This window comes from Thalassotalea ganghwensis (genome assembly GCF_053485795.1).
This window is the reverse complement of sequence record NZ_JBQRUM010000013.1, coordinates 1-115,343: the sequence shown is the minus strand read 5'-3', so window position 1 is coordinate 115,343 and position 115,343 is coordinate 1. Positions and strand designations below refer to the sequence as shown.

The 115,343-nt window shown below is 40.2% G+C and carries 105 protein-coding genes; 46 read left to right on the top strand and 59 right to left on the bottom strand.

The genetic code is table 11. The features are described 5' to 3' along the window. Nucleotides 1–107 precede the first annotated feature (107 nt). Nucleotides 108–989, bottom strand: a complete 882-nt coding sequence (prmA, locus tag ACSLUH_RS13885; protein ID WP_448568018.1) for a 50S ribosomal protein L11 methyltransferase — start codon at nucleotides 987–989, stop codon at nucleotides 108–110. A gap of 127 nt (nucleotides 990–1,116) precedes the next feature. Between prmA and ACSLUH_RS13880 the strand changes: the two genes are divergently transcribed. Next, nucleotides 1,117–1,902 carry a substrate-binding periplasmic protein gene (locus ACSLUH_RS13880; protein ID WP_448567996.1) on the top strand — a complete coding sequence of 262 codons (786 nt, stop codon included), beginning with the start codon at nucleotides 1,117–1,119 and terminating at the stop codon, nucleotides 1,900–1,902. A 17-nt stretch (nucleotides 1,903–1,919) separates the two neighbouring features. After that, the gene (locus ACSLUH_RS13875) at nucleotides 1,920–2,885 is read left to right on the top strand and encodes a precorrin-2 dehydrogenase/sirohydrochlorin ferrochelatase family protein (RefSeq protein WP_448567994.1); all 966 of its coding nucleotides are present in this window, start codon (nucleotides 1,920–1,922) and stop codon (nucleotides 2,883–2,885) included. A gap of 6 nt (nucleotides 2,886–2,891) precedes the next feature. Here ACSLUH_RS13875 and ACSLUH_RS13870 read toward each other — a convergent pair whose 3' ends face one another. The 3 genes from ACSLUH_RS13870 to ACSLUH_RS13860 all read right to left on the bottom strand — a co-directional run bounded on the left by ACSLUH_RS13870 (nucleotide 2,892) and on the right by ACSLUH_RS13860 (nucleotide 7,060). Further along, nucleotides 2,892–3,593, bottom strand: a complete 702-nt coding sequence (locus ACSLUH_RS13870; protein WP_448567992.1) for a hypothetical protein — start codon at nucleotides 3,591–3,593, stop codon at nucleotides 2,892–2,894. Nucleotides 3,594–3,683: 90 nt separating this feature from the next. After that, entirely contained in the window at nucleotides 3,684–5,504 is a 1,821-nt protein-coding gene (locus tag ACSLUH_RS13865; RefSeq protein ID WP_448567990.1) for an alkaline phosphatase, read from the bottom strand. 11 nt (nucleotides 5,505–5,515) lie between these two features. Beyond that, nucleotides 5,516–7,060 (bottom strand): alkaline phosphatase, encoded by a 1,545-nt coding sequence (locus ACSLUH_RS13860; protein ID WP_448568016.1) that lies wholly within the window; start codon nucleotides 7,058–7,060, stop codon nucleotides 5,516–5,518. Nucleotides 7,061–7,606: 546 nt separating this feature from the next. On the opposite strand from ACSLUH_RS13860, the gene ACSLUH_RS13855 reads away from it, so the two are divergent. The 17 genes from ACSLUH_RS13855 to ACSLUH_RS13775 all read left to right on the top strand — a co-directional run bounded on the left by ACSLUH_RS13855 (nucleotide 7,607) and on the right by ACSLUH_RS13775 (nucleotide 26,038). Further along, the gene (locus ACSLUH_RS13855; protein ID WP_448567988.1) at nucleotides 7,607–8,212 is read left to right on the top strand and encodes a FlgO family outer membrane protein; all 606 of its coding nucleotides are present in this window, start codon (nucleotides 7,607–7,609) and stop codon (nucleotides 8,210–8,212) included. Nucleotides 8,213–8,233: 21 nt separating this feature from the next. Then, a complete protein-coding gene (locus ACSLUH_RS13850) occupies nucleotides 8,234–8,845 on the top strand; it encodes a FlgO family outer membrane protein (RefSeq protein ID WP_448567986.1) in 612 nt (203 codons plus the stop codon). An 11-nt stretch (nucleotides 8,846–8,856) separates the two neighbouring features. Next, nucleotides 8,857–9,549 carry a FlgO family outer membrane protein gene (locus ACSLUH_RS13845; protein WP_448567984.1) on the top strand — a complete coding sequence of 231 codons (693 nt, stop codon included), beginning with the start codon at nucleotides 8,857–8,859 and terminating at the stop codon, nucleotides 9,547–9,549. Nucleotides 9,550–10,032: 483 nt separating this feature from the next. Further along, complete coding sequence (locus ACSLUH_RS13840; RefSeq protein WP_448567982.1) at nucleotides 10,033–10,695, top strand: hypothetical protein; 663 nt, start codon at nucleotides 10,033–10,035, stop codon at nucleotides 10,693–10,695. Nucleotides 10,696–10,765: 70 nt separating this feature from the next. After that, on the top strand, nucleotides 10,766–11,434 hold the full coding sequence (locus ACSLUH_RS13835) for a hypothetical protein (protein WP_448567980.1): 669 nt from the start codon (nucleotides 10,766–10,768) through the stop codon (nucleotides 11,432–11,434). Between the two features lie 78 nt (nucleotides 11,435–11,512). Next, the gene (locus ACSLUH_RS13830) at nucleotides 11,513–12,310 is read left to right on the top strand and encodes a fimbria/pilus periplasmic chaperone (RefSeq protein ID WP_448567978.1); all 798 of its coding nucleotides are present in this window, start codon (nucleotides 11,513–11,515) and stop codon (nucleotides 12,308–12,310) included. A 64-nt stretch (nucleotides 12,311–12,374) separates the two neighbouring features. Further along, nucleotides 12,375–13,187: a fimbrial biogenesis chaperone gene (locus ACSLUH_RS13825; protein ID WP_448567976.1), complete on the top strand. Its 813-nt coding sequence runs from the start codon at nucleotides 12,375–12,377 to the stop codon at nucleotides 13,185–13,187. A 38-nt stretch (nucleotides 13,188–13,225) separates the two neighbouring features. Continuing rightward, a complete protein-coding gene (locus tag ACSLUH_RS13820; protein ID WP_448567974.1) occupies nucleotides 13,226–16,702 on the top strand; it encodes an SPOR domain-containing protein in 3,477 nt (1,158 codons plus the stop codon). 11 nt (nucleotides 16,703–16,713) lie between these two features. Beyond that, nucleotides 16,714–17,220, top strand: coding sequence for a hypothetical protein (locus ACSLUH_RS13815; RefSeq protein WP_448567972.1), 507 nt, complete (start codon nucleotides 16,714–16,716; stop codon nucleotides 17,218–17,220). Continuing rightward, nucleotides 17,207–18,235 carry a hypothetical protein gene (locus ACSLUH_RS13810; RefSeq protein WP_448567970.1) on the top strand — a complete coding sequence of 343 codons (1,029 nt, stop codon included), beginning with the start codon at nucleotides 17,207–17,209 and terminating at the stop codon, nucleotides 18,233–18,235. The genes ACSLUH_RS13815 and ACSLUH_RS13810 overlap by 14 nt, the downstream gene beginning before the upstream one ends. A 12-nt stretch (nucleotides 18,236–18,247) precedes the next feature. Continuing rightward, nucleotides 18,248–19,303, top strand: coding sequence for a hypothetical protein (locus tag ACSLUH_RS13805; protein WP_448567968.1), 1,056 nt, complete (start codon nucleotides 18,248–18,250; stop codon nucleotides 19,301–19,303). Between the two features lie 5 nt (nucleotides 19,304–19,308). Continuing rightward, nucleotides 19,309–19,821, top strand: coding sequence for an adenylyl-sulfate kinase (locus ACSLUH_RS13800; RefSeq protein ID WP_448567966.1), 513 nt, complete (start codon nucleotides 19,309–19,311; stop codon nucleotides 19,819–19,821). Further along, on the top strand, nucleotides 19,806–20,582 hold the full coding sequence (locus tag ACSLUH_RS13795; protein ID WP_448567964.1) for a class I SAM-dependent methyltransferase: 777 nt from the start codon (nucleotides 19,806–19,808) through the stop codon (nucleotides 20,580–20,582). Before ACSLUH_RS13800 ends, ACSLUH_RS13795 begins: the two co-directional genes overlap by 16 nt. Nucleotide 20,583: 1 nt before the next feature. After that, the gene (locus tag ACSLUH_RS13790) at nucleotides 20,584–22,920 is read left to right on the top strand and encodes a PEP/pyruvate-binding domain-containing protein (protein WP_448567962.1); all 2,337 of its coding nucleotides are present in this window, start codon (nucleotides 20,584–20,586) and stop codon (nucleotides 22,918–22,920) included. Then, on the top strand, nucleotides 22,917–23,513 hold the full coding sequence (locus ACSLUH_RS13785) for a gamma-glutamyl-gamma-aminobutyrate hydrolase family protein (protein ID WP_448567960.1): 597 nt from the start codon (nucleotides 22,917–22,919) through the stop codon (nucleotides 23,511–23,513). Before ACSLUH_RS13790 ends, ACSLUH_RS13785 begins: the two co-directional genes overlap by 4 nt. After that, nucleotides 23,514–24,269 (top strand): phosphocholine cytidylyltransferase family protein, encoded by a 756-nt coding sequence (locus ACSLUH_RS13780; RefSeq protein WP_448567958.1) that lies wholly within the window; start codon nucleotides 23,514–23,516, stop codon nucleotides 24,267–24,269. Beyond that, the gene (locus ACSLUH_RS13775; RefSeq protein ID WP_448567956.1) at nucleotides 24,266–26,038 is read left to right on the top strand and encodes a tetratricopeptide repeat-containing sulfotransferase family protein; all 1,773 of its coding nucleotides are present in this window, start codon (nucleotides 24,266–24,268) and stop codon (nucleotides 26,036–26,038) included. The genes ACSLUH_RS13780 and ACSLUH_RS13775 overlap by 4 nt, the downstream gene beginning before the upstream one ends. Before the next feature lie 108 nt (nucleotides 26,039–26,146). Here the strand turns inward: ACSLUH_RS13775 and feoB are convergent, their stop codons facing one another. Further along, entirely contained in the window at nucleotides 26,147–28,336 is a 2,190-nt protein-coding gene (gene feoB, locus ACSLUH_RS13770; RefSeq protein ID WP_448567954.1) for a ferrous iron transport protein B, read from the bottom strand. Nucleotides 28,337–28,341: 5 nt separating this feature from the next. Next, a complete protein-coding gene (locus ACSLUH_RS13765) occupies nucleotides 28,342–28,566 on the bottom strand; it encodes a FeoA family protein (RefSeq protein ID WP_448567952.1) in 225 nt (74 codons plus the stop codon). 352 nt (nucleotides 28,567–28,918) lie between these two features. On the opposite strand from ACSLUH_RS13765, the gene ACSLUH_RS13760 reads away from it, so the two are divergent. Beyond that, nucleotides 28,919–29,680 (top strand): DUF1194 domain-containing protein, encoded by a 762-nt coding sequence (locus ACSLUH_RS13760; RefSeq protein WP_448567950.1) that lies wholly within the window; start codon nucleotides 28,919–28,921, stop codon nucleotides 29,678–29,680. Nucleotides 29,681–29,739: 59 nt separating this feature from the next. Here ACSLUH_RS13760 and ACSLUH_RS13755 read toward each other — a convergent pair whose 3' ends face one another. Then, entirely contained in the window at nucleotides 29,740–29,997 is a 258-nt protein-coding gene (locus ACSLUH_RS13755) for a DUF3081 family protein (RefSeq protein ID WP_448567948.1), read from the bottom strand. A 51-nt stretch (nucleotides 29,998–30,048) separates the two neighbouring features. Further along, nucleotides 30,049–30,291, bottom strand: coding sequence for a DUF6482 family protein (locus tag ACSLUH_RS13750; protein ID WP_448567946.1), 243 nt, complete (start codon nucleotides 30,289–30,291; stop codon nucleotides 30,049–30,051). 178 nt (nucleotides 30,292–30,469) lie between these two features. On the opposite strand from ACSLUH_RS13750, the gene ACSLUH_RS13745 reads away from it, so the two are divergent. From ACSLUH_RS13745 to ACSLUH_RS13730, 4 genes are read left to right on the top strand one after another with little or no spacing between them, the layout of a single operon-like run. Then, nucleotides 30,470–31,132: a flavin reductase family protein gene (locus tag ACSLUH_RS13745; protein WP_448568014.1), complete on the top strand. Its 663-nt coding sequence runs from the start codon at nucleotides 30,470–30,472 to the stop codon at nucleotides 31,130–31,132. Beyond that, on the top strand, nucleotides 31,111–31,527 hold the full coding sequence (locus ACSLUH_RS13740) for a DUF3429 domain-containing protein (RefSeq protein ID WP_448567944.1): 417 nt from the start codon (nucleotides 31,111–31,113) through the stop codon (nucleotides 31,525–31,527). Before ACSLUH_RS13745 ends, ACSLUH_RS13740 begins: the two co-directional genes overlap by 22 nt. Before the next feature lies 1 nt (nucleotide 31,528). Further along, complete coding sequence (locus ACSLUH_RS13735; protein WP_448567942.1) at nucleotides 31,529–31,963, top strand: thiol-disulfide oxidoreductase DCC family protein; 435 nt, start codon at nucleotides 31,529–31,531, stop codon at nucleotides 31,961–31,963. Next, nucleotides 31,929–32,660, top strand: a complete 732-nt coding sequence (locus ACSLUH_RS13730) for an SDR family NAD(P)-dependent oxidoreductase (RefSeq protein ID WP_448567940.1) — start codon at nucleotides 31,929–31,931, stop codon at nucleotides 32,658–32,660. Before ACSLUH_RS13735 ends, ACSLUH_RS13730 begins: the two co-directional genes overlap by 35 nt. Nucleotides 32,661–32,676: 16 nt before the next feature. Here the strand turns inward: ACSLUH_RS13730 and ACSLUH_RS13725 are convergent, their stop codons facing one another. Together ACSLUH_RS13725 and nhaR are read right to left on the bottom strand one after the other, a co-directional pair. Next, a complete protein-coding gene (locus tag ACSLUH_RS13725) occupies nucleotides 32,677–32,898 on the bottom strand; it encodes a TIGR02450 family Trp-rich protein (protein WP_448567938.1) in 222 nt (73 codons plus the stop codon). A gap of 64 nt (nucleotides 32,899–32,962) precedes the next feature. Continuing rightward, nucleotides 32,963–33,889 (bottom strand): transcriptional activator NhaR, encoded by a 927-nt coding sequence (gene nhaR, locus ACSLUH_RS13720; protein WP_448567936.1) that lies wholly within the window; start codon nucleotides 33,887–33,889, stop codon nucleotides 32,963–32,965. 140 nt (nucleotides 33,890–34,029) lie between these two features. Between nhaR and nhaA the strand changes: the two genes are divergently transcribed. Then, entirely contained in the window at nucleotides 34,030–35,256 is a 1,227-nt protein-coding gene (gene nhaA, locus ACSLUH_RS13715; protein ID WP_448567934.1) for a Na+/H+ antiporter NhaA, read from the top strand. Beyond that, entirely contained in the window at nucleotides 35,228–35,728 is a 501-nt protein-coding gene (locus tag ACSLUH_RS13710) for a Rap1a/Tai family immunity protein (RefSeq protein WP_448567932.1), read from the top strand. Before nhaA ends, ACSLUH_RS13710 begins: the two co-directional genes overlap by 29 nt. 17 nt (nucleotides 35,729–35,745) lie before the next feature. On the opposite strand, the gene ACSLUH_RS13705 is transcribed toward ACSLUH_RS13710, so the two are convergent. Together ACSLUH_RS13705 and ACSLUH_RS13700 are read right to left on the bottom strand one after the other, a co-directional pair. Then, nucleotides 35,746–36,387, bottom strand: coding sequence for a CIA30 family protein (locus ACSLUH_RS13705; protein WP_448567930.1), 642 nt, complete (start codon nucleotides 36,385–36,387; stop codon nucleotides 35,746–35,748). A 106-nt stretch (nucleotides 36,388–36,493) separates the two neighbouring features. Further along, nucleotides 36,494–36,859 carry an MmcQ/YjbR family DNA-binding protein gene (locus ACSLUH_RS13700; RefSeq protein ID WP_448568012.1) on the bottom strand — a complete coding sequence of 122 codons (366 nt, stop codon included), beginning with the start codon at nucleotides 36,857–36,859 and terminating at the stop codon, nucleotides 36,494–36,496. Between the two features lie 192 nt (nucleotides 36,860–37,051). Here ACSLUH_RS13700 and ACSLUH_RS13695 point away from each other — a divergent pair, with 192 nt between their 5' ends. Both ACSLUH_RS13695 and ACSLUH_RS13690 read left to right on the top strand, forming a co-directional pair. After that, the gene (locus ACSLUH_RS13695; protein ID WP_448567928.1) at nucleotides 37,052–38,305 is read left to right on the top strand and encodes a S1 family peptidase; all 1,254 of its coding nucleotides are present in this window, start codon (nucleotides 37,052–37,054) and stop codon (nucleotides 38,303–38,305) included. After that, on the top strand, nucleotides 38,296–39,258 hold the full coding sequence (locus ACSLUH_RS13690) for an FHA domain-containing protein (RefSeq protein ID WP_448567926.1): 963 nt from the start codon (nucleotides 38,296–38,298) through the stop codon (nucleotides 39,256–39,258). Before ACSLUH_RS13695 ends, ACSLUH_RS13690 begins: the two co-directional genes overlap by 10 nt. A 62-nt stretch (nucleotides 39,259–39,320) precedes the next feature. Here ACSLUH_RS13690 and trpS read toward each other — a convergent pair whose 3' ends face one another. Together trpS and rpe are read right to left on the bottom strand one after the other, a co-directional pair. Then, nucleotides 39,321–40,325, bottom strand: a complete 1,005-nt coding sequence (trpS, locus tag ACSLUH_RS13685; protein ID WP_448567924.1) for a tryptophan--tRNA ligase — start codon at nucleotides 40,323–40,325, stop codon at nucleotides 39,321–39,323. A gap of 58 nt (nucleotides 40,326–40,383) precedes the next feature. After that, a complete protein-coding gene (rpe, locus tag ACSLUH_RS13680; RefSeq protein WP_448567922.1) occupies nucleotides 40,384–41,055 on the bottom strand; it encodes a ribulose-phosphate 3-epimerase in 672 nt (223 codons plus the stop codon). 270 nt (nucleotides 41,056–41,325) lie between these two features. Here rpe and ACSLUH_RS13675 point away from each other — a divergent pair, with 270 nt between their 5' ends. The 3 genes from ACSLUH_RS13675 (at nucleotide 41,326) to ACSLUH_RS13665 (ending at nucleotide 44,460) form a co-directional block, all read left to right on the top strand. Next, nucleotides 41,326–43,305, top strand: coding sequence for a methyl-accepting chemotaxis protein (locus ACSLUH_RS13675; protein WP_448567920.1), 1,980 nt, complete (start codon nucleotides 41,326–41,328; stop codon nucleotides 43,303–43,305). Nucleotides 43,306–43,501: 196 nt separating this feature from the next. After that, nucleotides 43,502–44,164: a TorF family putative porin gene (locus tag ACSLUH_RS13670; protein ID WP_448567918.1), complete on the top strand. Its 663-nt coding sequence runs from the start codon at nucleotides 43,502–43,504 to the stop codon at nucleotides 44,162–44,164. 104 nt (nucleotides 44,165–44,268) lie between these two features. After that, nucleotides 44,269–44,460 carry a DUF2970 domain-containing protein gene (locus ACSLUH_RS13665; RefSeq protein ID WP_448567917.1) on the top strand — a complete coding sequence of 64 codons (192 nt, stop codon included), beginning with the start codon at nucleotides 44,269–44,271 and terminating at the stop codon, nucleotides 44,458–44,460. Here the strand turns inward: ACSLUH_RS13665 and ACSLUH_RS13660 are convergent. The 9 genes from ACSLUH_RS13660 to pilM all read right to left on the bottom strand — a co-directional run bounded on the left by ACSLUH_RS13660 (nucleotide 44,457) and on the right by pilM (nucleotide 53,489). Next, nucleotides 44,457–45,281 carry a Dam family site-specific DNA-(adenine-N6)-methyltransferase gene (locus ACSLUH_RS13660; RefSeq protein WP_448567915.1) on the bottom strand — a complete coding sequence of 275 codons (825 nt, stop codon included), beginning with the start codon at nucleotides 45,279–45,281 and terminating at the stop codon, nucleotides 44,457–44,459. The two genes, ACSLUH_RS13665 and ACSLUH_RS13660, sit on opposite strands and share 4 nt — an antisense overlap. Before the next feature lie 73 nt (nucleotides 45,282–45,354). Beyond that, nucleotides 45,355–46,824 (bottom strand): SPOR domain-containing protein, encoded by a 1,470-nt coding sequence (locus ACSLUH_RS13655; protein ID WP_448567913.1) that lies wholly within the window; start codon nucleotides 46,822–46,824, stop codon nucleotides 45,355–45,357. 18 nt (nucleotides 46,825–46,842) lie between these two features. Further along, nucleotides 46,843–47,913, bottom strand: coding sequence for a 3-dehydroquinate synthase (gene aroB / locus ACSLUH_RS13650; RefSeq protein ID WP_448567911.1), 1,071 nt, complete (start codon nucleotides 47,911–47,913; stop codon nucleotides 46,843–46,845). Beyond that, nucleotides 47,914–48,432: a shikimate kinase AroK gene (gene aroK / locus ACSLUH_RS13645; protein ID WP_448567909.1), complete on the bottom strand. Its 519-nt coding sequence runs from the start codon at nucleotides 48,430–48,432 to the stop codon at nucleotides 47,914–47,916. Nucleotides 48,433–48,636: 204 nt separating this feature from the next. Then, on the bottom strand, nucleotides 48,637–50,727 hold the full coding sequence (locus ACSLUH_RS13640) for a type IV pilus secretin PilQ (protein WP_448567907.1): 2,091 nt from the start codon (nucleotides 50,725–50,727) through the stop codon (nucleotides 48,637–48,639). Beyond that, the gene (locus ACSLUH_RS13635; protein WP_448567905.1) at nucleotides 50,727–51,263 is read right to left on the bottom strand and encodes a pilus assembly protein PilP; all 537 of its coding nucleotides are present in this window, start codon (nucleotides 51,261–51,263) and stop codon (nucleotides 50,727–50,729) included. The genes ACSLUH_RS13640 and ACSLUH_RS13635 overlap by 1 nt, the downstream gene beginning before the upstream one ends. Beyond that, nucleotides 51,260–51,853: a type IV pilus inner membrane component PilO gene (gene pilO, locus ACSLUH_RS13630; protein ID WP_448567903.1), complete on the bottom strand. Its 594-nt coding sequence runs from the start codon at nucleotides 51,851–51,853 to the stop codon at nucleotides 51,260–51,262. The genes ACSLUH_RS13635 and pilO overlap by 4 nt, the downstream gene beginning before the upstream one ends. Next, nucleotides 51,853–52,422 (bottom strand): PilN domain-containing protein, encoded by a 570-nt coding sequence (locus ACSLUH_RS13625; protein ID WP_448567901.1) that lies wholly within the window; start codon nucleotides 52,420–52,422, stop codon nucleotides 51,853–51,855. The genes pilO and ACSLUH_RS13625 overlap by 1 nt, the downstream gene beginning before the upstream one ends. Further along, nucleotides 52,410–53,489 carry a pilus assembly protein PilM gene (gene pilM / locus ACSLUH_RS13620; RefSeq protein WP_448567899.1) on the bottom strand — a complete coding sequence of 360 codons (1,080 nt, stop codon included), beginning with the start codon at nucleotides 53,487–53,489 and terminating at the stop codon, nucleotides 52,410–52,412. The genes ACSLUH_RS13625 and pilM overlap by 13 nt, the downstream gene beginning before the upstream one ends. A 131-nt stretch (nucleotides 53,490–53,620) precedes the next feature. On the opposite strand from pilM, the gene ACSLUH_RS13615 reads away from it, so the two are divergent. Continuing rightward, nucleotides 53,621–56,179, top strand: coding sequence for a penicillin-binding protein 1A (locus tag ACSLUH_RS13615; protein WP_448567897.1), 2,559 nt, complete (start codon nucleotides 53,621–53,623; stop codon nucleotides 56,177–56,179). A 405-nt stretch (nucleotides 56,180–56,584) separates the two neighbouring features. Then, nucleotides 56,585–58,195, top strand: a complete 1,611-nt coding sequence (gene pckA, locus ACSLUH_RS13610; RefSeq protein WP_448567895.1) for a phosphoenolpyruvate carboxykinase (ATP) — start codon at nucleotides 56,585–56,587, stop codon at nucleotides 58,193–58,195. 90 nt (nucleotides 58,196–58,285) lie between these two features. Here pckA and envZ read toward each other — a convergent pair whose 3' ends face one another. Then, complete coding sequence (gene envZ / locus ACSLUH_RS13605; RefSeq protein ID WP_448567893.1) at nucleotides 58,286–59,587, bottom strand: two-component system sensor histidine kinase EnvZ; 1,302 nt, start codon at nucleotides 59,585–59,587, stop codon at nucleotides 58,286–58,288. 7 nt (nucleotides 59,588–59,594) lie between these two features. Next, on the bottom strand, nucleotides 59,595–60,320 hold the full coding sequence (gene ompR / locus ACSLUH_RS13600; protein WP_448567891.1) for an osmolarity response regulator transcription factor OmpR: 726 nt from the start codon (nucleotides 60,318–60,320) through the stop codon (nucleotides 59,595–59,597). A 261-nt stretch (nucleotides 60,321–60,581) separates the two neighbouring features. Between ompR and ACSLUH_RS13595 the strand changes: the two genes are divergently transcribed. After that, nucleotides 60,582–60,980, top strand: coding sequence for a hypothetical protein (locus tag ACSLUH_RS13595; protein WP_448567889.1), 399 nt, complete (start codon nucleotides 60,582–60,584; stop codon nucleotides 60,978–60,980). Here the strand turns inward: ACSLUH_RS13595 and ACSLUH_RS13590 are convergent. Beyond that, the gene (locus ACSLUH_RS13590) at nucleotides 60,949–61,449 is read right to left on the bottom strand and encodes a hypothetical protein (protein ID WP_448567887.1); all 501 of its coding nucleotides are present in this window, start codon (nucleotides 61,447–61,449) and stop codon (nucleotides 60,949–60,951) included. The two genes, ACSLUH_RS13595 and ACSLUH_RS13590, sit on opposite strands and share 32 nt — an antisense overlap. Nucleotides 61,450–61,609: 160 nt before the next feature. Between ACSLUH_RS13590 and ACSLUH_RS13585 the strand changes: the two genes are divergently transcribed. From ACSLUH_RS13585 to ACSLUH_RS13575, 3 genes are all read left to right on the top strand, one after another. Further along, on the top strand, nucleotides 61,610–62,065 hold the full coding sequence (locus ACSLUH_RS13585) for a TlpA family protein disulfide reductase (protein WP_448567885.1): 456 nt from the start codon (nucleotides 61,610–61,612) through the stop codon (nucleotides 62,063–62,065). 131 nt (nucleotides 62,066–62,196) lie between these two features. Further along, nucleotides 62,197–63,078: an alpha/beta hydrolase gene (locus ACSLUH_RS13580; protein ID WP_448567883.1), complete on the top strand. Its 882-nt coding sequence runs from the start codon at nucleotides 62,197–62,199 to the stop codon at nucleotides 63,076–63,078. A gap of 213 nt (nucleotides 63,079–63,291) precedes the next feature. Further along, the gene (locus ACSLUH_RS13575) at nucleotides 63,292–65,190 is read left to right on the top strand and encodes a TonB-dependent receptor plug domain-containing protein (protein ID WP_448567881.1); all 1,899 of its coding nucleotides are present in this window, start codon (nucleotides 63,292–63,294) and stop codon (nucleotides 65,188–65,190) included. Nucleotides 65,191–65,205: 15 nt separating this feature from the next. On the opposite strand, the gene ACSLUH_RS13570 is transcribed toward ACSLUH_RS13575, so the two are convergent. The 18 genes from ACSLUH_RS13570 to ACSLUH_RS13485 form a co-directional block, all read right to left on the bottom strand. Continuing rightward, entirely contained in the window at nucleotides 65,206–66,135 is a 930-nt protein-coding gene (locus ACSLUH_RS13570; RefSeq protein ID WP_448568010.1) for a LysR family transcriptional regulator, read from the bottom strand. A 62-nt stretch (nucleotides 66,136–66,197) separates the two neighbouring features. Next, nucleotides 66,198–67,046, bottom strand: a complete 849-nt coding sequence (gene kynA / locus ACSLUH_RS13565; protein WP_448567879.1) for a tryptophan 2,3-dioxygenase — start codon at nucleotides 67,044–67,046, stop codon at nucleotides 66,198–66,200. Beyond that, nucleotides 67,043–68,416: an FAD-dependent oxidoreductase gene (locus ACSLUH_RS13560; protein ID WP_448567877.1), complete on the bottom strand. Its 1,374-nt coding sequence runs from the start codon at nucleotides 68,414–68,416 to the stop codon at nucleotides 67,043–67,045. Before ACSLUH_RS13560 ends, kynA begins: the two co-directional genes overlap by 4 nt. 5 nt (nucleotides 68,417–68,421) lie before the next feature. Continuing rightward, entirely contained in the window at nucleotides 68,422–69,705 is a 1,284-nt protein-coding gene (gene kynU / locus ACSLUH_RS13555; protein ID WP_448567875.1) for a kynureninase, read from the bottom strand. Nucleotides 69,706–69,723: 18 nt separating this feature from the next. Beyond that, the gene (locus tag ACSLUH_RS13550; RefSeq protein ID WP_448567873.1) at nucleotides 69,724–70,737 is read right to left on the bottom strand and encodes an amidohydrolase family protein; all 1,014 of its coding nucleotides are present in this window, start codon (nucleotides 70,735–70,737) and stop codon (nucleotides 69,724–69,726) included. After that, a complete protein-coding gene (locus ACSLUH_RS13545; protein WP_448567871.1) occupies nucleotides 70,737–71,303 on the bottom strand; it encodes a 3-hydroxyanthranilate 3,4-dioxygenase in 567 nt (188 codons plus the stop codon). Before ACSLUH_RS13545 ends, ACSLUH_RS13550 begins: the two co-directional genes overlap by 1 nt. A gap of 12 nt (nucleotides 71,304–71,315) precedes the next feature. Beyond that, nucleotides 71,316–71,747, bottom strand: coding sequence for a RidA family protein (locus tag ACSLUH_RS13540; protein ID WP_448567869.1), 432 nt, complete (start codon nucleotides 71,745–71,747; stop codon nucleotides 71,316–71,318). Between the two features lie 19 nt (nucleotides 71,748–71,766). Further along, a complete protein-coding gene (locus ACSLUH_RS13535; RefSeq protein WP_448567867.1) occupies nucleotides 71,767–73,230 on the bottom strand; it encodes a 2-hydroxymuconic semialdehyde dehydrogenase in 1,464 nt (487 codons plus the stop codon). Nucleotides 73,231–73,359: 129 nt separating this feature from the next. Continuing rightward, nucleotides 73,360–75,651 carry a hybrid sensor histidine kinase/response regulator gene (locus ACSLUH_RS13530; protein ID WP_448567865.1) on the bottom strand — a complete coding sequence of 764 codons (2,292 nt, stop codon included), beginning with the start codon at nucleotides 75,649–75,651 and terminating at the stop codon, nucleotides 73,360–73,362. Between the two features lie 242 nt (nucleotides 75,652–75,893). Continuing rightward, nucleotides 75,894–76,652, bottom strand: a complete 759-nt coding sequence (locus tag ACSLUH_RS13525) for a PepSY domain-containing protein (protein ID WP_448567863.1) — start codon at nucleotides 76,650–76,652, stop codon at nucleotides 75,894–75,896. Nucleotides 76,653–76,694: 42 nt separating this feature from the next. Beyond that, complete coding sequence (locus ACSLUH_RS13520) at nucleotides 76,695–77,228, bottom strand: FMN-binding protein (RefSeq protein WP_448567861.1); 534 nt, start codon at nucleotides 77,226–77,228, stop codon at nucleotides 76,695–76,697. A gap of 86 nt (nucleotides 77,229–77,314) precedes the next feature. Further along, nucleotides 77,315–78,481, bottom strand: coding sequence for a porin (locus tag ACSLUH_RS13515; protein ID WP_448567859.1), 1,167 nt, complete (start codon nucleotides 78,479–78,481; stop codon nucleotides 77,315–77,317). Nucleotides 78,482–78,831: 350 nt separating this feature from the next. Further along, a complete protein-coding gene (locus tag ACSLUH_RS13510) occupies nucleotides 78,832–79,959 on the bottom strand; it encodes a glycosyltransferase family 4 protein (protein WP_448567857.1) in 1,128 nt (375 codons plus the stop codon). Next, nucleotides 79,956–81,485, bottom strand: a complete 1,530-nt coding sequence (locus ACSLUH_RS13505) for an oligosaccharide flippase family protein (protein WP_448567855.1) — start codon at nucleotides 81,483–81,485, stop codon at nucleotides 79,956–79,958. Before ACSLUH_RS13505 ends, ACSLUH_RS13510 begins: the two co-directional genes overlap by 4 nt. A gap of 14 nt (nucleotides 81,486–81,499) precedes the next feature. Beyond that, a complete protein-coding gene (locus ACSLUH_RS13500; protein WP_448567853.1) occupies nucleotides 81,500–82,819 on the bottom strand; it encodes an O-antigen ligase family protein in 1,320 nt (439 codons plus the stop codon). Nucleotides 82,820–82,823: 4 nt separating this feature from the next. Continuing rightward, nucleotides 82,824–83,912, bottom strand: coding sequence for a glycosyltransferase (locus ACSLUH_RS13495; protein ID WP_448567851.1), 1,089 nt, complete (start codon nucleotides 83,910–83,912; stop codon nucleotides 82,824–82,826). Beyond that, the gene (locus ACSLUH_RS13490; RefSeq protein ID WP_448567849.1) at nucleotides 83,896–85,029 is read right to left on the bottom strand and encodes a glycosyltransferase; all 1,134 of its coding nucleotides are present in this window, start codon (nucleotides 85,027–85,029) and stop codon (nucleotides 83,896–83,898) included. Before ACSLUH_RS13490 ends, ACSLUH_RS13495 begins: the two co-directional genes overlap by 17 nt. Further along, nucleotides 85,026–85,466 (bottom strand): serine O-acetyltransferase, encoded by a 441-nt coding sequence (locus tag ACSLUH_RS13485; protein WP_448567847.1) that lies wholly within the window; start codon nucleotides 85,464–85,466, stop codon nucleotides 85,026–85,028. The genes ACSLUH_RS13490 and ACSLUH_RS13485 overlap by 4 nt, the downstream gene beginning before the upstream one ends. Before the next feature lie 100 nt (nucleotides 85,467–85,566). On the opposite strand from ACSLUH_RS13485, the gene ACSLUH_RS13480 reads away from it, so the two are divergent. The 4 genes from ACSLUH_RS13480 (at nucleotide 85,567) to ACSLUH_RS13465 (ending at nucleotide 89,992) form a co-directional block, all read left to right on the top strand. Then, a complete protein-coding gene (locus tag ACSLUH_RS13480) occupies nucleotides 85,567–86,175 on the top strand; it encodes a sugar transferase (RefSeq protein ID WP_448567845.1) in 609 nt (202 codons plus the stop codon). After that, a complete protein-coding gene (locus ACSLUH_RS13475) occupies nucleotides 86,168–86,794 on the top strand; it encodes an acetyltransferase (RefSeq protein WP_448567843.1) in 627 nt (208 codons plus the stop codon). The genes ACSLUH_RS13480 and ACSLUH_RS13475 overlap by 8 nt, the downstream gene beginning before the upstream one ends. An 8-nt stretch (nucleotides 86,795–86,802) precedes the next feature. Further along, a complete protein-coding gene (locus tag ACSLUH_RS13470) occupies nucleotides 86,803–87,984 on the top strand; it encodes a DegT/DnrJ/EryC1/StrS family aminotransferase (RefSeq protein ID WP_448567841.1) in 1,182 nt (393 codons plus the stop codon). A gap of 76 nt (nucleotides 87,985–88,060) precedes the next feature. Beyond that, nucleotides 88,061–89,992 (top strand): polysaccharide biosynthesis protein, encoded by a 1,932-nt coding sequence (locus ACSLUH_RS13465; protein ID WP_448567839.1) that lies wholly within the window; start codon nucleotides 88,061–88,063, stop codon nucleotides 89,990–89,992. A 2-nt stretch (nucleotides 89,993–89,994) separates the two neighbouring features. Here the strand turns inward: ACSLUH_RS13465 and ACSLUH_RS13460 are convergent, their stop codons facing one another. From ACSLUH_RS13460 to ACSLUH_RS13440, 5 genes are all read right to left on the bottom strand, one after another. Beyond that, a complete protein-coding gene (locus tag ACSLUH_RS13460) occupies nucleotides 89,995–90,627 on the bottom strand; it encodes an NAD(P)H-dependent oxidoreductase (RefSeq protein WP_448567838.1) in 633 nt (210 codons plus the stop codon). A 34-nt stretch (nucleotides 90,628–90,661) separates the two neighbouring features. Continuing rightward, nucleotides 90,662–91,072, bottom strand: a complete 411-nt coding sequence (locus ACSLUH_RS13455; protein WP_448567836.1) for a GFA family protein — start codon at nucleotides 91,070–91,072, stop codon at nucleotides 90,662–90,664. Nucleotides 91,073–91,224: 152 nt separating this feature from the next. Continuing rightward, nucleotides 91,225–91,689 carry an RNA methyltransferase gene (locus tag ACSLUH_RS13450; RefSeq protein ID WP_448567834.1) on the bottom strand — a complete coding sequence of 155 codons (465 nt, stop codon included), beginning with the start codon at nucleotides 91,687–91,689 and terminating at the stop codon, nucleotides 91,225–91,227. 8 nt (nucleotides 91,690–91,697) lie between these two features. After that, nucleotides 91,698–92,801, bottom strand: coding sequence for an MltA domain-containing protein (locus tag ACSLUH_RS13445; protein WP_448567832.1), 1,104 nt, complete (start codon nucleotides 92,799–92,801; stop codon nucleotides 91,698–91,700). 72 nt (nucleotides 92,802–92,873) lie between these two features. Next, entirely contained in the window at nucleotides 92,874–93,428 is a 555-nt protein-coding gene (locus ACSLUH_RS13440; RefSeq protein WP_448567830.1) for a glutathione peroxidase, read from the bottom strand. Nucleotides 93,429–93,523: 95 nt separating this feature from the next. On the opposite strand from ACSLUH_RS13440, the gene ACSLUH_RS13435 reads away from it, so the two are divergent. The 3 genes from ACSLUH_RS13435 (at nucleotide 93,524) to ACSLUH_RS13425 (ending at nucleotide 99,001) form a co-directional block, all read left to right on the top strand. Beyond that, entirely contained in the window at nucleotides 93,524–94,627 is a 1,104-nt protein-coding gene (locus ACSLUH_RS13435) for a M28 family metallopeptidase (protein WP_448567828.1), read from the top strand. A gap of 223 nt (nucleotides 94,628–94,850) precedes the next feature. Beyond that, nucleotides 94,851–95,933, top strand: a complete 1,083-nt coding sequence (locus ACSLUH_RS13430) for an efflux RND transporter periplasmic adaptor subunit (protein WP_448567826.1) — start codon at nucleotides 94,851–94,853, stop codon at nucleotides 95,931–95,933. Continuing rightward, nucleotides 95,930–99,001: an efflux RND transporter permease subunit gene (locus ACSLUH_RS13425; RefSeq protein ID WP_448567824.1), complete on the top strand. Its 3,072-nt coding sequence runs from the start codon at nucleotides 95,930–95,932 to the stop codon at nucleotides 98,999–99,001. The genes ACSLUH_RS13430 and ACSLUH_RS13425 overlap by 4 nt, the downstream gene beginning before the upstream one ends. Nucleotides 99,002–99,086: 85 nt before the next feature. On the opposite strand, the gene argA is transcribed toward ACSLUH_RS13425, so the two are convergent. Genes argA through argC form a run of 6 tightly spaced genes read right to left on the bottom strand, consistent with a single transcriptional unit; the run spans nucleotide 99,087 to nucleotide 106,354 of the window. Beyond that, a complete protein-coding gene (gene argA, locus ACSLUH_RS13420) occupies nucleotides 99,087–100,412 on the bottom strand; it encodes an amino-acid N-acetyltransferase (RefSeq protein WP_448567822.1) in 1,326 nt (441 codons plus the stop codon). Then, a complete protein-coding gene (gene argH / locus ACSLUH_RS13415; RefSeq protein WP_448567820.1) occupies nucleotides 100,405–102,342 on the bottom strand; it encodes an argininosuccinate lyase in 1,938 nt (645 codons plus the stop codon). Before argH ends, argA begins: the two co-directional genes overlap by 8 nt. A gap of 1 nt (nucleotide 102,343) precedes the next feature. Beyond that, complete coding sequence (locus ACSLUH_RS13410; protein ID WP_448567818.1) at nucleotides 102,344–103,576, bottom strand: argininosuccinate synthase; 1,233 nt, start codon at nucleotides 103,574–103,576, stop codon at nucleotides 102,344–102,346. A 33-nt stretch (nucleotides 103,577–103,609) separates the two neighbouring features. Continuing rightward, nucleotides 103,610–104,521 carry an ornithine carbamoyltransferase gene (locus tag ACSLUH_RS13405; protein ID WP_448567816.1) on the bottom strand — a complete coding sequence of 304 codons (912 nt, stop codon included), beginning with the start codon at nucleotides 104,519–104,521 and terminating at the stop codon, nucleotides 103,610–103,612. Nucleotides 104,522–104,556: 35 nt separating this feature from the next. After that, nucleotides 104,557–105,330, bottom strand: coding sequence for an acetylglutamate kinase (gene argB, locus ACSLUH_RS13400; protein ID WP_448567815.1), 774 nt, complete (start codon nucleotides 105,328–105,330; stop codon nucleotides 104,557–104,559). Next, nucleotides 105,323–106,354 carry an N-acetyl-gamma-glutamyl-phosphate reductase gene (gene argC / locus ACSLUH_RS13395; protein ID WP_448567813.1) on the bottom strand — a complete coding sequence of 344 codons (1,032 nt, stop codon included), beginning with the start codon at nucleotides 106,352–106,354 and terminating at the stop codon, nucleotides 105,323–105,325. The genes argB and argC overlap by 8 nt, the downstream gene beginning before the upstream one ends. A 219-nt stretch (nucleotides 106,355–106,573) precedes the next feature. Here argC and argE point away from each other — a divergent pair, with 219 nt between their 5' ends. Continuing rightward, nucleotides 106,574–107,722 carry an acetylornithine deacetylase gene (gene argE / locus ACSLUH_RS13390; RefSeq protein WP_448567811.1) on the top strand — a complete coding sequence of 383 codons (1,149 nt, stop codon included), beginning with the start codon at nucleotides 106,574–106,576 and terminating at the stop codon, nucleotides 107,720–107,722. Between the two features lie 14 nt (nucleotides 107,723–107,736). Here argE and ACSLUH_RS13385 read toward each other — a convergent pair whose 3' ends face one another. The 3 genes from ACSLUH_RS13385 to metB all read right to left on the bottom strand — a co-directional run bounded on the left by ACSLUH_RS13385 (nucleotide 107,737) and on the right by metB (nucleotide 112,939). Continuing rightward, nucleotides 107,737–109,197: a hypothetical protein gene (locus ACSLUH_RS13385; protein WP_448567809.1), complete on the bottom strand. Its 1,461-nt coding sequence runs from the start codon at nucleotides 109,195–109,197 to the stop codon at nucleotides 107,737–107,739. A 113-nt stretch (nucleotides 109,198–109,310) separates the two neighbouring features. After that, nucleotides 109,311–111,755 (bottom strand): bifunctional aspartate kinase/homoserine dehydrogenase II, encoded by a 2,445-nt coding sequence (metL, locus tag ACSLUH_RS13380; protein ID WP_448567807.1) that lies wholly within the window; start codon nucleotides 111,753–111,755, stop codon nucleotides 109,311–109,313. Between the two features lie 23 nt (nucleotides 111,756–111,778). After that, complete coding sequence (gene metB, locus ACSLUH_RS13375; protein ID WP_448567805.1) at nucleotides 111,779–112,939, bottom strand: cystathionine gamma-synthase; 1,161 nt, start codon at nucleotides 112,937–112,939, stop codon at nucleotides 111,779–111,781. A 240-nt stretch (nucleotides 112,940–113,179) separates the two neighbouring features. Between metB and metJ the strand changes: the two genes are divergently transcribed. Further along, entirely contained in the window at nucleotides 113,180–113,506 is a 327-nt protein-coding gene (metJ, locus tag ACSLUH_RS13370; protein ID WP_448567803.1) for a met regulon transcriptional regulator MetJ, read from the top strand. 69 nt (nucleotides 113,507–113,575) lie between these two features. On the opposite strand, the gene ACSLUH_RS13365 is transcribed toward metJ, so the two are convergent. After that, nucleotides 113,576–114,817 (bottom strand): malic enzyme-like NAD(P)-binding protein, encoded by a 1,242-nt coding sequence (locus tag ACSLUH_RS13365; RefSeq protein ID WP_448567801.1) that lies wholly within the window; start codon nucleotides 114,815–114,817, stop codon nucleotides 113,576–113,578. Nucleotides 114,818–115,343: the final 526 nt, after the last annotated feature.

The following is a 115,343-nucleotide window of genomic DNA, read 5'->3' as shown; positions in this document are numbered from 1 at the left end:
TGAACAAATTAAGGTTTTTTTCGAGTTTTAGATATTGACATTTTGCAAACAGTTGATGTGTGCAGAATTTATACAAACAATCGATAAATTCTGCACAAAATTATTTATTAAATACGTTGTCCAGACAACCTCACCCACTCTTCTTGAACACAGATATCATCCATTTGGCACCATTGTCCGTATTGGAGTTGTAACTCTTGTGCCTGATTTTCTAATACTCCCGATAAAGCTAACAACCCGGAAGGTTTAACAAAGTCGATGATGACCGGCGCAAGCTCTCGAAGAGGCCCCGCTAATATATTAGCAACAACAATATCGGCTTTTACCGAAGGTTGGTCTTTTGGTAAATACAATTCAAGTCTATCTTCTACTTGGTTGCGACGAGCATTTTCTCGACTCGCTTGTAAAGCCTGTGGGTCAATATCAATACCGATAACTTTTTCCGCGCCAAGCTTCAAAGCAGCAAGTGATAAGATCCCAGAGCCGCAGCCGAAATCAACCACGGTTTTGCCCTTTAAATCAAGACCATCTAGCCAAGTTAAACATAGTGCAGTTGTTGGGTGGGTACCGGTACCAAACGCTAACCCCGGATCTAACATAATATTGACAGCGTTTGGATCGGGGACATCACGCCAGCTTGGACAAACCCAAAGGCGCTGACCAAATTTCATTGGATGGAAGTTATCCATCCACTCGCGTTCCCAGTCCTTATCTTCAAGCTGCTCGAGCTTGTATTTCATATTTTCTTTATCGGGGTGTATTGATTTTAAATAATTGAGGACACCATCCATATCATGACTTGCATCGTACAACCCCATCACGACAGTATTATGCCAATAGATGACTTCATCACCTGGTAATGGTTCATAAATAGGTGTGTCTTTAGCATCAATAAATGTTACGGCTTGTGCTCCACAGGCCGTTAACCAATCACTATACTTCTCGGCAGTGGTTTCATCAGCACTTATTCTTAGCTGTATCCAAGGCATCAAATTATTCTCTACGGATAAAAATGCCCTAAGTTTACCATTGCTCGCTTCAAGTCGATACCAATTCCCAACACTCAGATAAAAATTCATTGCTATTTATCCGATAGCGAGCCATGATTATTTGATTATGTATCGAAGAAATCACCTCAATATGTTGCGTGTTGTTGTCATTTGTTTTTGCCTGCTTTTGCTGTGCTTGCCAACTCAAGGACAAGATATAAAACTTCGCGTACTAACAGAAGATCTTCCACCTTTTCAAATTGACAATGGTCAAAAACCACCTACTGGCGTGCTAATTGATGTCGTTCAGTTAATGCTTGATGAGGTTGGTATTTCTGCAACTATTGAGCTTTATCCTTGGGCGCGCTCCTATTCGCTCGCACTTCATGAGCCTAATACCTTAATCTTTTCAATGCTGCGAAGTGAAGAACGTGAGCATAAGTTTCATTGGATTGCCCACCTATTCACAATAAATTCTTATTTCGCCGCATTAAAAACTCGCTCCGATATTTCGGTAAATTCTATTGAAGAGGCTAAAACCTACAGTGTTGGTTCGGTAAGAGATGATTTAGCAGAAACTTATTTACTCTCTAAAGGTTTTATTCACGATAAAAACCTATATGTTACCAGTAAATACCCGGTATTATGGCACATGCTGTTCAGTGGGCGCACCGACTTAGTTTTTACCAATAGTGTTGTTTGGCAACACGAAGTCACCGCCACTGGGCTTGATAAAAATATGCTTAAGCTAGTATATCAACTGCCCGATTTTGATACCGACCTTTATTTGGCTGCTAGTTTGACCACCGATAAAGCAATCGTTAATAAACTCAAAGAAGCTTTTGCCCGTATCACCACTAATGGTAGCTACCAAAACGTTATGAAGCGCTGGCATATCGACTCTATTTACTAATTAAGATTATCTTGAACATGAAATATTTTCCTATTTTTTTGGATGCAAACTATATTAATGCGCTGATCATCGGTGGCGGAGACGTCGCTGCACGAAAAATTGAATTACTGTTAAAATCAACCACAAACATCACGGTAATGGCTCAGCACTGCAACGAAAGTGTGATGCGATTAATCAAAGACAACAATTTGACCCACTTAGCACATGACTACCAACAAGGGTTACTAGAACAATTTAACCTAGTTATTGCCGCTACCGATAATGACCAAGTGAATGCTGCGGTAGCTCAAGAAGCCGAAAACACAAATATTTTGGTCAATATTGTTGATCAACCTCATTTATGTCGATACATCACCCCTGCTATTATTGATCGCTCGCCAATGCTAATTGCGATGTCGAGCTCTGGCAGTGCGCCTATTTTGTTACGGATGTTACGAGAGCAAATCGAAAAAATGTTACCTGCTGGCTACGGCAAGCTTGCAGAGTTTTCATATAAATTTCGAGATCACGTTAAAGCGAGAATCAAAGGGGTCAGAAACCGCCGCAGCTTTTGGGAGCAAATTTTAAGAGGCACCATAGGTGAACAGGTGTTGCAAGGCGATCTCCAACAAGCCGAACAAGCAATGTTTGAAGCGCTAAAAACAAATCAAAAGCCGCCGATTGGTGATATTGTATTTATTCATACCATGACGGGAAATCCTGATAAGCTGACATTAGAAGCGCACCGTGAAATGCAGTTCGCCGATGCCGTGTTTTACGATAGTGACGTAAATGTCGAATTTATCGAATACATTCGTCGAGATGCCGATAAATTTCCACAGCAATTATCATCATCAATTATGATCAACTTTCAACACGCTATTGAGCTAGCTGAACAAGGCCAGAAAGTTATTTATTTGTTGCCCGGTTGCGAAGAACTCCCCCCGAATACAGCACTGATGCAGAGCAAGATATCTTATAAATCTCTGCTCTGCGCTCAATAAGTAAATTTAGTGCTCGTGGCTGTGTTCACTTTGAACATGCTCTGAATTAACGGTGGAAAAACCTTGGTAAATCATTTTGGCTAATACAGGATTATTTTCATTGTCACCAATGTCGGCATAATCAGTGACGTTATAATCAGCCAAGGCTTTATAAAACTGTGTAACTCGCTCAGCATTTATGAATAATTCCTGCTGTCGCCACACAGTTTCTTTACTACCTTTTCCTATGGTTAAGCGTTTAAGCAGCTTTAGCTCTTTTAGCCAAACTAACTCAATACGTTGCTTACCATTGCGAGAACGAAATGTTTGCTCGGTATTACAACCAATTTTATTTTCTTCGACAAGTTCCAATTGCTTGATAAATGCTTGTGGCAACATTTGGAATTTGTCAGTGAAATTAAACTGCCCTTTAACTTCAGCTGGTTGGTACTCGATCGCCTGTTTGACATCAGAAAAGTAACGCGTAAACATCACTTTATTATTTTTTACTTTGTGCCACATATTTATCTGCGCCAGCGCTGAGTTAACATGTGCAACAGAGTTATTATGGCGAACCAGGGTAAAATCCTCGATCGCTGTCGTTTGCAACTCTTTATCTGTTGTCTTTTTTTGGTACGTTACTGACACAACATCTGGGTTAAAAGTGCATTGTTCGGCCCAGGTAAAGTTGCTTGCGAGAAAACAAAGTAAAACAGTATATTTCTTCATAACTTTTTTCTATATTTTTACATAGTGATTTTTTAAATAATTAAAGCAGTGCTAACTGCACTGCTTTACTATGCGCTGCCATGCAGTTGGTTATAATTTGGCTTTCGCTTTATTCACCAAATCGCCCGCATAATCCATAATATGGAAGATAATGCTTTGCTCATTAGTACCCGTTACCAAATGAGCACCTGGTCCTTTAGCATAAATACCAACATCTTCTGCCGCATGAGTTTCAGCGCTCAACGGGATAACCGCTTCTTGATGGAAACCAGGTGCAGTTGTTTCTACTTCAGTTAAATTGACACGACCGGTATGGACATCAACACCGTAACCTGCATCAGCATCAGTCTCATTCCCTAAATCCATAAAGCCGCGGCCATTGGTGTATCCTAAGGTAGTGTATGGCATACCATCAGCTGCTAAGCTTGGCTCCGTTTGGCCAACGCCAACAACTTTACCTAAAATAGGGTTGCCACGTTTTGGGTAACCTGCAATGGTAAACACATGGCTATGATCGGCCGTTACCAAAATAAGCGTCTCTTCTGGATTGGTTGCATTAACTGCCGCTTCGACGGCATTAGCAAACTCAATCGCGTCATTTAACGCGTTATAAGCATTCCCTGCATGATGCCCATGGTCAATTCGACCAGCTTCAACCGTTAAGAAAAAACCTTGGCTGTTGTTATCTAAAATACTGATGGCTTTGCTGGTCATTTCAGTCAATGAAGGCTCACCTGCCACGTCATTATGACGATCTGCTTCATACTGCATATGAGATTCATTAAACAAGGCAAACACTTTTTCAGTATTATCAGGGTTAATGGTATCAAAGCCTGCTTGGTCAATTATGTACTGACCCGCAGGGTATGACGCCCGCCATTCAGCAGTTAAGTCACGACCGTCACTGCGATCACCTTCGACAGCACTTACCGCATCAATACTATTAAATGCTGCATCATTAGGTAAAAAGTGACGACGGCCACCGCCCATAACAACTTCGATGCCATCAACATCAACACCCGCAAATCTTGCTTCTAAGTTGGCTTCAAAGTTAACTAACTGAGAGGCGATATCTTCGCAGCCCGCGGCAACTTGGTCGGCCTTTATGCGGGAGACATCTTCCCAATCTCGGTCTGGCGACTTGGCATACGTTGCCGCTGGTGTCGCATGAGTAATACGTGCCGTTGAAATAACCCCCGTAGACTTTCCCGCGATTTCAGCAAGTTCTAATGCTGTTACTAACTCTTTACCAGCGACACTCGCACAATCTCCTCGACTAACCCCTTCAGCAACACCAATAACGCCTACATCAGTTTTTACGCCAGACATCATTGCAGTCATTGTTCCAGCAGAATCAGGAGTTTGCGCATCAACATTGTAAGTTTTAGAAAAGCCAGAATATGGAAACTTATCAAAACTTAATAAATGCTCTTCACCTAACTTCCCTTGTTGCTGACCTGCTAAAATGCGCGCTGCAGTAACCGTAGACACCCCCATGCCATCACCAACAAACAAAATGATATTTTTAGCCGAACCTCGAAGATTATTAATCGTTTCACTATTTAACTTAGCGCTAGCAATTTTCTGCTGTCCTTGACTAAACCAAGCATTCATAGTCGTGCCAGTGATATCACTGCTACTCACTTGTGTTAGGGTGGGAGAACAAACGTATTCCGTCGCGGTAACTTCATTGTCATCGAGTGTTTCATTACCATTGCTATCAACACCTGAATCGATTTGTACACCGCTGTTTAGGCATTGACTATGTCCTACCGGTATAAAGGTTTGCTTAACTAAACTATTCAAACCGTTGCTACCATTGACACCATTAGAGCCATCGTTACCATCATCACCGTTACATCCAGTTAGCGCAACTACAACAGATATTGAGATTAAACTTAACTTTTTCATTTTTGCCTCTACTAATTTGCAACTAAATCTAACGATTGATTAATCAAGTGGAATACAACGCTTTGCTCAACAACACCCTGTGCTAAATGCGCGCCAGGGCCTTGTGCGTGCAATGATATGTCCTCACCGGCATGAGTTTCAGCACTCATAGGTACCGTTGCTTCTTGGTGAAAACCACTGGCAGTAGTAATCACAGAGGTCAAATCTTGACGACCTGCACGCGGTTCATGCGCATAACCAGCATCAGCATCAGTTTCATCAGCTAAGTCACGAAAACCTCGGCCATTAGCATACCCCACCGTCGTGTATGGTTTGCCATCAGCTGCAATCGCTGGCTTATCTTTACCAACACCTACCACTTTTCCAAGAATTGGATTACCGCGTTTCGGGTAGCCAGCAATGGTAAATACATGGCTATGATCTGCGGTTACTAAGATAAGGGTTTCTTGAGGATTAGTATTATTTACAGCAGCTTCTACCGCTTTAGCAAACTCTACGGTGTCGTTTAACGCGTTATAGGCATTACCCGCATGGTGGCCATGATCAATACGACCAGATTCAACAACCAATAAAAAACCTTTCTCGTTATTATCTAAAATATCAATCGCCTTAGTCGTTAATTCCGTTAACGATGGCTCTCCAGCAACATCATTAGCGCGATCAGCTTCGTATTGCATATGTGACTCATTGAACAAACCAAACACTTTAGAAGTGGTTGCCGGATCGATTGCATCAAAACCAGCTTGATCGATTACATATTTACCTGTTGGGTACTTTGCTTGCCATTCAGCCGTTAAGTCACGACTATCAGTCCGGTTACCCTCAATTGCACTTACTGCATCGGCGCTATTGAATGCTTCGTCTTTTGGAAGAAAATGACGACGACCGCCCCCCATGACAACGTCAATGCCATCGACGTCAATACCTGGAAAACGCTGCTCTAAATTGGTTTCAAAATTGATTAACTGTGACGCGATATCCTCACAACCTTCACTAATGGCTTGCGCTGGCATATCAGAAACATCTTCCCAATTACGATCTGCCGATTTTGCATAGGTTGCCGCAGGCGTTGCATGCGTAATGCGTGCAGTAGAAATAACCCCCGTAGCTAGGCCTTTAATTTCAGCGAGTTCAACCGCTGTGACTAACTCATTGCCTGCAACTGTTGCACAATTACCACGCTCGATAGCTTCATTAACACCTATAACGCCAACATCGGTTTTTACGCCGGAAATCATCGCCGTCATTGTGCCAGCAGAATCTGGTGTTTGCGCATCAACATTATAGGTTTTTACTTGCGCAGAATACGGGAAATTCTCAAAACTTAAGTAACCTTCTTCACCACTTTGACCTTGCTGTTGGCCTGCAAGAATACGAGCGGCTGTTAATGTTGAAACTCCCATGCCATCACCAACGAATAAAATGACATTTTTTGCTTTATTACTGGTCGTTCGATTGACTTTATCGACTAGTTTTTGTTGATCTGCTTTGTACCACTGACTTTCTTTTTGTATGCTTGGAATGACATCTGCCGTCGCACTTGCTGCGACTAACATCGATGACAATACCGATAGCGAAACCCATGAAGAGTTCATACCGTTATCCTCTATTATTCTTATCGATTACCATATTTATGAATTTGCCTCGCTAGGTAGTTAACGAGATTGGCAAGATGGTAGAGAATTTAAATGACGGTTACATTGACGAATTGTGAAATGCAAATGACAAACCGATGTCAGATTTAAGACAGAGAGTACATTGTTTTTTGTACATAAGGAAAATTTCACCCTTTACTTTTATACTCTACGTAAGTGGCAAATTATGACACCGCTGACGGCAACTCTTGAAGATACAACAATCATTTTGCACTTGTTTTTAAATGTTACGGTTTAATTTTTCCGTATCTCAAAAACTAGTAATACATTGAATCAATTTGATTTTTATACATGGCCACTTGCCCAAATACAAAAACAGGCCCTTATTGGCGTTAATTTTGCTAGTCAGTTGTTGAAACAAACAGTCGTAGGTAAGGCAAAGGTACTATGAGACCAACACAGCTTTTATTCACAATTATTACAATCACCGCGTTAATGGGCTGCTCAATGAATCAATTTAGTCGCATTGATCTTGGTTTGGGTGGCAGTGACGAAAATTCATCACAACGCCTGTGTGTCAGTGACACTGGAGAGTTTTATCCCTGTGATGATGTTTCGGTACCTGTCGCGAGCGCTTCATCTCAGTCAACCAAGCAAAGTGATTATTTCTCACCAAGTACCAATTTTCAGCAACTAGGCGAATACACTGAGCAAATGGTTTATGTTATTTTCGATAAGCTCAGTGTGCAGTCACTTGAAAAAACGATTGCCGTGCCGCCTTTTATTACCTGGGTACCTGAAATGGTGGTGAATGGACCACTTAACGTCGAGCTTGCCGAGCTATTTATTGCCGACATGCAAAATATTGGGCTTCCCGTTGCGGAAAATGTTTTAACTTATGCCGATACCAGCGTAAACACTGACTTTTTAAATACCATTCCTTATATACAAGTCAATGACGATATTGGTTACGTCCTCAAAGGCACGATTAGAAAGAATCAACAAGGCATCACCGTTTACGCGAAGGTTATCGATGTTGAGAGCAAAGCAGTTATTGCCGCGACCTCTAAACTTATCCCCCACTATATGATCGCGCAACAGGCAAATTACTAAGTCTTTGTGGCTGGAGAATTTATGAACAAGATAATCTATATACTGAGCGCATTGTCGTTAATAGGATGTTCTCAAACACCTGAATTAACCTATTCAAACGAAGCACAATTAGGACAACCAACCCAAGTATCAGTTAACCAAACGCCAAGCTCGATGATTCATCAGCGTGTGCTGACTTTAGCAAATAAGCTATTTTCCAGCGCACAAACCATTGAGCCCAGTCAACCGATGGCAGTCGGCACATTTTTGCCTGTTACTCACTTAGGCGGCAAAGTTGAAAACATTGACGATTTGATCGGTCATCAACTTCAAGAAAGTTTAATTACACTAGCGACGCAAGCGGGTTTAAATGTCATTGAATATAAAACCATGCCGATTGTAAAACTTAAAGACAATGTCGATATGATGCTCTCGCGCAATGTTGAAGATTTAGCAAAAAACTTTAACGCCTATTATTACCTCACTGGTACCTATACCGAGCAAGCAGGCCAATACGTCATTAACGCCCGCATTATCGAATTACGAAATCAACGAGTTATCGCTGCCGCCACGGATTATTTGCCAATAGATACCATGATGGAACAACGGCAAGTTAGCTTAAAAAATAACATGCTTTACAGAAGCGGATATTAAAAGGTGAAGATATGAAAAACTTAGTTCTTACTTCAGCACTACTTTATACCCTGAGTGCTTGCTCATCAATGTCAGGTGATATGGTAGATACTACCGCAACTGAACAGCAAGAAACGACGAAAATCGCTATTGAAAATAGCCTGAATAATCAAGAAGTGTTCAAGTTTCCGCAATCAACCATCAACAATAAAACTGATGAAGAAATGTTTCAAAGCGGGCCATTAGTCAAAGACATCAACTTTTACGTGCGTGGACTGATGCAGGATCTCATCACTAACCTACAATATGTCAACTCACGCACCCCCGTTGCGGTAACCAGTTTTGTCGATTTAGATGGTGACTTTAATGATGCTACTCTACTCGGTAATCAAATTTCTGAAGGGTTAATGCATGAAGTGCATAAAGCGGGCATTCCTGTGCTCGATTACAAAGTCACCGATTATTTACGCGTCACCGAAAAAGGCGATTTTATAATGAGTCGAAACTTTAATGAGCTTTCTGACAACATTCCTATTCGTTATGTGTTTACCGGTAATTTGGTTAAACATCAAGGCGGTTATTTAGTTAATGCCCGTGTCGTTGGTATCAAGTCAAAAGCCGTTGTTGCTTCGGCGCAGAGTTTTATCCCAGCAACGGTTGCAAAGGCGTTATTAAAATCGCGCCCAGAAACAAATCAGCAACAAATACCATTGGTGCAAGGTTAAGGTATTAATAATTAACTTTATTTACGCCAAATATTGATGAAAACAAGCATTACATCGCTTACAAGCACCCAACATAAATTTGTACAAAGAAACAAAATAAAACAATATGTAGTAGTCAATACCTTATCGAGACACTAGATGTTGTAATAACAATCAGTTAGTGATTGAAGAAAATTTAAGCTTTTTTTTATAACTGTCGATAAACATTAAGGAGGTAAAAAATATTTATGTTAAACACTAGGAACTTAACTCTGTAAGACGTTATTTTTTATGGTGTCAGGCAAGGCAGAATATGCTTTTGCATTAAAAGCGAATAAATATGAAAAAATTTATTAAAGTTTTAAAATCGCGTGCCGATACCTTAAGTTGAACAGACGTAGTTTACATGAAATACGGTTGATTAAAGTAGTTCAAAGCTTCATTAAAAGTTTTCAGTATTGCTCTAATTAATTTGGTCTTAATTTTGTTAATAGGAGTGTTGCCATGCAACCGAACAAAAAGAAAATCGCTCTAGCAATAGGAGCCTTGTTAGTGGGAGCGTCCGGCGCTTCTAATGCTGCGACAGGCACCTTTGATATCACGGTAAATACCATTGCTGATGTAGTGTTAACTGAAGAAACCCCATTAGATTTTGGTACCAATATTTTCACATCAACCGGCTCTTGCACTATGGATGCCGCTACCCCTTCAACAGCAAGTTTGCAAATTGATCCTGCTGTTACTGCAACAGCTACCAACTACGGTGACTTGAACGGTAGTGGTTGTGTTACTGGCGCTGTTGCCACACCTGGCGTTTATAAAGTTACCGGCTCTCCAGGAGCAACCATTAACATTACAATAAACGGTTTTACATCTGTTGCGGGTGATTATAGCTTTACCCCAAACAGCAATGCTGTTGGTATTTATGGTGCAACGGGAGCGTCAGGTGCAGCTGGTGATGATATCATTGGCACACTTTCGACTGTCGGCCCTACTGCGGTGCGCTTACCTGATGCTACTGAAGCTTTGGAAGCTGAAGTTACAGCAAATGAACTTGTCTTTACTTTAGGTGGTACCTTAACCGTGACGAGTCCATTAACCGCCAATACCACCTATGGTACTGCATTCGATGCCGGTGATGTTTTTGCCATCAATGTTGTCTATTAGCCACTAAATAGTTAAATTTAGTGTATAGCAAATAAATATTTATAAGCGAGCTTAATTTAAGGAGCTTTATATGAACACGAATACTTTTAAAAAGCTGGCAGTAGCAACCACGATTAGTAGTGCATTGTCAGTTACAGCTAACGCAGCCGATGTCGACATGAGTTTTGCATTTACTACAGTGCCGGATGTTGCCATTGTTGAACAACAAGCAATGAACTTTGGTAATGATTTTACCTTAGCTATCGCGAGTACTTGTAATATGCAAGTTGAATCAGGCGCGGCTGACGCAGCACCGGGCAACATTCTAGCGCGCATGGGGGCGGCTTTAGCTGGAAATGGAGCTAACTACCAAGCTAAAACTGGTGATTGTGACCAAGCAAACCCTGGAGTAGCCGGCATTTATAAAATTTCAGGCGCTAAAGGTGTATTAGTTGATATTACCGTGAATGGTATTAACGCTGGTGGCGTTGACTTTTCTTACCTACCAGAAGGATGTTATGTAGTATACAATAATGCCTCTGATGGCGATGTATGTACTAACTTTACTGCGGGCACAGGTAACACGGTAGTTGGAACCACAACATTAGCAACCGATGCCGACACCATTGGTAATACATCAGGTAGCCCAATTGCTGGTGAAGCGTTAATCTTTTTAGGTGGTACCATTACTGCGCAAAACACCTTAACTGCGGGTAGTACCTACGTCGAAAGTTTTACTATTGACGTAGTTTATCAATAAGGTTAGCCTCTGTAGGTTTTTTAAAAACCAAGCATGTCAATGCTTGGTTTTTTTGTATTGGTGAATAGGGTATTAACTATGATGATCAGAAATCGTTTGTATAACATTCTTATTTTTAGCACAGCTTTTTGCACATTGATTTTTAGTACATATTTGCAGGCAAATGTTGGGATTTCAACATATCGTTTGTACTTAGACCCCGCTCATGACAATGAAGACTTTATTGTTACCAATAAACTAGATCGCCCGCAAAAATGTAGTTTAGGTTTTTTACATTATCAATATGATGAGAGCGGTAACATTAATGACATGCCGCTTAAGACAACGCCAGAAAATTCGGCGAGCAAACTAGTCCGACTTTCTCCTAAGCATTTCACCATCGAAGCTAAGCAACGACAAACCGTTCGTTTTACACTGCGCCGTAAAAAAGACACCTTGCCAGTCGAACATCGCGCCTTTGTTACGGTAAACTGTATCCCGCAAAAAACGGCGGCAGAAGAAAACGCAACGAAAAGTGACAAAAATTTGGCACGTTTTAAGTTAAGCCCACAACTAGTGCACAATATTCCTTTAGTTATTCGCCCGAAAAGATTACAGGCTAGTGTTAAATTTGAAGATGTCAGAATTGAAAACGAAACGCTTTTTTTCAACTTAGTTCGCTCTGGAGAACGCTCAGTTTACGGGAAAATAAAGCTACTCGATAAAAATACGAGCGAAATACTAAAAGAGTCTCGTAATTTAGTGATGTACCCTGAAACCATCAACAAATCGTTTGAAATGAAGATTGGCACAAACTATGCTTTAAACGACATAGTAATCCAATTTACGGAGCCAGATCATTTTAGCAGCCCTCTAGATATTACATGGAAACAATAATGTAATACCTTTACGCTAAACGGCTTTCGTAGATAAATTATCGAACATATTATGGAAGTCGTTTATGCTATTATTATCAAAAGCAAGAAGTTTATATAGTCGCTCTATCATATCAAGCAAGGGCTTAGGTTGTGTGGCGCTGTCTTTAGGTTTATGGCTAGTTAGCACGAGCCAAAGCTATGCCCTAGGTCTTTCTACCTTTAGAATTTACCTTGACCCAACGACTCGCGAATATAATTTCGTTGTTTACAACAAAGATCCTTACCAACAAAATTGTAAAATGTATTTAAGGCATTATGATTTTAATGAGTATGGAAAAAGTAATCTTAGAACATCAAAAGAACTACCAGAGTTAAGTGCAAAAGATAAGATTCGCTTCTCTCCCAAACGATTTAGTGTTCCTGCCGGAGAATCGCAAACGGTTAGGTTTCAAATGCGCAGATCCCCAAATGAAAAAGCAATTGAATATCGCTCTTACCTAACCTTAGATTGCGCATTTTCTAAAGCAGACATGGCAAAAATTGCCAAAAATAAGACTTCATTGGCTCCACGTCTTCGTCATAACATTCCTGTCATAGCTCGCACAGGTGATATTGAAGCAAAGCTCAGTTTTGCCGAAAAGACAATTAATCAAAACAGCATCAACGTTACCGTTGAAAAAAATGGTGCACGCTCAACCTTTGGCCGCTTAGCTTTAATCGATATTCGTAATAATGAAGTGGTTTCCTCATTACCGCAAGTGAGTATTCAACGCGAGGCTAAGTATCATAAGGCAACGCTTGGCTTTACAGATCAAGATCCGAAGTTCTTAAAAATTGTTTACCAAGAAATTGAGGGCTATGGCGGCAATATAACAATAGAGTCGCCAGTATTATAAAGGCAAGTCGATATAGGCAACTTTAGTGAAATGGATTGATGATGAAAAAAATAATAACACTAATCGCTTTATTATGGCTTCTACCATCTGCTGAGGTAGCTGCTGAACGTTTACAGAAAGTTGAACTTAATGAAGATAACCTACTGATTCTTTCAGCCTACCTTGATAAAACTAAAGTCACTAACAATCTCGATAGTTATTATTATCAAGATGAAATATTAATGCTTGCTATTGAGCCACTTTTTGAAGCATTAAAACTAAAGTATCAATTTACCGAGGAAAAACTAACGGTATGGAAACAAGAGCAAGTATACGAGTTCTTTTTTGACAATGAGCAAAGCTCTTTAAGTTCATCACAAATTCGTTATTGGGGTAACGATGGTTACTTTCAATTTATTGATCAACGATTACTCGAAGACATATTTGGGATAAGTTTTGACTTTGTTCAACGCCGTTTGACCGTAACAATTATTCCTAACGATTATCAATTTCCAGTAACCATCCTAGCTGAACAACGAGCCAAGCGCTTTCGAGAAAAAGCATTTAGTACTGACGTCTCTCGTCAAAATAAAGCGACGATTCCAATAACAATTCCTGATCAATACCGCGCATTTACCGTTCCTCATGGCGAGATCTACACGACGGTAGACCTAAACAATGATAATGAGAACACAAGGCTAAATGCACAACTTGTTTCCGACTTTTTATATCACTCCACCCGTCTAAATTTAGCTAAAAAAAGTGGCACAGACCTTACAGGTGGGATCACGTTTAGTCGTTATAAAGAGTCGCCTGAAGACTACATTTTAGGCTACTTCGATGAATATAGTTTTGGGGATATTTATAGTAGTAGAATCGGTAGTATAATCTCCGGAAACTCAGGTGTTGGTGCCAGTGTCTATAGACGCCCTGAAAACTATCGTCAAAATAATAGTGCTATTGACATAGAAGAGTATGCCAAGCCCGGCTGGGAAGCAGAGCTATTTAACAATAGCCGTTTCATTACCTCGCAAACGGTACCCGACACAGGTATTCTTGTCTTTAAAGATGTTGAGTTGCTCTACGGTAACAACCGAATTGAAATTAAACTATATGGTCCATATGGTGAAGAAGATATTGTTGTAAAAAATTATTCGTTGAAAAGGAATCCTTTAGCTGAAGGAGATATTGCTTATGGTCTGAGTTTACTCGACCCAAACAAAACATTATTAGATAATGGTTTATCTGATGGTGTAAATTTGGATACGTTCAGCACTTCGGTAGATTATGGTATAAATGATCGCTGGCAAGTGGGTATGTTTTTTAATGACAGCAGTATTGAAAACTCTTTACTAGCCGGTACGGGCACTGAAGAAAGAGTACAAACTATATCAGTAAAAAATTACTTAAGCTTCCCCACATTTTTACTTGAAAATGAATTTGCATTTGTCGGTGACGGGTCTAATTTCGCTCAAATAACCAGCCTATCCGGTCGTGCCTTTGCTAATGGGGCCTACCAGGTTTTATATCGTTCATCAAAAGGGGTCTCTCGTTTAAACAATCGAAGTATTGTTTCACCCGATTCTATAAACCATGCAGTAACAGCAAGTTATACCGATAACTTTTTTGGTCTTCCTAATCAGCTTCAGTTAAGCTACGATAAATCAGATACCTTCCAGAGTAGCGCGCTAAATCACAGCATCTATTTTAACTTAGATAAAATTAGAGTGACTAACCGCCTTTCATATCGAGATATCCAAAGTGATCTTCTTGATAGCACGATAACCTCTGGCGCACTTTCTTTTAGTGGCTCGATTATCGATAATCTGCGTTTAAGTGCCAATTTGATCTACAATATCGATGGCCCAGAGGACAGTGATACCATTTCAAAGTCGTCATCTTTGTCTTCTCAATATAAGTGGGTAGACCCGTGGAATCTTGCGCACTACTTTAACTTATCGTATCGTCCATTGACCGCCAATGACGAAAATAGTAATTCTTGGAGTTTTTCTCATCAACTCGCCTTTGAAACACCTGATTACCGATTAGCACTGCGCTCTGCTTATAATGAAAACGATGATTGGTCTTTTAATTTAAACTTAAATTTCTTTATCGGTTACGACTATCACAATAACCGCGTTTTAACCAGCAGCCAATATTCATCGTCAACAGCTACCCTTGACGTTCATACCTACCTGGATAGACAACTAAACGGTACACCTGATGTCCTCGACTATGATTTAGAAAATGTTACTTTTAGTGGTGTCGAAGAGTGGGAAAATATTACTTCTGGTAGAACAGGAAAGATTATTCTACCTGGTGTGCCAGTGAGTACACCTTTTAAATTCAATGCTAGCTGGATTTCAGGTACAGAGACCTTAAATCAAGATTATACAATTTATACCCACCCTGGAGCTCGGGTGGACGTTAATATGCCTTTTTATTTGAGCACTGAGCTTGCAGGATTCATATACCGAGCTAGTCAAGAAGGTGAAGTTCCTATAGCACGTATTAATGTAAATTTAATCGATGATGAACAAAACACCGTCCAAACCCAACAAACCGATGAGGATGGCTACTACGAATTTTTAAATATTACCCCCGGACAATATTCTGTTGTTGTTGATGACAACAGCTTAAGTCAAAAATCATATACCGCTGAAATTAAGGGTTTTAATGTAAAAACGCCAGAAAGTGGCGGATTCTCTGAATTGCCAACCTTGTACCTACGTCGTATTAAGAATACCAATGATAGTGACGATGAACGAATTGAAGAGTTAGCCTTATCGGCTGAAGAAACCGAGCCACTCGTTTGGGATGAAAGTGAGCAGATACGCAAAAACTTATTCACTTTACCGGTAAAAACAAAGATCAAACGTGTTTTATCGACCCCTGCACCCGACAGTAAAAAAGATGAGGAAGAAATATTATACCCAATAGCGACAATTGCTAGCGCTGTTAATCAAACCAATGCAGCGAAAATTTCTGGTTACTCAATTCAACTTGGTGCTTTTATCGATGAAAATGAAGCCAAACAATTAAAAAATAAACACCATAATTCATTTGAGCAGCCGCTGGTAATTATCGAATCTTACACGAAAACGCAGCAAAAGATATATCGCGTTATGGTTGGGGAATTTATAGATAAAACACAAGCACAAACATTTGCTAGTAGTAACCAATTAGCCTCAATAGGCTATTATATTCAACCTCTTTTCGAGAAACTATATACCGAAGTAAATGATAGTGCAGTGCAAGTTACTCCTTTAACTGCCATTCAAACAAAAAATGATGGTAAATGGATATTGCAATTTGCTGCTTCAAAAGAAAAACTCAGTGAAAGCATCATTGAGAAATACAGTGGGCTTGATGACGTTTTTCTTGCTGAAAAAGTGACCGATAATCAGGAGAGTTGGTATTGTGTTGTTAGCCAACCATTTGAAACCAAAGCGCAAGCGCTAAATGCACTGAAAAAATATGGCGTAGTCGGCTGGGCAACCACCAACGAAAACTATAAAGTGATTAACAAGTTGTAAGAGGGAAAGCGATGAAAATTGGGCAAGCAATAAAACAAATGCTAATTCCATTAGTGATGTGTTTCCCATCTTATGGTTTTATTGAACCATACATCAACGTTACACAGATCATTGACTATGGCGAATTACTCCCACTGACAGGGATCTGTCATATTGATCACGATACTAAAGAAGTAATTGATATTGCAGGGAATGTATGTCCTTATCCTGACACTCGTTATGGTGAACCTGGCAGATACATGCTTGTTGGCAATCCTAATACTAACATGAGTATTAAGATAGCTTCGCGCCTAAACCCTGGAGACGGTATGTCATTTGCGCCAGATGGTATCTATCAAGTAAATGGTAGAGCTGATATTGCGATTGTGGCAGACCAATTTCAAACCGTAAATACGGGTGATACAGGGGTGATCACCATAATTATCGGAGGGAGCCTAACTATTCACTCCAATTTGAGTTTTAATAACAGTTATCGAGTGGATATTGCACAGGGGATAGTTTTCAATGAATTACCTTAAGTTCTCTGTCTCATTTACTACTTGGGTTTTCATTGTCCTTGCTAATGTTGCAGGCTGTTCGTCACATCAAGACTTAGTTGCCGATAAACATGTAAAAGCAGTAAGCAAGTGGCATGAACTAGCGGCTTTTTCGAAAGTAAAGCAAATAAAACTCCCCTTTAAAATTACTACCGAGTTAAACGCAAGTGTTCGTCAAGGCCAGAACGAATTAGCATTTACAAAAATAAAACTCGCGAATACTGAAAGTAATAAAGAAATTGACTTATTGAATCCAAGTTTTCGCAATAAATATATTTGCCTTGTGCAATGCATGGGGTTAACTGAGTATGTCCGCATCAATAATTCAACCTTGCTCGACACTTATTTTTCGATATATGAATTTTCATTGTTCGATTTTTATGGGCGGTTGTATAAGCTTAACAGACAAGTAAATCGCTTAAAATCTATCGCACAAGACGATTTTTCCACTTACATTGACTGGTTAATTAAAACAGAATATCAGAGTGATGACCTTAAGAGTTTTATTACTTATCTAGAAAAGAAACTTACCTTAGAAAGTTACTATCAATTCAGAAACAATCCTGAAGATTACTATGCAAAACTCTTTTCAGAAAACACAGATTCACTTTGGGATGAAACTGAAGAGGATTATTCTCCAGAGATCGCTCTTTGGGACTTAACTGATGAAATAGCACCTCTAAATGGTGAGAATACATCAATAACACAATTACAGGAAACCTTTGCAGAATTACAAAAACAACCATTAGATATTGGCAATATAGTCTGTCACTTTGATAACAATACGCTTGGTGTTGTTAAGGCAATATCAGGTAAACGTGCCAAAGTTAAATTTATGGGAAGTTACCAACAGTTTTATGACGGACAGTATTTACCCGCACCTAGTGGCTATATTTTTTCAAACAGCAAAGATTTCACTATGATAAAAATTGAAGATATACAGTATGTTAATCTAAGTGAAATCGCCAAATGTGATTTATCATTAATTACCCAGTAAAAAGGTATAACCGTGGCAAAAACATCATCTTTTAAAGTTATCGCTATGGGCCGTGTTGGCACGTTAGCAATCAACCGTTTTTTAAACGACCACCCCAATGTATCATTACCCAATTACAAAACGACTAAGGATCTATTTCGTAAAAAAAAGCAGAACAACCCGAGTTTACTGGATTTACCTTATGATAAAGGCCCGAAGATAACAGCAAAAGGGTTTATGGTTCATGATGCGATGTTTTTAGAAAAAAAATACCGAAAAGCGTTAGCAGCCGTTAGAGATTTTAAGGTTGATGTCACTTTTCACGTGGTTCGTAATCCTTTTGATCAAGCAAAAAGTTGGATTAACCATATCAACGCCAGTGCAGCGATGAACTTACTTGGTTGGGAGGCGATTCCTAAAACAGTGAAAGCTTTTTATCAAACCTACAAAGAGCATTTGCAAACCATTAAGCCAGGAATTCAATGCACCACATTTTATCCTAATCAAAAAAATGTCCAAGTTATCGAGTTTGCTGACTTACTGTCCGATAAAATAGATAACACCATGACATCAATCTATCAAAAACTCGGTATAGATGAGCAATACCAAAGTCCTTTACTTCATAAACCACAAAATAACTACACCCGTGAGTTGATGGCTAAAGGTATCTCTTTTGAACTAAATAATGAAGTGATACATATGGGGATGGCTCCACTAGACTTTTTCTATTCTGAACGAAGAGACGGCAAGCCTTGGATTATTGTGCACGATACCAAAATGATTTTAGATATGTGCCCAACACTGCCCAGAATAGAGGGCGATTGGGTCTTTTTACCAAAAGATGTGCATCAGTTTAATCAGCTATCGCTAAAAACTAAAAAAATGGTTCACGAGAATATCCAAGATATCGTCAGTGAAGTACTACCAGTATGGGCTAAGTCAGCAGAGCAAATTGCTCAACGAATTGAATCAGAAAAATTAAAGCAGTTATCAGATGACGACAAGCATTTACTTAGCGAATTATTAAGAGATGATTTAGACGTATTTTTTAGTTATCACCCGCAATTTAAGAATTTGTGGGGCATGTAAACACTATGGTCATTTGGATTACCGGACTTCCTGGCGCTGGCAAAACAACTATCGCACAGCTCGTTTTTGAGTACATCAAAAACCAAACCTTACAAACTGTATTGCTTGATGGGGATAGTTTACGAGCAGCACTTAAAAATGAGCAATATGATGCTAGCTCGCGTCAAGCGTTAGCCATGACATATAGTCGCTTAGCCAAGATGTTTTCAGAGCAGGGGCAAGTTGCCATTTGTGCTACCGTCTCAATGTTCGATGCAGTTAGAGAGTGGAACAGAGCTAATATTGACAACTATTTTGAAATTTATGTCAAAGTAAGTGCTGAAACATTAGCAAAGCGCAATCAAAAATCTCTGTATTCGAATGCTCAAAATGGTGAACAAAAGCACGTACATGGCTTTGATCTTGCAGTGGAAGAACCTAAAAATCCTGATTTAATTATAGAAAACGACGGGATTATGACATTAGAACAAATTAAAACACTTTTAAAAGAGGAATTGGCACCATGGCTAAAAAACTAGGCGACTTTACCGGATTAGCTGAAAATTATTCTAAATTCCGCCCTGCATATTCACCTTTTGTATTAGATACCTTATTAGGCTTAATTAACAAACCCGTTAATGACATGGACTTTGTTGACGTCGGCGCTGGCACAGGCATTTGGAGCCGCATGGTTGCTAATACTGGTGTTAAAACAGCTGTTGCCGTTGAGCCAAATGATGATATGCGAAGTTTTGGCGTTAAAGATTCAGCGCAAACTCATATTGAATGGGTAGAGGGCAACGGTGAGCAAACCACATTAGCTGACAATAGTGCCGATTTATTGACCATGGCGTCATCGTTTCATTGGGTGGATTTTGAAAAAGGCACTAAAGAATTTGCCCGAGTATTGCGAGACAAAGGCATATTTTGCGCACTATGGAATCCTCGCCTGATTGAAGCCAACCCCTTATTGGTTGAGATTGAAGATAAACTTTATGAAATCGCCCCGCATATTAAGCGTGTATCATCAGGCAGAGCATCCTTTACCGATACATTAATGGATAAACTTTATCATAGTGAATATTTTGACGATGTTGTTTATGTTGAAGGCCGTCATGTAGTGCAGCAAACACCTGAAGAATACATTGGCGTTTGGTGGTCAGTAAACGATATTCGCGTACAAGCCGGCGAAGAATGTTTTAAACAGTTTATGGATTTTGTTGAACAAAAGGTCAATAACTTAGCTTTCATCGAAACCACCTATCAAACAAGAGCTTGGATAGCACGAGTGAGCAAGTAATATGAAGTTTGCATCGAAGGCCGAAACCTTAGCTCAGTTAAGTGAGCAAGCAATTAGTGCCGATGTTTTACCTCAATACTGTTTTACGGTTGAGCAATGGCGGCAAAATCCTGATAGCGTATTAACACAGTTTTTTAGCCAATGTTCTTGGTCAGCATCAGCCGTTGTTGTCAGAAGCAGTGGTATGGCTGAAGACAGCGACACTGAATCGCTTGCTGGTCATTTTGATTCCATTGTCAATGTTCAAGGTAAAGAAGACATCAACGATGCAATTAAACGTGTTGTCGCCTCGTTTCACGCAGATAACCCGCTTGATCAAGTGTTTATTCAACCACTTTTACAAGAGGTAAAACGCAGTGGTGTATTATTTAGCTGTGAGCCGTCAACCCTATCCCCTTACTATGTTATTAACTATTCAACCTCTGGTGATACCGAAGATATCACCTCGGGTGCAACCAATGATTCGCTCATTTATGTTGCCAAAGCCGGTGTCGATAAATCTCGCCCTGCCTGGGTAAGCCAGCTGGTCAAACTGGCTTTCGAGTTAGAAAACTTGTTTGAAAATAATAATCTCGATATAGAATTTGCTTTTGATAGTAACGAGAAACTTTTTCTTTTCCAGGTACGGCCTTTAGTTGTCGATGTCAGCGATGTAACCAGCAATAAAGATCACAAAGAATCATTACAGCGAATTAGACAAGCAATAAACCGAATTACTAAGCCACATCCATACCTCAATGGTAAAAAGTCGGTATTAGGTGTGATGCCTGATTGGAACCCCGCCGAAATTATTGGTATTCGACCTAATCCATTGGCGTTATCACTTTATAAAGAATTGGTGACAAACTCTACTTGGGCGTATCAGCGAAATAATTATGGCTATAAACAACTGCGAAGCTTTCCGCTGCTAATTAGCTTAGCTGGTCTACCTTATATTGATGTCAGGGTCAGCTTTAATTCCTTTATTCCAGCCACTGTCAGCGAATCGCTTGCCGAGAAGTTGGTTAATTACTATATTGATCAACTAGAAAGCTCCCCAGAAAAACATGACAAGGTTGAATTCGATATTATTTTTTCATGCTTTACTTTAGATATTGAAGAACGACTCAATCAATTGTTAAAGCGTGGTTTTTCAGGAAAAGAAATAGACGAGTTTTCGACTGCATTAAAGTCACTCACTAATAACATTATTAACCCAGAAGGTTTATGGGTTAAAGATATCGAAAAAATCGAGTCTCTGCCGGCGAGAAGAGAAAAAATCCTCAATAGTAACTTATCAAAAATAGAAAAAATCTATTGGTTATTAGAGGATTGTAAACGCTACGGTACTTTACCGTTTGCAGGCCTTGCTAGAGCTGGTTTTATTGCGGTGCAGTTCTTACGTTCCATGGTCAATGTCAATATTTTATCTGAAAGCGACTATCAACGCTTTATGTACTCCTTGGAAACCGTCAGCTCCTCAATGGCTGCTGATAGAAAACAACTATCACTTAGTGCCTTCATCAAAAAATATGGACATTTACGCCCTGGAACTTATGATATTTTGTCCCCACGCTATGACCAAGCACCTGAAAAGTATTTTGATTTTAATAGCGTCGACCATATCGAATTAGGCGATGAGACACATCAAAATGAACACGATTTTGTTCTTTCTCTAAAACAGCTCGACACACTAAAATTAACGTTAGAGCAGCATGGCATTGCTCATGATGTTATTTCCTTATTTAAGTTTATTAAAGGTGCTATTGAAGGGCGTGAATATGCCAAATTTATTTTTACGCAAAGTTTAAGCGACGCCATGTTGTTAATGGAACAACTAGGCGCTGAACTTGGGATATCAACCCATGATATGGCAATGTGTGATGTTAACACCTTTTACTCAGCCTATTCGTCCGCCGAAAACATCAAAGCGGTACTTCAAGACTCTATTCAAAAAGGCAAAAATGCCTATAAAGAGGCACAAAGTATCATTTTGCCTCCATTGATACTCAATGCCGATTGCGTATATTGCTTTGAAATGCCAGAAAATGAACCAAACTTTATCACCATGAAGCAAGTGATAGGCGATGTTACTGCCGATGTTTCAAAATCGAGTGACTTAAAAGGAAAAATAGTGTTTATTCCTTCCGCTGATCCTGGCTTTGACTGGCTATTTTCTCACAGCATATCAGGGCTTGTGACAAAGTTTGGCGGTGCCAACAGCCACATGGCTATTCGAGCTGGAGAGCTTGGTATTCCATCGGTTATCGGCGCAGGCGAAGTGTTTTATGAAAAATGGCGTAAAGCGAAATCATTAGAAGTTGATGCCGCTAATAAACGTGTTGTGATTTTAAAATGAAGTTAATTGGCATCACGCCCAGAGTAGAGATTAACAAAGCGTATCACGAGCGTCGCGATGCGCTTGATCAACAATGGTTTAACTTTCTTTACCAGTGTGGCTACCTAGTGATGGTTTTGCCCAATGCACCAGCAATGATCGGCGAATACCTAAAGCATGTTCCTATCCATGGGATAATTCTGTCAGGTGGTAACAGTCTGACATGCTATGGCGGCGATGCGCCAGAGCGCGATAGCACCGATGCCTTTTTAATCGAATACGCAATAGAAAAACACCTTCCTGTTTTGGGTGTTTGTCGCGGTATGCAAAGCATTTTACATTATTTTGGCAGTCAACATTCTTCTGTAACCGGGCATGTCACCAAAACAATGACGATAAACATTGATGGTGAACGTCGCTCGGTTAATTCTTATCATAATTTGGGCTGTTATGATGCTGCCCCCCCGCTCGTTGTCGATGGAAAAGCCAACGATGGAGTCATCAAGGCTATCCATCACCCTGACTTAGCTATCCATGGCATCATGTGGCACCCGGAACGAAACCAACCATTTGAACAACAAGATATAGAGTTGATTAAAAAGGTATTTAATTAAATGAAAGCGATAATTTTAGCAGCTGGTACTGGTAATAGACTGCGCCCGCTAACAGATAACACTCCTAAATCAATGGTTAAATTGTGGGGAGAACCTTTACTTACCAAACAAATTAAGCAATTAAAGCTATTTGGTATTAACGATATCACAATCATCACGGGTTATTGCCAAGATAAGATTATCGCGCTAGGAGAAAAAACCATTTCCAACCCTGATTTCGCAAGCTCAAATATGGTTTACAGCCTAGCTAAGAGCTGTGCTCAGTTAGAAAATACCTCAAGTGACGCTTTAGTTTTATATGGCGATATCGCCTACAGCGATAATAACCTAAAAGCATTAATAAACTGTCAATCTACCTGTCCGATGACGGTTTTGGCAAATCTTGATTGGCTTGAGTTGTGGCGTGAAAGACTCGAAGATCCACTCTCTGATGCAGAAACGTTTATCTACGATGAAACAATGAAACTTGTTGATATCGGTAAGCGCCCAGAGAACTTAGCGCAAGTTCAAGCACAATATATGGGCATGATAAAAGCTAAAGAAAGTTACTTAAAAGAGATTTTAACCGATTACTTAGCACAAGCTAGCACGCCAGAAATCATCAACATGTACATGACCGACCTTATTCAACAATGCTGTGATGAGCAGCAAGTGCAAGTGGAGCTGGTTCACGGTGGTTGGATAGAGATGGATACCATTGAAGACTATCAATTATATTCACAGACTCATCCTTCTTACTGGGGGATTTCATCATGATGCAAAATAATGGAAAATTTGATTCCGCACGACTTCAATTTCAACAAAAGAACTTTTTAGGTGCATTAAATAGTTTAAATGAATTAAAGGAAGAATATGCGACTAACGATCTTTTACGGCTAAACTTTGAGTTTGGTTATTTAGAGCTGCTTGTGTTATTCGCTTTGGGAGAACAAGGGTCTAGGGAGCATTTCAACCAGCTTATAGACTTGGTTACACATTATTTAAATAGCCATCAAAAAGTTGATGCTAAAAACATCATCAATTTATGTATTCTTGTGGGTGAAGCTTTTCTCAAAAAAAATGAACCGCTTAAGGCAATAGAAGCTTATAAGAAAGTTGTAGGGCACGACCCTATGCAAAGCCAGCCTCTTTATTATTTTAAGCTTTTTAATCTTTTCGCCAAAAATGGTCAGTACCATGATGCTATTGAACTTTCAAAAGTGACCATTGGTTGGAAAGAATTTTATATTCCAACTTTATTTGTATTATTAGATACATATGTTGAGCTTCTTGATAAGAAAAATACGATGGTAGTGGTTAATAAGCTAGCCAAATCATTTGATGAATTAGATTTAAACCATGCGGTAAGGCTAATGAACCACCTCATTTTGATGTCAGAATATTCCTTAGCTGAACAGTTAATGCGACGATACGCTGAAAGACCCAATGTAAACCAAAATCCCGAAGTTATTTTTCAATCGCTGTTTGCAAGAGTCTTACTACATAAGAAGGATTATCAAGGAGCGATTAATCTTATGAAATCGCTTAAGTTAGAAAACTCAAAGCATGGCGCTCATATATTGGCTCGTGCCTATGAAAAGTTAAAAGACTATGATTCGGCATTTACCTCATACACCACTTCCGCACAGCGGCGCGCAGAGGACAATAGCACTTTAATTGCTCAGGGAAAACAAATTGATTACGTACATCTGTATAATAACATCCCATTAAAGCAATTAAGTATTAATAACTCATTGCCTCAAGCTAATACTCCAGCATTCATGCTAGGCTTTCCTCGTTCGGGAACTACTTTGCTAGATAATGTACTCGATAGTCATGACAATATCCGCACAATAAGTGAAAAAGGGCTGATTTATATATTAATTGACTTTGTCGAGAAGAACTTAAATAAAAAATATCCACAGTGCCTTAGTTCATTAACAGAACAAGAGTTAGTGTTGTTAAGAGATAAATATTATGAACTCGCGGCTACATATTTATTAGTTAAAGATGTAAATAAGTTAGATGGAATAACCATAGTGGAGAAAATGCCACTTTACACTATTCATATTCCCTTTATTATTAAACTTTTTCCAAAAGCAAAATTTTTATTCTCAATTCGACATCCTATGGATTGCGTATTAAGTAGTTTTCAGCAGAACCTCGTAATCAACTCTGAAATGTCGTTTCTAAGCACATTGGATACATGCACGAAAAGATATATCGACGTGCTTACACACTTTGAAAAATGTGAATCGGCATTTAATCTTAATATTCATTTTGTTCGTTATGAGCAACTGGTTACAGACTTTAAAGAGACAAGTAGTAGAGTCTTGGAGTTTTTAAACATGGATACAACTGTACCTATTGAGAAAACGTTTTACTTAGAGGCAAAGAATAAAATTATTAACACCCCTTCTAACGATCAAGTTTCACAACCTATCTATTTAGACTCAATATTCAAATGGAAAAATTATGAAAAACATTTAGGTGGGGCACTAAAAGCACTAGATTACTTTATCCGAAGATTCAATTATTCTGTTTAGCGGTTTAATAAAGCTCGTTTTAGTATCACTAGAGCTTATCGTCTTGGTGGATTCTACCTTCTTCACATAATCGTTTTATGCGCGAGAGCAGTGCTGCGCTGCTCACCATTACTTCGAGTAACTCACCATCACGGGTAGGGTAAGAATTTTCTTACCTTTTGATTTTAGCCAGTAATAAATTGCGGCAAATACGCTCAACACAATCACTATGGCAATCGACGCATAGACGGGTTGCTCAGCAAAAACGGCAACTTGATAGACTAGCGTTGCACTAAGATAAGCGAGGGTAAAACTCCACAGGGCAGCGAACGTCGCCCAGCGATTACCCACTTCATTTTTTATCGCTCCCATTGCCGCCGCACATGGGGTATACAACAAAATAAAAAGCAAATAACTAAAAGCGCCCAACGTACCAGCAAAGGCATTTTGCATTGCATAATAAGTACTAACATTAACATCTTGCTCTTGCGACGCTTTCTCTACCGTTGAAACGTCGCCAACGTCGACCCCAAGCGGGTCTTCAGGAGCTAACGCGGCAAAATTATCGGTAATTGTTGACAAGGCTTCTTGCCAAACATCGGCAAACACTAACTCATGACTTTCTTCTGCAACATCTGAACTATATAAACTATTAAAGGTGGCAACCAATGCCTCTTTAGCAAATAGCCCCGTGACGATGCCAACACTTGCCTGCCAGTTATCTTCTTTCACCCCTAACGGCGCTAACAATGGTGTGATTTGATGGGCACTTTGACTTAATACCGAGCTTTCTTGATCTTGATGACCAAAGCTACCATCGGTGCCCAATGAATTAAAAAAGTTAAGCACACACACGACAATAACGATGGTTTTACCCGCACCAACAATAAAAGATTTAGTGCGTCGAGTAACGCGCATAAATAGTGCCGAGAGCTTAGGAACTTCATAGAGGGGTAATTCCATAAAGCTCGCTTGTGAATTACCGGCTAATACCGTAGCTTTCAGTAAAAACCCGGTAAATAACGCTGCTGCGATACCAATTAAATACAGCAAGAAAACAATGTTTTGTCCTGAATCAGGGAAAAACGCTGCCGCAAACAAGGCATATACAGGTAGTCGAGCACCACACGACATAAATGGTGACATCATAATAGTGGTAATACGCTCTCGCTCACTATCAAGCACACGAGCCGACATGACTGCTGGGACTGTGCAACCAAAACCAACAATTAAGGGGACAAATGCTTTACCAGGCAAACCAATTTTCTGCATGACGCTTTCAACGACAAATGCAGCTCTAGCCAAATAACCACTGGTCTCCAAAATCGATAAACCAATAAACAAGCAAACAATAACAGGTATGAATGTAGCGACGGTTTGAATACCAACACCCACGCCTTCGATAATAGTGAGTAGCCAAGCTGGCAAATTAAAGCTCGCAAGAAATTGGCTTGGGTAGTCGACAAAAATGGCGCCAGCCAAAATATCAAAAAAGTCGATAAATGCACTGCTGACATTTATCGCAAACATAAACAGCAAGTACATCATTAACAAAAAGAAAGGCACACCAACTAGAGGGTGCAAAATCACATTATCAACTTTGTCAGAAAACGATGTCGAGTGGGCGCTACCACTAGAAACTTGCTCAATAGCGTTATTGACGAAATCATAACGCGCCTGCATGATCGCCAGCGCTTCATCATGCTCAGACTTGCATGAGCAGCCGCCAGCGGACAGTGAACGTTCATAAGAAAGCAAGGTGGTATTTTGTTCGGTTAATTTATCTTTTAATAACGAAGGTAGTTCAAATGTCTTTGGCAATGTACTCGCCGTTGGTAACGTTGCCAGAGATTGCTCTAAACGTTTTTTCACTTGAGAGTGGCGCACATCAGCCTTGATCACAGGACATCCGAGAATAGACGATAACTGTTCGGTATCAATTTGACGAGCTTCTTTGCGATCAGCTTTTGATAACACTACGATCATGGGTAAACCCAATTCTAGTAGCTGAGTGGTCAGATAAAGTTGTCTTTGCAATTGTGTGACATCAACTACATTGATCAGACAATCTATTGAATCTTTGTCGAGATGCTGATGGGTAACCGAAAGATCACGCCCTTGGTGTTCGCGTTTGGTTAATGATGGAATACCAGGTAAATCAATCAGAGTGACCGGCTGTTGATTAAATTGAATTTCGTGCTTTTTGGCTGCAACCGTTACACCAGCCCAATTTCCTGTGGTTTGCTTTGTATTGCCAAGTTGATTAAAAAGCGTTGACTTACCGCTGTTGGCAAAACCAACTAATGCAAAATTATTCATTACGACTAAGCTAACTCAACAACAATTTGATCTGCTAGAGAAGGTGCAATACTCATTTTAGTGCCGTGCAGGTAAAATGCCATCGGGCCATTAAACGGCGCAATGTGAGCAAGCTCGACGATAGAATTAGGGACAAAGCCCTGCTCCATTAAGCGGGTTGATAACACAAAATCACTCGGCAAGCTTTTAATGCGTGCTTGTTGCTTCTTTTTAAGTTTCGTTAAGGTCACGTAATCACCAAAAACAATCTAACTGATAACGATTATCATTTAGTTTAATTGATCCTTAGGGGGTTTGGCAATAAATAACCGCAATAAAATTGATCTGGATCTTATCTTCTTGGCAATTATTCTAAATGAGTCAAACATTCTCGAATATATCTACTCTCACTTTGAAATAATCGTCTCTACAACTGTCAGAAAATTTTACACAAATATTACATTGCACAATAACACAAAATACAAACCATTGAAAAAAAAAGAAAAAAAATATGGCACATTTAATGCTAAAGGGGCGAGAACCTTAAATATATGAGTCTAAAACTCAAAATTTTTTATTTTGTTTTACAAGGAATTAACTAGGATGTTAAAAAATTTATCTAAATCTCTTTTATGCTGTGCTGCTTTGTTTACCGCTTCCGCCAACGCGAACTTAATTGAAGTAGACCTTGAGCTTCAACTTCTTGCGGACGTATCATATAGCGTGGATGCCAAAGAGTATGCTTTACAACTTCAAGGTTACTCAAATGCTTTTCGTGATGCCAACGTTATTAGTGCAATTGAAAGCGGTACTATTGGCTCAATTGCTGTTCAATATATCGAATGGTCTGGAAGTGCAGACCAAGCAATACAATTAGACTGGACGTTAATTGATAGCCAAGCATCAGCGTATGCATTTGCTGATGCGCTAGACGCTTTAACAAGAGCTTTTGATAATAATACAGCGCCAGGTAGCGCACTTAATTTCGGTTCAAGTTTATTTTTTAACAACGATTATGACGCTGCGCGTCAAGTCATCGATGTATCTGGCGATGGTAATCAAAACCAAGGTTCTTCTACCTCGGCCGCTCGCGATGCAGCCTTAGCCGCAGGCATTGACACGATCAATGGTATTACCATTGGAGATGCCTCTGGTTTACAAGATTTCTACAAGCAAAACATTATTGGTGGTACAAACGCATTCCATATTCACGCAGACTCGTTTGCTGACTTCACGGCTGGTATTAGTCAAAAGTTGGTAAGAGAGATCACAGGTGGTGGTAGCGAAATCCCTGAGCCGAGCAGTGTTGCCTTATTTGGCCTTGCTTTATTAGGTTTTGCTTCTGCAAGCCGTAAAAAAGCATAACGTCTAAGCTTACTATTTGTTTTAATAAAGCTCTCTCACCTTTTTCGGGTTTGGGAGCTTTATTTTATAAGCTTTTTAATAATTTTGGTAAAACGCTCTAGTGTGTCATTATCTTGATAATCAAACGCATATTTATTGTGAAAATACAAAGTAAGCGTAAGATCATGGTAATGAAGATAACAGGTATAGCCATCTAAGTCGTGTTTGGCAACAATACCTTGATAACGATACTCGTCGCCATGCTTTTCTCCATTTGAGAGCACTACATCAAACACCCTTAAATAATCTAATGTTTCAAGTTGGTTGTTCGCTTTCATTACATATTCCTTGCTGGCAAACGCTCACTACAGCTTATATTGTTTGAGCGATTAATCAATACCACACATCTCATCGTAAGGACTTTGGTAAATAATATCCCAGGTGCTAATGTCTTGCTGAGTGAGATAACGTTTGGCGCCGATCAACGAATTACAACATTCTACTTCACGACATCCCGGAAGCGCATTGAAATTGTTTGCCGAATCTCTCACCCCGACCAAGTAATGATTAGACTCTGCGATACACAATATGGTTACACGGTAATCTTTGCTAAATGCTAGGTCTGCGTTCATATACCACCTCAATTTTTATCCGCTTTTTAATTACTACGCAGCAATCCTCAGTCAAGTTCAACTCGTTATTGAATTTCCACTTTGTGGTGATCAAGTAAAAGTATTTAGCCGTATAAACAGTGAGAGTTTGACAGAGGTATATCAATTGAAGCACGTTAATTCAGAAAACTTAATGGCAATGGAGCAGCGTTACCGCGCTAATTTAGTCAACAGCCTATCTGGCTTTAAAAGCGCGAACCTCATCGGCACGATGGATAGCAATGGCAAAACCAACTTGGCTATTTTTAGCTCTGTGGTTCACTTAGGTGCTTCACCAGCGTTGATAGGGTTTGTGATGCGACCCGATAACGTGCCGAGAGATACCTTGAAAAATATCAAAGATTCTGGCGCCTACACCATTAATCAAGTAAATCGTTCGATTTGGCAAAAAGCTCATCAAACCTCAGCTCGCTATGACGAGAACGTCAGTGAGTTCGACGCTGTGTCGCTTACGCCGTTACTTCGTTCGGGATTTGTGCCTCCCTTTGTTAAAGAAAGTAATCTTCAACTTGCGGTAGAGTTAGTCGAGATCATGCCGATCACAGCCAATAATACGTTGTTCATCATTGGTAAAATTACCGATTTATTTCTACCAGAAAATGCAATATCAGTCGACGGTTACCTCGATATTGAAGCATGCCAAAGCGTCGCTATTTCAGGACTTGATAGCTATCACTCAACGAAACGTCTGGCACGCTTATCATATGCTAAACCCTTCAAAGAAGTGGAGCAGCTTAATGTCGACAACTCTGTGATTTGCTCTAATGGTGAGGAGGATTTATGTACGTATGGAAAATGCTAGGGTATCTAGGCTTAGTTCCCTTCATTGCCGCAATTTTATTACTCAATTTTCAAGAACAAGTGGCAATTGATATCCCTCGTGTATTTATTGCCTACAGTGCAGTTATCGTCAGTTTTATTGCAGGTTCGATGTGGCGCGTTGATCAACACCAATTCAAACGCCAGCAGATAGTGAGCAACATGATTTGCCTGTTCGCTTTTACTACCCTACTCATCGATCAAACTTACGCATTAAGCATTTTAATCGCGTGTTATTTGATACTTTTTGCTTTTGAGCACTACTTACACAACCAGTGTGGTCAACCTAATGACAAAACGCCCTACATGACAATGCGCTTTAGATTGTCATTGATTGTTATTGTCTGCCATTTGTTCATGCTAACCAAGAGCTTTTAATATGTCCTTATCACCCTTAATCATGTTCTACGATAGTCAATGCCCTCTTTGTTGCCACGAAGTGACGGTCTTGAAGCGTTTAGACAAAAATAACGCGATTGAAGTGATAGATTTGCATGATGATATCGCTTTACAAACCTTTCCCAATATTGACAAGCAACGTGCATTAGACATTATTCATGGATATCAGCAAGGTAAGTTGCTTACTGGCATCGACGTTACGATAGCCGCTTGGCGCGCGGTAGGTAAAAACAGATGGGTTGCGCCATTAACTTGGCCAATACTATCTACTGTCAGTAAGTGTGGGGATTGGTTTTTTGCTAAATATCGACACCCGATATCTCGTTTGATGGCCAAAATTTTTAATCTTCGTGCTCATGATTGCTCCTTAGGAACTTGTTATGGAAAAAAAATATACACTGATCATCGGCGCTAACAGCGCAATTGCAACCGCCTTAGTTCAGCAATTGGCGATCAGTGAAGTAGAGCCTGTGGTGTTAATTTCAAGACACAATGATAATCCGCCAGCGACAAGTGAATATGTGAAAGCCGTCGGACTTAAGGGCTATCACCAGCAAGATATTGATCAAGCTATTGCACAACTTCCCGAGAAAATAACAGGCAACATCAACTACGTTTTTATTTGTACTGGTGTGCTCCACGATAGCCACTGCTTTCCAGAAAAACGGCTTGAAGATATTACCCCTGAGGCATTTGAACACGTTATGGCTATCAATGCCTTAACCCCAATGTTATGGCTTCAAAAACTAACACCTCTGCTAACCGGAAAAACCCCCTGCAAAGTGGTTGTATTTAGCGCTAGAGTTGGCAGCATCTCTGATAATTATTTGGGGGGATGGTATAGTTATCGCGCCTCGAAAGCTGCGCTTAATATGCTATTAAAAACCGCTTCAATCGAGTATGCTCGTCGCGCAAAAAATATTAAGCTGATTGCCTTTCACCCAGGTACTACCGACAGTCCATTATCTAAACCCTTCAAAAAAAATGTCCCGCAAGGAAAATTGTTTACCCCTGAGTTTGTTGCCAAACGCTTGTTAGAGATAGTAGTTAACAGCCCTTTAGATAATCAACTTAGCTACATAGATTGGCAAAATGACACGATTCCGTGGTGAGTGTTCACACAATCGACTAACGCCAGCCAAATAGCCATACTTGCTCGTTTTTCAGATCTCGCCAGTTGATGGCATACTCATTTTTAGTGATAACCGCTTGCAAGATGCACTCAGTGACGTTTTGGTCATCATCGTATTTTACTTTAGTGACGATAAAGTGTTTTTCTTTGTTGGTGACCTGCTTTTTAGTCCACTTACTGCTTTTTAAACTTTTAGGACTGACTTTATTATTCATCATAATGACTGCTGCTCTACTCGTTTACTGATTTATACGAAAAAAAATCACCTTATGATCAACGCTACTAGGGCATGTTAATATTGAGAGAATTAGGTTGTTTGAACAGGCGCTTACCCTGCGTCAAAAGATGTTGAACTGCTGGATGTTTAACTTTTCTTTCAGGTGAAATTAAATAGTAGCGCTCGGTAACATCTTTGGTTCGACCTATAACGGCGACATTAAATTGCTCAACAACATGAGACTCAATAATAGTGGGAGCACAAAAGACACCATACCCTGCATGACCAAAATACGTTGATAACATCGAGTCATCAAATTCACCAATAATATTGGGAGCGATATTAAGACGTTCAAACCATGATAAAACGCTAAGTCGCTGATTAGCCCCTTCGCCAGCAATAAAAAAAGTGACGCCATTTAGACTATGAGGAAAATTCGTTATCAACTCTTCAGCGATACCGCGATGCGCAAAAAAGCTCATACCACTTTTGCCGATTGGGTGGCTATAGGCTTTTAGTGGAGAGCCTGGGGGTAAAGGAGTGTCGGTAAGTATTGCATCAATTTTATTAACCGCTAACTCGCCAAGTAAAACCTCTAAACTTGTCTCCTTAACTATCAGTTTTATCGAGTCATCCATGTGATAGATTTCTTTGAGAAAAGAGTAAGAAAACACTTTAGCGATAACATCAGTTACCCCAATTGAAAAACGCGCGGCAAAGTGAGTTGAGTGGTTTTTTAGCGAACCGACTAATTCATCACCTAGACTAAAAATTTCTTGAGCATAACTGTATGTTAACCGACCAGTTTCATTTAACACCAGCCGCTTCCCCTTACGTTCAAATAAAGAACAACCGAGTTGTTCTTCTAAGGCTTTTAATTGAGCACTCAATGTTTGCGGGGTAATACTCACTTTTTTTGCCGCTTGAGCAATGCTGCCATGGGTTGCAATGGTATAGAAATATAAAAGATGATGATAATTCAATCGATTCATACCTGATAACTCCAGAGAATAGGCTTAACTAGCGCAAGAAATTATATCAACTTTTTTCTGATAATAAATCAACAACAATCGACTTTTACTGTTTAAAAATATCCGCTATAAATAAGGGCTACTTAGGCAATGGAGGAAGTATGTCAGAAAATATCATTATTGCTCGCTGGAAACAGTTTATAAAAACAGATGCTAGCTCAGGTATCATTCTAGTGCTCTCAGCAGCGCTTGCGTTAATACTCGCCAATAGTATGTTTAGAGATGGCTATAATGAGTTTTTGGAATTCCCGGTTAGCATCATGCTTGGTGACTTTGCCATCAGTAAGCCTTTAGTACTATGGGTAAATGATGGTTTAATGGCATTGTTTTTCTTTGTCGTTGGCTTAGAAATTAAACGAGAGTTATTCTATGGGCAGCTCTCTAAACCAAGCCAAGTTATTCTTCCGTTCTTAGCCGCGATTGCAGGTATTGCGTTCCCAGCGTTAATTTACGTTGCTTTCAATAGTCAAGATGCTATTGCCATGAATGGTTGGGCGATCCCATCTGCAACGGATATTGCCTTTGCTTTAGGTATATTTATATTATTTGGTAAGCACTTACCTACTAGCTTAAAATTATTTTTACTATCGGTCGCTATTATTGATGATATTGGCGCCGTAATTATTATTGCGTTGTTTTATTCTCAAGACCTTGCACCAAATTCATTATTGGTGGCCAGTGTCGGGCTTGCGGTACTCTTCCTGTTTAACCGCATGGAGCTGTCAAACAAAACGCCTTACTTACTGGTCTCCATTGTCGTTTGGGCGGCAGTGCTCAAATCTGGTGTTCATGCGACCTTAGCGGGATTTGTTGTTGCTTGGTTTATTCCGATAGCCCGAGACAAAGATAAATCGATGTCTTATAAAATAGAGCATGGCTTAGAACCGTGGATCGTATTTTTTGTATTACCGCTCTTTGCGTTTGCAAATGCTGGGGTCAATTTAACCAACGCTTCGGTAGATGAGCTCTTTACACCGATTTCTATCGGTATTATTGGCGGCCTATTTATTGGTAAGCAGCTTGGTATTTTTGCAGCGTGCTTTATAGCCGTTAAGTTGGGTCTATGTAAACTACCGAAAAAAGCGACATGGAGCCAACTCTACGGTGTATGCTTATTATGTGGTGTCGGCTTTACCATGAGTTTGTTTATTGGTTCTTTAGCGTTCGAAGAGCAAGGACTTGCTTATCAAACACAAGTAAAAGTGGGTGTACTCGTTGGTTCACTGCTTTCGGCAACTGCTGGAGCGTTTCTATTGAGACGCTCTTCCAACAAAATACAATTGCAAAAGGAGAATAGCAATGAAGCGGTGCAAACATCGCACGTTTAAAATAGCTGCACTCGCTGCGACACTTGTATTTAGTCAAGTGTCGTTCGCAGATTCGGTCAGTGCTACTGTGATTGAATCTTGTCAAACAGAGCGACAAACTGCTTCAAACAGCAAAACAAGTGCTTGCAAAGTATATATTGAAGGTTTTCTTGATGCCTTAGCAATCGATTGGCGTAATATAACAAGAGCAACACCCAGTGTGGCTCATCAAAACGAGAGCACTGGTTTTATAAATCGCGCATATCAAACGCGGGTTACCGAACGTCCATCATTACCAATGGCGAACTCACCCTCCCATATTTGCTTGCCAGAAAGCACCAGTAACTCATTAGTTGTTGAAACAGTGATAAAAGCAATAAAGGGGGGATCACTCGAAAAAAAATCGCTCAACCAAACAGTGTTGGACATATTGATTGAGCAATTCCCATGCGATAAAGACAAGCAAAGCCGGTTATCGTCTGGCAATTTTTAACTGCAGATTTAATAAATTTAAGGACTTGTAGTCGATAACACCCTTAGGCTATTAACGCTTAGTGAGAAAGGCCCATCGACTTTATTGGTGACCAAGAATCCCACTTGGCGAATATCCTGTGCTTGTAACGTTGGAGCATTGGTGATTAACCGACCTCGAAACGTTGCTTTAAAGTCACGTAATAGCAACGTAATACGTTGCCTCTTATCTACTTTTGTATCAAAGTCATGCTTGTAGGCAAGACGATAGCCATTAATAAATATCGCCATTCTAAGTTGATAACGCAAACCATCGCCTTGGACATCAATTTCAACCGCATCAGCATTGATAGGCAAAAAATTTACGCTTCGATAGATTGAACTAAAACCGCCGTTATTTTCTGTCGAAATATAGCCGCTAAAAAGCAGGCTATTGTTATTAAACTGCGCTTGGCCAGTTGAAAGGCCGCCCATGACATTATCATTGGTTGCGCGCCACTGAGCGACTTCTTCAGGTTGCGAAAAATCTAGACTAAACGTATTACTGGTATTCATCGAAATGGTCGTTAAATAAATATTATTGGCAGACAAAGGCCGATTGTCCTTTGCGAGCCCTGAAGAAGCGATTAAAAGGTTCATCAATAGTGTTAATAATAAACTGTTTCTAAACCAATTAAGCATTAATACCTTTCACTTTGCTGAGTAACACCACCATGTAGTGCCAAAGATAAAGCTTTTACGCTAATACGTTAACAGGAGATCAATAATAACTGATGTAGAGCCAAATTTACGGAAGGTGTAAACGAATGGAGCACTGATCTTTTTTACTCATTTTACAGACCACTAACTCAAAAGAGTTATCGATCATGCGTTCAATCTCACCTTTGGGGATGGAACCATCAAGTATGACTGTATTCCATAAACGTTTATGCATATGGTAGCCCGGTATCACTGCATCAAAAATATCTCGCAGCATAACTGCTTCTTCAGGATCACATTTAAGATTAAGACAATACCTGCCGGCCATTTTTCCATGCGTATCTTTTTCTTGTCCGCTGCCCAAAGCTAATGTTGCAAACATTTTCCCTTTGACTTTAAACACCATTACGTCTTCTCCAAATGGAAAGTCCAAGCTAGTTTCAGGCTTGGCCATTAGATAAGCGTATGCTTCACTTTTGTTCAAAGTAAACTCCTGAACACTCAACGCTAAGTAATAACAATATATCGATTATATAAAGACTTGCAGTATCTTTTTACATATTTTAATGACATTTGTCCGTTAAAAGGATGACAAATTAATTAACAATGGCACAATAACCTTTAATAGCCAATATAAGGAAAATTAATGAAAAGGTTGTTCACCTTACTAAGCTTTTTTATTTTCAGTGCAAGCCAAGCGCAGGAACAAGCTGAAGCGATATTTAAACAACTCGCTCCATCTTTATATCAAATACGCATTATTGATATCGCCAGTGGCGAAAAATCATCAATTGGCTCAGGTTTTCAAATTACAGCTCAGGGGTTAATTGCCACCAATTATCATGTTATTTCAGGCTTTGCTCGTTACCCACATAAGTATCGTATCGAATACCTTGATCACTTAGGTGACAAAGGAGAACTTAGCCTTGAAAGTGTCGATATTATTAATGATTTGGCCTTGGTTAAACGAGAAGCGCAAGACGATATTCCTTTTTTTAACATAGCTTCTAAAGCGCCTAGCAAAGGCGAAGAGCTTTATTCACTTGGAAACCCTCACGATTTAGGGATGATTGTCGTTCCAGGTACTTATAACGGATTGAAGAAAAATGCTTTTAATGATCGTATCCATTTCACGGGTTCTGTGAATTCAGGTATGAGCGGTGGCCCAGTAGTTAACCATAAAGCAGAAGTGGTCGGTGTCAATGTTGCCACGTCTGGGAATCAAATTGGCTTCTTGGTTCCTCATGATAAGTTAGTGACCTTATTCAACCAATATAAACAAAACAAACCCGACAATATTGAAGCTCAAATGGCACATCAGTTAATGCAGAATCAAAAGAAGCTTATTTCTGATTTATTGAATAATGAATGGCAACTTAAAGAGTTAGGAGCAGCATTAATTCCAACAATAAGTGTTCCCTATATCCGCTGCTGGGGAGATTCAACCGCAGATAAAAAAGATGCTGAAGTATTAGTGGTCGCGGCAAAGTGTGGTCTAGAAGAAGACACCTACATTGAGAGTAATTTAATCACTGGCTCTATTGAAATGGAGTTTCGATATATGAAATCGTTAAAGTTAAACCCCACCAAGTTTTACCGACTATATCAAAACCAAGTTTCGCGTGTTATGCCAAGTAATAAAGCGACCAAAGATGATATCACTGAATTTGAGTGCCAACATGATTTGGTGACGCCACAGCATCAAGGCATCAATAACAAAGCCGTTTTCTGTGTTCGCGCATATAAAGATTTCCCGCAACTCTATGATGTTTTATATTTAGGCATATCTGTCGATAAAGATCAGCAAGCGTTATTGAGTCATTTCACCATTTCAGGTGTCGCCAAAGATTCTGCTCAAGCATTTACTCAGCAATTTATGGAATCGGTATCATGGAATTAATCGTAGAAGAAATCAGCCGAGGCCATAAACTCATTGGCCGCCATAAGTTTGCCACAGAAGAAGTATCGATTGGGCGCGGGTATCACAATGATATCATTGTTTCCGATCCTCATGTCTGTGCTCAGCACCTAACGATAAAGAATACCGGCGATCACTGGGTTATAGAAGATCACAACACCATTAATGGTAGTTTTCTTGAGCATAGTACCGAAAAAGCCAATGGTCACATCATCAACTCTGGTGATATTGTCACTATCGGCAAAAGTCAGTTTCGTTTTGTTTTTCCACATCATCCGGTTGAAGCCAGTGTCACATTGAGCCCTTTTGAAAGCATTATCAATCTGGCACGAAATCCTTTTGTACTCGTGGCAAGTATTAGCTTATTTACACTGATTGTCGGTTGGAGTGTTTATATTAATAGCCCCAGCGACGTCACGTTTACGCAATTGCTCATGTCATCCATCAATATGACCTTAATGTTTGCGTTGTGGCCGGGCTTGGTAGCGTTAATTTCACATTTAACTAAACATGACGCAAGAATCTTAACGCAACTTGGCGTAAGCTTTGTCTTTTATAACATTACTTGGGTGGTAGATTTCTTAGAGTCGCTGCTCAACTTTAATACCTCGAGTCAGTTTGTCTTAACACCAGCATTCGTCATCTTACCAATAGCCGTGGCATTTTGTTTATTTTGGCTCAACTGTTATATCGGCTTCCATATGTCGGCAAAACGTCGAGTGATAATTGCAGCAAGTTTAACGACGCTTTTATTTGGTGGCAGTTATTTAAATCAACTCAGTAAGCAACCTGAATTTAGTATTAAGCCTAAATTTAATAATGAGTTAATGACACCCAACTTTGTTTTTGCCACCAGCAGTGACGTTGACACTTTTATTATCAATAGTGATAAATTGTTTAATAAAGTGGATAAGAAAGTACAAGAAGAGAAGTAAGATATTCAAACAATAAAAAAGCCGAATAACATGTTATTCGGCTTTTTTATTTATGCTAATCATTAGGGCTTAGCAATAAACCCTACCGCATCATAAACAGCGGTTAATACTTTTTCAGCTCGTTCAGAAGCTTGCTCAGCACCTTGACGCATGACCTGATCAAGAAAAGCCTGATCATTTCGATACTGTTGATACTTCTCTTGGATCGGTGTCAACATCGCGACAACGGCTTCGGCTACATCCCCTTTAAGATGGCCATACATTTTATCTTCATACTGAGGTACTAAACTGGCAATGCTCTCTGCCGTTGCACACGACAACAAAGAAAGTAAATTAGACACTCCTGGCTTTTCTTCAATATTGTAATAAATACGCGCTTGCTCATCAGAGTCCGTTACCGCTCTTTTTATTTTCTTAGCGATTTTTTTAGGGTCTTCAAGTAACCCAATAAAGTTACCTGGATTGGCATCTGACTTAGACATCTTTTTCGTTGGCTCTAGTAAACTCATTACGCGAGCACCATGCTCTGGTATCTGAGGGTCTGGAACCACAAACACGTCACCATAGATATTGTTAAAACGCGTCGCAATATCACGCGCTAATTCAAGATGTTGCTTTTGATCATCGCCTACCGGCACCTTATCAGCACTGTAAAGTAGAATATCAGCTGCCATCAATACAGGATAAGTAAACAAACCAGAATTCATATTCGCTTCTGATTTTTGCGACTTATCTTTGTACTGAGTCATTCGATTTAGCTCACCCATTTGGGTATAACAGTTAAGGACCCAACTGAGTTGCGAATGTGCTGGAACATGTGACTGAATAAAAATCGTACTTTGCTCAGGATCTACACCGCAAGCAAGATAAAGCGCCAGCCCATCTAACGTTGCCTTGCGCAGGGCTTGCGGCTCTGGTCTAACGGTAATGGCATGTTGATCAACTAACATGTAATAACAATGGTGATCATTTTGCATATTAACCCATTGCTTAATGGCACCCAAATAATTACCAATCGTTAGTTCACCAGACGGCTGACAGCCACTTAATACAACAGGTTTTGACATAATAACGTTACCTTGACTACACATGTAGTAATAATGAATCTAAATAAAATCGTTGGGTTTATCTTACCGAAGCAAGCTCTGCTCGCATTTCGTCAATCGCTTGTTGGTAGTTTTCTTGAGAAAAAATTGCTGAACCTGCAACAAACATGTCGGCGCCAGCTTTAGCTATTTCAGCAATGTTACTTGCTTTTACACCACCATCAACTTCTAAGCGAATTGGACGGCCACTGGCATTGATCTTTTCCTTAACGAGCTTGAGTTTAGCTATGGTCGACGGAATAAAAGATTGACCACCAAATCCAGGATTCACTGACATTAACAAAATGACATCAAGTTTATCCATAATAAAATCTAATACTTGAATTGGCGTTGCTGGATTTAACACGATCCCCGCTTTACAACCGTTATCTTTAATTAGCTGAAGTGTTCTATCGACATGGTCACTCGCTTCAGGATGGAAAGTAATAATATCAGCACCCGCTTTGGCAAACTCAGGAACTAAGCTATCTACTGGTTTTACCATTAAATGCACGTCTATTGGCGCAGTGATTCCATAATCTCGAAGTGACTTACAAACCATAGGACCAAAGGTTAAGTTAGGGACAAAGTGATTATCCATAACATCAAAGTGAACAACATCGGCTCCGGCCTCAATAACCTTAGAAACATCTTCGCCTAAACGGGAAAAATCGGCCGATAAAATAGATGGTGCAATTAAAAAGTCAGACATAGTTCCGCCCCAATAAAAAAACGAGGCTACTTTACCTAATTCACCACAAAAATTGAAGTAATAATGATTTTTTAAGCTTTGCAGATAGCACCTATCATTACCACCTGCTTCTTTTCCTATTTACCAAGCACCATAGAAAAACATAAATCAACACCTGGTTTACATTTTGTAACAATTTAATATTGACTATTTCGGTGAACACTTAGAAAGAGATCTAAACTAACAGTATCTGGGCGGTAGGGACACACTATATTTATTAAGGATAATAAGATGACATTAAAAAGCCAACTCATTGCAATCTTTTTACTTATAGGTATATTTCCCACGATCTTTATTGGCCTAACTGCAAGTTACGTAGCAAGTAATTCTCTTGAGAGGCAAGCCTTTTCTCAACTTATCTCTGTTAGAGATATTAAAAAATCCCAAATCACAGACTACTTTAAACAACGACAAAATGATATTGACCTATTAACCAGCAACGTTGAAAAAATTCTTAACTTTACCAACCAAGAAACTGCGGCAAGTTCTGCTCATGATAATCATCAACTTTTTAATCAGTACATTACCAAGTACGAGTACTACGATTTATTTATCATTGATGAAACTGGAAAAATTTTCTATACCGTTGCCAAGGAATCAGACTATCGCACTAACTTAATCGATGGTCCTTATAAAGATTCAGGGCTTGGCCATTTGTTTAGAAAAGCTATTGATAACAAATCAGCCCAAATATCAGACTTTTCTCGTTATGCACCAAGCAACAATGAGCCTGCGGCATTTATTGCTAAAGCATTTACCTTAAACGACAACAAACGCTATGTCGTCGCTTTGCAATTATCGATAGAAAAGATAAATTCGATCATGAAGCAACGCTCGGGTATGGGAGAAACAGGTGAGAGCTACTTAATTGGCGCCGACTTATTAATGCGCTCTGATTCATACTTAGACCCAAAAGGTCATTCTGTGTTAGCGTCTTTTGCAGGTAATGTTGCTGAAAATGGCGTTGATACTGTAGCTGCTAGAAATGTTATTAATGGAGAGACCTCGAGCGAAATTATCATAGATTATAATGGTAACCCTGTACTGAGTGCCTACACTCCTATCGATTTTAATGGGCTTCGCTGGGGATTGTTATCTGAAATCGATGTTGCTGAAGCAATGGCGCCTGTTGAAGCTCTTTATTGGAACATTTTCTATGTCCTTGTAGTTACCGTCTTGATAGTGATCAGTGCCGCTTTAATCTTGGTTAAATCGATCATTAAGCCCTTGGGCGGTGAACCTAAGGAAATGCGTTATATTTCTGAAACCTTAGCTCAAGGAAACCTAGCGATAAATTTCTGCGAAGAACGTCATAGCGAAAGCGTATATGGCGCAATGAAACGCATGACCTTAGAACTTAAGACCTTAGTTGACGATATTATTACCAATAGCGATAGTCTCGCCAGTGTTTCAGAGCAAACCAGCTCTCTTAGCCTGCAATCTTCAACCAGTTTAAAGCATCAGCAAACAAATATAGAGTTAATCGCCACAGCCATAGACCAAATGTCAATTACTATAGAAGAAGTCGCTAAAAATGCTGCTAATGTCTCTAATTCAACTGAAGCTGCAAATAGATCAGCATCTCAAGCAAGTTCCTGCTTGGCACAAACCCTAAGCGATATCAAATCACTAGACAATGAAGTAAGTAAGACAGCCGATGTTATCGTTTCTCTTGAAAGCGATTCTCATGCTATCGGCAATGTACTAGAAGTGATTGGTAATATTGCCGAACAAACTAATTTACTTGCATTAAATGCAGCTATTGAAGCGGCAAGGGCTGGTGAACAAGGGCGAGGCTTTGCAGTAGTAGCCGATGAAGTACGCACACTAGCGTCAAAAACACAGGAATCAACTGCTAGCATTGAAGCAATGATTGTCAAGTTGCAGACCGCCTCAAAAAATGCAGTAAGTGCAATAAATACAAGTAGAACTGTTTGTGAACATACCTTAACAAATATTGATGCAACTTCATCAGCCCTTAAAAGCATGACCAAAGACGTTGAATCTATTGCTGGCATGACCGCCTTGATAGCGAGCTCTGTCGAAGAGCAATCTAGTGTATCCAAGGAAATTAACGAAAGTGTTAAAGAGGTCAACAATGTAGCCATTGAAAACTCAGCAAGTGCCGAACAAGTGACCACAGCAAGTCATGATATATACCAGATAGCAAACGCCTTACGGACACTCTCAATGAGATTTAAAACGGTATAACTGGGTCGTTATGACAGTAGAAATTTTGTGCACCAAGTTGGTACAAAGTACGTGGTAGTGTGCACAGTTTTAACACTCGCCGTTTTATCAAAGAACACCAAAGCAAATATAAGTCGTTGTTAAATAAGACCAATATGAATAAAGGCATTGCCTTTGCAACTATTTACCTAACAACAATAAACTTAAAGAGAAAAACATGACTAAAAACGCACTAACGATAATTATCGCTTCGACTCTATTGATGAGTTACTTATCTTCTACTGAAGTTAAAGCTGAGAGCTTAACTGCAAATGTAGGTGTAACCAGTAACTATTTATGGCGTGGTATGGAGCAAACAGGTGGCAGTAGCGCTGTGTATGGTGGTATTGACTACAGTGCAGACTCAGGGTTTTACGCTGGTATGTGGGCTTCTAATGCCAGTTGGGCCGATGGGATGACCTATGAACTTGATTTGTACGGCGGTTTTACCGGCAATATCAGCGAAACAGTATCTTTTGATGTCGGCTATGTATATTTTGGCTACCCTGATGAAGCCAGTGGTGATGCTGAATTTTCAGAAATTTACGCAAACGTTTCATTTGAAGGGTTAACGTTAGGTGCCGCAGTACTCGTTGAAGGCGAAGGAGGTGATTTCGCCGATACCTTATATTTGTCAGCAGATTACGGCTTTAGTTTAACTAACGAAGCAGAAGTGTCGTTGCATATAGGCTCTTATACTGGAGATTGGTTAGCAGAAGATATGATCGATTATGGGGTTAGTATTAGTAAAAGTGGTTTTACCTTAGGTGCATCTAAAACCGATCTAGAGGATGATGACCTCAAATTATATGTCTCTTATTCTGTAGACATAGCGCTATAATTAGCCAGTAACATAAGCTCTCTTTCGAGAGCTTTTTTATTACTGAAATTATCTAGAATTAACGTTATGCTAATTTCTACGTATTTATTAAAAGGGAATTAGCCATGAATAACAAACAACCGATTGCTGATACGATTAAAAGTGTTTTAGCTGCGTTATTGGGTGTGCAAAGCAATCAGAACAGGGAAAGAGATTTTACCCAGGGTAAGTTTAGCCATTTTGTTATCATCGGACTGATAGTCGTGATTTTATTTGTACTGTCGTTAATCTCAATTGTTTCTTGGGTGACCGCTTAACTATTTTGGTACAAGGCTAGCAATTCGCCAACCTTTTTACGATGACTGCCCTTCTGACTTATCGTTCGCGCGACTTTAATTGGTTTAAGTTTTGCCGCATGTTCATATATTTTTCTCGTCCAAATCGTATCATGGTTACTAATTAAGACACTAATATCTGTAGCTTGTGTTACCTCTTCAGCGGCATTGGCAAGATCTGCTTGTTCATCTAATCCAAAACCGTTTCCAGCATAACTAGTAAAACTCGCCGTTTTACTTAGTGGCACGTACGGTGGATCGCAATAAATTACATCGCCCGCTTTAGCTCGCATAAAACTCTGTCGATAGCCTTCGCAGATAAACAGCGCCTTCTGAGACTTTTCCGCAAAGTACCATAACTCTGCTTCTGGAAAATATGGTTTTTTATACTTTCCAAAAGGCACATTATAACCACCTGATTTATTGTATCGACAAAGGCCATTGTATCCGTGGCGGTTCAAGTACAAGAAAAGTAATGAACGATAATACTTATCAACACTTGCATTAAATTCGCTACGTAAATGGTAGTAGGCATCGGCTTGATTATTTTTATCATCAAATAATTGACGAACGTCTTCAATAAAAGTTTGTGGCTTTAGTTGGATTATCTGATACAGATTAATCAGATCTTTATTGATATCATTGAGGATGTAATTGGGATAGTCACTATTTAAGAAAATCGAACCAGCACCGACAAAAGGCTCTATCAGGCGCTCTCCGTCGGGTAACATTTTGTTGATCACATCGCTTAAGCCGTACTTTCCGCCAGCCCATTTCAAGAATGCTCGATGTTTTTGTGCCATTAACGTGAAAACCTCAAAACGACCTGCATGCCGTTACCTACTATGAGGGCGCCATTGTAACGTGAAAACTTACTTATTGGGAGCGTTCAAAAGCATTGATTTCATTATTAATGGCTGATATTGACTTTATCCACGGTTGACGAGCGGAAATTGTCGCTGGTAACGCCTTCATTGCGCTTTCGGCTTCAGCTCTTGTTGCATAGCGTTGAGAAGTCAAAACAATCATCATTTCATCATTCAACAACCGCTTGTATTGCTCGAAACGTAATTGAGGATGTTCGTTGATAAATTGCTCCATGATCATTTCTTGCGTAAAACCAGAGATCTGTATCGCATAGCCATCTTTGAACTGACGATAGTAATTGCCCTGAGCAACTGCCTCATTATTCAAAAGCTGCGTTGTACTTTCATCAAGCTTAATAGGTTTAGCTAATGGGTTAACTACGACGTTACTATGAGTTTTGTTCTCGTCTACAACAGTTGGTATTTGCTCTGTCGATATCAACTCATCATTGCTGATTTCAACCTCGGTTGTTTGCGGATTAGTTAGCGCTTCGCTTTTTAATTCAGAAATCTGCGCTTTAGCATTTGAATTAACAGCAATGTTTTCTTCGATATCATTATAAGTCGTTTTTGCATTGCTAACCTGTAGCGCCGTCAGTACATCTTGTGTATTAGCTTTAGCTGGCTGTCTTACGTTAATTCCAATGATAGCTTGATAGATATCGTTTGCAGTTGCACGAGTAGACAAGTTACTGGCTAGGAGATTTTGATCAATAGCTTGCAATGATTTTTTGATAGATTGCAATTCTTGATGTTTCTGAACCGTATTTTTGCCTGAAATTTTTGAAAAAACAAAACTATCCTTTTGATAAAGCCAATAAACAGAGCCTATCGAAATACAGATTAAACCAACAAATGCCCACAACCATTTATTGACAAGATAACTAAACACAGGATGAGCACTAGGCGAAAAAAGTGAAGAGTTAATCGGGATCAGTTGAGCACTCTCGGCAGAAAGAATCGATAACTTACCATTAAAGAGATCCTTTGCGTTTTTGACAATTTCGCCCGCTTTATAGTCTCCAAACATAACAACATCAATTGATAAGTTGGCCTTTTTCGCAATCACCGCCAATTGCGCCAGTTCATGAATAACCTGTAATGACGAAAACTGAGCATTCCCTAAAACAATGGCAATTCTTTGTGGCGATTCATTAAGTAAATTTACCACGCTAACAGCGAGAGACTGCTCAGGATCAAAAACCTTGTTGGGAAAAAGTTGCTCAATGATTCTGCAGCGTTGTTGAATATTATTAAGTTGGCTAGACGCAGAGAAAAACGCGATATTGTGAGTTTCAGAAAGTTGCCCTAAAAACTGGTGTCCAACACTTGCACTTTCTTCACCATTTTCATCAACAACTAATACAGCTTGCTTAGAAAACCTCAAGATATAGTCAACCCGTGCATTTACACTAATCGATGTAATGCCCTGATGAATAACTTTATTAGTTTCTAATGATGATTTTGCTAATGCAGACATGCTCCACCTTCTGTTTACCTACAGAATTTGTTGAAGCATCTCCTCACTTACATCGTCTCTGATCTCTGATTGGCCTATCGCTGTGGGTACAATAAAGCGCAACATACCTGCCAAATTCTTTTTATCACGCTTCATGTGCGTCATAAATTGTTCAAACCCCATATCTTTAGGAGCTTGCAATGGCAAATCAAACGCTGAAATCAACGATTCTATGCGACGAAGTTCTGACACTTCAAGCAAATTCATTGCTACTGCTAACCTTCCAGCAAGTACCATGCCAGTAGCAACGGCTTCACCATGAAGCCAATTTCCGTAACCCTGCTCTGCTTCGATTGCATGACCAAACGTATGACCAAGGTTCAGCAGTGCCCGTTGACCTGACTCTTTTTCATCGTTGGCAACAATGTTAGCCTTACACGCACAACAGGTTTGGATCATCTCAATTATTGCTTGTGGATCACGCACCCTAATGCTTTCGATATTGATTTCTAACCAATTAAAAAACACATTATCGCCAAGAATGCCATACTTAATGACTTCCGCCATACCGGCGTTAAATTCTCGTTTAGGTAAGGTTGCCAGCGTATCGATGTCAATTAGAACCGCTTTCGGTTGGTAAAATGCACCGATCATATTTTTACCTAACGGATGATTAACAGCCGTTTTTCCACCAACTGATGAATCTACCTGAGAAAGTAAAGTGGTAGGCATTTGAATAAAATCAATGCCACGTTGATAACAAGCAGCAGCAAAACCAGATATATCACCGACAACACCACCACCTAAGGCGATTATGGTTGTATCTCGTCCATGATTACCTGCAAGGAGATGCGACATAATATTGTCAAAATTGGTTATCGACTTTTGCGCTTCACCATCGGGTAAAATATATTGATCGACTTCAAAAGCAGACTTCAAAGAATGTATAAGCTGCTCACCGTAAAGTGGAGCGACGATGTCATTTGAAATTATGCAAACACGCTTTGCTTTGATATGTTTAGCAAGTAAGTCAATCTCAGCGATTAACTTACTGCCAATATAAATGGGGTAACTGCGCTCACACAGTTCTACAGTGAGTGTTGTTGTCATTTAGAAATCTAATCGCTCAACAATTTTGTTAGCAACGACCTTTGCACTTTGGTCATCTGTTTGAACGATAACATCTGCCACTTCTTCATAAAGTGGATTTCGTTCTACTGCTAACTTCTCTAAAACACTTCTTGGTTCTTCAGAAGTTTGCAGTAGCGGGCGACGTCTATCTCGCTGAGTACGAGCTACCTGCTTATCAATTGTCGTTTCTAAATAAACGACAATACCTCGTGCTGACAATCTGTTGCGAACTTGAGGACTGATCACAGAGCCACCACCAGTAGCCAAAACAATGCCTTGCATTTCTGTAAGGTCATTGATGACATTTTCTTCTCTTTTGCGAAAACCTTCTTCACCTTCAAGATCGAAAACCCATGCGATATCGGCACCTGTACGACGCTCAATTTCTTGATCAGAATCATAGAAATCAAGGTGCAATTTATCTGCTAACTCTCTACCAATGGTACTCTTGCCTGCGCCCATAGGGCCAACTAGGAAAATGTTACGTTTTTCTGCCATGAGACTAACTAATACTCGCGTTTAATGTTTACATTTACAGATAAGAGGGTACTCCCTCGAGAATTTCAAGGGCGTAATTATCGCAATTGTTGTAGGGCAAATGCAAGCAAGTGTTGCATAAAAGCGACACTTACTTGCCAATATTGTTAATATTTCAAATAAAAGTAATTACATTTCAACAACAAACGTTGGATCGTTTAGTTGTTAAAAGCGTTCGGTAACAATCCTTGGAGTTACAAAAATCAATAATTCTTTTTTCTCATTAAACTTAGAACTGTTTCTAAACATCCAACCAAAATATGGGATATCACCCAACACTGGGATTTTCGAGACGCTATTGATGATTTGTTGTTGGTAGATACCACCTAGCACAATAGTCTCACCGTTATTGACTAAAACTTGTGTGCCAATTCGTTGAGTGTCAATAGCCGGCGCTGAACCACTGGTGACCGAAGAAACGCTATCTTGCGTTACGACGAGATCCAAAATAATGCGATCGTCAGGCGTGATATGTGGCGTTACCGTTAAACTTAATACGGCCTTTCTAAATTGCGTTGCCGTTGCACCACTTGACGCTGCTTCTTGATAAGGGATTTCAACCCCTTGCTCTATATAAGCTTCTTTTTGGTTTGCGGTAGTAATGCGAGGACTTGCGATAATCTCACCTTTGTTCTCTTTTTCCATGGCGCTTAATTCTAAGTCCAATATTGTACCATCGGCCAATCGTGCAACTTGGAATGCAATACTACCAGCAGGGTTGACCACAGGTAGGTTTACATTTAATCCATCGGTCAATTGCGGTACTCGACCTATACCACGGTCAGCATCAGACAACGCTCTGGTACCATTGGCTTGACCTACCCCTTCTAGGGTGCCAGAGAAAGCATTTTCACCATCCGTATTGCTAACCCCCCAACGAATACCTAGTTCATCATTAATATCATCTTTGACGGTTACCATGCGAGATTCAATAACGACCTGACGAACAGGAATATCGAGTACTTCAACCATTCGGCGAATATCTTCAATACTGGCAGCGGTATCACGAATCAACAAAGTATTTGTTCTTTCGTCGACACTGACACTGCCGCGCTCAGACAATATGCTATTTTCTTCACTCTTGATTAGCGCTGCAAATTCACCCGCTTTAGCATAGTTTACTTGAATGTATTCAGAATAAAGTGGCGCTAGCTCTTCAACTTGTTGCCTCGCTTGCAGCTCTTTCGCTTCTCGAGCTGCCAGTTCATCACTAGGCGCAACCATTAAGATGTTGCCTTCCATCCTTTTATCGAGGCCTTTAACCTTTAAAATGATATCTAATGCTTGATCCCAAGGTACGCCATCAAGTCTTAAGGTAATATTACCTGAGACAGTATCACTGACAACAAGATTAAAACCATTATAATCAGCAACTAATTGTAAAACCGTACGAACAGAGATGTCTTGGAAGTTTAAAGAAATTGCGCGACCGGTAAAGTCATCACTATCGCCTAGATATCCTGGCACCTTCACTTCTTCTTTAACAGTCAAGGAGAAGACATTATTTAATTGCTGATGGTTAAAGGAAAATGGTCCATCAATATCAATGACGAGTCTGGCATTTCGACCTTCTCGAAACGTTTCAATACCTTTAACCACTGTTCCAAAATCTGCAACATCTAAGGTATATAAGAAATCTTCCAGTATTTGTGTGTTATGAAACTCTACAAATAGCTTTCCTAAACGGTCGCTAACATCTACCGCAACCATACTATCATCAAGAGTAACAATTACTTGCGCTTCGTTATCCGCTCCACGACGAAAATCAATGTCAGCAATGTTGTTGATGAACTGATTACCTACCGGCATTAAATTTGAGATTTTTGCCGTTACTTCTTCTTTACTCAACACGATGGCAAAGTCATTATCACGTTGACTAACATCGAATACTGATAATTTATCTAAAGCGATACTAGCAACAACTTTTCCTGCTATTTTTTGGACGTTAATACGCTTAACACCAGCGTGGTTGACCACGGTGTCCGCCACCTCAGGGCTAAATGCATCAGAATCAAAGGTAATATCTATTTTAGCTGGAGTAATCGAGGTCTCAACTTGAGGCTGTTCGACAATACTTTCAGATAAACTAAAAACAATCTCTATTTCTTCGTTTTGCAAGGTATTATACTGAATCTTCGTTAACTCGGACGCATTTGCAATTGAAGACAGTAAGCTTAGCAAAATCACTTTTACAAATTTATTGTTCACGACATAACTCTTCAAATTTATATTTTTCATTTTATTTATTAGCAACATTACTTCCTTTGCCCCTCTGCATCCGAATCAACCATACCAACTACGGTTTCTCGTTCTACCCAACAGCCTGCACCATCAGGAACTAATTCGACAACTTTAACATTATTCGGGTTAACTTCAATCACTCGACCGTTATAGAGACCTAAATAATTACCAACGGCAACCCTGTGCAAGGTCTGATCAGACGCTTCAACCAGCGCCCAAGTAATATCGAGCTCCCCTAGTGTGCCCCTCATCGTCAAATCACTCAACGCAAACTTTTCCAATGGCTGTTTACGTCTTCGAGGGTCAGGGCTCAAACAGCCGGACATTTGCTGTATCTTTTCTTGAATAGCTTCAGGTCTTGGCACATCAAATGGACTACGTAAGTTTTGCGCTGAATAATCGACATGATCAAACACCGGAACTTCCGGCATTGGAGCTATCTGGGAAGTAGTATTGGCTTGAACCGTCGCGATATGTGCTTTTAGATCACTCGTATCATCAAAGCACCCCGTTAGAGAGATCAAAATGAATGCTGTTGCTAACTTTTTCATTTTGTTTCAGCCTCCCTATACTTGTATGTCTTAGCCTGCAGTTGCAGCCTAAGTTCGCCACTATCTTTTATTTGTCTTATCTCAAAGTTATGCAAGGTAACAATCCGTGGTAGCCCAGCAATCTTACTGACAAAACTGCCAAATTCATGGTAATCACCGACAACTCTGATATCTATTGGTAACTCGGTATAGATTTCCTGTTCAATTTCCGGTTGCCAATTTAGCCTTGAAAAATCTAAGCCGCTTGTTGTTCCAACGAACGTGATATCATCCAATAAACCGGGCGTTTCGTGACTCTCAGGCAAACTTTTTAACTGATTGGCAAACATAGCTTCTGCTTGTTCCATTTGCTGCTGAAATAACTCTAAATTCGCTGCAACATGATACTTCGCTTGATACTGTTGTTTGAGTTCCGCCTCTTTTGCAATAACGCTATCAAGCGTGGTTAATTTATCTTTAATTAACAAAAAATATCCCAATGCCATCACCACGATAGCTAAAAAGATCATGAAGACAACCTTTGCAATCGGAGGCCACTCCGCTAAATTGTCTAACTCAAGGCCTTCAAATTGAGAAAAATCAATAGCCATTAAGCTTTTCCTCCTGCGGTGACTTCATCTATCCCTTTAATGGTCACTTTCATTTTAAAGTCACTAAGTAACTTACTTTCCTTATCATTTGACGTTATTGATTCTAGAATAGCATCAGTAAATATATCTGAACTTTCAATGGCACGTATCATATTTGCCAAATGGTTATTTGATTCACTCTTACCAATTAACTCTAAGGTACTGTTTACTTTTCCAATTCGGGTTAAGTAGATGCCTGTCGGAACTAGCTTTGCTATCTCATCTAAGACTTGAGTACCGACGTTGCGACTGCGTTGTAATTGCTCAACAACAGCGATCCTTTTTTCTAACTCTCTTTTCTTTTGCTGTAAAGTTTTAATTTCGGCAATACGCTGATCTAAAACTGCTATTTCTCTTTGAAGAAAATCATTTCTCGCATTTTGACCGTCAATGCGCATTTGATAAAACTGACTAACAACAAAAACAACAGCAAAAGCACCTAACGCAACAGCAGTCAATAGCGTATAGAACTCTCGCTGCTTTGCTTTTTCAGCTTCTTCTCGCCAAGGGAGTAGGTTTATATATGCCATGGAGAAAAGCTCCTTAATGCTAGGCCTGCCGCAACCATATATTGAGGTGCAGTTTTATCCAATGTGTCTTTATCTATCTTCGACGATATCTCTATGTCATTAAAAGGATTTGCAACTACAGTGTGAACACCTAATTCATCGGTCAACAATTGTTGCACACCTTCAACAAGTGCTGTACCGCCGGAGAGTAAAATATAATCTACTTTCTTTTTACCACTTGAGGTTAGGAACATTTGAATTGCGCGTCTGATCTGTTGAACTAAAATGGTATGAAATGGTGCCAGTACTTCAAAGGTATAGTTAGGTGGAAGATCATTATTTACCTTAGCTAACTCAGCATCTTCAAACGACTTATTGTAGTAGGAGACGATCGACCTTGTGTATTGTTCACCACCAAAGATTTGATCTCGGCTATAAACATGCTTGCCAGAATCTGTCACCGAAAATAGCGTCATGGTCGAACCAATATCGACAATAGCAACGACTTTATCTTTCGCATCATCAGGTAGTAAAGAAAGTGTTAAATCGTATGAGCGACTGACCGCATATGACTCTACATCAATAACTTTTGTTTCAAAGCCACCAGCTTCTAAAGCCGCGACACGCGCTTCTACAGATTCCGTTCGTGCGGCGCTAAGTAAAACATTGACTTTCGACGGATCTGACTCGTTGACATCTAGCGTTTCAAAGTCGAGGCTAACCTCATCAAGTGGGTAAGGTATCAGACTATCGGCTTCTACTTCAATTTGACTCGCTAACTCTTGTTCAGTTAACGCGACATCCATATAAATGACTTTGGTAATAACCGTTTGTCCTGATACCGCTGCTGCTGCTGTCATTACCGAGGAAGCAATTTTCTTTCTAATTTTTGCGATAACGTTACCAACCGCTTCGATATCTTGTATTTCCCTATCGATGATGGCACCTCGAGGCATAGGTTCTGTAACAAGGGCTTCAAGAATATAGCCATCGCTACCTTGACTCATCAAAACGGCTTTGGCCGAATGAGAACCAATGTCTATCCCCACCATCAAAGAAGCTTTCTTTCTTAACAGATTGCTCAGCATAACTTCCCACTAGATCATTTTGTTATAGTAATATTAGGCTTTTTTTATCTATAAATACATTTATTACATGCTTTTACACGATATACTAGTCATATTCTGAAAATTTTAAAAATTTATTTGAGCATTTTATTTTGTTTTCACTAAAACGTCTTATTAAAATTTCGCTAATAATGGTCGCAATTGGCAGCCTTTCTCTGTTGATATCATATATTGCTATTAAGGATCAACTCCCGAGTGTCCAGTCTTTGAAAGATATTGAGTGGCAAACTCCCATGCAAATATACAGTAAAGACGGTAAGTTAATGAATCAATTTGGTGAGAAAAAGCGAATTCCACTCTCTCTAGATGAAATGCCACAACAACTTATTCAAGCCATACTGGCAACTGAAGATGACCGCTTTTATCTTCATTTTGGCGTTGATCCTATTGGTATGACTCGCGCTATATGGGGACAACTTATTGGGCAAAACAAAGGTGGTGCGAGTACCATAACCATGCAAGTAGCTCGTAATTTCTTTCTAACAAGAGAGCAAACCTATATACGAAAGCTACGAGAGATATTTACCTCCTTTCATATTGAGAGCCTACTCACTAAAGATGAAATTTTAGAACTCTACATGAATAAAATAGAGTTAGGACACCGGGCATTTGGCTTTGGCGCTGCCGCACAAGTATATTACAACAAAGATGTTAAAGAGCTCAATCTAGCACAAATCGCAGTTCTTGCCGGACTGCCAAAAGCACCCTCGACATTAAATCCAATTAGCTCACCGACCAGAGCTAAGCAACGTCGCGCTGTCGTATTACAACGTATGTTAGTTAGTGGATACATCACCGAACAGCAATATCAAGAAGCTAATAACGCGCCAATAACAGCAGAAAAGTACGGTGCAGAAATAGAACTAGATGCGCCATATGTTGCTGAAATGGCTCATCAGGAAATGATAGATCGATACGGAAAGGAACTCGCCTACACGGGTGGCTTTAAAGTTTATACAACGGTTACTTCAACATTACAAAAAGCGGCACAGCAAGCCTTAAGACAAAACCTTTTTGCCTATGATCAACGCCATGGCTATCGAGGCCCGATCAAAAGCCTTCGCCCCTCGGCATCAGCATTAAATCAATCGTTAGAAGAAAAAAACGTCACTCCTTTAACCTCTTTTGAAATAGAAGAGGCGCTCACTCAACTCATCACCTATCAACCACTTGAATTAGCTGTAGTGACTCGAATAGGGCAAACGGATGTAGAAATAACCTTAAAAGACGGTAAGACGGCAATAATTGATTGGGCTGGTTTAGCTTGGGCGAGAGAATACATCAATGATGAAAAGCAAGGGCCGGCACCAAGCACCGCTGAAGAAATTCTTCACTACGGCGATGTTATCTATGTTTTAGCCTCCGAATCTGGTCAATACCAACTAGCACAACTTCCTCAAGTGAGCTCAGCTCTCGTATCAATATCTCCGGATAATGGTGCAATAGAAGCACTAGTTGGCGGGTTTAGTTTTTATCAAAGTCAGTTCAACCGTGTTACACAGGCTAAACGCCAAGTAGGCTCAAATATTAAACCATTCTTATATTCCGCAGCGTTAGACCATGGTTTTACCCTGGCATCATTGGTTAATGACGTACCAATTAATCAATGGGATAGAAGCTCAGGAACAGTATGGCGACCAAAAAACTCCCCACCACAATACAGTGGTGAAGTAAGAGTCAAACGAGCCTTGGCTCAATCAAAGAACGTCGTTGCCGTGAGACTTTTTAGGGAAGTAGGTATGGATAATGTTATACCTCATATCGCTTCATTTGGGTTTCCTTTAGAAGATTTACCAAGAAATGAGTCTTTAGCGTTAGGTTCGGCAGCGTTAACACCACTTGAAGTGGTTACAGGCTTTGCAACGTTCGCCAATGGTGGCTTTTTAGTTAAGCCTTACTTTATTGAAAAAATAGAGAACTCTTTTGGTGAGATAGTTTACCAAGCCAATCCAACACTCGCCTGCAATCCTTGTGACGAAGAGACAATGGCGGAAAAAAACACAAACAGTCTCTTAGATGATGTCAACGAAGTGAGCATTGAAAATGATGGGGTATCAGATGCATTGCCAGTTAATCAAGCAGAAAGAGTCATTAGTGAGCAAAACGCATTTTTAATCACTGAGGCACTAAACGAAGCAATTTGGGGGGCGGATTGGTCAATTAGCCCTGGCTGGCAAGGAACTGGATTTAGAGCACGCTCTTTGAAACGCAGAGATATTGCAGGGAAAACAGGGACAACAAATGAGGCAAAGGACGCTTGGTTTTCTGGTTATAGTAGAAGACTTGTCACCACGTCATGGATAGGTTTTGATGATCATAGTCGCAACCTAGGAAAGACGTCGCGAAATAAAAACCTAAGTGGAGAGCAAATCTTCGGTAAAGAGTTTGGCGCCAAATCAGCGCAACCAGCTTGGATATCATTTATGAAAGAAGCATTAGCTGATATTCCCAACGAACCGTTTGACGTTCCAGCAGATATTGTTTCAATTCGTATCGATAAAAAAACCGGTAAATTAACCAATAAAACCGATAAAAGCAGCATGTTCGAGTATTTTATCTCTGGCACCGAACCACAGGAGTATATTACAACAGATATCAGTAATGAAATTTTCGAACACAACAATGATAACTCTATAAAAGAAATATTTTAGCTAGGGTCGGTTTAATGGCAAACAACCATAAAGCAGTTAGTCAATAAATGAGATACTCACCGGATTGAAAAACTGCTTAAAACTTTCGTTTGAAACTTATGTTTGAAATTTTTTTTTGTGAATAACACAGTAACATCTTCTCAATGTGCAATTTTATGATGAAATTGCACAAAGATAAATAACCACAACAAAAACAATATTATAATTAAAATTAAATATCTACATTTTGTTATAGAAGGCTAATTATCTTCTCCTTGATACGGCTAACGTTTGTAACCCAATCTGAAAACTTTCAAAACGAAACAAATTTTTCTTTCGTTTTAAGTCACGATCGCCTAAAATTGCGCCCTCAACAACACCTTAATGTTAACACCACCCAATGTCATACTTAGGAGCTAGTTTGCTATGACTACTTTGCAAAACTCGATTGATTTATCAAAATACGGCATCACCAACGTGAGCGAGGTTGTTTATAACCCGTCGTATGAACTACTTTTTGAAGAAGAAACTAAAGCCGAGCTCTCAGGTTTTGATAAAGGTGTGGTGACAGAACTCGGTGCTGTAGCCGTTGATACAGGTATTTTTACCGGCAGATCTCCGAAAGATAAGTATATTGTTCGTGATGAAACCACAAAAGATACCGTTTGGTGGTCAGATCAAGGTAAGAATGACAACAAGCCTATGACTACTGAAACATGGGCAAGCTTAAAAGATTTGGTCACCACACAACTTTCTGGTAAACGTTTATTTGTTGTAGATACATTTTGTGGTGCAAACGAAGATACAAGGTTAAAAGTTCGCTTTATTACCGAAGTTGCGTGGCAAGCTCACTTTGTAAAAAACATGTTTATTCGTCCAAGTGAAGCCGAATTAGCAAACTACGAACCAGACTTCGTGGTGATGAATGGCGCCAAAACCACTAACCCTAACTGGAAAGAACAAGGGCTAAATTCAGAAAATTTTGTTGCCTTTAACTTGACTGAGCGTATGCAATTAATCGGTGGTACTTGGTACGGCGGCGAAATGAAAAAAGGTATGTTCTCGATGATGAACTATCTATTGCCATTAAAAGGAATTGCTTCAATGCACTGTAGTGCAAACGTCGGTAAAGACGGCGATGTTGCGGTTTTCTTTGGTTTATCTGGTACAGGTAAAACAACATTGTCAACTGACCCAAAACGTGAATTAATTGGTGACGATGAGCACGGTTGGGATGACAATGGAGTCTTCAACTTTGAAGGCGGTTGTTACGCGAAAACAATCAACTTAAGTAAAGAAAACGAACCAGATATTTATAATGCCATTCGCCGCGATGCTTTATTAGAAAACGTTTCTGTTGATAGCAATGGTAAAATCGACTTTGACGATAACTCAAAAACAGAAAACACGCGTGTTAGTTATCCGATTCATCATATCGAGAATATCGTTAAACCAGTTTCTAAAGCTGGACATGCTAAAAAAGTCATCTTTTTGACCGCAGATGCTTTTGGTGTGTTACCACCCGTTGCTAAATTAACACCTGAACAAACTGAGTACTACTTCTTATCTGGTTTTACCGCTAAGTTAGCAGGTACAGAGCGTGGTATTACCGAGCCAACGCCAACTTTTTCGAGTTGTTTTGGCGCTGCATTTTTAAGTTTACATCCAACTCAATATGCTGAGGTACTACGTAAACGTATGCAAGCTGCTGGTGCAGAAGCTTACCTAGTTAACACCGGCTGGAACGGTACTGGAAAACGAATTTCCATTAAAGCAACCCGAGCAATCATTGATGCTATTTTAGATGGCTCTATTGATCATGCTGAAACCGAGGTACTACCGCTATTTAATTTAGCCATTCCAACATCAGTTTCAGGTGTTGAAGATAACATCTTAGATCCACGTTCAACCTATGATAGTGCAAACCAATGGCAAGAAAAAGCGGTTGATTTGGCCAATAGATTTGTTAATAACTTTGAGAAATTTACCGATACAGAAAATGGTAAAAACCTTGTTAAAGCAGGACCTTTGTTTTAGTTACGTAGCGTACCAACGAAAAAGCCGCTATTCGCGGCTTTTTTTTACAATCATAAATTCTTGCGCGCAAGAATTTAATTACTAAGAAATTTAACGTTTTTTTGACAAAGGCAAATAAACTGTCGCACAAAGCCCACCTTCAGAATGATTCGACAATTTAATACTGCCACCATGAGTATCGACAATCCGTTTGATGATTGCTAAACCGAGCCCACTCCCTTCAGTACCCCTTGCCTTATCTCCCTGTGTAAAGGGCTGAAAAAGGCGCTCAATATCAGCTTCATTAATCCCAGGGCCTTTGTCGCGGACAGTAAAGAAGGCAAGCCCTGATTTTTCATTGAGGCCTGTTTTAATCTCAACATCTCCATCACTGTAACGAAAAGCATTTTGGATTAAATTTGCTAACGCTCGTTTAATTGCCACATAACGTAGCGGAATGTCAGGTAATTCTTCGCCTTGAAAATGAATATTCCTTCCGGGAACAGCCTCTGTTTGCACCACTTCTTCTATCAATGAATTAAGATCAGAAAGCTCAGCCTTATCTTTACTATCATGGCGAATATAATCAATAAACTGATCAATGATTGTATTCATATCATCAATATCGCTTTCAATTCCTTCTTTTAGAAACTCGTCTTCTTGTGACATCATTTCTGTCGACAACCTAATGCGCGTTAATGGCGTACGCAAATCATGTGAAATACCTGCCATTAACAAGTTACGATCATCTTCTAATTGTTTTATTCCCTTTGACATATGGTTGAAGGCTTGAGTCACGGCAACCACTTCGGTTGTTCCCTGCTCTTTCAACGGCTCTGGAAAATCTCCCAGACCAACCGAATGAGCGGCTCTTTGCAATGCTTTTAAGGGTTGATTTAATTGTCGAACAAAAAGCCAACCACCGATAACACTTAACCCGCCCAATATTGCTAGTACAATGAGTAAAGGAACATAGTTAGCTTCTTCTAAGCTGGTTAGCGGTATTTTAACCCAATACTGCGGTGCTTGAGGTGGGCGGATCCAAAACAGATACTCTTCTCCTTGAGAGATCCTAACTTCAGCTTCCCCGCCGAGCAATTGTGACATTTCTTGTGAGCGATATTGATAGTAATTTGCATTTTGTAGGCCAAGTTCCATTGCGCGGCTTTCGGTATAAACACCTATGCCAGTTTCACGTTGAAACGCTAACGCCATCGCCGGACTTAGCTCTGGGTCTTTAACATCAATAAAAACCACGCGTACTTGTTTGGCAAGCAGCTCGTTAATCAGTTGGGAATTAGGTTGTATACTATAAACCGCAAATGCGACTAACGATACAAGTTGATTGATAAACAACAGAAAACCAATCAACAGAATTGTTTGCCCAAACGCACTACGTGGCAATATTTTCATTTATAACTTAAGCGACAGCTTTACCTTCAGGAACAAATACATAGCCCAATCCCCATACGGTTTGTATATATCGAGGTTTAGCTGGATCTTCCTCTAACATTCGTCGCAATCGCGAGACTTGAACGTCAATACTTCTTTCTAATGCAGAGTAATCACGACCTCTCGCCAAATTCATCAACTTGTCACGAGACAGCGGCTCTCTAGGATGAGTTATTAACGCTTTCAGTACGGCAAATTCACCACTGGTCAGTGGCATATTAACGTCACCTTTCATCATTTCTCTTGTCGCTAGATTAAGCTGATAATCACCAAAAGAAATAACATTTTCTTCAACCGAAGGAGCGCCGGGTGCTTCCTGCACTCTTCTTCTTAAAACCGCCTTGACACGTGCGAGTAACTCTCTTGGATTAAACGGTTTTGGCATATAGTCATCAGCGCCAAGTTCTAATCCGATAATACGATCAACTTCATCACCCTTAGCGGTAAGCATCACAATCGGAATATTATTACCATTTTGCCTCAAGCGACGGCATATAGATAAGCCATCTTCGCCCGGTAACATCAAATCGAGCACCAATAGGTGAAAATTTTCTCGCTCTAATAAGCGGTCCATTTGTTCTGAGTTGGCGGCACTTCTTACCACAAAGCCCTGTTCAACTAGATAACGCTCCAGTAGTGCTCTTAAGCGCATATCGTCATCGACGACTAATATTTTAGGTGTTTCTTGTCCCATAACGCACCCTTACCTTATTCAATTTGGGTTTACTATAAGCTAACTTAACAACTTTTAAAAAAGTTTGTCTGTGTCAATTGGCTGCGATTTGTTACAAAGTATGAATGAATTTTTGTATTTTCACCATGACAATTTCGCAAATTAACACTAAGGTTGAATACCCCGAGCGCTAAGCAGCTAATATTTGCTTATAACGACTGACAATAGCCACTTCCAAAAATTATATAACACCCGATGAATGAGTTGTGTCAAAATGAACTCATGAAAGTTTGGATACATTTCTTTAGAGCACCTCGCCGGGTTACTCGAATTACGCGTAAACGTCAGCTAACTAGGCTGAGACGCCAACTATTACGTGTCAAAATAGCATTATCTCAAGAAAAAGCTGAAACGAAAGAAATGTTGGCGATCTACAAGCGTTACACAAAACGCCAAGCAACCGCAGAAGAAATGAAATTAGCCAACCAGCAATTTTTTGATGTACTTAAAGGCTTAGGTATCGGCGTGGTCGCAATTTTGCCATTTGCACCAATCACCTTGCCCATTGTCATTAAATTAGGTCAGAAGCTCGGCGTTGATATATTACCAAGCTCTTTTAGAGAAGATGACACTATCAGTAAAACTAAAGTTATTTCAGATAGCCGATCGCTTGATCAGTAACACACTGGGTAAAACTTTTTTGTCGCTCTTGATATGTTAACGAGGCGATCGCCTTTTTAACTAACGACATTTTTTGCTGGCGCTCTTCAGTGGGCAAGTTTTTTAGTTGCTCGGTAAAACAGCCAATTAAACCAAAGTTTAACGCCTCGTCAGACTTAACCGATTTTCCATCCAAACAAATGGAAAGCTTTTCAGCTAAAACATCATTATCCATTTTTACCACTAGGTCTTTTACCTGATAACCTATCGGATCAGATTTACGCTCTTTATTACACCCGTAAAACATATCAGCTACCGCGACTATAGGAATTAGCGCTTCATGCTGTTTAGTAAACTTATCTTTTAACCATTGCTCGTGTCGCTGCTGTTCATTTTCCAACGCACTAGAAGATGGCACTTTAGCCAAACTGTCGTAGGTCCACAAATAAGATGTTAAAAAAATAGCGGTAACTAATATCACTCGAATCATTATTAATCCTTTATCACGGTTTAGCGATATACTTGTCTACTTTACTGCATGTTATTTTAACAATAATGCGCAAAAGACAAATAACTGTTATGTAAAAGAAATTTATGACAAGATATATTTTACATAACATCTTTAGCCACTATTTTAACAGGAAAAACGAATGAAAAAGAGTGCTTTTTACCTTTGTTTATTTATCTTGTTTACCTCCCTTTCTCCAAAAGCTGACACCTTAGATGACTTTCAACAGTTAATGGCCGAGCAACAAGGAAAGGTCGTTTATCTCGATTTTTGGGCCTCTTGGTGTGTACCTTGTCGACGCTCTTTTCCGTGGATGAATGAAATGCAGAGCCAATATCAAGGTAAAGGCTTCGTTGTTATTAGTGTCAATGTTGATGCAGAAAAACGTTATGCTGAGCAATTTCTTGAAGAAGTACCTGCAAGTTTTGAAATTTTTTATGATCCCAATGGTGAGGTCGCTAAAGCATTTAAATTAAAGGGAATGCCCAGTAGTTTCATCTTCAATAAGGATGGCAAGTTAGTCAGCAGTCATGTTGGCTTTAATGAAGAAAAAAAACAACGTTATCAACAAGAAATAGAACAGCTACTAAAGCAGTAGCTTAGTGGTATTGGATTTTTTAGTTATATTCAAAAAATGTATTAAAAACGTTCATAAATATCATTTAGTTTATTGAAAAAGCACACGTACAATAACGGTAACATGAGATAACGAGATAATGAGAAGAGCCAGTGTACCGAGATTTTCAACCAGATGAATTAGCTAAACAGTACTCACCAAGTTCATGCATAGATGATATTAATGTCTATATTCAAGCTTATATAGATGAGAGTAAAGCCAATAAAAGCGTAGCACTGCAAAAACAACTCATTAGAAATGATCTCAATTACTTAAACCATAAAGATACGACGCTCGACTTGTTTATGCCAATGAGTGCAAACAAGCAGAATTCACATGAAAAGAAAGAGCTACACATCTATATTCATGGTGGCTATTGGCAAGAACTCACCAAGGAAGAGAGCTGCTTTGCCGCCAACAATTTTCAAGACCACGACCACTATTTTGCCGTAATCAACTACAGCTTAGCGCCAAACGCCTCATTAAGTGAAATTGTTGAACAAAATAGACAAGCGATAACTTGGCTCCACAATAATGCCAATCTATTTGGCTATGCTGCTCATGATTTTGTTATTTCTGGAAGCTCCGCTGGTGGCCATTTAGCGATGATGATGGCGCTAACAGATTGGTCAAATTACCTTAGCCACCCACCTAAAACGTTAATTAAGCGCGTGGTTGCCGTTAGTGGCATCTATGATCTCAGACCGATAAAAGATACTTACATTAACGAGCCTTTGCAGCTTACTCAAGACCAAATTTTACAAAACAGTCCTTTATTATTCGACATTAATCCACCAGAAAATTGCAAATTTGTTATTGCTTATGGTGAAAATGAAACCAGCGAATTTAAGCGCCAAAGTACAGAAATGGCAACAAAACTTAGTCAATTAAGTGATAAAATAGTGTGTCAGCAAATAAATGGAAAAAACCACTTCGATGTTATTTTGACACTTTCAGAGCCAACCAGCTGGCTGTTTCAGCAATGTTTAACCTAATTAGCAAACAACATTAGATGAATTCAACAGGCTTCTGCCGTATTGCAGTTCCAATAACCTATATTTCTAAAGCTGCAAGGGTTCTTATAATTCTAAATGATAGTTTTCTTATTTTTGCAATTAACTACAAACTAAACAATTGTATAAATTTATTCTAGGTATAAGTCATTTTTTCATCTATAGTAAAAGTGATTACCTACGAGTGTTTACATTATGTTGTTACGTTTACTGAAAATATTGTTATTTATTCAATGCATATTCTTCAGTGACAACTCAGCAGCCGATACTAATAATTCAAGTCAACTGGACGACTCTTGGCTATTCAATCTTGCATTAGAAGATTTATTGCAAGTAGAAGTGAGTGTTGTCACCTTAGATAAAGAAAATGTTTTAAATACGCCAGCGGTTGTATCTCGATATTCAACCGCGTCTTTACAAGCATTAGGCTTAAATTCTCTTGGCGAGATGCTCTCTTTTATTCCCAATGTCGTTGTTGATCTGGGCGCTGTTGGCAATAAATCGATAATGATTCGAGGCTCGCAAGACACCTTTAACAACAAAGTGCTGATGTTGTTAGATGGTATTCCCTACTGGTCACCAAGCCATAGTGAGCACCCGACTAACGGTATTCCATTAAATGCGATTGAATATATTGAAGTAATCAGGGGGCCTGGCTCGGTTTTTTATGGCAGTAATGCGATTGGCGGGGTGGTTAATTTAATTACCTTTAAAGAACAAAAGCAGCAGTTATCATTGAGTATTGGTAGTAATAATCAAAGACTTTGGCGTTTTTCAACCCAATACAACATTAAAGAGGGGATGTCTGTTCAATTAAGTGGCAGTACACAAAGAGAAGACGGCTTTACAGGCTCACTTATTGCCGATAATCAAGTGCTTAACTCGTTTCCAAGAAAACAAGAGCATGATGCGTTTCTGGTAAGTTTTTTACATCAAAATGGCGCTATTCGCTTCAATTACTTTGAAGACAGTAATACTGGCATTAGAAATAGCCAAAATCGTGGAACAGATGCCGTTTATGAATCCTACTTATTTCATATTGATCATCAGTGGTCATTTACTGCAGGTAAATTATCACTGTTTAGCGACTATAACCAAAACTGGACAACGTCTAATTTTACCTTTTATGATAAAAACGGGAGAGATAATTTTCGATGGCGTACAGGTTTAAATTGGCGCTCAAACTTGTCAAGCAACAGCAAAATTTTAACGGGTATTGAATTTGAAGAACGTAGTGTTGGTGATCGCTATACAACAGGAGGAGGTTCTTTAAGACAAATATCAAACGCTGAAAGTATATCGGAAGCTGCGCTATTCGGACATTGGCAATGGCAAGAGGCTGACTGGCAAGTTCTTTTAGGTGGTCGTTTATTCGATAATCAGCGATACGGACACGTTTTCACTCCTCGCATCAACATTGTTTACCAACTTGATGAAATATCAACATTAAAGTTGTTATTTTCTAGTGGCTACTCTTCACCAAACTTTTCTCAATTATCTTATGTACAATTACCTGGTGAACCAGCACTAAAGCCAGAGGTCATAAAAATGCTCGATTTAGCTTATCAGGTCTCTGACAATAATTACTCTTATTCAGCAAACCTATTCGCTTATAAAGCGCAAGATTTTTTGACTCGCTTACCCCCTCCGACTCCGCGCTACATCAATGAGGACAGCTTTTATCGTTATGGTGGAGAGCTTGATTGGCAATACACAGACAAAGAATGGCGCTACTTTATTAATCTAAGTCACAATATTAACGGCAATAAAGTTAAAGCTGACGATTTACGCTTAAGCTTCGTCCCGAAACATATTGCCAACCTTGGTGTTCGTTATCTTGCTAACAATCATAGTATCGCCAGTAGTATTAATTACATCAGTGATCGGCACACTGCCAAAAAGCGAATCGATTTAAGGGTAAAATACCAATACCATTGGCGCTCATTAATACTGTCGGCCAGTGTTAACAACTTACTAGCAAGAGAGCAACAAGCACCCGATATTGGCTTTTTCAGTATTGAATACCCAAATGAAGTACAAGATGACAAGGTCAGTTTTTTATTAACAGCCTCATGGAATTTTAATAACGATTAACCAGCACTCGACTGACTAGCGCAGCTCGCCTATCTCTTGCTGCAGCAATCGCACAAATAACTCGGCTGGTTGTTTCACCGCATCTTGTTTTAAATAGACCAGATGCCAATGAATTTTTAACCCTGCAATACCCAAGGGTTTAGTTTGGATATCATGGTGTTTTAGGTACGGGGTAATATGTCGCTTTGAAAAAACGGATAAACCAAGATTAGCATTAACCAGCTCGATAATAGCTTCTTTATACCCGACTTGTAATACCTTGCGTGGAATGACATTAGCTGGTTTGAAAAACAGTTCATATTCACGATCTTTTTCCGGCACTGCGGCATTAGTGACGTAGGTTTCATCAACAAAATCTTCGGCGAGTAAGTAATCTTTACCCGCTTTTTTGTGCTGAGTTGACAAGCATGCTACCAGCTCATCTTCAGCGACATAATGGTAACCATATAGTTTGTCATCAAAATGCAATTGTCGCTCACTACTCGAAATCATCGCCATTTCTATACTACCCCGTTGCAGGGATATAAAAGGTTGAATCGATTCTTGTGCGGTAATTTCCAATTCAATCGTTGGAAAGTGCTCAGTCATTGCTTTGACAACATGAGGAAGCCAAGTAAAAGAGGCATAATGAGGTACGCCAAGCCTAATGACTTGCTCAATGCCATCAGAAAAACGCTCAATGTCATACTCAGCTCTCGCCAGCTCTTCCAATATTTTTTTGGCTGATATCAGTAAGCGCTTGCCAGCATTTGACATGATCAACTTTCGACCACGACGTATAAATAACGGCGTATTCAAACGACGTTCAGCCTCTCTTATGCGGTTAGTCAACGCTGGCTGGGTGATAAATAAGGCTTGTGCCGCCTCTTTCACCGTGGTGTTTTTTTCAAGGGCGCACATCATTTTCAAATGACTAATATTCAATTGGCTTTTCACCAAATCCATCACGTCAAAACCGCTCTATATACACAAATTTTTAACATACCTGTGTTATAGCATGTTTTGCCTTATAAGTGAGTACGTAATTCAAAAAGCTCTGGAAAAAAACTAATATCTAAAGCTTTCTTTAAAAAGCCAACGCCAGACGAACCACCAGTCCCCATTTTGTTGCCTATAATACGTTGCACCGTATACATGTGTTTAAAGCGCCATTGTTGAAAAGCATCTTCTATATCAATAAGTTTCTCAGCAAGTTCGTACAATTCAAAATACTTATCTTCATGGCGATAAACTTCTAGCCACGCTTCCAGCACTGATTGATTGCGCTGGTAAGGCTGAGTAAAATCACGATTGAGCACCTGCTCATCAATAACTAACCCTTGCTTAGCCAGCACTCGAATGACTTCATCATATAAACTGGGCTGTTCTAAAACACCTTTTAGTTCATCGTGTACGGCTTGATTGGCCTGATGAACCTTCAGCATCTTGGCATTTTTATTCCCCAATAAAAATTCAAGCTTACGGTAGCCGTATGATTGAAAACCTGAAGAATGCCCAAGCGAATCGCGAAACTTTAAATAATCTACTGGGGTTAATGTTGCCAAAATATGCCATGACTGTGTCAACTGCAGAAAAATTTGCTTAACGCGCGATATCACTTTAAACGCGTGGCCAAAGTCAGCTTCATGAATATTGCCAATAGCTTCAGTTAACTCGTGCCCCGCGAGCTTAAGCCATAACTCACTACTTTGATGGATAACAATAAAAAGCATTTCATCATGTTGATCTGATAGCGGTTGTTGCGCAGTGAGAATTTGCTCTAAACACAAGTAGTCACCATAGGACATATCGTTATTAAAATCGGTGTGAATACTGTCTTCCAGCTCTCGGTAATTTTGTGAATGCGGACAACTCATGACATTTGCTCCATTCGTTCAGTCGCTAATTGATATATTAATTGATAAACATGTTCACTCTGCCACTCATCTTCTATATTTGGCAAGGCCATGACTTGGTCCATTATCGCTTTTTGAATATCACCCACTTTTAACGCGGTACGATATTCAATATCAGGAGAGAAGGTTACCATGGTGTATAGCGGGCGCCAAAGTTCAGGATACATTTGGTGAAACTTAGCTTCTATCTTTTTACGTAATAAAAAGCTTGGATCACCCGCTAAATCGCTCATTTCGACAAAGTTTCGTTTCGCCAGTTCGATAATCGCATCACCGTTTGGCTTACGATGCTGTTGATAAGCGTGAAGTATTTCTGGCCAGTCACCATGATGCTGGTCAACCAACTCACTTAATATCCGGCAATCTTCAAAACCACAGTTCATCCCTTGTCCATAAAATGGCACCATCGCATGCGCGGCATCGCCAATTAAGGCTACTTGTTCATTAACGATCCAAGGATAAATATGCACCAGACAAAGTGGCGATGCAGCTTTGCTTAGAAACGCACTGACTGGATCTTCCAGCAGTGGCATGGCATCAGCAAAATAATGATGAAAAAACTCACTGACTTTTGCTTCATTATCTAACGCATCAAATGATAGTTCACCTTCTTGGTTCATAAACAAGGTACAAGTAAACGAGCCATCAATATTAGGTAATGCAATTAGCATAAAATCTTTGCGCGGCCAGATGTGTAACGCGTTCTTTTCTAACTTATGGCTACCGTCTTCATTAGCGACAATATTAAGCTCAATATAGCTCTGCGGCATATAGTCAAGGCTATAACTGATCCGTTTTTTCGGCAGTTCTTGCATTAAACGACGCACTTTGGAAAATGCGCCATCTGCGCCAATAACGATATCACTTTGGTGATTAACAACCTGGTGATCATTATTTTGGTAAGTCGCACTATTGTTATCAAAATTTAGCGCAGTTAGTCGATGTGAAAAATGAATATTCACTAACGGGTTCTGTTCGGCTTGGTCAATTAATTGCTCATTAATACCTGCACGTGAAACTGACCAAATAGCCTGACCATCGACACCATAGTCTTGGCGAGTCAAGTTGCCTTCTAGATCATGCATAATGCGACAATACATTGGTATTGCCTGTTGGCGAATTTCATCTTCAATACCAACGGCTTTCAAAGCCTTCCAGCCTCGATCAGATAACGCTAAATTAATCGACTTACCTTGATAGATGTTGGTTTTTCGAGAATCCGGTCGCGATTCAAACAAATCAACTCGATAGCCTTTTTTCGCCATCATTAGCGCAAGTAAAGCACCTACAGGGCCTGCGCCTGTAATAGCAATATTTTCTTTTCTTTCCATAGCGACTACTTCCACGTTGCAAGAATTGACGATAATGTTTGACCAAACTGGTAAACATCTTCAAAACTGTTGTACAAAGGTGTAGGCGCTAAACGAATGACATCGGGCTCGCGAAAGTCTGCAATAACACCGGCTTCTGTCAGTGCTTGGAAAAACCGTTTGTCAGTACCAACTAACTTAACTGATAGCTGACAGCCGCGCTGCTTCGGATCGGTTGGCGTAATAATTTCGAGTTGAATATCATCAAATTGGGCAATAATATCGTTAAATACAAATTCAAGGTAAGCGGTTAAGCGCAAACTTTTCTCGCGTAAACGCTCCATCCCTACTTCTTGAAAAATATCCAAGGAAGAGCGAAGCACTGCCATTCCCATGATTGGCACATTACTTAACTGCCAGCCTTCCGCGCCAGTCATCGGTTCAAAATGATTTTCCATTAAAAAGCGACGCTCTTTATTATGTCCCCACCAGCCGCCAAAACGAGGTAGCTCAGTATTGTTTCCATGACGCTCATGAACAAATATCGCACCGACATTACCCGCACTACCATTAAGATATTTGTACGTACACCACGCCGCGAAATCTACGTTCCAATCATGCAGCTTTACTGGAATATTGCCAGCAGCATGGGCAAGGTCAAAGCCAGCGATTGCACCCACAGCATGAGCAGCTTTGGTTAACTTTTCCATATCAAATAATTGGCCGGTAAAATAGTTAACACCACCAAAAAAGACCAATGCTAGCTCATCTTTATGCGCTTCTATCGTAGCTAAAATATCTTCTTCACGGATCAAATGTTCACCGTCTCTTGGCGCAACTTCTATAATCGCCTCATCGGGACTAAAACCATGATGTTGTACTTGTGTTTCGAGTAAGTAACGATCGGATGGAAACATTTTTGCTTCACTAATAATTTTGAATCGTTGCTTAGTGGGACGATAAAAAGACACAAACAGTAAATGCAAGTTGGTGGTAAGTGAGTTCATACACACCACTTCATTGTGTTTAGCACCAACTATCTCTGCCGAAGCGGGCGTGAGTAGTTCATGATAACTGACCCAAGGGTTTGTGCCATGAAAGTGTCCTTCAACCCCCCACTTTGCCCAATCATCGAGCTCAACATTAACATAGTCTTTTGCCGCTTTCGGCTGTAAGCCTAATGAATTTCCCGTGAAATAAAGCACCTGTTTACCATTGATCACCGGATGATGAAATTTTTCACGATAGGGTGCCAACATGTCTTGTTGGTCTTGTTGCTGTGCATAAGCTAGGGTATTTTCTAATGTCATAATCTGCTCTATAAACGGTTATCGTGGTAATGAGAAAAACTGCTCGGCATTACTCGCCAACAATTTTTGTTTATCGGTTTCATTTAAATCTGGCGCGGTTTTAATTAAACGGCCCATCTGTTGCTCTCCAAGGGGGAACGGATAATCAGTGCCAAACATCAAACGGTCGCTGGTCATCTTACTAACCAATAAAGACAGGGCGTCGTGATCAAATACCGCGGTATCTAAGTAAAAGCGATCAAGATAATAACTTGGTGGATGCTCTGACTTACCTCGAGCAATATCTCGATGCAACCAAGCGTTTTCTAATCGGCCAAGTAAGAATGTGAAAGCCCCGCCACCATGCGCAAAGCAAATTTTTAAGTCACGACTAACCCGATCAAAACCACCACCGAGTATCATAGAGACAATAGACAGCTGAGTCTCCGCAGGCATACCGACTGTCCAGCCCATCATATAATCTTTGGTGCGTTCAGCGGCCATCATATCCCACGGATGAACAAATACTGGGATAGCTTCACTGGCACAGTGTTGTAAAAATGTCAGGACCCCTTCATCATCCATATTTTTCAGACCAACATGGTTACCTATTTGAACGCCGACATGGCCAGTATTCATCGCTCGACTTGCTTCTTTACAAGCTGAATCGGGGTCTTGCAAAGGTACTTGCGCCAAAGCAAATAAGCGTTGATTATTGACGCTGCATATTTCAAGTGCTGCATCATTAAAAAGCTGCGCACAATATAACGCTTGCTCAACAGGCTTTTCATAAGCAAATAAAATTGGCGTCGCAGAGATCAGCTGTTGATCAACGCCGTGCTTATCCATCTCTTCTAAACGAACATTGGCATCCCAACACGCTGAATAAATTGGCCGAAACTCTTTATCCCCTTTCATTAGCATCGCTTTTTCAACGCCACTGCCATCGCTTGCTTGATGTCTCAACCATGGCCAATCATCACCACCAAACTTCTCTTGAAGACTTGGCCACGACTTGGGAAAAAAATGTGAATGAATATCTACTACTTTCATTAGTTATCCTCACCCTCATCTTGCAAAGTAACCCATCCTTTCGGTGGCTCTTTACCAGGGTGAACCTCTTGACACTGTGGGCAGGTTCGCGCATCAATATCCTTGTAAAATGCTTGATAAACTGGCGGTAAATCATCAACTATCGATTGTAGAATGACTTCAGTACGATGCACTAATGCATTGCAATTAAAACAATACCACTCAAAAGCGTCTTTCTCTCCCGCAGGTCGTTTCGGTTCAATGACCAAGCCAATACTGCCCTCCATCGGTCTTTGCGGTGAATGACGAACATGTGCTGGTAAGAAGAAAATATCCCCTTCACGAATGAAGACGTCTTTACATTGTCCGTCCTCAATGACTTTTAACACCATGTCACCTTTAAGTTGATAGAAAAATTCTTCAACTGGGTCGTCATGAAAATCGGTTCGCTGATTCGGACCGCCAACGACAGTTACCATCATGTCGGTATCTTGCCAAATCTGGACATTACCGACAGGTGGCTTTAAAAGATGCTTGTGCTCTTCTATCCATTGCTGAAAATTAAAGGCGCTAAGTTTTGCTTTCATTTTCAAATCCTTCTATTGCTGGATTGAAGCTAACGGCTTATAGGCAACCGCTTTGCATTCAATCAATAAATGTGGGTGAGGCAATTGATGCACAGCTACCGTGGTTCGGGTTGGACCATCAAAATCAAAAAACTCGCCATAAACTTGGTTGTAACCGCCAAAATCATTCATGTTGACCAAAAACGTGCTAATTTCCACCAAATCACTTAACTCAGCACCAACCGATTGCAAGATATCGCGAATGTTTTCGATCACCGCTCTTGTTTGAATTTTGATGTCTAAATTAGTCACGCCAAATTCATCAACTTCAACCCCAGCAAAACTGTTGTCCGGTAAACGAGAGCTGGTCCCTGAAATAAAAATAAAATCTCCAGCTCTTTTTACATGAGGAAATTTCCCGCGCGGAACTGCCTTACCCTCTAATACTTTGCTTTCTGTAGTCATTAGTATTCCTAAATTTTGTTTAATCTATCTTGATGCAAATGTTAACCGGCTCACTATAAAACCCCATCGAGTGCTTTCCGCCCTCTCTGCCAATGCCCGATAACTTAACGCCACCAAATGGCGCTCTTAGATCTCGTAAAAACCAGGTATTTACCCATACCAAACCAACATCAAGCTGCGGTGCCACTCGATGGGCTTGCGCTAAATTTTCCGTCCAAATTGCCGCAGCTAAACCGTACTGAGTGTCATTAACTCGCTCAATAACCTCGCCTTCATCATCAAATACCGAGACATGGCATATTGGTCCAAAAATTTCTTCTTGATTGGTGCGGGCATGATCATCTAACCCGGTAATAATTGTCGGTTCGATATAGCAGCCGTTATCTCGCTCATCATGAAATGCCGGGATGCCACCACCATGAATAAATTGCGCTCCCTCTTCTTTCGCCAACTGATAATAAGAGAGCACTTTTTGCTGATGTACTTTTGACACTAATGGCCCCAAAAACACGCCTTCTTCTTTGGGATACCCAATCTTAATATTAACAGCGGCTTTTCTTAATCCTTCAACAAAAGGTTCAAATAAGGAACGATGGACATAAACCTTTTCGGTGCATAAGCAGACTTGTCCACAATTGGTAAATGTCGAACGGGCTACACCAGCAATGGCTTTATCAAAATCTGCATCTTTAAAGACAATGGCTGAGTTTTTACCACCAAGTTCAAAGGAAATTGGTTTTACCAGCGGCGCAACGCTCGCCATTATTCGCTGACCCGTCGTTGATGCCCCAGTAAAAGTGACAGCATCGACACCTTTATGCGCGGTTAGCTGATCACCGACAACATTTCCTCGCCCTAAAATAAGGTTAAAAACACCTTTGGGAACACCGACTTCATTAAACACTTGCGCCAGCAATGTTGCTGTTGAAGAGGTTTCTTCTGAAGGTTTTAAAATAACTGTATTTCCACATGCAAGTGCCGGTGCCACTTTCCAGGTCGCTAATAATAACGGTAGATTCCATGGAGAAATAATTGCAACCACACCAAGCGGTTTGTTAACACTATAGTTGAGTGCTTTTTCACCAGCGGCGGTTTCGGTAATAAACGTTTCGCCATGGTCAAACTTGACCATATCTGCAAAGGTTTTAAAATTTGCTGCACCACGTGGAATATCGATAGTCTGCACTTGAAATAATGACTTGCCAGTATCCGTGATTTCCGCATCAATAAATTCTTGTTGACGTTCAATCATACGATTGGCCACTTTATGCAGTAACACACTACGTTGCTCAACCGACATTTTTCCCCATGGACCTTTTAGTGCTGCCTTGGCACTCGCAACCGCGCGGTCAATTAGCTCAGGTGTCGCCTCAGCAATTTGAGAGGCCACCTCTCCATTGACGGGATTAATATTGTCGAAATACTGCTTCGTGTCGATGAACTCACCGTCGACGTAACAAGAAAGAACACGTTCAAGTGCCATGAATTCGTCCTGTGCTTTATATCTTTAATCAAAGCATAGACTGTATGATGTTTAAAAAGATAATAAAAATTATTTAATATTTACGTTTTAATTCAAAATATTTATATAAATAAAAAATAGAATCACCAATTAGGTATGGTTTTCGATGATGATCCTTAATTCATCAAGCTTAAAAGGCTTTTTAAGAATAGCTGCGACACCCGCAGATTTGATTTCACTAATTTCCTTTTCTTCTGCAAATCCAGTTGATACTACTGCTTTAACATTAGGGTTGATAGCTTTCATCTGATGGTAAAGCTGTTTACCGGTCATCTGGGGCATAATCATGTCTAAGATAACCAAATCAATTTCATCTGTGTGTGTTTTGTATAGCGCTAATGCTTGTTCACCGTCTGCGGCAAAAAACCCTTTGTAGCCAAGCATTTCAAGAAAATCAGCACAAAGCTCTCTAATTAGAGATTCATCATCAACAACAAGTATCGTTTTAAGTTGCGCAGGCTTTGCGATGGTCGTTTCATAATTTTTTTGAGATTCGATAGTTTGGTACTGAGTTAGTGGCAAATACAAAGTAAAGCAGCTTCCTTCGCCGACGGTACTCGACACGTCGATATGACCACACATTTGCTCAATCGTAGCATAAACCGACGCAAGCCCCATACCAGTGCCTTTACCGACCGCTTTTGTCGTAAAAAACGGCACAAAGATCTTATCGATATCTTGTGGGCTAATACCAATACCGGTATCGGTAATGTTAATTTCAATAAAAGCACCTTGTTTTTGGTGACTTGTTAACAATGGGTTTTCCGACGCTTCAATGACTTGGGTGGTAAACACCAGTTTACCGCCTTCGGGCATGGCATCTCGAGCATTTAAACCTAGATTTAGAAAAGCATTTTGCAGCAAGGATTCATCGGCAGCGACAAAGGTTTGATGAGCCGCTAAGTGACCTTCAATCGTAATTCTTTTATCGATTGAACGTTGTAATAACTCGATAACTTCTTCAAGCAAATGATGAACATTAACATCAGTCAAGGTTACACTTTGCTTTCTCGAAAACGTTAACAACTGCTTGGTTAAGTTAGCGGAATGTTTAGCCGCTTTAATAATTTTATCGCTATAGCGCTTTAATTCCGGTTGCGTTGCTTTCATCGCTAACATTTCGGCAAAGCCCATAATACTGCCTAGTTGATTATTAAAGTCATGAGCAATACCGCCAGCTAGATGCCCAATCGCTTCCATTTTTTGAGAATGATGTAATTCCTCTTCTAATAGCTTTCTATCGGTAATATCAAGGTGCGAGCCGAATATACGTACTGGCTTTTTATTCTCATCAACGAGTACTGATAAATGAGAGAGTATCCAACGGTAGCTTCCATCTTTATGTTTTAATCGAAATAATGATTCAATATTTCCTGAACCGCTATGAGCAGCGTGGCTTATCTTGCCGAGCACGGTTAAGGCATCATCAGGGTGTAATCGTTGCTCAAAAGCACTAAATTTATCTGGAAATTCGTTGCCGTAATAACCTAGTTGTTCTTTATATTCTTTAGAAAACTTAACTTGATTGGTGACTAGGTTCCAATCCCAAATGCCAATATTACCCGCTTTTATCGACTCCTTTAAACGAAACAGCGCTTCATTAAGCTTATTTTCAGTGGCTTTGCGAGCAGATATATCACGAGTTGAAGAAAATATTATCTTTTTATCACCGATAAGAACGGGATTAGCGCTAATTTCAACTGAGTAAACACGACCTGACTGATTGCGATGTAAAGATTCAAACTCGATTCGTTCGCCACGTTCAATAACCTCTGCGATAAATTCACGGAGTTCTTGTTTTGAAAATTGAACATCCCATTCACTGACATGCATACCGATAGCTGTTTGCCGATCGCACTCAAGCATAGCGCACCAGGCATCACTAGCTTCAGTAACATAGCCGTCACTATCAATAATACAAATTCCATCACTGGAATTTTGCAGTAACATCTTGTAACGATCAGTTTGTTGCCGTAATTGATGGTCTAAACGCTTTTGTTGAGTGATATCATGAAAATTAACACTGACATGACTTAACTTTCCTTGTTGGTCAAATGCAGGTGTGGCACTAACTAATACCCAAATGATATCCTTATGCATTGGGCTAACAATACCTAAAATCATACTTTCTAGCTTTTGAAGGGTACTTAAAACAATCGAAATAGGATAGTCTTCCACTTTTAAAAGCTCACCATTTTCTTTAACAAACTTCCATGTGGGATCAAAAGCATCACGCCCATAGATTTGATCTTCGGTCAACCCTAATAGCTCAGCCGCACGCGCATTACAATACAACACCCGGCTATCAGCCCCATGAATAACCACACCAGTATTTAGTGAATTTAAAATAGTCTTTTCAGCTAAAAAGGGCTGTTCTGACATAACGAAAAACCTTTTTTGACTGGCTTCCTGCCAGCGATAATACTCAAATGCTATATAGATATGACTAAGGTATTAAAATAAGTTATTGACTCAGGTAACTCTATTTCCCCTATGCCAATGTATAGCTCACCACTTGTGAATTTACAATTTATTATAGGTAGGCACAGCGCAGATAAGCAAAATCGTCATCCGTACTGCAACAGAAACTATTGAGGTGCTATAGAAGGACGATGTAGAGTCGATTATCGTTTATTTTGTCGATAACGTAACCAAACATAGATACCACTAAGAGAGAGTAAAATCATACAAATGGCGATAAAGTCCATAAAATATACGCCTGCATCACCAAAGATACGGCCTGAGTGAGCATCGAGAATAACCCGTTCTAAGGTTAACATTTGTGAACGATATTGTGAGACCGCTAATTGCTGTTGCTCAGGTTGAAGCGCAATAGCCTCAATCCACTCTGGCTCAAATAGAGCTTGAACTTCTTGCCAATCAATTAACTGACGATCACTTTGATAATAGCCTTGCGAAGAATTAACGATGACTGTCTGCTCATCAATAGCCATGGCGGTGAGTTCTTCTGGCAAGCCATAGCTTGAGTCTAACTTGTCGATTAATAACCCTTGATCATCAAAAATGGTGATATTGGTTGGTGTTAATACCAACCAATATTGTTGAAACTTCGCCACGCTAAGCACAGGCTCAGTTTGTTCACCCAACAATTTTCCGTTTAACCAAACAAACTGGTCAATAACCACGGCTTGACCTTGTTGAAAACCACTGACATGGCTTGGCGCCTCAATACCATACAAATCGAGTAGCCAATTAGTGGTGATGTGCTTTTGATCTAGGTTTAATGCTTGGGTATGATTTAATGCAATACCAGAAATTGATAAAAAGATTAAAAAGAACGCAGCAAAAATGCCCAACTGACGATGCCACTCGCGCAAATGGCGGATAATATTTTTCTTAACACTAAATTTTTGTTTTGCCATCGTTTCTTATATTCAGTACCGCACAATAGACGATGTTTACGCTTACGATTGCTGAACTTTTTTGTCTAACCATAACGCTAAACGAGCGACTTTCGTCAACGCGTTAACCGACATGGTTGCGCCAGTAATACCGTCAATGTGTTGATTAAGTTTATTTTCTGGCGTTAATGTAACTGATTTAAACTGACGAGTAAAAAAATCATGTCTGACTTCATCGCCTCGTGATTCACGAAATGCCAATACTTTTACTTGAGCAATTTGATGATTAGAGACATGAATACCGGAAGTGATCGGTTTTTCTTTGCCTATTTCGTCTAAAATCCATACCGTATCCTGATCTTTGTGCCAGTAGCGAATACGGAGTCGATTAAAGTTGCGCCCCATAATATCACTGATGACGCGCTTATCATCATTAGACAGCCATAATACCTGCGGTTTAGGAATATCTGAAACAAAGATTTGTTTAACAAAATCAGCCGGTTTTTGATAGACACCTTTTGCCAAAGCAATCGGTGACATTAAACACGCCAACAACAAGGGCAGAAAAAATAATGATAAAATATTTTTTGAACTCATGATGTAATACTCATTTTGTTAAACGACAAAAAGTGAATAGTGCAAAAAACACTATTCACTTCATCTATCCAATGTGTGAACAGTTTTTAGAACTGATAACCCACACCTAAGTTAAAGCCTTGCATATCTGCTGCACCGCTGTTGTCTTCCCAATCAGCTTTGATAACAACATTTTCATGTACCCAGTAATTGATACCAATGCTAGTTTGCTTCACTTCAGTATCACTGTCTAAACCAGCTGTTGTGTCATAAGCTGCATAACGAACAAAGCCGCCAATTTTTTCACTGAAACGATAAGAAGGTTCAATGTACCAACCTGATTGCTCATCTTTTCCTAATGCTTTAGCTTCATCACCACTGATATCCCATGCAGCATAAAGTGCACGTAAACCGAAGTTACCTACATTATAGATTGCATGCGCTTCAAATAATGTGGCGTCTGCTTTATCAAAACCTGTCGCACCTTGAGTAAGGTCTTGTTGATATTGAAGTGTTGCCGCTAATTCTAAACCAGGAATAGCAGTGTACTTAACGCGCCCTGTAAACGCTAAACCGTCAGCGCTAGCATTACCAACCTTCTGACGACCACTGCGAATATTATAGGCTTTGCTACCTTCAGTCGCTGTTTTCAAACCACCAGAAATCGCTGCATCAAATGTTAAACCACCACGAGGCTTATAAGTTAAAGCGGCACCACCTTCCCACCAAGTTGACGGGATAATATTCTTTTCTACAGGGTTACGCTCAACACCGTAAAACGTTGGTGGCTCATGAGTTTCATTTAAAATACCCACCGGAATTAAGAACATACCGCCTTTTGCAGAAAGCTTTTCAGAAAAATCATATTCGACATAAGCTTGCTCTAACTCAACTTCACCAGCTTTTCCTTCACCAGCAATAGAATGTTCTATTTCAAGTTCAGAGAAAAAGCGTAAGTTGCTTGTAAATTCATGCCCAAAGAATAAAACAAAGCGATGGAAATCAATTTGTTTTTTGTCATCGTTGTTGTTGTAGTGCAACTCACCATAACCGCCAATGCTGGTGCTATTGCTGTTTGAAGCAACAGACTCAATTGAGCTTGCTGTACTCTCTAAACGCTCTTCAGTTTCATTTAAACGTTCTTCCAGCTTCTTAAGTACTTCTTGCTGCTCAGCAATAACTTTACGTAATTCTTCAGTTTCTTCGTTTGCAAAGGCGCAATTAGCAAAGAATAGTGCAGTTAATGATGATGCGATAAGCGTTTTCTTCAACATGAATACAATCCAGTAATTAAATAATTTTAAAAGATAATTTTGAATGGCGGCGATCATACATAAAACTTAATCTTAATGCAAACCATTCGCATTAAGTTTTTTACTATAGTTTGATTTGGATCAAAGCATAATGTTTTTTCTAGACTTAGTTCACTTTAAAACGCTAAAAGAAGAAAATATAATTCGACACGCATAGTCTGCTAATCAATTATTTGGGTGTAATCAGTAAAACATTGTTCAGTTCAAACATAACAAGCGTTATGCAAGTCTGTTAACGGTTTAGGGGTTACCAAAATCCACCAGAGGTACATTGGTTGTCATTCGATCGAGGGTTCTTAAACACTGCTCGATCACTTTTCATGCGATAATTCCATGATATTTACTATAGCGGCATTGACCTTTTGGACGTCAAAACTCTCACACACCATATTACGGCTCGCAGTTGCCATGTCTGGCCATTTTTCCTGATGGTCAATAAACCAGCAAAGTCGTTCAGCTAACTGGTCGACATTTTTTACTTCAACCAACCATCCATTTTTACCCTCAACAACCGTGTCTCTGCAACCAACCGTATCAGTTGTTAAGATAGGTCGACCTATAGCCATAGCTTCTAACACAGTTCGCGGTAGTCCTTCGTGATAGGAAGGCAACACATAAATATGACATTGATTAAGGTAAGGAATGACATTATCGGTAGCCCCTAAGTAGTCGATTATATTTTGCTCTTGCCAATGATGTATTTCATCAAGGCTAATTTTGTCTGGTGAAGTATCAACAGGGCCGACAAGTTGGAACCTTGCATCGGGATATACATGCTTTACCTTTTTTGCAGCTAGCGCATATTCTCTAATGCCCTTGTCACCGATTAGTCGAGCAATGAGTAAAAAAGTTGGGAATCCTTCAGGTAAAGACGTAAATGCATACTTTGAGATATCAACTCCAGACCCATAAACCCGGTAGCATTTATCTTTATGTACCAATCCAAGCTGGTTAAATAATGTTAAATTATCATTATTCTGGAAAATAACCCGCTCAGAATGTTTTAACGCCGCTTTATATAACCGCTTCACTAAGATGTTAATCAGGCTACGTAGTAAAGAAGAACGTTCAAAAGCGTAGCCTAGCCCAGTGATCATTGCGTAAAATTTACAGTCACTGACTTTAGCGCTCCTGCAAGCCAGCGCTCCCCATATAATTGGCTTTATCGTGTAAGCCAAAATCTTTTCTGGTTGCCATTTCGTAATAAAGGCTCGAAGTTGGAAAAAAGTCTTCAAATCACTGACTGGGTTAAGTCCGTTTCTCTCTATCTGATAGCTAACAAACTGACAACCTAGTTTTTCTACTGCTTCAACGACTTTTGGCTCTGCATTCGCAGCCATGACAACGACATCATGTCCATTTGCAACAAGTGTTTGAATTAAGTTACCGCGAAACTCAACAATAGAATTGGGGTATGCACCAATAATTAATACTTTCATGACGCTGCCTTTCGCTTAAAAGCCTGAGAACAAAATTGATTAATCCGTTTTCTTTCGGCATTGGTTAATAAGATGGCGTAGGCAAACATCGCATAAACAATGAATAAGCCGATAGTAAATAAAATAAGCTGCCACCAAAATAAGCTAAGAAATTGCGCTGAGTAATGCGCTAGTATGCTGGTCAATAGAATAACCGGTACCGCTCTTAAGAGCATAACTCGATAGAAGGTTATCATATTTAAATCAATACTCTTGATGAGGTAGATGTTCACTAAAATCAATTCACCTAAAATCAGGGCTATGGCGGTACCAATGGCGGCTCCCACTATTCCCACTTTAGCTACCAAATATATAGATATCAGAATATTTATCAGCGAAGTTGCCAGTAACATTAAGCTTCTAATTTTATGTTTATTCAGCGCTTGAAGAATTGCATTAGTCGAGGTTTGAGCCAAAACAAACGTGAAAGGTACCATTGTCACTAACGCGACCCAATACGCTTGCTCAAACTCTTGACCAACAAATAACTGAACGAAGGTTTGCCCAAAACCGATAAAAGCGGATAACGCAAAGCCTAATATAAACATCTGCATCCGACCAATTCTGATCACTTCGTCGAGCAAGACATTGGTATCAACATTGTTGGCGACAAGCTTCATCACTTTCGGTGCAAAGATATTTGAAATGGCACTAGCAAATGCAATAAAGCACAAAATAAGCTGGCTACCAATATTAAAAACAGCCAATGACACACTATCCGTTAACACTCCAATAATTAAGGTATCCACACGCCAATTCACTTGATTGACAATAACATTTATACCAATAAACAACGTATAAAGTGAAAGTTCTTGTATCTCTGCCTTAACAGGCATTGCGGGGACTAGTTTTAATGGCGTTTTCTTTAATACATAAATGATTCTAGATGTGACTAATAACCCATTGGTCAAGGTATCTACAACAACGATAGTGACAATGCCATACTCTAATTTTAATAATAAAATAACCAAACCAAATCGAATCAAAAATGCCACAATTTCTGTCATTTTTTGAAAAGTGAAGCGCTCAAAAGCCGAGATTATGCCATTAAAGCTATTCCCCATTAGGGTTATTGAGACATTGAGGATCAAGATAGCAAATGCATACTTTAACGTATCAATCTCAGAGTCGGTCAGCGATTTTGAGAAAATTTCGGGTAAGTTCACCCAAATTAACATACCTATGACAACAACAATCATGGTTACGATTGAATAAATGGTAAAAATAACGCGGATAAATCGTTCAAGCTCTTGTTGACTGTCCTTTGCTTGATAGCGAGTGATAAATCGAATAACCGTATTAGATAAGCCCAGTTCAAGTATAATTAAATAGCCGGCTAAAGAGGTAACTAAGCTATATAATCCATATTGGTTTTTGCCCACATGGTAGATTATCAAAGGGATCAGGATTAGGCTGCAAATGTTACGCAGTGCAATGGATAAATATGAAAGTATGACGCCAAACTTGCGTTCACTTGAGAGATTCATTGGTAAATGATCCTTTAATCCCTGCGGTAAGTGCTATAAATAATTAAAAGCAAAATAAAATAACTACTGTACTTGGCCAAGTTTTGAAGACTAAAACAATACAGTAAAAACACCCCAAGAGGTATAAAAGCAATACGATAGACGGTATTGACTTGATATTTAACCTTAACTGCTCGAAATGATTGTTTGATATAGAACAAGATGATTGCCGCCCCGATCAAACCAAAACTAATAAACATTTCGAGATAGGTATTGTGAGGACCGACAATTTCAGAAAACAGTGTTTGTTTCGCAAATAAATGATTGAAATAGCCTAAATACCCATTAATACCAACGCCGAATAGAATATATGGCATTGGAAATTTAAAATACTGGCTAATGTACTCTTTGAAGATATCACTGCGAGCACCGGTTAATTGAGACAAGTTCTCGCCACTAAAGCGGCTTAAAATATCAAGATTAAACGTTAACGACTGCCCTGAACCGTAAAAGACCAGTGCTGCTGTCCCAAAAGCCATAAGTGCTAACAAAAAACGAAACAAAAGTTCACCTAAAGCCGCCCTAAAATACAAAATAAAATAAAGTACTAGGCTAGCAAATGCGACAATAAAAAAGCTTCTCGATACCGTTAACGATCCGCACAATAACATCGCAATGATGACAACAACACACTGCAAATCTATAGTTTTTCTAGGCACATTCGGTAAAAAGAAGAAAATTGTTAGCAAACAAAAAAGTCCAAAACTGTTTGGATCTCCAGCACCGCCCGAGAAACGAACAAATTCTTTTAAATACAAATATTCCGGTGGAAAAAAGTGCTGTTGCAGTAAACCGTATGCTGTAGAGGTTAACAATCCAAGTAGAAAGGCTGCTCGCAAGTTTTGAAAGGAGGTGTATTGGCGTTGATCAAACATGATTAATGAGAAAAATGAGAACAGCAATAACCAACGTAATGTTTTAGAAGACAACATTACCGGATTATAGATGATATGCATCAACTCAAAAATGATAAAAATAAGCGTTATCACTAAACCTGGCCTAAAATATTGGGACTTTGGCATCTCTAACACCATATACCGCCCAAACATGATTAAGAAAAGTAAGGTTGCCAAGGAGACCGAAACGTAGGGAGTTTTGGTAAACACGTCGACGCTTGGGATCAAAAACACCATCAATTGAATATTACGACCAAACGGCAATATAGCGGCTACCAATATGCCAATAACGAGCACTAAAAGAAGCGTAATTGGTAGATTGGTCGCACCAAAGAGCATAATTAAAAAAGCGATAACATAAAGCTCTTTGTTTTGATAATTAATGATTTGATTAATCATGTAGCTACTGCTCTACACCATACAGCTTGGTCAATTGATTGATCACACTGTCAATTGAATACCCCTTAGTATCAAAAGCCTCTTTGATTTGCTGACAATCTGCAGATAGAGGTTGCAACGATTGTAATTGAGAAATCCACTGCGCCTGATCTTGTAATGATAGAAATCTCAATGCGCCAAACCCCATATCAACTTCTTTCGCGACAGTATCGGACACCAAACATGGTAAACCACTCGCTTGTGCTTCTAGCAATGCAACTGAAACCCCTTCAAACAAGGACGGCATAATGAAGGCATCTAAACTTTGCAGTAATAGTGGTATTTCAGCGCTAGTTGGCAACAAGGTGATTCGCTCAGAGAGGTTTTCCTGTTCAATAACAGATTGGATCTCTGTCTTTAGAGGGCCATCACCAATACAAACAATTTCAACATTCTCTGGTAGAGAAGGGTGTTTCGCTAATTGAACTAAGAACTGATGGTTTTTCACTGTTGAAAAACGCCCAACATGACCAATTAAGGTTTTATTTATCGTCAACCCAAACCGTTTTCTCAGTTCTAACTTATCGGATGAAGGTAATTGGAAAGCTTCGACATTAATGGCATTGGGAATCAATTGATAATCATAATTTCCAAATAAAAACCGCCCCGCTTCTTTACCGCAAGCAACATAATTGGTGCTATTGCTAAGAGTAACCCATTTTAATAATTTAAACAGTGGCGCAAGCCATTTAGCTTCAAGACCACTGGTATGTGAGTGACAAACTCTAACTGGAATACCGGCGCGCTTCGCTAGCCAGAGCATGACACCATTTTTAAAACTATTATGAACATGGATGACGTCATATGAATTTTTGGAAAAAACGTCTGAAAGCAATGTCAGATAACGCTTTGGATCATTTTTGAGTGTAGGTATGTAATATATTCGTCCACCTAGCTTTATGATCTCTTTTGCTAAAGGCCCATCATTAAAAACGATGAAATCAAATTGGTACTTTTCTCTATCGATATGTCGAAACCAACTCATCACCACAGAAGAAATGCCACCCAATGCTAATGACGGAATGACTTGTAAAACTTTAGTCTTCTTTTCCATGTTGATAGGCCTCAAAATATTTTTTTCGTGTCGATGATAATTGGTAGCCTTTGTCTCTAAATTGTTGGTCAATTAGTGTTTTACTTGGAATTGAAACGTCTCGTGCTTTCTCTACTGCTCTCGCCCACGCTATTACGCCTTCATCCAAATTGAGAAATTGGCATAACCCTAAATGCATATCTACATCGTTAGGGATTGAAGACGATAATATACAAGGTAAACCTGCCGCCTGAGCTTCTAATGCTGCAACGCCTAAACCTTCGTTAAAGGACGGCATGACCATGAGATCAAACAAAGATAACAGTTGAGCAACATCCTGACGTTTCCCCCAAAACCTAACACTTTCATGGATACCTAGCGAATCAACTAAGGCTTCTAGGTCATTTCTTAATTCACCGTCGCCAATTAAATGAAGACATACAGGTAGTTTTTGAGATAACAAATGAGCGACCAACTTAATCAGAAACTCATGATTCTTAACGGAATAAAAGCGAGCCACTAAGACGATATTTAGTTGGCGATTGTCAATTTGATGCTGAACCTGTAACTGAGACACTCGTTCATCTGCTTTATGCTGAATGTTATCAAAGTTAAATGCATTAGGTACAACCTTAAATGATTCCGGGTGCTCACCATATAAAAATTGCCCAGCCTCACTTGAAACAGCGAAGCGAGTAGTCGCAAATTTGAGCGCTAAAAAGCGTCCAACAGCAAACAGTATACGCGTTGCCCGACTTGGAGTATTGATAGCCTTATTTCTTGCGTGGGTTACTCGGCTTTTAATTCCAGCAAGCGTCGCGACAAAAACAGCGATACCTGAATAGTAAGAAGTATGAGCATGGATTGCATCGTATTGAGGATTTTCCTTAAGTAATTGATAAAGTTCAATAAGGTTACGCAGAATATTTTTTCTTGGGTTGGTTATCACATGGATTGTGCCACCACTGCTAACTACCTCATCGGTAAAATGACAATGCTCATCTGTCATGATGAGGAAATCGTTCACCAGCTCACTTGCAACTTGAGAACGATAGAGATCCATCACTCTACTTTCGGCTCCACCCAAGTTTAAATTAGCAAACAGATGTAAAACTCTCAGTGTTTTCGTTTCAGTCACTGACAAGTGCTCTTATCAACTGGTTTCGCAGGTATACCAACAACAGTGGTATTTGCAGCAACATCATTTATTACCACAGCATTGGCACCAATCCTTGCATTATCGCCAATAGATATGGGCCCGAGAAGCACAGCGCCAGCGCCAATAAACACATTTTGACCAATTTTAGGCACTCCATTGGATTCTTCTTCCTTGCCGTTGCCTCCAATAGTCACGTTTTGGTAGATCCTTGTTCCTCGACCAATCGTTGCATCTTTATGTATGACTACGCCTAAACCATTGTGGAAAAAACCAACATTATCGCCTATATCCGCGGTATATTTAACATCACATGCAAACACAACTCGAATGAATTTATATAGTAGTTGAGGAAGAATTGGGATACCTCTAAGGTATAAACGTCTAGACAAGTAATACAAACGAACTACTGCATGCATATTATGAAGCTCTTTATAGTAAAACCTTTAGGATTAATGTAAGGTTCAATTTACTCTGGTTAGTAATGAAAATAAAGTTAAGTTTTCAACCTTGTAAGCTATGAACAATCTTTTTAAACGTTGCTTTGATTTCTTGGTCGCATTAAGTCTGCTTATTTTGCTTCTGCCGCTTATGGTGGTGTTGTACTTTGCCATTTCGATAAAGCTTGGCCGTCCCGTCTTATTCACTCAACCTCGTCCCGGTCAGCATGGCAAAATATTTACCATGAAAAAGTTTCGCTCCATGACCAGTGAAACGGACAGCTCAGGCGAGTTGCTACCTGATGGTATGCGTTTAACCAAATTCGGGCGGTTTCTGCGCTCAACCAGCCTTGATGAATTACCAGGGCTGTGGAATGTGTTAGTTGGAGACATGAGTCTCGTTGGACCAAGGCCTCTGCTGGTTGAATACCTGCCGCTATATTCGCAAGAGCAAGCCAGGCGACATGATGTAAAGCCCGGGATCACCGGTTGGGCGCAAGTTAATGGTCGAAATGCTATTAGCTGGCAACAAAAATTTGCATTGGATGTCTGGTACGTTGATAACCAAAGTTTTTGGCTAGATTTAAAAATATTATTGCTGACAGTTAAGAAAGTCTTTCAACGCGCCGATATTAACCCCGATGGCCAAGCAACAATGGGTAAGTTTACAGGAAATGAGCATGACTAAATTATTTATTATTGGTGCTGGCGGACATGGCCGAGTTGTCGCAGATTGCGCTGAATCAATGGCGTGTTTTAGTGAAATTGTCTTCTTAGACGACAGCTACCCCGAACGAACAAATAATTTACATTGGCCTATTGTCGGTCAAACAAAGCAATGGCAATCTTTTCAAGGCGATGGCGTTTTTGTTATCGCGATTGGCGATAATCATGCCAGATTAGCGCTCTTTGAAAAGATGAATGAGCAAGGTTGTCAATTTACCAACATTATTCATCCAAGTGCGGTGATCAGCGCTCATGTTAACTTGGGTCAGGCCAACGTTATCTTTGCCAATGCTGCTATCAATGCTGGCAGTCACTTGGGTAATGCCAACATTATTAATACTGGAGCAACCGTTGATCATGATTGCCAGTTGGCTCATGGTATTCATATTTCACCAGGCGTAAATATAGCGGGTACAGTAACTATAGAAAAACTCTGCTGGTTAGGCATCGGTGCAAGTGTCATTCAAGGCCTCCACCTGAAAGAGAACACGCAATTGGGTGCTGGTGCGGTATTAATTAGTAATAGCTCAGCCAATACGCTTTCTGTCGGCGTACCTGCCAAAGTGATCAAATCAATTTAGGAAACGTTATGTTAAACACTCACCTTTCTCCGTGGCCAAGTTATTCAGAGCAAGAAATCGACGCAGTAAATCGTGTATTACGTTCAAACAAAGTGAATTACTGGACAGGTCAAGAAGGTCGCTTATTTGAAAAAGAGTTTGCCGAGTTTTGTCAAAGTCAGTATGCCATTGCACTAGCCAATGGTACCTTAGCACTCGATTTGGCTCTCCATGCGCTAGATTTAGGGGAGGGAGATGAAGTTATCGTTACCTCTCGAACCTTTATTGCCTCAGTCAGCTCGATCATTAATTGTGGCGCAATGCCAGTCTTTGCTGATGTAGATTTAGATAGCCAAAATATCAGCGCAACCAGCATTGCCGCGCATATTACCCCAAAAACTAAGGCAATTGTTTGTGTCCATCTTGCCGGCTGGCCTTGCGATATGGATGAGATTATGGCACTTGCTAAGCAACATAATCTTTATGTGATTGAAGATTGTGCGCAAGCACATGGTGCAACCTATAAGGGACGGCCTGTTGGCAGTATTGGCGATATTGGTGCTTGGTCGTTTTGTCAGGATAAAATAATGACAACCGGTGGCGAAGGGGGCATGCTAACCACGAATGATGAACAATTGTGGCGTAAAGCGTGGGCTTATAAAGATCACGGTAAATCCTATCAGGCGGTGTATGAAAAAGAGCATCCTCCCGGGTACCGCTGGCTACATGAATCATTTGGCACCAATTGGCGACTCACTGAAATGCAATCAGCGATAGGACGTTGGCAATTAACCCAAATGCCTGAGTGGACAAAACTTAGAACCCACTACGCCCATCAGCTTTTTGAATGCATGAGTCGATTTGATTTTATTCGCATCCCTGAAATTCCAGACACTGTAGGGCACGCTTTTTATAAATGCTATGTTTTTACCGAGCCAAGCAAGTTGCCTGAGAATTGGCAACGAGATGACATTATTAATGCACTCAACGAACTTAAGGTGCCTTGTTATTCCGGCAGTTGCTCTGAAGTATATCTTGAAAAGGCTTTTGACCAACACCCAAGCAAACCCTCTGCTTCGCTACCTAACGCGCAAACACTAGGCCACACTAGTTTGATGTTTCTTGTTCACCCCAGTTTGAGCCAAACTGAAGTTGATGACGTATGTCAGAAAATAGATACGCTTTTTAGTAAAATCGCGACAAACATCTAATTAGTGGTATGATGAAGTTCAACGGTGTGTTTTTGAATAATTAACGATTAATCAAGGCAACTTACGTAAAATTAAGATGGTTAGAAAAATTGATGTCATTCCCAGCAGTGTCAAGTTTATCTTAGCTCTCAGCTATGATTTACTTTCAATTGCTATTGCCTTTTTTCTGGCCTATTTGATTCGACTCGGCATCTCCCATCTTGATTTTGGCCAACCAGAATTGACCGTGCTTATCGTGGTATCTCTGACAACACTTTGTCTCTTTTATCTATTTGGTACTTATCGTAGCGTTATTCGTTTTTTTGACGCTAAATCAACCATTAAAGTTTTAAGTTTATTGGCTATTGCCAGCATTGTTTTTTATATTGCGGGCCATTTTTTTCAGGCGTTTGTTCCACGATCTGTCCCGATTGTGTTTTTTGTTATCAGTGGCTTTTTAATTGCTGGTGCACGAGCGGCCTTTGGCATGGTTATTGGGAAACAATGGTTTGAACGACGCCAGGCTGTGGTTATTTATGGTGCTGGCAGCACAGGGCAGCAACTCGCTAATGCCCTGCGTTCTGGCAGTATTTATCAACCTGTGGCATTTATTGATGAGAAAAAGCGTTATCATGGGCGAGAACTCAACAGTATCTTTGTCTATAAACTCACCGATATTGAAAAAATCATCAAACGGTACGGGCAATTTAAAGTGTTATTAGCACTATCACATGTTGGACCAACCCGTAAAAAAGAAATCATCTCTCATTTTGAGCCACATGCCATCGAGCTACTTAGTATCCCCAATATGGCAGATATTATCAGTGGTAAACGTAAAATCGACCAATTAAGAGAGGTCTCTGTCGATGAGTTACTTGGTAGAGAACCTGTGCCCCCCGTCGCTGAACTAATGCACGCTAATATCAACGATAAAGTCGTAATGGTCTCGGGTGCTGGCGGTTCAATTGGACGTGAACTTTGTCGTCAGATTATTAAGCAAGGTGCAAAAAAGCTCATTTTACTTGATGTCAGCGAAGCTTACTTGTATGAAATAAATCAAGAGCTTAGCTTATACATTAAGGATCTTGATGTGGGTGTTGAACTGATCCCGCTGATTGGTAACGTTCAAAATGGTATGTTGATGAGTTCAATTTTTAATACCCATAACGTGCAAACTATTTATCATGCTGCAGCTTATAAACACGTTCCTTTAGTTGAACACAATGTTATTGCTGGCATATCAAATAATGTCTTTGGAACCTACGAAATCGCGCAAGCAGCTATTTACTGTGATGTCGAAACCTTTGTCTTGATCTCAACTGACAAAGCGGTCAGACCGACCAATATTATGGGAGCAACCAAAAGGTTGGCTGAACTCGTTTTACAGTCTTTAGCCCCGAGAGATCATAAAACCCGCTTTGTTATGGTGCGTTTTGGCAATGTATTGGGATCTTCAGGTTCGGTTGTGCCTTTGTTTCGACAACAAATTAAAAATGGCGGCCCTATCACGGTTACCCATCCCGATATCATACGTTATTTTATGACCATTCCAGAAGCAGCCCAGCTCGTCATTCAGGCTGGTGCCATGGGCAAAGGTGGCGATGTTTTTGTTTTGGATATGGGCAAACCTGTTAAAATCGTCGATCTCGCTAAGAAAATGACCCACTTGATGGGCTTTACCATTAAGGATGAAGACAATCCCGATGGTGATATAGCAATACAATACAGTGGTTTACGACCTGGTGAAAAACTCTATGAAGAGTTACTTATCGACGACCATGCTAAACCTACCTTTCATTCAAGAATATTAACGGCCAATGAGCGTTCACTGTCATGGCCTGAAGTTAATCGTATTCTAAATGATTTAAACGATGCCATGCGTGCTGAAGACATCGATAGATTAAAAGCAATCTTATTAAAAGCGCCGCTTGATTATCAGCCACAAACTAATAAGAAAGATGAAAGAAATGTGCAAGACCAACAAATAGGTCTTGACGCGAGTATTGAGCCATTAGCAATAGACAGGTAAAACTATTGGCCAAATGGATGTTTTTTCGATAATTTGACCAACTTTTCTCTGGCACCAATCAGGCGCTCAGCATATATAACAAGTGCTTCAATACCAACCTGCAAGCGAGATTGAACCTGTGAAATTCTATCAGAAGCTTCTGGCTGCCACGGTGCTTGTAAAAACTGTTCAACATTGGTTATTATCGCATGCAGCGGTAACCAGGTTAGATGACTATTTTTCGCGGCGTATGCTTTAAGCATAGATATCGGATTACTGCCCCCTGAGCTTGCTGAAATACCAACAGCGAAAGCGGGTTTATGTCCTAATGGCAGACCTCCTGCCGAACCATTTGCCGTTAGCAATATTAAATTAACAAGCGCAGGCGGAATCATGCCCCCCCACTCTGGCGCGATAAATACCACCGCATCGCAACGGTATAATTGGTCTAGTACTTGCTGTTTTTGCTCGTTTAGCAAGCTGTTATCATCGACACCACTACCATAATGTTTTAGCAACTCTTCGTACTGTGACAAGTCCAAGATTGATGAATTGGCATTTTCTAGTGTTGACATCATATGTGTTTGAAGATAATCGGCAACCTTAATACTATTTCCTTGAGCCCTTTGACTGCCGCTAATAATCAATATTTCCATGGTTTTTCCTATTTTTTTAAATGTTGCTTCAAAATTACTGACGACTAGGCTCAAAACCATCATATCGCGGTATATCAGCATCTAAATCTTCCCAATTTGCCTTGGAAGAAACAAAGTTATGCGAAATCGGTCGTTCTTCAATATCTGAATCTAGCAATCCTAATCGTAAGCGAATACGACTAGCGTCCTGTTGGTTAGCGCTATAGATTGGGCTTGCACAACGTTGGCAAAAATATCGTGCTCTGCCCGGCTTAAATGAAAACATCCCTAGCTTGTCTTGACCTTTGACAATATGAAAGTCGCTCGTATTAACAAAACCATTAGTAGCAAATGCGGTTCCACTATTTTTACGACATAATGAGCAATGACAATGGATAATATCGCTAATGACACCAGTTATCTCTACTGCGATGTCGCCACACAAACATGAACCGTGATAAACCATTTCTACTCCTTTAGTTTAAAAGTTCAAAGACGCGCTATTAAATCATGGCTTTGCTAACAGGTTAAGAAATAATGATAAAATATATTAGATTTTCGTATTTAACATATTCGAGTAGACCCGAATATGTTTTTTTATAAAAAAGATACGAGTTGTTATTTCAATTTAGCGACTCTATCGTACATAACAATACTGCCAGCAACCGCAACATTCAAACTGTAAGTCCCAGGTAGTTTGACGATATGGTGACATTGTTCAACAACTTCAGCCGTTAATCCTGATTGCTCATTACCCAATAAATATACCGCTCTGTTTGGGTGAGAAAACTGAGCTAAATCGGTTGCCCGCTCATCAAGCTCAACGGCAATTAGCGGTGCATCATAGGGTAAATGCTTTTTCAACTCTTCAATAGAATCATAATGATAAAGCGGTATTTTCTGCCAAGCATTAACCACATCAGTGGTTTGTTTCTTATACTTGCCTTCGATTGTAAATATAAATGAGGCACCCATAATATATGCTGAGCGCCAAAGGGTACCAATATTCAATTGATCATGATTATTGACAATACCAATACCAAAATAACCATTACTAGGGTAAGTTTGCTTTAGACGAGCCATGGGCTACTCTACTGTTGTTGTTTTTTTAACATTAACCACGCACTCGCATAGTCAGAATAATGTTTATTGGCCTGATAATAATCCTGCCAACCATAGTAACTTCCTTTCAACCAATCAAGCTGAAATAGATTATTATCAAACGCTCCACCTTGATCAGCCAAAATACCTAAACTCGTTTGCTGTTTTCCAGCCGCTTCAACCTTAATGACAAATAATTTTCCTAAACCTAGACTGGCAACATTACCGGCAAAAGAGACATCAGGCAGTATGGCAATTTTAGATTCAATCGTTTTACCGTAACCTAAAATACTCGGCACTTCGGCAAAATACCAATAGCGTTGCTGCTCTCTCTTACCTTTGGTGTAGTCATATGCAATGCCATTGTTTCTATGAACATTAAAATAGCGAATATCATCACCTATTTTTACCACCCCTGTCCCTTGCAACAACACATCATGTAAAGCTTCTTCCGATAACCACACCAGAGGCTGAGCGAGCTGATTTTTTAACAGCGCACCATTAACAATTTCTTGGCGGGTAAAACGAAATCGAGTCAGTTTATCTTGTTGAAGCTGTGCTTGTTCAATACTGAGTTCTTGTTCATCAAAAGGCAAAGCATACAGTGCTTGAGAATAAAATGTCGTTTGTTTAGCACTCGCGTCGAGTAATTTCGTATAGTATTTGGTCAGCAATATTTGGTCGTTAGGAATGTTATTAAGCAAACGAGATTTGACCTCATTATTGCTGCGTTCAGCCCATGCTGAGGCTTGTTTTTTATCGGGTGTCCAACGATAAAATTCAAAATTTTCACTCAGGTAACCCATATCGCCTAATTGCTGTTGTGTAGTGGGTTGGCACAAAAAAATGAGCGTCTCTTTTACACGTTCAAGTGAAACAGTTTCAGGAAAAACCTTGCCTGAATGTACAGCAAAGTCATCATCAGCATAGCGATCAAGGTATTTAAGGGTATTATCAGCAACCTGACAAAGCGCTTCGGGGTTTATGTTCAGTTCCCCTTTCAAATCAGGCTGCTTAACTAAGGTAAATGTTGCTGAAGCTGATAGGCTTACCAGCAACGCACCAAGCGAAAAAACTGAGGAGCAAAAACGCATCAAATCACTACTTTGTTATCAAAGAAAGTCGTGATCCTATCACGTCTTCATAGCTGATTGAATATGCTCCTATCAACTGCTTTTATTATCGGCGAGTAGTTTCTCGATGGCTTCAATAAACTCTGGATCATCGGGCGAAGTTCTCGACCCAAAAGATGTTACCTGTTCACCTTTGGCATCAACCAAATACTTATAAAAGTTCCACTTTGGTGACGTCGATTTATCCGCGAGAAACTCAAAAACACTATTAACATCACTGCCTCGAACAGCGCTGGTCGAAAGCATAGTAAAGGTAACACCATAGTTAACGTAACAAACCTTGGCCGTCTTGGCTTCATCATCTTCTTCTTGAAAGAAGTCATCCGATGGGAATCCTATCACAACAAGCCCCTGATCTTTATATTTATTATGAACAGCCTCTAAGCTTTTAAATTGTGGTGTAAAGCCACAATTACTGGCGGTATTGACAATTAGTACAGGCTTTCCTTGAGTCAACTGACAGAGGTCAACTTGCTCGCTAGAGTGTAATTTTTTAAATGTTGCGTCTAAATAGGCTGGACACTGCTCAGCACTGGCTTGCGGCAGTAAAAACAATAACAAAGCGCTCAAAATAAGTTTTTTCAACATGTTTAAAAGTCTCTTAAATTTTTCAAATAGATAAACTAACGAACCTAGCTAACCCTATGATACACTCAAACTATCGCCCTTCAATGATTATATCCATGTTAGAAACGGTTCGCTTACTTATCAAAGTTATGGTGTGTTACGTTAGCATTGTCGCTTTAGTTCACTCCAGTGACTTTTCCGAGCAAAATGTATTACGCAAAATTAATAAATACCTTCAAGATATTGTGGTACCTGAGCAAGGCATTGGCGCTAGAGAAGCAGGCTCTGACAATGAAACAAAAGCGCTTACATATGTTGAAAAGGCTTTTGAAGACTTAGGCTATAGTGTTAAGCGACAAGAGTTTGCATTACCAAACACTAAAAATTTGTCTGGAAATGTAATTGCCGACCTCAACCCTCAACATTTAAAAACACTCGTTATTGGCGCCCATATTGACTCAATTGGCACCGAAAAGGGCTCTCACGGTGCCAGTGATAATGGAACCGGCTTGGCGGTAATGCTTACCATCGCTAATCAATTAGCGCTAAACAAGGATTTACCCATTAACGTGCGCTTTATTGCTTTTGGCGCTGAAGAGATTGGTAAGTTAGGTTCAACGCACTACGTTCAAATGCTTCAGCAACAACCAGCCGAGTTAAGCCGTATCTTTGCGATGATTAATTTAGACACCATTGCCGGTGGTGATTTTTTATATGTTCACAGTGCGCATACTAAGCCTTATCAATGCAAAGGCTTAGTAGTCAACTACAATAGCAGTAACGAAGTAAGAACCGCCCTTTATCGCTTATCACAACAACTCAGCAGCGGTTTAAACTATATCATCCACCCTGCTTATCAAGACTACCCGGAAGGTGTCACAGGAGATTGGTCAGATCATGCGCCTTTTGCCTGTGCGGGTATTCCAATTGCCTACATTGAATCAACCAATTTTAACCTTAAAGGGCATGGAGGTTTTGATGGTTATTCGCAATCTTCTCACTCGGCGCTATGGAGTTGTTTTGACCCAGAAAAGCAAAGCTCCTGCAATAGAACAACGGAAAAAGGCTGGGGCCATATTTGGCACGGTGAAAATGATCAACTAACCAAACTTAACAAACTGTTCCCGAATCGACTAGCGACACAAATGTTATTACATGTAAAGGTATTAACAAGTTTCATTAACAACATCAACAAGCATTTACCCTCATCCAAAGGGTAACTGTTTAAAATTGTTACAAAATACCAATAGTCGCAATTCTGTTACCAATCATCGCAAACCGATATACTAAGGTAAATTTCTACCCCTATAATGGTTGGATAATAACCACTATTGAACGGAGTCGATAAATTGTTTAGTTGGCGCTTATCCCACTAAACAGGATATTTCCTTAAATTCGTTTACACTTTAACGGGTAAACCAACCGCTTTAACGAAAGGACTGTATGACAACCCCAATGATTAAAACGATTATTTCAATGACGCTATCGTTAAGCGTATTTTTTTCGCAGGCCGTGTTCGCTCAACAGGGTCCACCAGCCAATGTAAATGTTGCCACCGTTAAACAAACAACATTATCGCCAGTCGCGTGGGTATCGGGTTCAATAGTGAGTAAGAACAACTCGGCATTAGCTGTTGAAGTTTCAGGTCGTATCGTCACACTTGCTGAACTAGGCGATCGGGTCAAAAAAGGTGACGTTATCGCCACTATAGACGACACGCAAATACAACTGCAACTTGCAGAGGAGCAAAGTAACCTTGCAACTAGTCAAGCACGCTTAGCTTTTGAGCAGCGCGAAACCACTCGCAAAGAAAGCTTAGTTAAGCAAAAGCTTATCTCTCAAACTGACCTTGAGCAAACGCGCTCTAATTTTGAAATTGCCCAAGCAAACGTAGAGGCGGCAAAAGCGAAAGTAGCACAAATCAAACAAAGCCTAGTTTACAGCAAATTGAAAGCGCCATTTGATGGCATCATCACCAAAAGATTGAGTAATGTCGGTGAATATGTCAATAGTGGTACGGCCATATTAAGGCTAGTAGATACCAGTAATGTTGAAGCAACCGTTTTTGCACCATTAACGTCCTATCAATTCGTAAGCGACAGCGGCACCATGTCAGTTCGTTCTTCTTTGGGCGCGAAACACGTTCCAATTAAAGCGGTTATTCCCGTCGCAGATACTCGCTCACACTTAATGGAAATACGGTTGGATATGAGTAGCTTAAACTGGCCTATTGGCTTAAACATTCAAGCTGCCGTTGCCAACGGCCAGCAAAAATCAGTGTTAGCCATTCCTCGCGATGCCATTGTGTTACGTAGAAATAGTACTTCGGTATTTCGCGTTAATAATGAAAATAAAGCGGAACAAGTATTGGTAACACTTGGGTTGAGCGAAGGTGAATTAATCGAAATTATCGGAAATATTGCAGAGGGTGATAAGTTAGTGATCCGTGGAGCCGAGCGACTTCAACCAGGCCAATCCGTCAATATTAAAGATAATAATCAAGCACTTATTTCGGGTAAATCATGATCATTACAAAAGCTTCACTGAAAAACCCTACTGCGGTTGTCGTTGGCATACTGCTTATGGCACTTTTTGGTGCAATTAGCTTATTTAAATTGCCAGTACAACTTACACCTGACATCAGTCAACCACAAATCGTAATTTCAACCAGTTGGCGAGGATCAGCACCAGAAGAAATCGAAGCTGAAATTATTGAACGTCAAGAAGATGTGCTTAAAGGCTTGCAAGGACTAGAACTACTTGAATCGAATTCTAGTCAAGGAAGTGGCAGTATAACGCTAAGATATCGAACGGGTATCAGCTTAGAACGTGCCTTGATAGATGTAATGAATGCATTAAATCAAGTGCCAAGTTATCCGCCGGATGCGACAGAGCCAGTCATCGCGATTGGTGGTGCTAGTACATTTGATGCGATTGCTTGGTTCGCGATTAAACCAACCGCTGAAAACACTAATGATATTGCAGGCTACCAAGATTATGTGGAAGAAGTTGTACAAACCCGAATTGAGCGAGTAGACGGTATTTCACAAACCAATGCCTTTGGTGGTTTGCCAAGTGAACTGCGTATCACTTTTGACCCTTATAAAGTCGCTAACTTAGGGCTAAATATTCCAGCGTTAGCCAGCACCTTATCAAATAATAGCGATTCTTCAGGTGGCTTTAATGAAATAGGACGCCGTAAATATACCATCCGCTTTTCAGGCAAGTATGGCGTAGAGCAATTACAGAATATGGTACTCGATTGGCGTGATGGACAGCCAATATTGCTCAAAGATGTGGCTGAGGTGAGTCTCACTTATGCGGATAGAACTGGTATTCTGACGCTTGATGGTGAGCCAGCGATTGCAATGAATGCCCAAGTTGAACAAGGCGTTAATGTTATTCAAGTGATGACCGGCCTGAAAGCGGCAATGGAAGAACTCAATGAAGGCCCATTAAAACGTGCTAATTTAAAAATGATCCAAATGTATGATGAAACGGTCTACATTGAGCGCTCAATGAGCTTAGTTAAAAATAATTTAATGCTCGGTATTATGTTAGCCATCGTTGTACTTTGGTGGTTTTTACGTAAATTTCGGGCAACATTGATCGTTGCACTGTCTATTCCCATCTCACTTATCGTTACTTTAGTGGTAATGTACGCTGCTGGTCGAACATTAAATATCATTTCAATGGCAGGCCTTGCTTTTGCTGTCGGTATGGTACTCGATGCGGCAATTGTCGTCCTTGAAAACATTGTTAGATTAAGAGAAAAAGGTGAGTCTTCAGAAAATGCTTCGCTGCTCGGCACGAGTCAGGTTTGGGGTGCACTTTTATCCTCAACGATCACCACCGTAGCGATTTTCTTACCGATTGCGTTTTTAGAAGAAGTATCTGGGCAACTGTTTGCTGATTTAGCCATTACCATTGCCGTCGCGATAGTCGCTTCATTAGTGATTGCAATATCGGTGTTACCTACTGCTGCTAGACGATTACTTAAAAAAGCATCAGATGATGACCCTCACAGTCACTGGTGGCACAACATAACCAAAGGCATCATGCGTATAACCTCAACCCCCACAAAACGCTTGTTATGGGTTGGCGGTTTAATGGCTTTCTCGTTCCTTGGCTCTTACTTATTATTCCCAAAAATTGATTATCTGCCTAAGGGTAACCAGAACCAATTTAGCGTATTTATTCTACCTCCTCCAGGGCAAAGTTACTTGGCAGCTCGCGTTGAGATGAGTGACACTATCAATGAGCGCCTAATGCCGTATTTAAATGGTGAAAAACAACCAGAGATAAAACACACATGGATGGGGTTTTTCGGTAACTTTGGTTTTATGGGTGGACGAGCAGAAGACGCTGATAATATCAAAGATATTGTTAATTTGATTAATCGTGAAATATTGCGTGGGTTTCCCGACACGATTGCTTTTGCCTCTCAATCTCAACTATTTGGTAACCTCGGTGGTGGCCGTCGTATTGACATCGATATTCAAGGTAACGATGTTGAGCAACTGCTTACCGCTGCACGAGTTGGTTTCGGTGCTGTCAGTGAAGCACTTCCCGGCGCGCAAATTAGACCAACCCCTGGGTTAACGTTAGCCGAGCCTGAGCTGCGCATGATACCTAATGAAAGGAGAATGGCCGAGGCTGGTTGGACGCGCCAGCAAGTTGCTGCTGTTTCTCGTGCACTTGGCACGGGATTATATGTGGGTGAGTTTTTTAATGGTCAACGACGATTAAACGTGTTCTTGCGCGCAACTGATTGGGAGTCACCCGAGGAGCTGCAAGCGATTCCGTTATATACCCCTGAAGCAGGGGTGCAACCAGTTAGCGAAATTGTTGATGTCGTGCGAACAGCTGGCCCAAGTTCGATTCGCCGTGTTGATCGCAAACGAACCATTACATTACAAGTGACCCCTCCAGACGACATTAGTTTGGAAGAAGCGATCGCAATGATACAAGAAAAGGCTGAACCAGCTATTCTAGCTCAATTACCGGAGAGTGGCGCTATCGCTTATCGAGGTACAGCTGAGGCATTAAGTGAAGCACTTGCTAGCATGAGCCAAAGCTTTATCTTAGCGCTCATCATTCTTTATTTATTAATGTCTGCACTATTTCGCTCGTTTAAAGATAGTTTACTAGTGGTGTTAACTATTCCGCTCGCAACCGTGGGTGGCATTGCGGTTCTACAAATCACCAACTTGATCATTTTCCAACCACTAGACCTTCTAACCATGATCGGGTTTATTATTTTGCTAGGTTTAGTCGTTAACAACGCGATCTTATTGGTCTATCAAACTCGCGTCGGTGAAAGTGAGGGTTTATCAAGACACGATGCCGTTGAGCAAGCCGTTCGATTAAGACTACGCCCAATATTGATGAGCACCTTAACCAGCATCTGCGGTATGTTGCCCCTACTTCTGATCCCTGGTGCAGGAGCAGAGCTATATCGTGGGATTGCTGCCGTGATCGTTGGTGGTATGAGTGTCAGCACAGTATTTACCTTAATTTTCTTACCGAGTTTACTGCAAATGGGCAAGAAAGATGCTTCAGTCAAAGCCGGTGATTTTGCGATTGCAAAATAGCGTCTAAAGTGAAATACCCCCTAACGAATAAAGCCGCTAGCACCTTAATGCTAGCGGCTTTTTTAATGTCAGTAAAACGTTCTGGTTATATGGGTTTGACCAACACTTTTGAGTTGCGCTGATAGTTGTACATATTTTTTTTACCTTCAGGGAGCGCATCCAAAGACGACTCGAAAAAACCTTGCTCTCTAAACCAATGCCCACTCACCGTTGTTAAGACAAAGATCGACGATAATCCCATTGATTTAGCGTTCATCGCTAAAGTTTCAATTAATCTTTCACCTCGACTTCCTTTTCGATAATCGGGATGAATTGCAACACACGCGACTTCACCACTGCCTGCTTCTGGGTAGGGATATAACGCTGCGCACGCGATAATAGCATCTTCTTTTTTAATCACAGTAAAACGCTCTATCTCAATTTCTAGCAGCTCCCGAGAGCGTTTAACAAGGATCCCCTCTTCCTCTAATGGTGCGATAAGTTCGAGGATCCCACCAACATCATCAATTGATGCCGTCAGCACTTGCTCTTTGTGATCTTTTGCAATCAAAGTTCCTGCGCCATCTCGAGTAAATAACTCTTGTAACAAGGCACTGTCACTGCGATAACTAATGCAATGACATCGTTCTACCCCTTGCTCGCCGCTTTCTATAATTGCTTTCAATAACAATTGCCTTAGGTAGCAGTCATTCTCATTAACTAAACTCTTAACCCGCCGGACGCTGCAACTTCTAATTAATTGACCATTTTCATCTGTTAAACCATCCTGCTCAGTAAAGGTGATCAGTTTATCGGCTTGCAACGCGATAGCTGTCTGCGTGGCGACATCTTCTAGCGCCAAATTGAAGACTTCGCCTGTGGTTGAATAACCTATTGGTGAAAGTAAGACAATCGCACCGTGATCGAGTTGCATATTAATCGCCTGCGTATCGACGCGGCGCACATTGCCGGTATACTTAAAGTCAATACCATCGCGAACACCGATAGGTTTAGCGATAACAAAATTCCCCGTACTGACTCGAATTTGTGACCCGTGCATCGGAGAATTTGCTAACCCCATTGTCAACAAGGCTTCAATATGGAGACGTAATGATCCTGTCGCATCTTTTACCGCTACCAGAGTTTCTGCATCAGTAATTCGAACATGCTTTTCAATGTGACGCTCGATACCCTGTTGCGCTAAACGCTCTTCTATTTGAGGCCTCGCACCATGCACTAGCACCAATTTGACGCCAAGGCTTCTTAATAGGGCAATATCGTGAATGATATTGGCAAAGTTATGATCAAGCACGGCTTCACCACCAAACATCAACACCATGGTTTTTCCACGATGGGCATTAATGTAGGGCGCCGCATTTCTGAACCATTTAACGTTATCTTGATCGGTTGCAACCGTTGGTAAATTACTCATCTGCTACTTCGTTCTGTACTAACTGATACAACAAGGCGACTTCATCTTCAGGCGATTTACCCGGCGCAAGTTCGCTATCTTCGATAATATTGGCTGCCAATTGCGTTTTATCGATTTCAACAAAGCCTAACGTTTGAAAATATTCAGGCAAATAGGTCAAGACGATGACTTGCTGCAACGCCATTTGATGGGCAAATTCTAGCAAATACTGTACTAATGCCTTCCCTTGCCCCTGATGCTGAGCATGCGATGCCACCGCCAGTGAGCGGATTTCAGCAAGACCTGTTTGATAGATATATAAAGAAGCGCAGCCAACAACTTCACCATCGAGCTCAGCGACAACAAAATTTTGTATATCATGAATAATATTGTCACGTGAGCGATGGAGTATTTCTCCTTGCTCAGCCCAATAGTTGGTCAAGCTCAAAATATTATCAACGTCAGTCATTTTCGCATGACGAACGGACATTGCAGCAGCCCGTTGCGCATTCAAACGTTGCTTAACTTGTTTAAGTGCCACATTAATTTGCGCTTTACCGGGTGCACCCACGACCTGAGCATTCAGTAAATCTTTGTTACCGGCAATCGCTTTATCTACTTGCGCTCTTGATGTTCCACCTAAAGCCTCACGCTTATCCAATGTCGATTCGATCGAAAGGTGCTGGTAGACATCTTTATCTATTTTTTCACTAAACGCCTGCAACTGCGTTAAGGTTAAGTCCTCTAATGGACAACCTTTATCAATCGCTGATAGCACCACTTCACCGACGATATGGTGAGCTTCCCTAAACGGGACATCCTTACTGACGAGGTAGTCGGCAAGTTCAGTTGCATTAGCGTAGCCTTGCTGCGCTGCCGCTAAGGTTCTCGAACGATTAACCTTAAGCCCTTGCACCACCAGTACCGCCATTTCCATACATTCTTGCCAAGTATCTAACGCATCAAAGAGCCCTTCTTTGTCTTCTTGCATATCTTTGTTGTATGCCAAAGGAAGCGCTTTCATGGTCATTAACATACTCATCAATGCGCCGCTTACCCGTCCGGCTTTACCACGGATTAATTCACAGGCATCAGGGTTTTTCTTCTGCGGCATTAATGATGAGCCTGAGCTGACCAAGTCACTCATCTCAACAAAACCGGCTTCGCCAGAGTTATAAAAAATTAAATCTTCAGCAAAACGAGACATATGCATCATAGAAATGCTGGCACAAGAAAGTAACTCAATCACATGATCACGATCGGAGACAGCATCTAGACTGTTCATCGTTGCGCTTCTAAAACCAAGCTGATGTGCAAGTGCTTGTCTGTCAATAGGATACGCAGTGCCAGCTAAGGCGCCCGACCCAAGTGGAGAAACGTCTAAACGATAAATAGCATCATTTAATCGATCGATATCGCGGTTAAACATTTCTACGTATGCCAAACACCAATGACCAAATGTCACTGGTTGTGCTCGCTGAAGATGCGTATAACCGGGTAAAACAGTATTTCGTTCTTGCTCCGCTAGGTGAGTAAGCGCTTGCTGAAGGTTCACTAGGGCAATAAGAATATTACCGCCAGACTCTTTACACCATAACTTCAAGTCTGTTGCTACTTGATCGTTTCGACTGCGCCCAGTATGTAATTTTTTGCCTAAATCACCAGTTTTCTCTATTAGCTGTAACTCTACCCAGCTATGAATATCTTCGGCATCGGAAGAGTGTATTTGTTCAGGATTTTGCTCAACCGAAACTTTTAGCTCAGTTAGTGCCTGTTCAAGGGTTGCAAGCTCTTGCGCTGACAATACGCCAACCTGATGCAAAGCACCAGCCCATGCTATTGAGCCAACGATATCTTGCACTGCCATTCGATAGTCAATAGGTAAAGAGTCATTAAACTTCTTAAACTGCGCACTTGCTTGCTCTTTAAATCGACCGCCCCATAACGCCATACTAGTTCTCCTGATTTGCTTTGGCTAATGCGTTAATTCTGCTTGAAAGACTGAATAAGCGAATGAAGCCCTCGGCATGTTTTTGATCGTAAACGTCATCAGCACCAAAAGTTGCAAATGCTTCTGAGTATAGGCTATTCGGTGAGCGACGCTGAGTTACGGTTGCCATTCCCTTATAAAGTTTAACGACAACATCACCAGTAACTTGCTCTGCGAAACTTGCAGCGCCAGCTAATTGCGCCTTGGCAAGCGGTGTAAACCAACGACCATCATAAATAACATGAGAAAACTGATGACCAATAGATTCACGATATTTTAAGGATTCTTTGTCAAGAATTAAGCTTTCCAACCCTTTATACGCTGCCATTAAAACAGTACCGCCTGGTGTTTCATAACACCCTCTAGACTTCATTCCCACTAAGCGGTTTTCGACAATATCAATACGTCCTACACCATGTTGTGCTGCTTTATCATTAAGGTACATCAGTGCGTTATAAGCTGACATTGCTTCGCCATCAACAGCAACTAGCTCGCCTTTGTCAAAACTTAAGGTCACTCGCTCCGCTTGATCAGGAGCATCTTGTGGATCCACCGTCATTGTCCATACTTCTTTGGATGGCTCACACCAAGGGTCTTCTAACTCGCCTCCTTCGTGAGAGATGTGCCATGCATTAGCATCACGACTGTAAATTTTAGTGAGTGATGCAGAACATGGGATGTTGCGCTCTGCAAGGTATGCAAGTAAATCTTCCCTTGAAACCATGTCCCACTCTCGCCAAGGAGCAATAACGGTAAGCTCTGGCGCCAATGCAGCAAAACATGACTCAAAGCGAACTTGATCATTACCTTTACCAGTGCAACCGTGACATAAAGCGTCTGCCCCCAATTTCAATGCCAGCTCAACGTGAGCTTTAGCTATAACAGGACGTGCCATCGACGTACCTAAAAGGTATTGCCCCTCATAAACAGCACCTGTTTTCAAGATCGGGTAAATATACTCTTTAACGAACGCTTCTTTTAGATCAACAACGTGACACTCGGAGGCGCCGGAGGCCAGTGCTTTCTCCTCAATACCGACGAGCTCTTCTTCACCTTGACCTACGTCAGCGCAAAAGGCGATCACTTCACAACCATCGTAATTCTCTTTTAACCAAGGAATAATTGCTGAAGTATCTAACCCTCCGGAGTAGGCCAAAACGACTTTTTTAACGGTTTTTTTTGCTGCTAATGCCATGATAAATTCCTAAATATTCTATAAACTAATTAATTAACTGAGTAAGCTGACAAGGACGGCGTTTTGCGCCCACATTCTGTTTTCTGCTTGCTCGAACACTACTGCCATTTCACTGTCAAATAACTCAGTAGTAATTTCTTGTTCTAAATGCGCCGGCTGACAATGCATGACGTATTTTGCGCCGGTTTGCGCCATCAATTGATGGTTGACTTGAAAAGGCATAAAAGTGGCTGCGATATCTTTTAAAGTAGCGTCAGAACCCATTGAAAGCCATGTATCTGTGTAAATAACGTCTTGCTGTTTGAGTTGTTTTATATCATCAAGTATTGATAAAGAGGCACCAGATTGCTGAGCAAAAGCTTTTGCTTTGGCAATCATAGATTGGTCTGGACCATATCCTTGAGGGCACACTAAGGTAAAGTTGACCCCTAAAATAGCGGCCATCAGCATCAGCGAGTTAGAGACATTATTGCCGTCACCAACATAGGCAAAGTTAAGGTTTTCAAGCGATGTAAAATGCTCTGATAAGGTCACAAAATCCGCTAGAGCTTGGCAGGGATGAAACTTATCACAAAGTGCATTAATCACGGGTACACTGGCGTGCTCCGCCAAGGCTTTAATAGCATCATGATGAAAAACTCGAGCAACTATAGCATCTGCATAACAAGAAAGGTTTTTAGCATAGTCGCTAATACGCTCTCTTTCGCCAAGCTTGCCATTTTGTTGTCCAAGGTAGAGTGCATGACCGCCAAGTTTGTTAATACCAACATCAAAACTAACATGAGTTCTTAACGAAGGCTTTTCAAATAACATAACTACCGACTTACCCGCTAATGCTTTAGCATAGTCATTAGGGTGTGATTTTATCGTTTTAGCCAGCTCAATTAACGATAAAAGCTGTGCTTGACCGAATTGATCATCAGCCAAAAAATGTACGAAAGACATAATTAATCCTGTTCGAAATTTAAATGGTAATAAACTTAAAGTGTTGGCTGGATGCGGGTGCCTACATGAGCGCCGTTGAGCAAAAGCGTAATTTGCTCTGGAGCTTGCCAGCTAGCAACCGCGATGCTTCGTCGTAATTGATTAGCAGCCTTAAATGCTGCGTTAACTTTTGCTTGCATACCACCAGCAATGATCCCTTGCTCGATCATCGCTTGTGCATGAGGTTGACTTAAACTCTCGATATAATTGCCGTTACCATCTTTGACACCGTTAACGTCAGTTAACAGTAATAAATCTGCATTTAATAATTGACAAACTACCACGGCAGCATCATCAGCATTAACATTGACTAACTGCCCATCAGCCAGACTACCAATCGAAGAAATAACAGGTAAAAATCCACTTTTAAGCAAATTATCGAGCAATGTACTGCTATTTGGCTCTGGAACGCCAACACAACCTAAGTCCAGTGGATGCGGTTGGCAGTTAACCATTGCACCGTCACTTAACGATACACCAACGGCAGTCAAATTTTGGTTATTAGCCATAGCAACAATATGCTTATTTACGGTACCGGCAAGCGCACCAGCGATAACGCCAATTTGCTCTTTGGGTGTGACTCGCAAACCAGCCTTCTTCGTCGTAGTGAAGCCTGCTAGAGCAAGGTGCTCATCAACAACACATCCGCCACCGTGAACCAAAACAACGTTTTGTTCCGTTAGGTTTGCAATTACCGACAGTAACGCTGTTAACGCTGACGAATCTTCAAGAATTGCGCCACCTATTTTTATGACTAACGGCTTACTCATAAAGCGCCCCCTGAATCAATCCGAAATGACTAGGTAATCCCAGCGAAATGTTGGCACATTGAATCGCTTGCGCTGCTGCCCCTTTCAATAAATTATCGATAGCGCAACTAACCACCAGTACTTGCTGATTTTGATCAAACTGCCAATGTAAATCAGCAAATGGCGTGGTCGCGACATTATCGACTTTTGGCCATTGAGCTGTTAAACGAACCAGAGGCTTATTTTCATAAGCATCTAGATAGGCCTGATTAACCATTTCAGTGGTTGTTGATGGCTTTAATTTAAGTGTGATCGTACACAGAAGGCCTCTTTTATATGGGGCTAGGTGCGGGTTAAAAATAACAGGACTACCTGCCTGCTGGCTAATTTCAGGTTGGTGTCTATGCTGCAAGATATTGTAAGGTGCCAAACTCACTTCATTGAAGCTTGTTGCTAAAGATGCTTTTCGACCGGCACCACTTACACCACTTACGCCATTTATCACAATTAAGCTATTAATATCGTTTAGGTCTTGCGTTAAAACGGGCAATAGCGCTAAAAGACTTGCTGTTGGGTAGCAACCAGGTACAGCCACCAATGAAGTATTGGCAATGTTAGTCTGATACCACTCTGCCAAACCATATTGCGCTGTCGTCAATAAATCACTCTGCTTGTGATTAAAACCATAATACTGAGGGTAGAGGTGCACATCCTTTAAACGGAAACCTCCAGATAAATCAAAAACTTTAACCCCAGCGGCTACAAATTTTGGCGCCCACTCAACACTCGTTTCATGTGGTGTCGCTAAAAATACGGCATCAAGATGCGCCGCGGCCTGTGAAAGCCATTGTTCAGTTAGTGCTTTTAATGAGGTATCACATATACCCAGATACTTAGGATATAAGCTCGAAAAGCTTTGCCCCAATGCATCACTGCTTTCTGACACCACTAGGTCGACTAGCGACATTTGTGGGTGTTGGCATAGCAAAGCAACTAGCTCGGCACCAACATAGCCACTTGCACCAACCACTGCAACTTTCATCAAAACCTCATAATTGCAATTCTATTCACCCTTACTGCCTAAGGTGAACGTTAAAACCAAACACCGAGATAAATCTTCGATATAACCAGATTAACCGTAGTTAAATAAATAAGTATTGAAGCTGAACAACAACTCAATTAATCTTGTCTATACTTCAACAACGGCGAAAATACCACCTAATGGGTAGATATGCAACTATTTAGCATAATTATTTTATAAAAAATGAAAAATTTACCAGGCTTTAAAGAAGCATTGACACAATTAATTGCACAACCTTCGATCAGTTCGGCATTACCCAATTGGGACCAAGGCAATTTGTCTACTATTCAATTACTGGCCGCATGGTTTGAGCAACTCGGATTTACCATCAACATTCATAGCGTTCCTCATTCTCGAAATAAATATAACTTGTTGGCAAAATTAGGTGATGGTGACGGCGGTTTATTGTTAGCTGGGCACAGTGATACCGTTCCTTACGATGAACAACGATGGCAAAGCGATCCCTTTCAGGTGAAAGACGCTGATGATAAGTTTTACGGCTTAGGTACCTGCGATATGAAAGGCTTTTTCGCCTTTATTTTGCAAGCTTGTAAGCAATTGCATAAGCAATCATTAAATAAACCACTCTATATACTGGCAACAGCAGATGAAGAAACGACCATGGCAGGTGCCCGTTTTTTTATGGAAAAGCAATGGATAAAACCTGATGTGGCGGTTATTGGGGAGCCAACCAATTTGGTGCCAGTTGTTATGCATAAAGGCCATATGTCACATAGAATCAAAGTACAAGGTCAGTCGGGGCATTCAAGTCAGCCAGATCTAGGTGTCAATGCTATTGAGATTATGTATCAAGTACTCAATGCGTTGCTCGAACTTAAAGAAAAATTAGCATTACATTATACCAACCAAGCATTTGCTGTCCCCATGCCTACCCTGAACCTAGGTGCTATTAGTGGCGGTGACAATGCCAATCGCATTTGTGGTTATTGTCACTTAGATATCGATATGCGCGCATTGCCAGGACTTAAAGACGAAGAGCTAATTACTTGGTTAACCGAAGCGCTAATGCCAATTCAGCAAAAATTTCCTGAGCGGATCAGTATCGAAGAATTACACCCAAGCTCGCCGAGTTTTGAGCAAGATAAGGCAAGTGAATTAGTACGCTTTGCTGAAAAGATATCCGAACATTCATGTTGTGCTGTGAATTATGCAACTGAAGCCCCGTTTATTCAGCAACTTGGTTGTCAAACAATTGTTATGGGGCCAGGTTCAATCGATCAAGCCCATCAACCCAATGAATTTTTGGCGTATAATCAAATTGAGAAAACAGAGCTGATGCTGGTTCAGTTAATCAACAAATATTGCATGTAAGGGATGAACTTCTGTTACTTATTGCTCTTGTTCCATAGCTTTTGATTATCTTTGATCGTGAAGTAATCACCGGCATGCCAATACCTTGGCAATAAGTCGAGCTTTTTACGCTCTTGATAATTAGAAGCCAAGAGCTCTAAAATCTCATTTAAGCGCTCTTTACTGATAGTGGCAAAATCTTTTGCCACATCAACATTGTATAGGTTCTTATCTTTTTCAATAATGATATCTTGGCCAAAGCCGATAAAAGTGAGATGTCGTGTCGCTGTTCGGCAGATTGGCTGTTCACCATCCTCTGGGTAAAGTTGGGTAACTATAGCGTACTCGTAGCGATCACTTTTCTCACCATCTTTGTCTGTAGGGATATAAGTCACCCCAAATCCTTGAGGGAAGTCACCCGTTATTTTATATAACGCATCAACAACCAACTGACTGCAATTACCTTTATCAGCATTTTGATTAAGCGCTTGATATACCTTAGGTAAAAGCTTGTAGCTATAACTCGCCTTGGTGGATAAAATTATCGACGTGTAAATTTGAGGCACTTTCAATAGATTACCAATCCCTTGTTTTGGGGTAATCGAGCCTTTTAATAACTGTTTAATAAAAACGAGTTTTTGATGCTCAGCAATATTAAATTTATCTCGCTCTTCTTTGGAATTCCCGACATAGATAGGCGCGCCAATACCATCAACCAAAAACTTGACCGTTTCACGAAAGTTAATTTGTAGTAGCGCCTTTCGCTCTTCAACGGGTAAAGTACGATGAATATCAAGCTTACCATCAGCGCCTGTTAATATTTTTTGCGCATCGGGATGATAATTGCCGATATCCTGAATAATGGCCGCCATTAAAATTGGAACTTTTATTCGGTCAATAACTGACTCGAACGCCTCTTTATCATTTGCAGCAAGCACTTCATAATCGCCTACCGATAACTCAGCTAAGCTATCTTTTAGATACGGGTGTTCAAGTACAGAGGATTGGTCGAGGTATAACCGATCAAATAGGCGTAAACACAAAATCCCTTTATAAAGCGATTTGTGGCGCTCATTAACTTCAGCGACTTTTTTACCTTCGGTTGGACTGATCAGCTGAATGGTGCCGAGAAATTGTGCCGATTTGCGACTAGTTTCTTCAAACGTTGCGCCCTCAGTTAACGAGAGCACCTCTTCACAGACTTCAAACAAATACTTATAACGCTCATTACTTTCATAACGTAGCTCTTGTTTAAAGTCTCTCAATTCTCTTTCAACGCGCTTAATTGCCGTTTTGTTTTCTTCGGCATTTTCCTTTAACGTGGCAATTTTAGATTTGTAGTTATCAATTTGCTGCTGATTTTCCGCCTGTAACTCGAAAAATGCAATGGCACGCTCTAGTAAAGAGTCTTTTAATATACTGCGGCCATACAGCTTATTTAAAAGCTGTTTGACCTTAGTAGTAAAGTTAGTGTCACTGTAATTTTTCTTCGACATGAATAGGCGATTTCTTGTTCAGCATTATTGTTATCACCTTCTAATGCTAGTTAATAATTACAGAACACTCAAGCACTTAATTTCTTTATCGATCAAAGTACTTAATCCTAAGGCTATGCGCCTTTTAGTTTTACTTGACGCGTTCTTCCTGATAATTGTTTGCAAATATGCACAAGATCTGAGTGCAATCCACCTGCGGTGACATCTCGTCCAGCACCTGGCCCTCTAATAACCAGTGGGTTATCTCCATACCATTGACTATGTATTTTAAAGATATTGTCTCCAGGAGAAATATTGGCAAACGCATCATCCTGACCAATCGCTTCGATACCAACGCTCGCCTTAATTCCTCGCTCACTGACCGATAAGCGCGCGATATAACGCATGCACGCTTGCTCTGCAACAACGTGTTCAAGCTTTGACTGAAAATCATCATCCAATTTAGTTACGCTATTTAAAAACTCTGCTTTTGATAGTTCAGCTAAAGCCTTAGGAACAAGGTTTTGACAACTAATATCTTCTAAAGATAATTCAAAGCCAGCGGTACGAGCCAAAATTAATAACTTACGTTGAACGTCTCGTCCCGATAAATCTTCTCGTGGATCTGGCTCTGTTAACCCTTGCTCAAGTGCCTGTAGCAATAACTGACTAAAGGGTTTTTCACCCGTATAGGTCTCAAAAAGCCAAGATAACGTGCCAGAAAAGATGCCTGATATTTCGGTAATTTTATCTCCACTATCCAGTAAATCTTTAATCGCGTAATTAATCGGTAGGCCAGCGCCAACCGTCGTATTGCCTAACCAAATACTTTTACTTTTATCCGCCGTTTCAACTAATGCTTGATATGTTGAAACCGGAGAAGAAGCCGCCCACTTATTTGCGCCAATAACGTGAATACCTTGCTCAAAAAACCGCAAGTAAAGCTCACTAAACGTTTCACTAGGAGTGATATCTACGACAACCAATTCATCATAAGGGTGATGGGACAACCAATCTAATAACTGTTCATTATCATAGCTTTGCGCATACTGATTAAATTGTTCCATTGCTTCTGAGGCATCGATGCCATCATTATTGATTAACGCTTGCTTAGAAGTTACCAATCCAACAAGGTGAAGATTTTCAAGTTCATGTACTCGATTGAGTTGCTCAGGCAGCAACTCTAAGAAGCGAGTCCCGATATTACCTAAACCAACAACCACTAGCCCTATATGACGGGCATCTTTAGTCATATCATGATGAACATTATTGAGCAGTTCTACGGTACAGTTAAGCGGTAAAATTGCAATATAACTATGTTTACTTTTAGACTTAACAAATTCGATGACCTTGCTGTGACGTAAAGAACGTTTAAAGCGCGCTCTAATATCGCCGTGCTCTGTCACTTTATGACCTACTGTTGCCATAATTGATGCTGGGATAAATGCCACTTCAGTATCGTGACTTGCTAGCCATTGACTAACAGATTTTTGTTGCTCTTGATGAATAACAATAAAGCCTTTATCAACATCATAAGTGATAGCATTAAACTCTTGTGCCGCTTTAAGGCCACTATCACCAAGAAAGCTGTCACTTCGCGCAAGCAATAAATCATTCAAATAAGTTACCGACAATTCTTGTTTTGCTATCTGACCAAAAGATCCGATTTCTGTACCACTGATATTAGGTGCATAACTACTTGCGACATGTAGATGTGTAGCGTGATTAGTCAACGGCTTAAGAGTTTTAGCGTGTAGAACCGGGTTTCCTAAGCGTCCCAATTCTTTAGCTACACCATTGGGTAAGCGATGAAGTTTTCTCGAATGTGGAACAACACGAGGATCAGCACTGTAAATACCATCAACATCTGTCCATAAAGTGACATTATTGGCGCCAACTAACGCTGCCATAATCGTTGCCGAATAATCACTGCCATTTCGCCCTAGCGTTTTAGTTAAGCCTTGACTATCACGGCTGATGTAACCCGTAACGACTGTGAGCTTACCGTCAGCTCTCAAGCTCTTAAGGTTTGTTTCACTGATATCATAAAGTACCTGACAGTCTCGCTCATTATCGATAACAAGGAAATCTCGCGCATCTATAAATGCACTGGGACAAACACGCTCATTGAGAACGGCAGACATCAATCTCGCAGACCAAAGCTCACCAAACGCTAGAAAGTCGTTAGTATAGCTGCCAAAGCCTTCTTTAATCCATTGACGAACCAATAAGAGATCATCACGCAAATATTGACATAATCGTGCCGCACTTGACTTATTAAGTAAGGAATTGATTAACGCCGCTTGGTTACTTTCGAGCATGGCAAGTGACTGTTCAAGTCCGTCATCATTTGTTTCAATTAAGGGTAAAATATCAAACAATTCATCCGTTGTGTCGCCATTAGCGGAGACAACCACGACATCATTTAATTGACAGTGTTGCTGAATAATACCAACGACCCGTTCAATACAAGTTTTATCCGCTAAACTGCTACCACCAAATTTATGAACATTGACGGCTTGCTTAGCCAATTGATTATTGTCAGCACTTAATGCGACAACATTTGCTGCTTGTTCCATACGATACTTACACTTAACTTTAATTAATTTAACTGACTAGCGACCAAAGCATTGTTGAGATCATTAATAATATCACCAATGTCTTCAATACCCACAGAAATTCGTACTAACGATTGCGTGATCCCTGCTTCTATTTGGGCGCTGAGTTCCATGCCTGCGTGTGTCATTGTTGAAGGATGACTGATCAAACTTTCTACACCGCCTAGCGATTGTGCTAAGGTAAACAGCTCGACATGATCGAACAATTTTTTAACCGCTTCTAATCCACCTTTCACTTCAAAACTCATCATTGCACCTGCACTTTCCTGCTGTTTTCTTGCAACATCGGCATTGGGATGATGTTCAAAGCCAGGGTAATAAACAGTATCAATTGCTGGATGTTGATATAGAAACGAAGCAACGGCATCCGCATTTTCTTGGTGCTGCTTCATTCTAACGGGTAGCGTTTTTAATCCTCTTAAAGCCAGATAACTATCAAATGCAGAGCCAGTTATACCAATACAGTTTGCCCACCACGCTAACTCTTCACCTAATTCTTGAGTTTTGGTTACTAAGACACCGCCGACAACATCGCTATGACCATTAATAAATTTGGTGGTTGAGTGAAACACGATATCAGCTCCTAACGCCAGTGGTTGCTGTAAAATAGGCGATAAGAAAGTATTATCAACTGCTACCAAAGCACCTGCTTGAAGACTTAGTTGGGTAACTTTTTCAATATCAACGATGCGCAATAACGGATTACTGGGTGTTTCAACTAGCACTAATTTAGGTGATTGTGCTAAAGCCTTTGCAAGTGCATCATCATCGTTTTGATCAACAACAATCAGCTTAAACTGTCCGCGTTTTGCTAAATGCGTAAATAATCGATAGCTACCACCATAACAATCATGAGGAATAACGACAGAATCTTCCGTCGTTAACAACTGACAAATAAGATGCACAGCTGACATACCAGTGCTAGTGACAATCCCCAACGCTCCACCTTCGAGATCAGCAATGGCTTGCCCAAAAGTTGCTCTTGTCGGATTACCGGTACGAGAATAATCAAATTGACGTTTATTGTTAAAACCCTTTAAGGAATAAGTACTTGATAGGTGAATAGGAGCAACGACAGCGCCATGATGTTGATCACTATTGATACCTGCACGCACCGCAATGGTTGCATTTTTCTTTTCAGACATAACCGTACCTAAAGCCTTTTTTCTAAATAGATGTTTGGACGTCTATAACTCTAAACGTTTTAAATTTCACGGTCAAGAAGTTTTAGACATCTAAACTTCTACACATATATAGTTGACTACCGCCCAACAAACAGTAGAATCATAGCTTGTAACTGTTACCAATTACAGCGATCAAGCATAGTCAGTTGCTCTTATCACTTAACAACATACAATAAAGATAAACAACCCAGAGGTAATTTCATGGCAAAGTGGAATGGCGAGTACATTAACCCTTATGCGGAACATGGGAAAAAAAGTGAACAAGTAAAAAAGATCACCGTTTCAATTCCCTTACGTGTATTAAAGGTTTTAACGGATGAGCGTACTCGAAGACAAGTTAACAATTTACGTCATGCCACTAATAGTGAACTGCTATGTGAAGCATTCTTACACGCATTTACCGGTCAACCTTTACCTGATGATGCAGATCTTGCCAAAGATAACAACGAGAAGCTCCCCGCTAGTGTCAGAAAAGTGCTAGAGGAAAAAGGCATTACCGATTTTTCACGCTACAGTGATGACGACTAGCGATTCAATCTGATTTAAACAAAAAGCCAGTAACTGATAAAGTTACTGGCTTTTTTATGGCAATAGCGTTTATAACATATAGTCTTTAGGCAACTCTAAACCAGCAACCCCTGACTCTACTGCAGCCATCGCGACAGCGCGGGCAACACGAGCGCATAATCGTGTATCCATTGGCTTTGGAATAATGTAGTCTTTACCAAATTCTAATGCTTTATCACCGGAAGCTGCCAGTACTTCTTCAGGCACAGGTTCCTTTGCTAATTCTCTGATTGCATGAACACAAGCAACCTTCATCTCATCATTAATCGTTCTTGCTCGCACATCTAATGCGCCACGAAAGATAAAAGGAAAACACAGTACATTGTTCACTTGATTTGGATAGTCAGAACGCCCAGTGGCGATAATAACATCATCACGTGTCGCCAATGCTAACTCTGGCTTAATTTCAGGATCTGGATTTGAACAGGCAAAAATAACCGGGTTATTCGCCATTAATTTAACATGTTCAGCACCCAATACATCGGGCCCTGAAACACCAACAAATACATCAGCGCCATCAATCACATCTTCAAGCGTACGTTTATCGGTGTTATTGGCAAATAAACGCTTATATTCATTCAAGTCATCGCGACGTGTGTGAATTACACCTTTGGTATCTAGCATGTAAATCTTTTCACGTTGTGCACCACATTTTATTAGTAACTCCATACATGCGATCGCAGCCGCCCCTGCGCCCATACAAACAATGTTTGCGTGACGTAAGTGCTTGCCTTGTATTTCCAACGCATTGATCATTCCAGCGGCGGTGACAATTGCAGTACCGTGTTGATCATCATGAAAAATCGGTACTTTACAGCGTTCTATTAGCGCTTTTTCGATGACAAAACACTCTGGTGCCTTAATATCTTCTAAATTGATACCACCAAAGGTATCAGCAATATTCGCCACTGTGTCGATAAAATCTTCAACGGTTTTATGTTTAACTTCGATATCAAACGAGTTAATGCCAGCAAAACGTTTGAACAAGAGCGCCTTACCTTCCATTACCGGTTTAGCAGCCATAGGACCTAAATTACCTAATCCTAATATCGCTGTTCCATTAGTGATAACCGCCACCGTGTTGCCTTTGCCTGTGTACTTATAAACATCTTCAGGGTTTTCGGCGATTGCTCTAACCGGTTCAGCAACACCTGGACTGTATGCGAGCGCTAAATCTTTGCTCGTTTCTGCAGGTGTTGTTAGCTCAACACTGATTTTACCTGGAGTAGGCAGTGCATGATAATCTAAAGCTTGTTGACGTAAGTCGGCCATGGGGTGTTCCTAAATGCGTTGAATAATTGTAATACCTGAACAAGTACTGTTAACTTTTATTGTTTTTATTATTTATATGGTATTGCATATCACTTGATACAATCAATAGGGTTTTTATATAAAAAATCGCTACAGGCTATAATATACGGGACTATCAACAGTCCCTATTTAAAAATAACATAGCTAATATAAGCGATATTTATGCGATTAAAACTAGCATTTATTAGCTTTCATTAATAAAAATCAGGCTAAACACGTTCAAAACAAGTTTAGCGATTTTCGTTAATTTGCGGCAATATTGTTCAATAATTCAGCTAACATGCCGCCAACAGCGTTAAACTCACGATCTCTATTGAAGAACTTATTTGCATAACTATGCAAATAAAAAAGCCAGCATAACGCTTAATGCCAGTCAGTTAACAACTGACTGGCATTTTTTCTTGGGATATTTGCTAGGTTTTGGTTTAACGCATCTTGGATACGCTCGCTCTCGCTTCATCGGTAAGATGTGGTGCTCTACTTGAGC

What these genes read in the sequence shown, in the direction of transcription:
- argH (WP_448567820.1), bottom strand. Translation starts at nt 102,342, where the DNA reads ATGGCGTTATGGGGCGGTCGATTTAAAGAGCAAGCAAGTGCGCAGTTT.
- ACSLUH_RS13760 (WP_448567950.1), top strand. Translation starts at nt 28,919, where the DNA reads ATGTTAAAAAATTTATCTAAATCTCTTTTATGCTGTGCTGCTTTGTTT.
- metL (WP_448567807.1), bottom strand. Translation starts at nt 111,755, where the DNA reads ATGGAACAAGCAGCAAATGTTGTCGCATTAAGTGCTGACAATAATCAA.
- ACSLUH_RS13495 (WP_448567851.1), bottom strand. Translation starts at nt 83,912, where the DNA reads ATGGAAAAGAAGACTAAAGTTTTACAAGTCATTCCGTCATTAGCATTG.
- ACSLUH_RS13880 (WP_448567996.1), top strand. Translation starts at nt 1,117, where the DNA reads ATGTATCGAAGAAATCACCTCAATATGTTGCGTGTTGTTGTCATTTGT.
- ACSLUH_RS13410 (WP_448567818.1), bottom strand. Translation starts at nt 103,576, where the DNA reads ATGGCATTAGCAGCAAAAAAAACCGTTAAAAAAGTCGTTTTGGCCTAC.
- ACSLUH_RS13485 (WP_448567847.1), bottom strand. Translation starts at nt 85,466, where the DNA reads ATGCATGCAGTAGTTCGTTTGTATTACTTGTCTAGACGTTTATACCTT.
- rpe (WP_448567922.1), bottom strand. Translation starts at nt 41,055, where the DNA reads ATGTCTGACTTTTTAATTGCACCATCTATTTTATCGGCCGATTTTTCC.
- ACSLUH_RS13740 (WP_448567944.1), top strand. Translation starts at nt 31,111, where the DNA reads ATGTACGTATGGAAAATGCTAGGGTATCTAGGCTTAGTTCCCTTCATT.
- ACSLUH_RS13425 (WP_448567824.1), top strand. Translation starts at nt 95,930, where the DNA reads ATGATCATTACAAAAGCTTCACTGAAAAACCCTACTGCGGTTGTCGTT.
- pilO (WP_448567903.1), bottom strand. Translation starts at nt 51,853, where the DNA reads ATGGCTATTGATTTTTCTCAATTTGAAGGCCTTGAGTTAGACAATTTA.
- ACSLUH_RS13655 (WP_448567913.1), bottom strand. Translation starts at nt 46,824, where the DNA reads ATGTCTGCATTAGCAAAATCATCATTAGAAACTAATAAAGTTATTCAT.
- envZ (WP_448567893.1), bottom strand. Translation starts at nt 59,587, where the DNA reads ATGAAAATATTGCCACGTAGTGCGTTTGGGCAAACAATTCTGTTGATT.
- ACSLUH_RS13810 (WP_448567970.1), top strand. Translation starts at nt 17,207, where the DNA reads ATGAATTACCTTAAGTTCTCTGTCTCATTTACTACTTGGGTTTTCATT.
- ACSLUH_RS13590 (WP_448567887.1), bottom strand. Translation starts at nt 61,449, where the DNA reads ATGATTCGAGTGATATTAGTTACCGCTATTTTTTTAACATCTTATTTG.
- ACSLUH_RS13710 (WP_448567932.1), top strand. Translation starts at nt 35,228, where the DNA reads ATGAAGCGGTGCAAACATCGCACGTTTAAAATAGCTGCACTCGCTGCG.
- ACSLUH_RS13500 (WP_448567853.1), bottom strand. Translation starts at nt 82,819, where the DNA reads ATGATTAATCAAATCATTAATTATCAAAACAAAGAGCTTTATGTTATC.
- ACSLUH_RS13435 (WP_448567828.1), top strand. Translation starts at nt 93,524, where the DNA reads ATGTTAGAAACGGTTCGCTTACTTATCAAAGTTATGGTGTGTTACGTT.
- ACSLUH_RS13830 (WP_448567978.1), top strand. Translation starts at nt 11,513, where the DNA reads ATGATGATCAGAAATCGTTTGTATAACATTCTTATTTTTAGCACAGCT.
- ACSLUH_RS13670 (WP_448567918.1), top strand. Translation starts at nt 43,502, where the DNA reads ATGACTAAAAACGCACTAACGATAATTATCGCTTCGACTCTATTGATG.
- ACSLUH_RS13405 (WP_448567816.1), bottom strand. Translation starts at nt 104,521, where the DNA reads ATGTCTTTCGTACATTTTTTGGCTGATGATCAATTCGGTCAAGCACAG.
- ACSLUH_RS13540 (WP_448567869.1), bottom strand. Translation starts at nt 71,747, where the DNA reads ATGACTACAGAAAGCAAAGTATTAGAGGGTAAGGCAGTTCCGCGCGGG.
- ACSLUH_RS13450 (WP_448567834.1), bottom strand. Translation starts at nt 91,689, where the DNA reads ATGGCTCGTCTAAAGCAAACTTACCCTAGTAATGGTTATTTTGGTATT.
- aroK (WP_448567909.1), bottom strand. Translation starts at nt 48,432, where the DNA reads ATGGCAGAAAAACGTAACATTTTCCTAGTTGGCCCTATGGGCGCAGGC.
- ACSLUH_RS13550 (WP_448567873.1), bottom strand. Translation starts at nt 70,737, where the DNA reads ATGAAAGTAGTAGATATTCATTCACATTTTTTTCCCAAGTCGTGGCCA.
- ACSLUH_RS13665 (WP_448567917.1), top strand. Translation starts at nt 44,269, where the DNA reads ATGAATAACAAACAACCGATTGCTGATACGATTAAAAGTGTTTTAGCT.
- pckA (WP_448567895.1), top strand. Translation starts at nt 56,585, where the DNA reads ATGACTACTTTGCAAAACTCGATTGATTTATCAAAATACGGCATCACC.
- ACSLUH_RS13730 (WP_448567940.1), top strand. Translation starts at nt 31,929, where the DNA reads ATGGAAAAAAAATATACACTGATCATCGGCGCTAACAGCGCAATTGCA.
- ACSLUH_RS13855 (WP_448567988.1), top strand. Translation starts at nt 7,607, where the DNA reads ATGAATCAATTTAGTCGCATTGATCTTGGTTTGGGTGGCAGTGACGAA.
- ACSLUH_RS13825 (WP_448567976.1), top strand. Translation starts at nt 12,375, where the DNA reads ATGCTATTATTATCAAAAGCAAGAAGTTTATATAGTCGCTCTATCATA.
- ACSLUH_RS13735 (WP_448567942.1), top strand. Translation starts at nt 31,529, where the DNA reads ATGTCCTTATCACCCTTAATCATGTTCTACGATAGTCAATGCCCTCTT.
- ACSLUH_RS13660 (WP_448567915.1), bottom strand. Translation starts at nt 45,281, where the DNA reads ATGGCACAAAAACATCGAGCATTCTTGAAATGGGCTGGCGGAAAGTAC.
- ACSLUH_RS13815 (WP_448567972.1), top strand. Translation starts at nt 16,714, where the DNA reads ATGAAAATTGGGCAAGCAATAAAACAAATGCTAATTCCATTAGTGATG.
- ACSLUH_RS13465 (WP_448567839.1), top strand. Translation starts at nt 88,061, where the DNA reads ATGGTTAGAAAAATTGATGTCATTCCCAGCAGTGTCAAGTTTATCTTA.
- trpS (WP_448567924.1), bottom strand. Translation starts at nt 40,325, where the DNA reads ATGTCAAAACCTGTTGTATTAAGTGGCTGTCAGCCGTCTGGTGAACTA.
- ACSLUH_RS13745 (WP_448568014.1), top strand. Translation starts at nt 30,470, where the DNA reads ATGGAGCAGCGTTACCGCGCTAATTTAGTCAACAGCCTATCTGGCTTT.
- kynA (WP_448567879.1), bottom strand. Translation starts at nt 67,046, where the DNA reads ATGAGTTGTCCGCATTCACAAAATTACCGAGAGCTGGAAGACAGTATT.
- ACSLUH_RS13675 (WP_448567920.1), top strand. Translation starts at nt 41,326, where the DNA reads ATGACATTAAAAAGCCAACTCATTGCAATCTTTTTACTTATAGGTATA.
- ACSLUH_RS13750 (WP_448567946.1), bottom strand. Translation starts at nt 30,291, where the DNA reads ATGAACGCAGACCTAGCATTTAGCAAAGATTACCGTGTAACCATATTG.
- nhaR (WP_448567936.1), bottom strand. Translation starts at nt 33,889, where the DNA reads ATGAATCGATTGAATTATCATCATCTTTTATATTTCTATACCATTGCA.
- ACSLUH_RS13635 (WP_448567905.1), bottom strand. Translation starts at nt 51,263, where the DNA reads ATGAAAAAGTTAGCAACAGCATTCATTTTGATCTCTCTAACGGGGTGC.
- ACSLUH_RS13690 (WP_448567926.1), top strand. Translation starts at nt 38,296, where the DNA reads ATGGAATTAATCGTAGAAGAAATCAGCCGAGGCCATAAACTCATTGGC.
- argE (WP_448567811.1), top strand. Translation starts at nt 106,574, where the DNA reads ATGAAAAATTTACCAGGCTTTAAAGAAGCATTGACACAATTAATTGCA.
- argA (WP_448567822.1), bottom strand. Translation starts at nt 100,412, where the DNA reads ATGAGTAATTTACCAACGGTTGCAACCGATCAAGATAACGTTAAATGG.
- pilM (WP_448567899.1), bottom strand. Translation starts at nt 53,489, where the DNA reads ATGCTGAGCAATCTGTTAAGAAAGAAAGCTTCTTTGATGGTGGGGATA.
- ACSLUH_RS13470 (WP_448567841.1), top strand. Translation starts at nt 86,803, where the DNA reads ATGTTAAACACTCACCTTTCTCCGTGGCCAAGTTATTCAGAGCAAGAA.
- ACSLUH_RS13475 (WP_448567843.1), top strand. Translation starts at nt 86,168, where the DNA reads ATGACTAAATTATTTATTATTGGTGCTGGCGGACATGGCCGAGTTGTC.
- prmA (WP_448568018.1), bottom strand. Translation starts at nt 989, where the DNA reads ATGCCTTGGATACAGCTAAGAATAAGTGCTGATGAAACCACTGCCGAG.
- ACSLUH_RS13385 (WP_448567809.1), bottom strand. Translation starts at nt 109,197, where the DNA reads ATGTCGAAGAAAAATTACAGTGACACTAACTTTACTACTAAGGTCAAA.
- ACSLUH_RS13860 (WP_448568016.1), bottom strand. Translation starts at nt 7,060, where the DNA reads ATGTTAGTCGCAGCAAGTGCGACGGCAGATGTCATTCCAAGCATACAA.
- kynU (WP_448567875.1), bottom strand. Translation starts at nt 69,705, where the DNA reads ATGACATTAGAAAATACCCTAGCTTATGCACAGCAACAAGACCAACAA.
- ACSLUH_RS13530 (WP_448567865.1), bottom strand. Translation starts at nt 75,651, where the DNA reads ATGTCAGAACAGCCCTTTTTAGCTGAAAAGACTATTTTAAATTCACTA.
- ACSLUH_RS13840 (WP_448567982.1), top strand. Translation starts at nt 10,033, where the DNA reads ATGCAACCGAACAAAAAGAAAATCGCTCTAGCAATAGGAGCCTTGTTA.
- ACSLUH_RS13440 (WP_448567830.1), bottom strand. Translation starts at nt 93,428, where the DNA reads ATGTTGAAAAAACTTATTTTGAGCGCTTTGTTATTGTTTTTACTGCCG.
- ACSLUH_RS13625 (WP_448567901.1), bottom strand. Translation starts at nt 52,422, where the DNA reads ATGGCATATATAAACCTACTCCCTTGGCGAGAAGAAGCTGAAAAAGCA.
- ACSLUH_RS13695 (WP_448567928.1), top strand. Translation starts at nt 37,052, where the DNA reads ATGAAAAGGTTGTTCACCTTACTAAGCTTTTTTATTTTCAGTGCAAGC.
- argB (WP_448567815.1), bottom strand. Translation starts at nt 105,330, where the DNA reads ATGAGTAAGCCGTTAGTCATAAAAATAGGTGGCGCAATTCTTGAAGAT.
- ACSLUH_RS13525 (WP_448567863.1), bottom strand. Translation starts at nt 76,652, where the DNA reads ATGGCAAAACAAAAATTTAGTGTTAAGAAAAATATTATCCGCCATTTG.
- aroB (WP_448567911.1), bottom strand. Translation starts at nt 47,913, where the DNA reads ATGACAACAACACTCACTGTAGAACTGTGTGAGCGCAGTTACCCCATT.
- ACSLUH_RS13700 (WP_448568012.1), bottom strand. Translation starts at nt 36,859, where the DNA reads ATGGCCAAGCCTGAAACTAGCTTGGACTTTCCATTTGGAGAAGACGTA.
- ACSLUH_RS13430 (WP_448567826.1), top strand. Translation starts at nt 94,851, where the DNA reads ATGACAACCCCAATGATTAAAACGATTATTTCAATGACGCTATCGTTA.
- ACSLUH_RS13595 (WP_448567889.1), top strand. Translation starts at nt 60,582, where the DNA reads ATGAAAGTTTGGATACATTTCTTTAGAGCACCTCGCCGGGTTACTCGA.
- ACSLUH_RS13870 (WP_448567992.1), bottom strand. Translation starts at nt 3,593, where the DNA reads ATGAAGAAATATACTGTTTTACTTTGTTTTCTCGCAAGCAACTTTACC.
- ACSLUH_RS13835 (WP_448567980.1), top strand. Translation starts at nt 10,766, where the DNA reads ATGAACACGAATACTTTTAAAAAGCTGGCAGTAGCAACCACGATTAGT.
- ACSLUH_RS13845 (WP_448567984.1), top strand. Translation starts at nt 8,857, where the DNA reads ATGAAAAACTTAGTTCTTACTTCAGCACTACTTTATACCCTGAGTGCT.
- ACSLUH_RS13790 (WP_448567962.1), top strand. Translation starts at nt 20,584, where the DNA reads ATGAAGTTTGCATCGAAGGCCGAAACCTTAGCTCAGTTAAGTGAGCAA.
- ACSLUH_RS13455 (WP_448567836.1), bottom strand. Translation starts at nt 91,072, where the DNA reads ATGGTTTATCACGGTTCATGTTTGTGTGGCGACATCGCAGTAGAGATA.
- ACSLUH_RS13480 (WP_448567845.1), top strand. Translation starts at nt 85,567, where the DNA reads ATGAACAATCTTTTTAAACGTTGCTTTGATTTCTTGGTCGCATTAAGT.
- ACSLUH_RS13705 (WP_448567930.1), bottom strand. Translation starts at nt 36,387, where the DNA reads ATGCTTAATTGGTTTAGAAACAGTTTATTATTAACACTATTGATGAAC.
- ACSLUH_RS13875 (WP_448567994.1), top strand. Translation starts at nt 1,920, where the DNA reads ATGAAATATTTTCCTATTTTTTTGGATGCAAACTATATTAATGCGCTG.
- ACSLUH_RS13820 (WP_448567974.1), top strand. Translation starts at nt 13,226, where the DNA reads ATGATGAAAAAAATAATAACACTAATCGCTTTATTATGGCTTCTACCA.
- ompR (WP_448567891.1), bottom strand. Translation starts at nt 60,320, where the DNA reads ATGGGACAAGAAACACCTAAAATATTAGTCGTCGATGACGATATGCGC.
- feoB (WP_448567954.1), bottom strand. Translation starts at nt 28,336, where the DNA reads ATGAATAATTTTGCATTAGTTGGTTTTGCCAACAGCGGTAAGTCAACG.
- ACSLUH_RS13800 (WP_448567966.1), top strand. Translation starts at nt 19,309, where the DNA reads ATGGTCATTTGGATTACCGGACTTCCTGGCGCTGGCAAAACAACTATC.
- ACSLUH_RS13585 (WP_448567885.1), top strand. Translation starts at nt 61,610, where the DNA reads ATGAAAAAGAGTGCTTTTTACCTTTGTTTATTTATCTTGTTTACCTCC.
- ACSLUH_RS13365 (WP_448567801.1), bottom strand. Translation starts at nt 114,817, where the DNA reads ATGGCCGACTTACGTCAACAAGCTTTAGATTATCATGCACTGCCTACT.
- ACSLUH_RS13785 (WP_448567960.1), top strand. Translation starts at nt 22,917, where the DNA reads ATGAAGTTAATTGGCATCACGCCCAGAGTAGAGATTAACAAAGCGTAT.
- ACSLUH_RS13755 (WP_448567948.1), bottom strand. Translation starts at nt 29,997, where the DNA reads ATGAAAGCGAACAACCAACTTGAAACATTAGATTATTTAAGGGTGTTT.
- ACSLUH_RS13520 (WP_448567861.1), bottom strand. Translation starts at nt 77,228, where the DNA reads ATGAGTTCAAAAAATATTTTATCATTATTTTTTCTGCCCTTGTTGTTG.
- metJ (WP_448567803.1), top strand. Translation starts at nt 113,180, where the DNA reads ATGGCAAAGTGGAATGGCGAGTACATTAACCCTTATGCGGAACATGGG.
- ACSLUH_RS13775 (WP_448567956.1), top strand. Translation starts at nt 24,266, where the DNA reads ATGATGCAAAATAATGGAAAATTTGATTCCGCACGACTTCAATTTCAA.
- ACSLUH_RS13560 (WP_448567877.1), bottom strand. Translation starts at nt 68,416, where the DNA reads ATGGAAAGAAAAGAAAATATTGCTATTACAGGCGCAGGCCCTGTAGGT.
- ACSLUH_RS13575 (WP_448567881.1), top strand. Translation starts at nt 63,292, where the DNA reads ATGTTGTTACGTTTACTGAAAATATTGTTATTTATTCAATGCATATTC.
- ACSLUH_RS13535 (WP_448567867.1), bottom strand. Translation starts at nt 73,230, where the DNA reads ATGGCACTTGAACGTGTTCTTTCTTGTTACGTCGACGGTGAGTTCATC.
- ACSLUH_RS13515 (WP_448567859.1), bottom strand. Translation starts at nt 78,481, where the DNA reads ATGTTGAAGAAAACGCTTATCGCATCATCATTAACTGCACTATTCTTT.
- ACSLUH_RS13865 (WP_448567990.1), bottom strand. Translation starts at nt 5,504, where the DNA reads ATGAAAAAGTTAAGTTTAATCTCAATATCTGTTGTAGTTGCGCTAACT.
- ACSLUH_RS13725 (WP_448567938.1), bottom strand. Translation starts at nt 32,898, where the DNA reads ATGATGAATAATAAAGTCAGTCCTAAAAGTTTAAAAAGCAGTAAGTGG.
- ACSLUH_RS13545 (WP_448567871.1), bottom strand. Translation starts at nt 71,303, where the DNA reads ATGAAAGCAAAACTTAGCGCCTTTAATTTTCAGCAATGGATAGAAGAG.
- metB (WP_448567805.1), bottom strand. Translation starts at nt 112,939, where the DNA reads ATGTCTGAAAAGAAAAATGCAACCATTGCGGTGCGTGCAGGTATCAAT.
- ACSLUH_RS13780 (WP_448567958.1), top strand. Translation starts at nt 23,514, where the DNA reads ATGAAAGCGATAATTTTAGCAGCTGGTACTGGTAATAGACTGCGCCCG.
- ACSLUH_RS13640 (WP_448567907.1), bottom strand. Translation starts at nt 50,727, where the DNA reads ATGTTGCTAATAAATAAAATGAAAAATATAAATTTGAAGAGTTATGTC.
- ACSLUH_RS13850 (WP_448567986.1), top strand. Translation starts at nt 8,234, where the DNA reads ATGAACAAGATAATCTATATACTGAGCGCATTGTCGTTAATAGGATGT.
- ACSLUH_RS13460 (WP_448567838.1), bottom strand. Translation starts at nt 90,627, where the DNA reads ATGGAAATATTGATTATTAGCGGCAGTCAAAGGGCTCAAGGAAATAGT.
- ACSLUH_RS13570 (WP_448568010.1), bottom strand. Translation starts at nt 66,135, where the DNA reads ATGGATTTGGTGAAAAGCCAATTGAATATTAGTCATTTGAAAATGATG.
- ACSLUH_RS13445 (WP_448567832.1), bottom strand. Translation starts at nt 92,801, where the DNA reads ATGCGTTTTTGCTCCTCAGTTTTTTCGCTTGGTGCGTTGCTGGTAAGC.
- ACSLUH_RS13795 (WP_448567964.1), top strand. Translation starts at nt 19,806, where the DNA reads ATGGCTAAAAAACTAGGCGACTTTACCGGATTAGCTGAAAATTATTCT.
- nhaA (WP_448567934.1), top strand. Translation starts at nt 34,030, where the DNA reads ATGTCAGAAAATATCATTATTGCTCGCTGGAAACAGTTTATAAAAACA.
- ACSLUH_RS13510 (WP_448567857.1), bottom strand. Translation starts at nt 79,959, where the DNA reads ATGAAAGTATTAATTATTGGTGCATACCCCAATTCTATTGTTGAGTTT.
- ACSLUH_RS13505 (WP_448567855.1), bottom strand. Translation starts at nt 81,485, where the DNA reads ATGAATCTCTCAAGTGAACGCAAGTTTGGCGTCATACTTTCATATTTA.